Genomic DNA, 115,343 nt, shown 5'->3' on the forward strand with positions numbered 1-115,343 from the left:
GCAAAAAGTGACAAGTTACCTAAAGAACTAAAGTCTGGTAACCAATTTAAGGAATAACCCACCATCATGGGTTTCCCTTTAATCACCCACAGGATAGCTAAAATGATAATGAAGAGCATAGGGAATATCGTACCTACTGTGGCACCGATGGTACTAACTATACTCGAGATTTTCATGCCAAAACAATTCAACAGGGTGAATACCCAGAATAGAATAAGAACGGTGCTTAATAAATAATATTTATTATTCCCCAGTTCAGGTGCTATTAAATATGAGAGGGTCGCTGCAATGAATGCAAGTATTGTAGGATACCAAACTACATTGTATATCCATTGCAACCAAATGGTAATAAATGCAGCACGCTTACCAAAGGCTTCACGAACCCACACATAAATTCCTCCTGTTTCAGGGTAGGCAGTAGCAAGTTCAGCGGCCACTAATGATACAGGTATAAAAAAAGCAAAAGCAGCTAATACATAATAAGAAACCAATGTAAGGCCAAGTTTGGCACTTATTGGAAGAGTTCTTAAGCTATCCACAGCAATGACATTAATCATCACTAAAGAAAAAACACTTAGAACCTTTTTGGGTTGATTCATGATTAATCCTTAACTAATCCGGAATAAGCAAACCGCCAATAACTTTGAATACGGAGCAGCATTATTATCATTTCAGGAATTTAATATCAAAGAAGGTTTGGGTGTTAAAACCAAACAAACAATAATCTAATTGGATGTTGGTTCGGTTGGGTTTAAGACCCAACCGAGAACAACGCTTGTTCATCCTAAGCACACAGATTTCTGAGAACGTATTGGAGAATTCCACCATTCTTATAGTACTCTAATTCGTCAGCGGTATCGATACGGCATAATGCTTGAATCTCTTGTACTTGACCATCAGTATACTCTATTTTGATTGGGATCATCGCCCCAGGCTTTAAAGATTCAGATATGTCGATACTCACACGTTCATCCCCTTTAAGTTTAAGAGTATTCCGGTTCATGCCCTCAATAAATTGTAATGGCAAAACACCCATGCCGATTAAGTTCGATCGATGGATGCGCTCGAAACTTTCAGTGAGCACTGCTTTAACCCCGAGGAGGTTTGTTCCTTTTGCCGCCCAATCTCTTGATGATCCGGTGCCATACTCTTTACCGGCTATCACGACAAGATCATGATGGTTTTTCTGATAAAGCATTGCTGCATCATAAATTGGCATTATTTCATCAGTAGGGATGTAGCGGGTAATTCCACCTTCTTGTCCAGGAGTCATTTCATTACGGATACGAATATTTGCAAAAGTACCCCGCATCATGACCTGATGGTTACCGCGTCGTGAACCGTAAGAATTAAATTCTTTTTCATCGACACCTTTCGATTTTAAATACAGGCCCGCTGGAGAATTTGCTTTAATTGATCCCGCAGGAGAAATATGGTCAGTCGTAATTGAATCCCCAAACAAAGCAAGTATATAAGCTTGCTTTATAGATTTGATTGAATCTGGTTTTGCTTTTAAATTTTCAAAAAACGGCGGATGCTGAATATAAGTTGAATTTGAATCCCACTCATAGGTTTTGCCAGTACTTGTTTTAATTGCTTGCCAGTGCTCGTCACCAAGAAATACTTCTGAATATTCTTTACGGAACATTCCCCCGGATACTTTCGATACTTCTGCAGCAATTTCAGCATTAGTAGGCCAAATATCTTTTAAATATACGTCATTGCCTTCTTTATCTTTACCTAAGGACTCTTTGCTTATGTCAGTGGTAGTAGTGCCACATAGAGCATAAGCAACAACTAAAGGCGGAGAAGCCAACCAGTTTGCTCTGACCTGAGGATGTACACGACCTTCAAAGTTGCGGTTTCCAGATAAAACAGCGGAGACAACAAGATCGTTATCACTGACTGAGTGCGCTATAGCATCTGGTAGGGGGCCTGAGTTACCAATGCAGGTGGTGCACCCATAACCCACCAAATTAAAACCTAATTGATCTAAATAAGATTGTAAACCAGCTTGTTTCAAATAATCGGTTACTACCTTGGAGCCAGGAGCTAAAGAAGATTTAACCCAGGGCTTGCGTTGTAACCCTTTCTCAATAGCCTTTTTGGCTACCAATCCTGCTGCCATAAGAACACTGGGGTTTGAAGTATTGGTACAACTGGTAATAGCTGCAATAACAACATGGCCATGTTTCATTTCAAAATCATGGTTTTTTACGGGGAAAGAATTATTTTTTTCATGCTCTTTACCTGCATCTTTCAGGAAGGAAGCAAATTCAAAGGGTAGGGTACTTAATGTCACTTTGTCCTGAGGTCGTTTTGGGCCTGCCAGGGAGGGAACAATGGTCTCTAAATCAAGTTCAAGAGTATCAGTAAATACTGGATCTTCATTGTTTCCATCATACCACATTCCCTGGGCTTTAGCATAAGCCTCTACGAGCTCAATGGTATGTTTATCACGTCCGGTTAATTCCAAATATCGTATGGTTTCTTTATCTATTGGAAAAAATCCACAAGTCGCACCATATTCTGGCGCCATATTTGAAATTGTTGCACGATCAGCAAGTGGTAGATCATTCAAACCTGGTCCATAAAATTCGACAAACTTACCTACTACTCCTTTTTTTCTTAGCATTTGAGTGACTGTAAGGACCAAATCAGTGGCCGTAATGCCCTCCTTCATTTTTCCAATCAATTTAAATCCCACAACTTCTGGTATTAGCATGGAGACAGGTTGTCCCAACATGGCTGCTTCTGCCTCAATGCCCCCAACACCCCAACCCAGTACTCCCAAACCATTAATCATGGTGGTGTGTGAGTCTGTTCCAACGAGTGTGTCGGGGTAAGCATATAATTCACCATCAACGGCACTGCTCCATACAGTTTTACCTAAATATTCTAAGTTGACCTGGTGACAAATGCCTGTTCCTGGGGGAACAACCTGAAAATTATCAAATGCCTTTTGTCCCCATCGAAGAAACTCATAACGCTCATTATTACGTTCCATTTCAATTTCAGTGTTTACAGTTAAAGCGTCTTTAGTTCCAAATTTATCTACCATGACAGAATGATCGATAACCAAGTCTACAGGAGATAGAGGCGAAATTTTATCAGGATTGCCGCCCATTTTTACAATTGCATCTCGCATCGCTGCCAAATCGACCACAGCGGGAACACCAGTAAAATCCTGCATGAGTACACGAGCAGGTCTGTAAGCTATTTCATGCTGTGATGTTTTAGTGTGCAACCAGTCTGCAATCGCTTGAATGTCTTTGGTAGTTACCGTATTGTCGTCTTCAAAACGTAATAAATTTTCAAAAAGAACTTTGAGTGAGTATGGAAGACGGCTAATGCCCTTGAAATTTTTCTGCTCAGCCTCTTTAAGGCTGTAATAATGATAAGTTTTGTCGCCTACGTGTAGTTGAGATTTTGTTGATAAGCTGTCACGACCCACTTTCATAAGGAGCTCCTGAAAATCAAAAATGGAATGATAGCTTAAATTTAGGAAAATTCCATGTGTTCTGATGAAATTAGGTCAGAACTTTTTAGATAATCGTAATAATTTGTCTCTCATTATTTTGAGTTTCATCAAAAAATAAAGATGGATCCATTAATTGTGCACCCAATTGAAAAATAGCTTTCTCTTCCTCTTTTTTGGGTAATGTATTCAAGGGATCAGGAGTCATTATTGAGGCTATAGCAGGCGCGAGTAAGGTGATTCCAATTGGAAGCAAAATTGCACCAATTAAAGGATTAAAAGGAAAAGAAACGAGTGACGCCAAAATGATCGCCGCTCCCAAAATAGATGCAGCCAATGACAATTTATGCCGAACAGGCTCTTCAATCACCTCAGTAATTCCTACGGGATAATACTGTTGCTTATGATAAAGATCGATGTAAAACGCCAACTGAGAGGGACGAGATAAACATGAATGCACCGTATGAGCAAAGCGATGATATTGGGCTAATATTCGTTCCTTTTCAGCCAAGCTTTTATTGATTTCTAAAGCTTTGTCAAAATCAGCTCTTCGAAGTTGTAACATTTGTAAAAACAAACTCTTTTCATCTTCATCTATATGGTTCAAAAGTTCCTTCACTTTTAGAAATATTTCTAAAATTGACTCAAGGGTTGGTTTTTGGGAAAAAAGTGCCATATTAAATTTTTATAAAATCAATGTGACCGCAGGGTAACATCGTTTCTAATGAGGTAAAATGGACGGGAGTCTGTTTTACACACCTGAAAAGAATATTAACAAAAACTTAAAAAAGTTAGCATAAAATTATCACTTGAAATTTATTGTTGAAATTTGCGTTTTATTGTTAGTAAATAAAGAAAACCAGGAATTCAATTAATTCCTGGATCAATGATATTAATGGCAAATTTTCTTACAACGAATGGCACGACCGCTCCAACGATCAATAAGACATTTACTGCGGCAACCATGGCCAATATATCTCCAGCCAGACCAGTAAGCATTTCTGTGGTGCTTTTTATAGTAATATGGAGGGTTTCCATGATAATAGCCTGAATGATATCCAATATAGTAAGCAAGTTGTTGGCCTGGAGGATTTGATGCTTGGGTATTAGCCTTTGCAAGTCCGCTGTATAAAAAACCCGCAATCAGTGCAAATGATAGAATCACAGTCGGTATTAATTTATAGCTTCGTATGCTCGTTTTTTCCATGATGCAACCCCACATTTATGTTGTTACATTAAAGATTATAGATTATAAATAATTTTCTTAACAATTTTGGACTCATAATGAAGGAAAAAATAATCCTAATTACAGGATGCTCCAGTGGAATAGGCTTGGATGCAGCCCTATCATTGAAGAAAAGAGGTCATAGGGTTATAGGCTCCTGTAGAAAAAATGAAGATGTGCAGAAACTACTTTCAATGGGAATAGAAGCAGTTCAATTGGATGTTTCCGACTCCTCGTCAATCCATAATGCATTTACAGAGGTTATGGCCAAAACCCAAGGCCATTTGGATGTTCTAATTAACAATGCAGGTTACGGCCAGGCAGGGGCATTGGAAGATATCTCTCGTGATGTATTAAGAGCCCAATTTGAAACCAATGTTTTTGGCTTAATCGAACTGACCAACCTTGCCATTCCTGTCATGCGCAAACAAGGATATGGTCGCATTATTAATCTAAGCTCAATATTAGGTCTAATTAGTTTACCATTCAGAGGCGCATATAATGCTTCAAAATATGCTGTAGAGGGAGTAAGTGATACGCTTAGACTGGAATTAGAATCTTCAGGTATTGATGTCATTACCATAGAGCCTGGACCTATAGAGAGCAAGTTTAGGGACAGCTGCGTTGATTATTCTTTAACCAAGATTGATACACAGAATAGTTTCTTTAAAAAACAGTATGAAAATATGCTCGCTACATTTAAACAGAAAAAATCAAACTCTTTTTTTACTCGCAAAGCTGATGCAGTAACGAATAAACTGATTCATGCAATAGAATCGAGAAAACCTAAGGCTAGATACCCTATCACATTTCCGGCTCATTTAATGATTTTTCTGAAGTGGCTTTTAAGCGTCAAAATGCTCGACCGGTTTTTTTTATTTATTTCCAAAAAAGAATTGTCCTGACTTTAAGGAAAAAACTATTTATTTTAAATTTTAAATTCATGAATAATAAAAGAAAAATTTTTTATGGTAAAAAAAATAGCTACAAACATAAAAATTTGTTGATTCTACGTGTATCATATTTGTACTCAAAAAGCTTGCAAAAAGTTTAAATATTGTTTTTTTTGATACATAGGGAGTGATTAATTATGTTTTTAAGAGGTATTTTAGATTGGTCCTCAAGCAGTTCTTTTTTAACAAGAAAAAATAAGGATGATGTACCAAGTGTAAAGGAATCGAATTTTCAATATGAATTAACCAGCAAAGAAAAAAGACAATTAAAGCATTCTCAAGAAAAGCCCAAAGTTGTTGCCCTTTATGATGAACATGATGGAGCGACTAACGCTGATTTAGCAATCAAGCATATAGAGGGAAAAGGCATTGAGGTCCTTAAAGTTTCACCGGAGGAAGGATTAAAACACCCTGCAATGGCACAGGGTGATATTCATGGAATCTATTTGCCTGGCGGTTCAGATATACCTGTTGATGCACCTCATGATGCTCGTAAGGAATTTGAAGGTCAGTTAACTCAGTTAGCACGTACAAAAGACATCCCGTTACTTGGAATATGTCGTGGTGAACAAGCGCTTGCATACCATAATGGCTTAGAGGTACAAGATTTAGTTGACTTTGACAAGCACTACAACCACGAGGGCGCAAATAATACGAATAATCCTGTTTTAAACAACACCGTAATTGTTGAACCAGGTAGTCAATTACACGCAGCTGTGGCAAGCAAACTAAAAGAAAAGGGTAACCATAGTCCATTAGAATATTCGGTAACCTGCCTTCATCATCAACATACACCAGGTGATTCAACTAAGACAAATGTAACCACATCAAGCCATAATAAATACGATCATTCGATTGAAAGCTTTGAAATAAAAACGGGCCGTTTTTACTCATTCGGAGTACAACATCATCCGGAAGTAACGATTAGTTCTTTTGAGGCTGAAAGACTAGAAAAAATTAGCCAGGCAAAAAAAGAAGCTGAAGACGCGCGATTTACTTCAAACTATTTTGATCAGGATGCTTCATTCTATACAGAGTATCGAAGTGCTCAAAAAATTAGATCGGCTTATCAGAAATCAAGAGATGAACTCGCTGCCAAGGGAGAGATGCGTTTTTTTACAAACCAGGTTAAAAAGAACTTTCTTGGGAAGACACAGAAAGAAGACACAGAAAATTTAGTCGAAAGAGATCCTTATAGTCTATTCTGTATTTAATGCTCTCTTGTGGATGTTATCTCTGACATGAAACAAAGCTTTACTTGTTCAGAGATAGTATCTGCAATTTGCTAATCGATATTTTATTTTTATGATTGCCTGGATGAGTAATTCTATTCTCTCAGTTGGACAATCATCTCAAAAATACATTCTAAAAAATAAATTACGATTAACCCTGAAAACCTCTCGTCATTCTCGTCGGAGACATATTGAAAGAGCATTCCCTTGACTAATTTTATGCTCCCTTAAAAAAATTTAACTGTTCAATTAATAATTAACTAAGTCACTCTCTGTACAATTAAAATTCTAAATGATTGTAAAGGGGTAACTTAAATATGTTCCAGAAGTTAAAAGACTATTTATACAGCACAGCAGAGAGCCAAGAACAGCCAAAATTTGAATATGCATTAAATAAAGAACAGAAAATGCAATTGAAATCTTCTGAAGAGAAGCCCACGGTTGTCGCATTATATGATAAATCAGGTGGAACAACGTACTGTGATTTGACAGTAGATTATTTCAAAAGTAAAGGCTTGGAAGTGACTCCAGTAACTCCGTCTGAAGGACTAAACCATCCAGTTTTTAAAGGAAAGGTACATGGAATCTATTTACCGGGCGGACCAAATGTTCCTGTCAACGATTCAAGTGATCCCCGCAAGCAATTTGAAGGAGAACTGACTCATTTAGCTAAAGAGAGTGATATACCTCTCTTAGGAATTTGTCGGGGATTACAAACAATTGGCCATCATCATGGTTATGATGTAAGCGACATACCGGAAGATCATGAGCAACGTCAACCTCATTATGATACATTTGATACCGTGTATAAAGAAACGGAAGATCCTACCTTTAACAATAAAGTTGTTGTTAGAAGAGGAAGCTTATTACATCAGTCATTACAGTATAAATTGAAACATAAGGATGATAAGGATATTGAATATAATGTGACTTGTCTCCATCATCAGCACATGAAAGAAGATGAAGTGAATAGGAATCTCTGGGTTTCTGGTTATAGCAAACATGATGGTTTGGTTGAAAGTGTAGAAAAAAGAACAGGAAGATTTTGGTCTGCTGGACTACAACATCATCCAGAAGCAGTTATAAGTTCTTGTGAGGACGCCAGAAAAGAGAAAATAAAAGAACTTGAAGCCCAATTAGAACATTCACGTTCCACATCAAATTATTTAGATCCGGATTTTTCAATCCATGCAGAGATTTCCTATGCAAGCCAAATGAGAAGAGTTCGTAACACAAGAACACGAGATGAAAAGGCCGCTAGAGCAGAGCTGGGCTTTTTTACAAAGCAAGTGAAACATAATTATTTAGCCCAAGCGCCAAAAAGAGTAGTGCAAGAGACTAGTTATGAAGACTATTTGTTTTCATGTAACTAAATAATGTAAGAGCATTTTGATATGCCAAGGAGGGCATTCAATATATGTTACAAAAACAACCCTAATCGCAAGATATTTTTATTATTAGAACCTATCTGAAATTTGAATTTTCTTATTAATTCCTATTCTACTGCTTCTCTAATCAGGTGATACGGCGAGTCAATAATTTATCTTTTTAAAAAATAAAGAAAAAGCACATTTTTTTTGCTAAAATCATATTGGGTTAAAAAAAATAATTAACTTTTTCAAGGAAGTAAAATCATGAAGAAATCCACTTTAGCTGTAGCTGCTTTGTTATCTGTTTTGGCAGCACCTGTTGTCTCTGTTGCTTATGCAGACGATGCATCTACATCTACTAGTTCAACTTGTAATGGCTGTAAAGGCTGCAAGGGCTGTAAAGGCTGCAATGGTTGCAAAGGGTGTACTGGTTGCAAAGGCTGCAATGGTTCGTCTGGCGACTAATTTGAAATTTCATTTCTGAGTATAGGAGGTAGTTTTTACTACCTCTTCTTCTTGCTTTTTCTTGAAGCCACGATATGAATATTCATTCAGAATTCAAATTACCTGCGCTAAGTAATTGGCAGAAAAGAATTTATCTCAATTGGGCCAAACAAATTTTGGAATCCCAGCAATTGATGACCCATGAAGGGACTAATATTCTTCATTACACTTTGGAAAAGAAAAAAATTTTTGAACGAATGAGTCATTATCCTCGGGGCGATCGTATTGATCATTCTACCGGGGCTCAATATTTTTATCATTGCCATAGAGAAAATTATGAAAGTACTGAGCATGGACATTTTCATTGTTTTTTAAGATATAAGCATATTCCTAAAAGTATAAAGCCTGCACGGATAGCAGACTGGGATAGATACATGGATAATCCCATGACTCATATCATTGCGATTGGTATGAATCAATTTGGACAACCCATACGATTATTTACTGTGAATCGCTGGGTTACTTCAGAAATCTGGTATCATTCAGAGTATAGCCATCGTCTCATCAGGCGCTATAAAATGACTTTGAATGATCATTCGTATTGGCAAGTGCTGGATCGATGGGTTGAAGGAATGATTCATCTATTTAAGCCTCAAATCTTATGGCTCCATCAACAGCGGGATAAAAGAATCATTCAGCATCAAGAAGATAACCACATCGATAATCCTCTTATGGATTATGATCTTGAAGAATTATCTGACATTCCAATTGATTTAAAACAACAGATTGAGTGGGTTATCAGTTAACTAATACTGTACATGTGTAGAATAATTTCAAAAACTGAGGATCCCTTTGGTAATCCCAATAAGCATATTTCACTTTCCTTTTTAATTGCGTGAAACAAATGTGGCATTCTGCATCAATTAAGAATTACGATATCGCCAGTTTCGCTAAAATGCTTTAAATTAAATGAATCAAATCTGTACTATAATTTACATGCAAAATTAAAATTCCTGGAGTATTTGCATGTCTTCTAATATGAAAAATAGGATTCAAGAAGAAATAGCTTCCATTCATCAATATTATATGGAAATTATTAATTCTATGCCCCACATTGTTTATTGGGTGGATACGGACTGCGATCTTAAAGGATGTAATAATAATTTTATTCAATTATTAGGCGTCAACACACTCAAGGATTTAAAAGGTACTCCTTACCAGCAAATGGAGCGTTTTGCTCAATGGGATAAAGATCGAATTGAACAGTTAAAGTTAGAAGATATGAATGTTATTTTTTCTGGAGTTCCTCAGCATAATATCACTGAAAAACCAATTGAGGATCATACAGGTAAGGCGCATCACTTTATATCATCACGTATTCCCATGTATGATCGGAACAACGAAATAATTGGATTAATAGTTATTTTAAATGACATCACTTTAAATCGGGAAATAGAGGAATACACTGAAGATCAAAGGGAGAACAAACAAAAAAATATCCTGGCAATAGCAGAAGGCTATTTACCTACGGTCCTCATGGTAGAGGATAATGTTATTGCCCAGAATGTCGAAAAAGCATTATTAACTGCGTTACACTGCCAGGTGGACATCGCAGATTCTGCAGAAAATGCCCTAAAATTATTTAATCCTGGAAAATATGATCTTGTTTTAATGGACATTGGATTGGAAGATTCTTCAGGATATGTGGTCGCAAAACAATTACGCCAGAAAGAGAAAGATACCCAATATCATGTTCCTATTATCGCTTTAACAGGCTTTGAGGCAGATGTAGTAAAATACGATTGCCAACATTATTTTATGGAAGGTGCGATTAGTAAACCTCTAACTTGCGAGCAGGCAGAACAAATCATTAAACATTATGTATATCATATGGATGTTCCTGTGCGTGGTTTGAAGACGACATAGTATCTGATATCATGCTCTTTTTTTATGAATTCTTTTTATGAGAAGCAATCCCGCCACTGAATCCAAACGCATCCTGTCTTTAGATGTTTTTCGTGGGCTGACCATGTTCTTGATGGTGCTCGTCAACAGTATAGGAACACGGGTTACTTATCCGATATTGGAACATGCCGAATGGAATGGATGTACTTTAGCAGATTTAGTATTCCCAGCTTTTTTATTTATAGTGGGTATCACTACTGTCATTAGTTTGAAAAGACATAGAAGTGAGGAAAGTAAAGGATTACTCTATCGAAGTATTCTTTCACGTACGTTACTTTTATTCTTTTTTGGCATATTTCTTAATATTTTTCCAGTCCATTTTGATTTAACCACATTACGGATTTATGGAATTCTCCAACGCATTGCCATGTGCTATTTTGTTTGTGCCATTCTCTACCTCAATACCTCAGTTAGAATTCAAACTTATATTTTTTTGGGAATCCTTTTAGGTTATTGGTATTTTCTCACCCAGATACCAATCCCTGCCTCTGGTGAAGGCCAATTAAGCATTTTGAGAAACTGGCCTGGTTTTGTTGATACGCTTATTTTTTCCTCATCGCAATTGCTATTTAAAACTCTTGATCCAGAAGGTTTATTGAGTACTATCCCTGCTGTCGCAACGACTTTACTAGGTCTACTGACAGGACATTTTTTATTAAGTTCAATTAGCAAACAAAAGAAAAGTATTATTATGATTGCTACAGGCCTTTTATCTTTGATAATAGCCTGGTTATGGAGCTACTCTTTTCCAATAAATAAAAATTTATGGACCAGCTCCTTTGTTTTATGGAGTGGTGGATTTTCATTGATTTGTTTTGGTCTTTGTTACTTTGTGATTGATGTTCTAGGTTATATTAAATGGTCATTACCCTTTAAGATTATGGGAATGAATGCATTATTTATTTTTATATTCCATGTTATTTTACTAAAACTTCAATCCTTGTATGTTTTTCCTCTACCTGGCGGAGGACAAGACGTGATGCGTGTGGCAATCGCTGAATATTTATTTGGAAACTTTGGCCAACAAAATGCAGGATTGTTTTATGCGTTGCTTTTTCTTCTATTCAATTTTTTAGTGGCTGCGATTTTATATCACCGCAAAATATTTATTAAAATTTAAATGGTGATCCATCAAAACAGTTACTGATTGATTCTCATTATTTTGCCTGGATCGTCGCCAGCAATTTTTCTAATCACCATAATATAAGATGCTCCTATTCTTCAAAAAGGCTTACTCTTTGCCTCTATTGTTCATCCTATAGGAGTTAGCTATAATAACGGGTTAGATTAAACTATCTGTAGTTAATGGAGTCGTTCTCGATGCCAATTTATGAATATCAATGTACAAGTTGCAATCATCATTTTGATTTAATGCAAAAAATAAGCGATGAACCAGTAAGACAGTGCCCTGTCTGTTATAAAAATTCAGTGGTTAAGTTGGTTTCTGCCGCTGGCTTTCAACTTAAAGGTTCAGGTTGGTATGCTACTGATTTTAAAAACAAACCTAAAGAAGCGGCTAAAAATGATGAGACTGTTTCCAAGGATAAAACAAAAGAGACTCCTTCTTCCCAATCGAATAAAGATGGTGACACTAAGTGAAACCCGTGTCATTAAGAAGATATTTACTTGCGGGACTGGTGGTGTGGTTGCCCATACTCGTTACCATAGGCGTGTTGCGGTTTATTATTGACTTACTGGATAATACCTTGGCCTTAATCCCTAAGGCATATCAACCCGAACAATTAATTGGGCACTATATCCCTGGATTTGGCGTAATTTTATCCCTCGTTATCCTGATTGCAACCGGCATCATCGCAACCAATTATTTTGGACAACGTTTAGTAGCATGGGGTGAATCCATACTTGTCAGAATTCCATTGGTTCGATCCATTTATAAAACAGTGAAGCAAGTAATTAATGCGGTATTGTCCACGAATAGCGAGGCATTTCGAAAAGTAGTCCTAGTGGAATATCCTCGAAAAGGGATGTGGAGTATTGCCTTTCAAACAGGTACTGCGAATTCTGCGATCGCGGATAGAATCAATGAGGAGTTGATATCCATATTCATACCCACGACACCAAACCCTACATCAGGTTTTCTCATGATGCTTCCGAGAAATGATGTCATTGAGATGGATATGAGTATTGATGAAGCATTGAAATTTATCATTTCTTTAGGAGTAATGCCGCCATCAGAGGCAGCATTAGTAAACAATTTGTAAAATTTAAATAGGCGGTTTTTATATGCGTACACACTACTGTTTGGGCGTTGATGAGTCAATTTTAGGAAAAGAAGTTACGGTATGTGGTTGGGTACATCATCGACGAGACCATGGTGGTGTCATATTCCTGGATATCCGTGATAGTTCAGGTTTATTGCAGGTGGTCTATGAGCCGGAAAATAAATTAACATTTTCTGATGCTGAAAAATTGCGCTCTGAATTTGTAGTCCGTATTTCGGGTATTGTTCGTAAAAGACCTGAGGGAATGGTGAATGAAGCTATGGCTACAGGAAAAGTCGAAGTGCTCGGCACCAATCTTGAGATTCTGAATCAATCACCAACACCACCATTCTTACCCGATGATTTTCAAGTTGTGAATGAAGATTTACGTTATAAATACCGTTATATCGATTTGCGTCGTCCTTCAATGAGAGACAAGATTACCCTAAGACACCAATTAACCAGTTGTATTCGTAATTACCTGAATCATTTAAATTTTATTGATATTGAAACACCCATGCTTACTAAAGCAACGCCGGAGGGTGCTCGAGATTACTTGGTCCCTTCAAGGGTACACCAAGGATCGTTTTATGCCTTACCACAATCCCCGCAGCTTTTTAAACAGTTGTTGATGGTTTCAGGTTTTGACAAATATTACCAAATAGTCCGCTGTTTTCGAGATGAAGATTTACGTGCTGACAGGCAGCCTGAATTTACCCAGCTTGATATTGAAATGGCCTTCATTGACGAGGAAAATATTTTAAATCTGATTGAAGGTTTATTGAAAACTGTATTTAAACAAGTCCTGAATGTTGATTTATCTGAGACATTTCCTAGAATGTCCTATGCAGAGGCTATGCGACGTTTTGGCAGTGATAAACCGGACTTACGTAATCCTTTAGAGCTCATCGATATTGCAGATTTAGTAAAACAATCTGACTTTAAAGTCTTCTCCACCGCAGCAAATGATACAGACTCCAGGGTAATTGCCTTACGACTACCTGGAGGTTGTGATTTGAGCAGAAAAGAGCTGGATGATTATGGCAGTTTCGTCAATATATATGGAGCTAAAGGACTTGCTTACATCAAGGTTAATAATCTTGATGAAGGCATTTCGGGCTTACAATCTCCGATTTTAAAGTTTCTTTCTGAAGAATCCGTCCATGCGATTTTGCAACATACAGAGGCTAAAACAGGAGATGTTATTTTCTTTGGTTCTGATAAGAAACATATTGTCAATGAATCAATGGGCGCTTTAAGAACCAAGCTAGGACACGATAGAAAATTAATCAAAGAGGGCTGGGCTTTGTTATGGGTAATTGATTGGCCAATGTTTGAGTTGGATCATGAAAAAAATACACTGAGTGCCATGCATCATCCATTTACCTCTCCAAAGGATCTATCACCTAAGAATTTAATGGCTAACCCCACGAGCACTTTAGCTAAGGCCTATGATATAGTAATCAACGGTTATGAGATCGGCGGCGGCTCCATCCGCATTCATCAGCCCGATTTACAAAAAGCAGTTTTTGAGCTATTGGGAATCAATGAGCAAGAAGCTCAAGAAAAATTCGGCTTTTTACTGGATGCATTACAATATGGGGCGCCACCTCATGGAGGTATCGCACTAGGAATCGATCGTCTCGCGATGTTACTCACAGATTCAACTTCAATTAGAGATGTTATTGCTTTTCCTAAAACTCAAACAGCATCATGCCTTTTAACGAGTGCACCATCCCCCACAGGGAATGCACAATTAACAGAATTAGGAATAAGACTTGCTCCAACAACGCAGATTAAATAAAACCACACTACGTGGCAAAGCTTTTCTTTGCCACGTCAAAAATTGGATTATTTTTTTAAAAGTCGGGATCTTTTTTTCAATTTTTTCAGAAGTTCGGTTGAAAAAGAGTCCCTTGCAGCAACCCTCTTTTCTAAAAAACTTAGGCAGAGGCATTTTAAATTATCAATTTTTAACACCTTTGTTTGTTTTATTTTTTTATTCCTATTCCATTACAGCGACACCGATACATAAGCAGGTAACTTCTCCTTTAAAAAAGGAGGCAGCTGGTTCTGAGAAAAAACAGGTCACCTATATTGAGTATCTGACCCAGGAAAAAATACATTTAACATCAGCAATTCAAGAATCAAAACAGGCCATTCAACTCACCAGCGAGATCGAATTTAATGCGAAAATGAAACAGGTCTCAACGATACTCTCTATGGTAGGTGTAAAAATTGAGAGCCTGGATAGTTTTCTCGATCATCAATATAAAGAACAGTACAATTTAAATCAGCGTTTAAAGCAGCTCCAGCAGATGCCCATTTCTAAGGAAAATACAACCATTCCTGAGCGGGTTCAAAAAGTCGAGCATTTGCTGGATATAAATAAACAAACCACTCAATTAATTCTGGATAATTTAAAACTTGCAAAAGAGTTCCAAATTTCACTCAACGAAGAAGTAAAAAATTTAGAATCATGGCATTCACTCTTTGTCCTGGAACAAAAACTCGTTCAGATTAAGTCATTGAAAGATCAACTCAATAAAAAATTAAGTATTCTTTATGAAAATGTAATAAAGCAGCCCCAAGATAAGCGAGTCAAATCCTCTCTGCGATTAACCACAGCGGATTACGAAGCAATGTTGTTGATTAATAATCAAAATATTGCGGCGATTCAAAACCATTTGAATGCTTTGAACATCCAAAAAACTGTAGTGAGAGCTGACATAGTTTATCTTAAAAATCCAGACACTAAAAATTTACAACTCATCACTGAAATCTATAAAGATGCTTTAAACCAATATTCTAAGGTAGAAAAGAGCATCCAACAAATAGGGAATTTCTTAAATAATGAAACAAAACTTGTAGTCGAACCCAGTTTAAAAAAATCCATAAGCGCCTTACAACTTACTTTAATGCAACAACTTAAAGAAGCGAACATACAAAAACAGCTCTTGATTAAGAACTTATCGGATTATCAGGCGCAGCTCAAAAAACTTATGTCTTCGCGACAAACGCTTGCAGATTATAGTTTAAACAGCTGGCCTATAATCATAAAGAAAATTGTTGCTATTCCGGGATTATTTTATAAATACATAAAAACTTTAAGCTTAAAGGTGTATGACAGCTATTTATGGCTGACCCCATTATCCAGATTTCTATTGTGGGGTGGGTTTGTTTTTATTGCCGGTTTTTTCTTTGTGATAAGCCGTATTTTAAAAATGATACGAAGAGGGAAAGAAAGATCCCGGTTATCGGGCTACCTCTATGATGGAATTTTAATTCTCATACAGAGAAATATCCCTTATTTTTGCGTTGTCTCCATGCTTTGGGCATTACTTTATGTAACCCATATTTCTTTTTCGAATTATCAGTTACTGTTTAAATTAATCGCGGTATGGTTTACTTTTAAGATTTTAATTTTAATTGCACGCCTGGTATTACTTGAACGAATTTCTGACTCATCAGGTAAGGACGTGAAACTCTATTATCGATTAAAATGGCTCTTACTCTTCGGTGGATGGACTAATGCTTTAATGACCATAGGTTATTTACTGCCTTTATCTATACTGCTGCAAGATATATTCAATCGATTATTTATGCTTTTTATTTTAGCGGTATCTCTTGTCGCATGGAAAAGTAAAGATGTGATTCCTTATCTTTTACGGCCCATGCTGAAAAGCCAGAAAGGATATGTAAAAAATGCAGTTTCTTTATTGGTCATACTAATCCCGACTACGCTAGTCACAACAGCTGTTATCGGTTTATCAGGATATATCAGTTTAGCCTGGAGTATGAGTCAATATCAGGCCTATGTATTACTTGTTCTCGTAGGATACATTTTTGCCAGAGGTTTATTATTCGATGCATTGGAACTATTTTCTGAATTGATGATTTCCTCATTGCGCAATGGTTGGCTCTGGATAGAGGTCTTTTTAAAACCATTAGATAAAATTATAAGAATATTACTTCTACTCACGAGTATTTACATCTTATTTCAATTGTTTGGCTGGTATTCCGACTCATTAGTCGTAATGAGTTTGAAAAAATTTGCACAATATACACTCATCAATATCCCGGGTATTTATATTACGGTCACCAGTACTTTGGAGTTTTTTATTCTTCTCGCCATATTTATTTGGGCAGCTAAATGGACGCGAGAATTTTGTTATCGTTGGCTGTATAAAAATGCCAAGGATGTAGGAATACGCAATAGTCTTTCTGTTTTTAGCCAATATGCCATTGCCCTTTTAGGTGGCTTTGTATCCCTTCATATTCTGGGATTTGATTTCAGTGGCATGTCTATGATTATCGGGGGGCTTGCGGTAGGAATGGGATTCGGGCTACGCGATTTCGCCAGTAATATCGTAGGTGGTCTTATGCTGCTTGTAGAAAGACCCGTTAGGGAAGGGGATTTAGTGACTATAGGCGAGCATGAAGGGCGTGTTTCCCACATAGGTATTCGCTCTATGAGGGTTTCTTCTTGGGATAATATGGAGGTTTTGGTGCCTAATGCTGAAACCTTTAATAAACCTTTCACCAACTGGACACATCAAGATGGCATCGTTAGAACGGTAATACCCATAAAAGTCAGCCGTTCCGATAATCCGCTTATGATCCAGCAATTGATATTGGATATTTTAGCAACAACGTCTGAAATTGTTGCAGATCCACCTGCTCAAGTTTTTCTTAAGAAAATAGATGAAGCCTTGTTGGAGTTTGAAGTACGATACTTCATCAACGTGCAAATTCACACTCGAATTGAAGTTCAATCGAAAGTATTATTTGCCATTATGGATCAGTTTAAATCCAACAATATCAAACCTCCTATTGAACCGCTTGCTATTGAAATTAAAGAGGGAGAAAGTGACTTTTCTGTCAAAAATCAGTCCCCCGAAAAGTGAACAGGAGTTGCTTGAGCGATGCTCCCAAATTGCAGGTCTTAGTTTTTCACAATTGGGATTAAAATTGAAATTGGTTATTCCCACTCATCCTAACCAAAGAAAGGGATGGGTTGGCCAATCCATTGAATTAGCTCTAGGTACTGACGCCCAAAATAAATCCTTCCCGGATTTCAAGGATTTAGGTGTTGAATTAAAAACATTACCATTAAATAAAAACGGCAGACCCGCTGAGTCAACTTTTATTACATCCATTCCTTTACTTACAATTCATCAGCAACAATGGAAATCCTCTCAATGCTATGCAAAATTAAAACGAATTTTATGGATACCAATAGAAGGGGATAAAAACATCCCTTATTCACAAAGAAGAATTGGCCAGGGTTTTTTTTGGTCGCCTGATGAAGAACAGGAAAATATTTTAGCCTCAGATTGGGGGTTTTTGGCTTTTCAAATCAGCACAGGACGTCTGGAGACGCTGGATGCAAAAGCGGGTGAGTATTTACAGGTGCGTCCTAAAGGAGCCAATGGAAAATCATTATGCTTTGCCTATGATAGCCAAGGCAATAAAGTTAAAACACTCCCTCGAGGGTTCTATCTAAGAAGTAGTTTCACCGCAAAAATATTATCGTGTAGCCTTGAGAGAATTACATTGTAAACCGACTCTCAATTTGGGTACAGAGAAGTCTTCACTCAGGCTACTGAAAACATTATTCAGATTTTGCATGTCCCATGGTGAGCATAGACGGCAACATGTCTGTAATTGTATTTTTTAATTGATCAACAGGTTGTTTTATTCTAGCAGTTAACAGTTCTTTAAAATGAGGATCTGTAGCAAAATAACGGAGTGCACTTTCTACTCCTTTATATATACCTAAATCCAACTCTCGTCGCTCCACACTCGCTTTTAAATCCTGAAGCCTGTTGAGGTCAACATTATTTTTCGGGGAGGAAAAGAGAGAGTATGCATAAGAGAAGCTGCTCCAAATTGAGGATTTAGTCTCTTCTTCAACTGTTACTTTTTTCCAAACCAACATAAATTCCACAGAACATATTGGTGCCAATACTCTAATCATTCGTTGAATGGTTGGATTGGCGAGTAGCGCTGTATTATCCGTTGCCCCATCATATTTAGGCTGATTTTGTTTCAAACACCAATTGTAAATCACTTTCATCTCTTCTAATTGGTTATGGAAATCAGTGGTATTAAAGGTTTCAAGCATCCAGCCCAATCCACCACACCATAGATAGGTTACGAGAAAATAATTGACGAATTCAGGAACTGGTAAAAGAAATCCAGCAAGCCACGGTCCACCTCCGAATTTTAAACCTGATTTCATACCTTGAAAAAGGTACATTAGATTGGCATTGTATTCGAAATCATTGACGTAATTTTTAAGTGTAGCAAGCTGTTCTTCATCATTTATATTAAATGGTTCCGAAGTTAATGTTCTTAACGCTTCAGCTCGTTCGCTTTTCGCTTTTTCTACAGCAGCCATTCCTTCAACACTCATTTTGCCCATCGTATTCTCCTTGAAATATTCACTTATTCAATAAACATCCTACATGAAATAATACAAAATATGCTATCGCTTTTTTTATACAAAAATATATAAAACTGAAATGAATTTTTAAATCATTAAGGATGACACGGCGATCTAGATCAATTATATTTGACAAATCAAATGTTTATATCTAATCTTGAATTGTGCAATGCAACATAAGGAGATGCGAATGAAAAATGAATTTTTTGAGCCCAGAATTTTCAACAATTTAGAGGCTCCATTACAAAGATTAATGGAATTAAACGTAAAAATGATGCAAAACTTATCATTAATGAAACCCATGGATATTCTCAATTTGAAAAAGCCAGAAGATATTCTTGAAAAGAATATGGAGCTCTTCATTCTAAATAGCCACATGACGCTTAATTACATGAGGGATACATTTCATATAATTGAAAATCATTGGCTCAATGTAGCTCGAGATATGGAGCAGGGTACAAAAAAAACAATGAACGATGCTTCTTCAGCAATTAAAAAAACAACACAGAAAGCTGCTCAATCAGCAAAATCAACAGCAAAAAAATCTGTTACTGCTGCGAAAAAATCGACAAGTTCAGCTAAAAAAGCTGGAACTTCTGCTGAGAAAAAAGCTGCGTCCTCTGTAAAAAAAGCGTCTCCTGCAGCTAAAAAGTCTGCTGCTTCTGCAAAAAAATCCAGCCCCAAAAAAACTGCGAAAATAGCCGCTAAAAGTAAACCTTCTAGTGCATCCAAAAACAAACAACCGTCAAAAAGTGCACCAGCAAAATCCCATGTAATGCAAGCAAAAACATCATCGAATCAAAATGCACCAAAAACTCAAATGTCCTCCGGTGGTAGTATGTCAAAGACTGGGGGTATGGGTGAAAAGAGTGGCGTAAAAGATATCGGCATACAAAGTATTGGAAGTAAAAGTAATCCTGTGACAAACACCAATACTCAACAATAATATTTCCATAAAGAGCCTCCATTGCTGTGGACGCTCTTTATCTGTTTTCAGAATGCACATATATCCATTTAGTCGGACTTTCTCCTAATTAATTGGAGTCTGCTCTTTTCATTTTTTTGCAACACTATCATTTATTGACATTCAGAGTTGGATCGAAATTTGAGAGCTTGGAATGCAATTCTTTTGCCAAAGAATATAAAATTAAATCATTACCTTGCGCCGCTCCAAGTTGTATGGATATTGGAATTTGATTATGCATCATGACTGGAAGAGTTAAAGCCGGAAGACCTGCTTGATTAAATATTGAAGTGAATGGTGAAAAAGCTACATTTTTTTGTAAATAACTTTCAAAATCATCGTCAGTCCTCAAATCACCAATTAACAAAGGGAGCTGTGCTAAAGCTGGTGTGAGAATGACATCATTTTGATTGAGCAACTCATGTAATGGACGTAGTAATTGATATAAACGATTTTTTGCAATCAAGTATTTATAAGAAGCAAGGGTTTTTCCACGTTGATAAAATTCCCAAGTTACAGGTTCAAGATCTTGAGGTGTTGCTTTTCTCCCAAGCTTAATTTCTTGTTGCTTGATGACCGTATATATATCCGCTGAAATCAAGGTAATCACACAATTGCCAATGGCATTTAGATCTAAATCTAAATATTTCTTTTGAACAGAATGCCCTAAAGATTTCAACAACTCTTCAATCTTGGTTAATGCATCAAGACAAGGTGTCGCTATAGGTACTGAAGCAAAAATTCCCTCAATGTGCAAAATATTTAATTTTTTAGAGGATTGGGGAGAAAGATGCACGCGTGATTGATCAGCAAATTGTTTAAAAAGTGTTTCAGAATCCCTCAGAGAACGTGTTAGTACAAAATTCACTGCCAAACCAGACCATAACTCATTCGTTAAAGGACCAGAGGGGGTCAATCCTGCAGTAGGTTTAAAACCAAACAATCCACAACAGGCTGCAGGTATCCTGATAGATCCTCCGCCATCACTTGCAGTTGCTACAGGAGCAATTCCTGCAGCAACTGCCGCTGCTGATCCGCCTGAAGAACCGCCCGATGTTCTATTTAAATCATAAGGATTTCGGCAGGGACCATGTAAAGATGATTCTGTCACGTAGGAAAGCCCCAGTTCTGGTGTATTTGTTTTTCCAATAGGAATGAAACCTAAGGACATCAATTGATGTACAAAATCACTGGTGAACGGAGCAACATTAGTAGAAAAAAAACGTGATCCTTCGGTGGTGAGTATACCTGAAATCGATTGACCTAAATCTTTAACCAATAAGGGAACGCCATAAAAAGGTTCATCACCTTTAAGATTTTTTAAACATTTTTTAGCAAAATCTGTACAATCAGTCACAACCGCATTTAGTGTTTTATTGACTTCATTTATTCGTAAAAAAGCACAGTCTAGTGTTTCCTCAGGTGAAGTTTCACCCATTTTAATTTTTCTTGCTAGCTCCGATGCATCACACTGAAGATATTCTTTTAGTAACATGCGGGACCTACATGGGTTGAATTCAGGAACAATCTCAGTTCCTGAATTGAAAGTAGTGTATTTTTTTATTCCTCATGACATTTTTTAAATTTTTCTGCCATTTTTTCTTCCATTTTCTTCATTCTGTTTTGCAGCTCTGTTTTTTGTTGTTGATTAAGAATTGCATAGATTTGGTTTTTTGCCGTAATCTTGGCTTTCATCATATCTCCAATCAACTTTGTTTTTTTATCAATCAGATTGTCTACGACAGATTGGTCCATGTTGGTAGATTGAACTTGCTGATGGATTTGTTGACTTAAGTCTCTCATTTGGGCTGCATCATTTTTTATTGTTGTTTTAAGTTGATTAAGAATAGGTTCTATTTTAGATTTTTGATTTTGATCCAATTTGAGTGACTCAACCATGCTCTTAAGCCCTCCGCCACATTCTCCTGAATGGGCCAATACCACTGGACTAAGAACTAAAGTAGCTGCAAAAGCAGCGATTTGCATTATTTTTTTATACATAATAAGTCCCTTTCTTAGTTGTGTTCATCATCAATTAGTATAGATGATCTAAAAAAATTGGTAAGCATTGCAACAAATTGCTCACTTGAAAGAGATGAAATTGCTATTGAGGCGCATTGTTAACGAATGGCCATTAACAATGCAAAGGTATTATTAATTTTTTTGAATTTAATGAACTATACTTCTTCAGCGCCAACAGTTGCATTTCCTAATGTATAAGATCGCGCGCCTGTTCCAGCGAGTTTGCCTTTATCAACAATAAGATAAACATCACGAATAGGGCGTCCTTCTAACCAACACTCTAAAATTTCGCGTGTGCCAGCAGCGTAACGTGCTTGTGCAGAGAGGGTGCTTCCAGAAATATGAGGTGTCATTCCATGATGAGGCATTGTGCGCCAAGGATGATCTTTAGGCGCAGGTTGTGGAAACCATACATCCCCTGCATAACCTGCAAGTTGCCCGGTTTCACAAGCGCTTACAATGGCATCCCGATCGCATATTTTTCCTCGAGCAGTATTAATAATATAAGACCCGCGTTTCATTTTATTAATTAGTTGCTCATTAAATAGATTTTCGGTTTCTGGTGTCAAAGGGCAATTAATTGTTATCACATCACAAGTTTGCACTAGAGACGCTACATCTTTATGAAAAATGAGACCCAATTCTTTTTCTGTTGATTCAGGCAGTCGATGACGATCCGTATAATGCAAGTTTACATCAAAAGGTTTTAAACGTTTCATGACTGCCAGACCAATACGCCCGCAGGCTACAGAGCCTACTTTCATACCTTCCAAATCATAGGAGCGCATGACACAGTCCGCAATATTCCAACCTTTTTGAATAACCCATTGATTGGAAGGAAGATAGTTTCGCACCAGGGAAAGAATCATCATGACAACATGTTCAGCCACACTGATACTATTGGAATAGGTGACCTCTGCTACCGTAATGTTATTTTCTTTTGCAGCTTGTAAATCAATGTGATCTGAACCGATACCTGCAGTAATAATTAACTTTAATTTTTTTGCTTTTTCGATCCGTTCACAGGTTAAATAGGCGGGCCAAAAAGGCTGAGATATAATAATGTCAGCGTGAGGTAATTCTTTTTCAAATACAGAGCCTGCGCCCTCCTTATCTGAAGTAACTATAAACTCATGTCCTTGGGCTTCCAAAAATGCTCGTAAACCCAGTTCGCCCGAAACTGAGCCCAATAATGTACCGGCTTTAAAATCAATATTTCTAGGTGTAGGGATACTTTGCCCATCTGGATAACTTTCAATATTGGGTATCGTGTCACGGGGATAATAATTTGGATACCCATGAATTGGATCATCATAAAGAACACAAAGAATTCTAGCCATACATTCTTCCTTTAATTTAATGGTTATATTGGGATTTACTTATTAATCGTTTTAATTGCGTCATACATCCTTACAAAAAACAAAGGCAATAATGGATATATTCTGCAGCTTTGTAAACAATTTTCTAACAATAACTCTTGTAAGCTTGAATTAACGAACTCGGGGGAACATTTCTCTTAACAAATAAAAAAAGACAATGTTAATATTCCATTATTCATGATTTGTTAATCAATGAATAACAAACGGACATGTAATTATGAAAATAAAACCACATCTCCAGATAATCAGGGAAATTACATTAGGAAATTGAATGCCAGCCTATGAGACCAACTTAAGTAAACAAGAAAAAAAATGGATCTTGGACCGTAGGGTGACACGGCTTTCTGACAATAAAGAAGTTCAAATCTATCCTATGGGTGCTGAACGTTATTTATCATCAGCTTTATATGCACCTCAAAAAAATGGCTATGATATTCGAAACGACATCAAAGACAAGAATATTTTGGTTATTCCTGGACACGGGAACAGTAGTTTTTTATTTGCACTGGCGGGTGCAAAATCAATCATTACCTATGATAAAGATCCTGTAACAATTGCCTGGATGAGGGCATTTAAAAAGTACTATTTCTATCATGAATATGATCGTAAAGGAAATCCACTTCCAACTATAGGGGATCTGTTTCGCGCATTAACCTGTTGGTACCCCCCTTTGGTCACCTTACCCAATGGAAAACTAACCCATTTATTATTTTGGATGCTCCATCCCAATTCCTTAAGAAGAGTTTATATCCACTACATGGTTTCTTTAGTACAACGTGCAATCCAAACAAAAAAACAAAATAACTTTGAATTGGATAAGAATATCGAGTTCCACGTCGGTACAGTAGATAAGATACTTAAGGAGAAAAAAAGTCAAACATTTGACACAGCTTTTGTTCCCTATTTATTAGGTGTAGAGAATGGAATAGAAGGGGAAACAGAAGTAATTAATTTCATCGAACAATTAATACAATTGATTCCAGATGGACAAATTCTAATTACTCCTACCAGAGACATCAAAGAATATTATATTTCTGGTAAAAGCTATTTTGTCACTACAGGTTATCCAGAAATCCAAGAAATGCCTGGGTTAAAAAAATATCAAATCCAGGAGGTCAGAAACTGGTTTCGTACTCAGGGACTTGTATTGGTGAAACATCATTCAAATTCAAAGTAATCGTTTTATTTTTTCATTTATCCTACTGAATATATAAAAATGAATAAACAAATGTTGTTTTATTTTTATTAAATGATTTATAATAATACATTATGAAGCAATTGAATCCAATCTTCTTTTTAGACACAGGATTGGAAGCTCCTGATGAGTTTTTATTATGAGATCTAAATTACACAAAGCTAAGAGATCTAAATTACACACAGTGGATAACAGTAGTGATGGTAACTGTATGTATTATGCCTATGCTATTTCCTTAATGTATCATTTACGGAAAAAGGGAGATATGGAAGTAGCCGAGCGACTATTTACCAGGCTGGATCTGGACTCGCAGTCTAAAGCAAAGCTTTTCTATTTATTAGAACATGATAAAAATAAACCTTATACAAGAACCCAGATAAATGAAATTATCGAACCCATACTCGGTCCGGCACTAAGAGTTTTTGGCGCACGCATGACTGGAATAAATTTTTTGGAAAATCCTAAAGATTCATCGCTATTTACAGCCACAAATTACGGAATGATTTATCTATTCAAAAAAATGTTACAACAAAATAATAGATTAAATTATGCTCAATTATTTGAATCGAATCATTTTGATAATGAAAATTTTACTGATGCGGAAATATACAAGGTTCCGGGAATCTTCCCGGATGAAATGAATGATTTTTTAGCCAGTAATTATGAACAGATTAGAAAATTATTTAACAATGGGTGGGATCAATATGCACGGAAGAAAAGAAAGGAACTTAGAGATTCAAATCGGGAACCCCCAAAAGAAGGTTTTGAATCATTCTACCGTCGTCAATTTTTGGAAGAAATCATAGGAGATATTACTGTTTCATTTTTTAAAGAAAATAATCATAAAAACCTACTTACCTACATGAATCATTTGAATACCAGCTATCATCAATGGGGAACAGAAGAAACCCTTATGATCATGCACAACAAACTACAAAAAGAAATAAGAGAAACTGTGAAAGTGGATATAAAGGGAAAAATAGAGGATCGTATTCAACTCCATTACGAAACGCCAATATCATTACAACTGTACCGTAATGGTGTGCCTTATTTCTCATCTGAAGAGCATGGTGAGCCAGACATTATTTTAAATAATTCAGGGAATTCCCACTGGCTTTCTTACATTGACTCAACTGCCCACTCTGTCATTACAAGAAATGATCTTTTGGATATAGTAGGGTTCAATGGTTATTTAGAGAAATTGCTGGCTAAATCAAAAAATGACCAGGATCCCATGAGCGCTGATTTATCCAAACTTTATCAACGTTTGAATGAGGAAAAAGAAAACTATCTTTTCAATTCAGAGGTAACGAGAGAAGGCTTTGCGACTATTTGCAATACTATTTTATCCCAAGCCAATGAAATAGAGGGATTGCAAGATCAAAAAAGCACTGCAGATGTTATTAGCTCTCTCATTAATTGTCTCTATCTTCTGTGCACATTAGATTTTAAAAATTTATTTTCAGGTAATTGGAGTGTTGTAAACCCCTTATCTATAGATACTGCTTATCATGACGTGGGTGCTTTGAAAACATCAGTTGCATTTCTAGAAGCCAGTGAGATACCTGACTTGGTGCCTAGTGGGAAAAAGTTGAATATTTAATTACAAATTAAAAAAACAATACAGGTTCTTCATCTTACTTAATCCATTCATTATTATTTTTAATTTTTTATGCCATATATAATATAAATGAATCGATATTATATGACATGATTTCTTTAATTACGTTTTTTTGAAGAATTAAATGACTTTATTCCCAGAGAGAAAAGAAAGGTATGCTTTCCACATGATCTGGCGCAAAAAACCTCTATTAAAGATCTTATCGAGTCATTGGGAGTTCCACATACTGTAATAGATGTGATTTTAGTTAATGGTCGCTCTGTTGATTTTAAATATATTGTCCAGCATCAGGATGATATCTCTGTATATCCTGTGTGCGAACCTTTTGATGTGAGCGAATTAAAACGACTCTGTCCCAAACCACCAAGAAACCCATCTTTTATTTTAGACGTCCATCTTGAAAAACTTGCGAAATATTTGCGATTGCTTGGATTTGATGCGGCATATGAAAACAATTTAACTGATGAAAACATCATTGAACGAAGCAAACAAGAACATCGTATCGTATTAACCCGAGATATTGGGATATTGAAAAACAAAAAAATCACGTATGGTCATTGGATGCACAATACGAATCCAGAAAAGCAGGTCACGGAAATTCTAAATCAGTATCACTTATTCAGTTTATGTCATCCATTTACTCGATATTTGGCTTGTAATGGTCTCTTAAAAGAGATTGAGAAATCAAAAATTTTAAATCAAATCCCGTTATTAACAAATCATTACTATGATTTTTTTAAGCAATGTCAATCATGTCAAAAAATCTATTGGGAAGGTTCACACTATAATAGACTAAAGAATTGGATAAAAAAAATAGTCCTTCTTGGGGAAAAAGCTGGCAAAAAAGGAATTAAGTGATAAATAAATTGCATTTGAATCGATTGAATGCAGCCTATTTTTAATTATTCATTACTGGTTATATTTTATTTGATTAATCCGTCACAAATACATTTCATTAAGTAGCCCAAGGAAGATGGGACGAACGTAAAAACTTTCTAATACGATACACTGGGCGATAAATCCCTGCTAAACTAATAAATATCGAAATGAATTCAAGGGGATCCTATGGACGAATCACCGATTGAACTTTTTTTGAAATCAAAGGCATTTGCTGTGATTGGTGCATCCTCCAATCGACAAAAATATGGAAATAAGGTCCTCAGGTGTTACCAAGACAACAATAAAAAAGTGTATCCTGTCAATCCACAGGAAGAGACCATAGAGGGCCTTTCTGTAGTGCATTCAGTCGTTCAACTACCCGATGAGGTAGAAAGCATTTCTATTATTACGCCGCCACGTATTACTGAAAAAGTTGTGGAAGAAGCAATTAAAAAAGGAATTAAGAATATTTGGATGCAACCAGGAGCAGAGAGTATCTCGGCCATTCAAAGCTGTAAAGACAATCATATTAATATTATTGCAGAAGGACCTTGTATTCTAGTCCTTTTAAATTATAGAGAACACTAAATTTTTAAAAATTGTCTCATCAATTATATAATTGGTTTTTAAGGAAATTCATTATGAATTTCAATCGGTGTCATCTTGAGGGAAATATATGTACTTATGGTTGGAACTGATCGGTTTGCTGCTCCTTATCCTAGTCTCAGCGCAACTATTTTCTAATGCGTTAGAACATTTAGGTGAAAGAATACAAATATCTACAGGAGTAACAGGATCAATTTTTGCAGCAATTTCTACTGCACTTCCAGAAACTATGGTACCGCTATTGGCAATCATTGCAGGAACAAGCGACCGGCAAGTTAACGAAGAAATTAGCGTAGGAGCCATATTAGGTGCTCCTTTAATGTTATCTACTTTGTCCACTTTTATTATGAATATTTCAGTGATTAAAAAGCGGGGTATGAAAGGGTATATCTCCCCTGAAATAACCGGTTTTAAGCGGGATTTGAACTTTTTTTTGGCAGCATTTTCTTTTGCGGCATTAGCCATGTTTCTTCCTTTAGAGCCCAATTATCTACGCATATTAGTTTGTCTTGTTCTTATATCTCTTTATTTCATCTATTTATTACTGACTTTTAATGCTTCAAATGCATTGGTGGAAAATGGACATGCTGTGATTAGCAATGAGCCTCTTGTACTAAGTAAAATTGGTTTCAAAACAAATATTAAAACCATTTTAATCCAGCTTTTTCTAGGTCTAATTTTATTGGTATTCAGTGCAAAAGGTTTTATTCATGGAATTCAATCAGGAGCCAATTCTCTTGGCGTACCCGTGTTACTTTTATCATTACTCATTATTCCTATAGCTACCGAATTGCCTGAAAAGGTGAACAGCGTCATTTGGGTAAGAAAAGGTCAAGATACATTGGCGTTTGGTAATATAACGGGGGCTATGGTTTTTCAAGGTACATTGCTTCCAGCCTTAGGGATTCTTTTAACACCATGGGAACCTTCTAGAATAGTTCTAACGGGTATTCTTGTAACCTATATTGCAACTGCTTGGTTAAGGATTAATATTTCAGCTAAAGGTATTAAAATTAATCTCTTGTTTTTTAATTTAATTTTGTATATTACCTACCTTATAATTGTTCTTTTATAATGAAAACTTCTTTACCGAGAATTTTTTATTAATAATTCTCGAGAAATGAGGCCAGGCTATTGTATCAATAAATAATAAGGATTTTAGCGCAGTGGAGTATATGTTTTATGAAATTTGATGTCATTGTCCTGGGCAGTGGAATAGTAGGGGTATCAGTTGCAATTCATTTACAAAAACGAGGTCGTTCTGTCGCATTAATTGATCTAAAAAATCCAGGTTCTGAAACATCATACGGGAATGCAGGGTTAATACAACGTGAAGGCGTATACCCTTATGCGTTTCCAAGAGAGCTTTCCTCTTTAATAAAATATGCATTTAACAGTTCCCCTGATGTTCGATATCATCCAGCAGCAATTCTTAAGCTAACTCCCTTTTTATGGAAATATTGGCTCAATTCAAATTCTTTACGACATACTCAAATTGCTCGTTCTTACGCAAATTTGATCCAACACAGTGTAACAGAGCATCATTTTTTAGCTGAAGCAGCAGGATCTAAAAGATTATTTCGCTCAGGCGGATGGATCAAAATCTTTCGAACAGTAAAAAAGCAAGATAGTGAAACAAAATTTGCAGAAAAATGCAAAGAAGAATTTGGTATTCAATATGAATCTATCAATTCAAACCTATTATCAAAGATGGAGCCCGATCTAGATAAGTCATTGCTTGGTGCTTTACGTTATACCGATTCTGAAGCAGTGACAGATCCAGGGGAACTTGTCAGGTCCTATGCAAATTACTTTAAAGAACTGGGAGGATATTTTATCCTTGGCGATGCACTGACTTTATGCAACCAATGGACAGTTAAAACGGATCATGGTGATCTGCATGCTGATTCCGCCGTAATTGCTTTAGGCCCGTGGTCAGATGTTCTATGCTCAAAATTAGGGTATGATTTTCCATTGGCAGTGAAAAGGGGATATCATATGCATTATGGTATTCGCGATAATGCGCAGCTGAACCATCCAATACTTGATATTGAAAATGGCTACTTATTAGCTCCGATGACTCGCGGAATCCGTCTCACAACAGGTGCTGAATTTGCTGCCCGTGATTCACGAAAAACGCCCATTCAACTTGATTTAGTAGAGCCCATTGCACGTAAGCTTTTCCCCATAAATACACGTCTTGATGAATATCCATGGATGGGTTGCAGACCTTGTACTCCAGACATGCTTCCAATTATTGGGCAAGCACCAAAACATGACAAACTATGGTTTGCTTTTGGTCATGCCCATCATGGATTGACTTTAGGACCTATAACTGGGCGTTTACTTGCAGAAATGATGACCCAAGGGGAGTTAATCACCGATCCAGCACCCTTTACTCCCACTCGATTTAAAATTTAGAATGTACCATTAAAACAGGATGAAAAATTTAACCGGGTTACATTTTGGAGTGGACCTTAAGGAGTGATTCATGCAAGAGCCTGTAACTATTATTACCGATGTTAAAGAAAACGAGACTATTTCCAAAATTATCAATGAAAATTTAAAAAAATTTAATGAGTCCCTTATTGGAAAATATGAAGCAAAGCCCTTTATTATCTATGCAGAAAATAGTGCGAGTGAAACGGTTGGAGGTATTAAAGGTGATGTTTTCGGAAATTTATGCAGAGTGTTTACTGTTTGGGTAAGTGAAGAATACCGTCAAAAGGGATTAGGCAGAAAATTATTCACTCAACTCGATGCTTTTGCAAAACAAAGTCATTGCAACACCATTCAATTGGACACGGCCGAGTTTCAAGCAAAAGGTTTTTATGAAAAATTAGGTTATCATGTCATAGCCACTTTGCCCGATAATTTTATGGGCCATACCAGTTACATTTTAAGAAAACATTTAGAGTAGAAATTTGTGATAGGGGGGATTAAATATTCATCTGTCTTTCATCCATTATGATGCGCAATTGTGCCAAGTTCTTGGCTATGGAACCCCGTGCTTCCTATGAAATTTGATAATAAGGTCCATTTAAATTAAAGTAACGAAATACCCCTGAATCTATTCTGCTTGAGAATTTTGATGATACGGTCATTAGTCTTGGTTTTCTTTTGTTTTTCTAGCAGCATCGGAAACACGAACAGTCAAATTTTAGTACTTTCTGGTGGTGATAATCCGGGACTGAATCACTATTCCCAATATTTACAAACTAAAACCCTTTACGATTTCCTAGAGAAACAATATGGAAATACTCGAGTGAGCGTTTATTTTGGAGCTGGAAACAATGATCAAGAGCAACCAATTCCATTAGATGTCCATCAAATTACCAATACCAGACAGAACAAATATGATAAAACAGATCACATGTTGACTGGTATTATTTCCCACAATCAAAGCGCCACTAAAGAACATGTGACTGCGTATTTTTTATCGCCAAAAATAAAAACATTAAAGGAAACTGATAATTTATTCTTGTTTGTAAGCGATCATGGAATGCCGTATGGGTTTTTTGAAGATAAAAGCACTAATCCTTACAGCAATAACTGCATTGACTTATGGCACTTTAAAAAACCATTTATAAATAACTTTATAAATGAGAAAAATTTTTATCAATCCTGCCTCTCTAAAAATGAACTCAGTTCACTACTGGAACAAATTCCCAGCCAGCACATTATATTTGAGATGTCACAATGCTATTCAGGCGGTTTCCATCAATTATCGGTCAAGCTTAAAAATGGTTATCCCAGCGCTAATCCTAAAATTTGTGGATTTACTGCCACAACGCCCGAACATTATGCTTCAGGGTGCACAGCCGATGCGGACGGTGCGACTTACCAGGGCTATGAACGTTCATTTACTGAAGCATTTACTGGATTAAGTATATTGAGTGGTAAAAAAATAAAAGAACCATCAGAAGATTTAATCTCCGCACATCATAAAGCAATACTAGACGATATGACTGTCGATATACCAGTAAGTACCTCGAATTATTATTTATTATTATGGGCTGATTATTTTATGAAAGATCAGTTTGATTCGCGTATTGGAAATTTTAATTCACAAGCCATTCAAAAACTATTTCATCATTATCAGGATGAATTTAAAACAATCAATAATAAAGACTTAAACCAATTTATTAATTTAAGCAAAGCCAATGAAAATAAAATTATTTCTATATTCCCCGTTGCAAAAAATTTTATACAACTATCTATAAGCCAGCAGACAAAGAAAATAACCAATCTTGAGCAACATATTAAAGAGCAGGGTAAGGAGTTGGAGTCCATTTGGGATGGCATGATGAATCTTTATAGAAACGTCATTAATCCCACTTGGCGAAATAGTTTAGAACACCATGAAATAAACAATTTAAATTCAAAATATTATCAGTTTGAACAAGAATTTTATCAAGTAATTATCAATCAAGGGCTCTATAAACATCCTTACCAATTAGATATGTATTACTTACAATATTTATCAGCCAAAAATAATGATAAGGATTTGATAAATTATCATAAGAATAGGTTACAGATCATTAGAAAATGGGCTATGGAACAACACAACGCCACTTTAATAAACACTATAGAGTACTTTGAATCTTTAGCTAAAAAACAGCAGACATTACAAGAGCTTATCGCTGAAGAGGAAAAAAACAAACAGTTACTTAAACGAATTCTAACATACAAAAAAGTAATAGCAGCATGGGTCACTTTGATAAAAATTAATGACAAAATCGCTTTGGATGAACTGCAAGGTTTATTGTCCTGCGAACATTCTAAACTTTAAATAATAGATAAAATACTTAAAAATGAGATAAATGTTAACGGCTGATCGTGGTAATAATTAAATACCCAGCTAAAAATATTCCTATCAAAAAAATCATAGCCGATAATAGAAAATCGATAAAAGTTGTGGGTTGAAATATCTCAGATTTAATTTGAAGTTCTATTTTTTTAAATTTGATAATGGCTAAAATACCAACAATGGATCCAATAATGATTAATGTAATGCCAAATAATGCAGAATAATCTGGTGCTCCATTGTGAAATTTTAATTCAAAATTTGAATCTATATCATCGACTTATTGATTAATCAATAAAGAACGAGGTATCAGCTTTCTTTTTTAGATTTTGGTCTCAAATGCCCCAATCTCATTAAGTCTGATTATCAAAATAATCAGACTTAATGCCATTTATACCCACTCGTCCTTTCTAAATAATTCTGCCTGATCGGTATTTTGAGCTTGTATTATATTCAAGTCATTAAAAATTCTTTACTCTAGATTATGCTCGTGATAAAGAGGCTTTTTCTATCTTTAGGTAAAAAAATGCTTTTCTTTTCTTAAATACCCCTGCCTCTTCTTTTTCTAATGAATCGTTATACCCTCTGGCGCAATTAATCTGCCAAATTAGTAGCGAGATTTTACTAGGGAATTCTATCAATGTTAATGCACTCATCCGTGTCTTTTATTCACGAGATCTAATGCATCACATAGAAACCGACAGTGCACTAAAAACTATGATACAAAGTATTCATGAATATTGCCAACAACATAAAAATTGCTCAAATAGTATGGTATTGCTCGCTTTGCTATATCAGTTCGGGGTTGGTTGTAAACGAGATTACACGATAGCTATTTCCTACTTAGAGAATGCAATTCTTTTAAACAATCCTCAGGCCATGTGCCAGCTAGGCGAAATTATACAATTTTTTACCCAATGGAGAAAAATATTCATCTAGAATTCTCGCTTTATATGAGAATGCTATTGATTTGGGCAATGCTAACGCTATGTTTTGTCGCGCCCACCGCTTTCAAATTGGTTATAATGAACCTGAAAATTACCCTGAAGCTATTATTCTCTACGAGCAAGCTATTCAACTCGGTCTTGCGGATGCAATGATGTATCGTGCCATAATGCATGAGGATGGTTTAGGCGAACCTTGTAATTTTCCAGCAGCAATCAATCTTCATGAGCGTGCTCATCGTTTAGATAAAACTTTGGGTGCAAGCAATATTTCCTCTCTTTTTAGAAGAGAATTTTTTGACAAGAAGATGATTGACCAACTTGTCGATATTATATGGGATGATTTAATCAACGGATTGACATTTACTGAACATACACTTAAAAAATGCACGAAAGAAATTATAAAACGATTTTATGACCAAAACCTAAATACAAGCGTTATTTTTTTAAAACAATTACAAAATAATTCCAATCATCCTATGGTTTTTGTCCTTAACGAAATAGGCTTTGATATTAAAAATCAATACCATAATGTACGCAATACACATCTTACATTTTTTTCTTTATGCAAATATCCAGGCTCAAGTTTGCATAACATGCCTAAAAACATGCGAAACCTTATCAATTCTATCGTACACCCAGGAGCTGAACACGATGAAACTGTTAATAATCGTACGCGTTGCTCAAATCCTTAATCAAACCATTAATGGCTCTATAAAATCCTTTGAGAGCCTCCAATAAAAAACTACAACTGAGAGTTTCAGCCTGGTTATGGCACTATAGAGTTAATATTATGGTATACACATGTCCTATTCAAATCCCTTTCTATTCAAAAAAACCTGTGTTTATAAGAATTCGGATATAATTATTTTAGCTTCCATTTCCTCTGCAATGTTTCCTGATCAGTACTTTTGATCATTTGATATGGGTATCAGTGTATGTTTTCATCTTCATGTATAAACCCGTTAATAAGAGTCTTGGCTGCAGCTTTTCCCATTTCTTCCTTGGGACAAAAATCCATAGCTACTGCAAAACCAATTTCCTTAAGTGGTTCACTCCATAAGGGTTCTTTGTTTAGTATGGGTTTTATGTTGTCTAATAAAGAATCTAGAAAAGAGTCATCCATAGCAAGTGAATGCTCCTTTTGAGGATTATTCATGAGCATTTCAACTATGGTGGTATAAAGCGCATATTTTAAAATATACAGGGCAAACTCATGGGAATCATCTTCTTGATCGGGACAAATTTTTTGCGTCTGCCGATACAAATGTGTGACAATGTAATCATCAGGACTAAATGCGTTCTTCATGAATTCCATCTTTGTTGCATGACGTACTTCGCAGCGAAAAATATAGTATTGTTCCTTCGAGGGGTGGGATTGAAGGGTAACTATTTTAAAACATCCCTGAAAAACACAGATCGGATCCCAAAGGCTTACTAAGAGTAGTGTTTCAACGTTGATATCAATATCACTCATTTTTTAAGTCTTACAAAAAAATTATTCTTTTAGTTTCGACAGGACATCTTTTTGTATTTTAGTTTAACACAGACTTTTTCAGTTAATGGATACTACCTGCTGAATTTTTCCACTAAATCGTGCACCAACAGTTAGAACAGAAGGAAACCGTTTGAGAACCGGTAGTATTAAGTGGGTTGCCCATGGATTCATCATCGCCAATTGGGCAAACAAAGAGGCAGCAAAGATACGCTTACGAAAATATCTACGCCATTGTTTGGTATAATATAATCCCGCATCCGTATGGTTGATTCTTTTAAGATGTAATTCAAATTGAGTCAAGCAATGAGAAAGTAACCAGGCAGATTGCATGCCCATGCTAATTCCTTCCGCAACTATTGGATGAGCCTCACCTGCCATATTCCCAACAAAAAAAATTCCATCCTGATAGCATTTTCGAATACCTGGTCTAATTGGCCCTGCGGCCAACCAACTGTTTACACGTTCTGCATCACCCAAAACTTCCCTAACGCCACGTGATTGACGTAAAAGGTATTGGTACGTGATCTCCCCTGCTTTTAAGCCAGGATTCTTTAAACGCAAATCATGCAAAACATCACGGCGTATGCAACATGATAATGTTACCTTTTGCATGGAACTATGAACTATTCCGCCATAACCTCCGGGAAAAGCAAGCAAAGGCATTAATCCCATTGGTAAATTAGAGTTTTTAAAGTGGGCTTTAAATGCTAATAAATCCGATGGTTTATGAGTATTATTTTCTGGTTGATGGATTCTTTTTTCCCATGAACCATGGGCAATGACAATGAGCTTGGCGGTTAATGCAGATGTTTTGTTATTTTCTTTGATGAAACAGATAAAGTTGCCATCCTGCGATCGTGTCAATGATATGGCTTCACAAGGCTGCCAAACCTGAACCCCTTTTAATTGGGCTTGGTTCATTAATTCTGTATCAAGGTACTCTCGGGCCAGAGCCCTTCCCCATGGTTGCGTCGAGGTTTTTGAAGGTGGCATGTCCGCTGTTAAAATTGCATCGCCAGCATATAAACCAATTTTTTGTATCTCTGGACCCCCATAGGTCTGATAAAAATCATGTAAGCCCATCTTTTGGAGTAGAGATAAACTCGTTGCAGAGATAAATTCACCGCAAACCTTCCTACGAGGAAATTTTTTTTTCTCAAGAAGCCCTACTGACCATCCCGCCTCAGCCATTAAAATGGCTGTAGTTACACCAGAAGGCCCTCCACCAATGATAAGAACATCCAGTGTCATCGTTTCATTCTCTTTATTTCAAAATAAGAACACTCCACCAAAAAGGAAAGTGCCATTTAATTTTATAATTTGTTATATTTGCTTTTTTCATTAATGAATCTAATTCTTTGCGAACAAAGCTTTTACGAATGGATAACAAACCGTCCTGAATAATAAGGCGGTTATGGAATAATATAGGACTTAGTATTTTATAATGCCAATAAGCGACAAAATGTCGATGGAGATCATTGATAATGATAGCCTTTCGTGCGATATCATGGGCTTTTATTAGAAATAAGATCAATTCCTCATCATCCAAATGATGACAAACCAAATTGAGTAAAATAATATCTATCTCTGTCGTCATTTGAAGATTAGGTTGCTGCTGTAATTGAAATTCTACTCGAGTGCTGCCATTTTTTTGTTTCCATTCGCTTAATTCTTTTTGCGCCAGTTGAATCGCCTCCTCCGAAATATCCAAACCAACCATGCGCATATCCGGATAATACTTGCCCAGGTTTAACAAAAATAAGCCACCGCCGCAGCCCACATCCGTTAAAATTGAATTAGAGGGAAATTGTTGAAGTAAAGTAACAGTATTTTTAAACATCCCCATCATTTTATTGATATTAAATAATTTTTTTAACGAATCCTCATATTCCTGGCAAGTATAAAAGTCCTTACCCAGATCAATAATTTCTTTTTCCTTGGACCGTACTCTGAATGGTTGCATTTTGATCTGAAGTGATGATTAATTTTTTATTCTGCACCGTACTATTAAATAAAGCAATAAGCGATGTATGCTATAAATAAACCATAATCCATTACAATATTGCTAATAAAGGATTGTTTTTGATAAGGAAAATGAATGCAAGCACAAATTACTGCAATTGGAACTGCAACCCCTCCATTTAAGCGAACACAGGATGAAATTGCCGATCTTATTTCCGAAGGTTTCCATCTAAATGAAGTACAAAAAAAAGTGTTAAAGAAAATTTATAGATCCTCAGGTATCAATACCCGATATAGCGTCTTGACTGATTATTGCAATAAGCCAGGCAAATTCGAATTTTTCCCCAATAGCCCCAACGCAAGTTTTCCATCGACTATGCAAAGAATGAAATTATATAAAGAAAATGCACTCAATTTAGCCATCAACGCTATAGAAAACTGTTTGCATGGGGTCAATTTTGATAGGGGTCACATTACTCATTTAATTACAGTCAGCTGTACAGGGATGTATGCTCCAGGAATAGATATTGAAATAGTACAAAATCTAAACCTAAATCCCTCTGTAAAACGTACTGCAATAAACTTTATGGGTTGTTATGGGGCTTTCAATGGTTTAAAGGTGGCAAATGCATTTTGTCAAACGGAGCCTAATGCGAATATACTCTTGGTTTGCATTGAGCTTTGTACCATTCATTTTCAAAATACGTTTAGTATAGAAAATATTGTTTCGAATGCTCTATTTGCTGATGGAGCGGCAGCAGTTTTGATCCAGAAAAATACGGATTTCAGCAAATGCTTAAATATTGAATCTTTTTATTGTGACTTAGTGCCTCAAACGAATCAAGAAATGGCTTGGTCCATTTCGGATAATGGATTTGATATTGTATTGAGTTCTTACGTACCTGATGCCATTCAATCCGGTATTTTACTTTTTACTGAAAAACTACTACAGCAGTCCAATTATTCTTTAGATGATATTGATTATTACGCAATTCATCCAGGCGGTATTAGAATTTTACAGGCCTGTGAAAAAGCCTTGAGCATAGACTCTCAAAAAAACCAAGCTTCATATGGTGTATTAAGAGATTTTGGAAACATGTCTTCAGCAACTGTACTATTCGTTTTAAAATCTATTTGGGAAAAACTAGAGGTAGGTGATGAATCAAAACGGATCTTCAGCTGTGCTTTTGGTCCTGGTTTAACGCTGGAATCTATGGTTCTTAAGATAAGTTTCCAATAAAGAGCTATAAATAATACTTATTTATTTTATTTCCTCCTATATGGACTATTATTATCCTTTAATTGTTCTTAAGAGAATTATCTAAATGTCCCTTAAATTCATAGCGCATGTCATCCTTTTCTCCTTTTTCATAACATTGAATTCGCAGAACCATGCTCAAGCAAGCATACAATTTTTTTATTCCAATAATAAGGATGTTCTCAGCATGGAAGAAGCTTTTCATCATTTAAGAGGTACAGAACAGAAAAAACTTAAAAAAAAGGCGCATCACATTTTACAAAAGCAACATCTGGAACTTGGAAAATTTAAAAACACAATTGGAGTGTATACTTATCAAAATAGTTCTAATACAACGGCTGAAAATGCAGAAATTTTTTATGCCTCACCCCTTCAACAATTAAATAAAAAAAATACGCTATTTATTTCCACGATTTTGGCAAAAAAATTGAAACAGGAAAGTGTTGCTGTTTTTATCCCAAATAAATCCTATAAAATTGCACATTTAAAGGTAATTTTTAAAGACCATAAACCCACAATTCAGCAGGTGGCTCAAATAATCCATCAGCTGCCTGACTCATTTTCTAAGGCCTACACTTTACATTTAAAGGATGTCCATTTGGGTTATCATTTAGCGGAAGTTCAATCAGTTGAATGGATTGGAAACAATTTAAATAGCTCCTATCTGAAAAATCGCTTTCCTTCGGATAAAATTCTAGCTGAGCTTGGTGAGGCATACTTGATTTTCAATAATGGGAAGTATGAGAAAATTCCAGATTTAAATATCTAATAAAAGCAAATTATTATTTGGAAAAGATTCAAAGAGATACTACAAAAATGAGCTTATTCTTCTTGCATAAATGTGTTAATTGTCTATTTTTTGGTAATAGCACTTAGAATATGGAGATAAATATCAAGGAGGAAGAGTTAATTCTCTAATATAGGATATTGCTGTTGTACTTTATTATTTTCTGTTTTTAAATGATTTTAACTTTTTGGAGAAAAATCATGAAAAAAATATTTCCAGTTTTATTGCTGACAACAGCTGTTTCTTCTGTATATGCATTAAGTACTGTAAGCGCTATCACCTCTTCCATAGGAGGTGGTGGCGGTGGATCAGGAGCTGGCGGAACTGGTGCTAGCGGAACAGGAACAGGTGGTATGGGTTCAGGCACATCAGGCACTGGCACATCAGGCACTGGCACATCAGGCACTGGAACATCAGGCATTGGAACAACAGGTACTGGAACATCAGGTACTGGAACATCAGGTACTGGAACATCAGGTACTGGAACATCAGGTACTGGTACAACAGGTACTGGAATAAATCCCAGTATCAATAATAATACTGGTATTAATAATACCGGAACAGATACAAATAATGATCTCAATAATAATACAAGTACCGATCTTAATAATGGAACCACTACAACTAATGGCACTGCCTACTAAGATATTGCCTCCTATTTTTTTCATAGAATTCACCAGAACTCGAGGATTATTTCCTCGAGTTCGAATCATTTTTTTTAAAAAAGATCGATTCACCTCTAACTTTCCAATTGAACAGTAATATCCTGAGCATCGGATTGACCGTGATCATCTACTATCCGTACTACAAATTTTCCTGGTTTTGCTTTCCATAAATAGGACTCCCCTGCTTTGGTTTTTGCGATAAAGGTTTCATTGATAAACCAGTAAATATTCGCGATACCCGCATCAGTTACAGCCGTTAATGGTATCGTATTGTTTTGTTGTGAATCAGCTCTAATTATGTAACTTATACCAGTCTGTGGTGAGGTAATGTGCGGAGTAATACCCATATTACCTGATAAAATACAATCGGGTTCATAAAATGGTGGGGTATGTCTTTGTATCCCAGCCTTTTTGAAAATGCTGAGTAGATCAGAAGGCCAAAATTCATAAACTTCAAATCGGGTCAATTCATCCATATGACAGGTACGCAAACCTGTTTTGCTATTAATGGCCACTTCTCGATATATCGTATCGGTTTTGATGGGGGATTTCCCAGGAATAAACCAACTCCACTCCCTGTCTTTACAATAACGTGTCGGTAACATTCCCGATGCTTTACACACTTCCACCTTTTTAAGATTCATTTGTTCCAGATGCTTTTTTAGGGGATGAATGGGACCTTTCTCATGTTTGATGGCATCAACTAATTCAAAAAATAAAGGTGCGGCAACGTCTTTACCTATAAATGCAGGATTTGATTTATTATCAAAATTTCCTATCCATACTGCCATGACGTAAGGACCAAAGGTTCCTATTGTCCAAGCATCCCTATAACCCGATGAAGTGCCTGTTTTCCAAGCTATTGGCAAAATCCCCCCTCTGGAAGTATCGTCTAGGCGGGGAGTATTTTGTAACATATCTAATACAAGGTAGCTGGCTTCTGGACTGAGTAAACGAATCCCCTCCTGTTTTTTTTTATTTTTAAAGGAACGTATCGGATGCCAAATCCCATCATTGACTAACATGGCATATAAACCAACTAATTCATTCATTGTTAATTCAATTCCGCCTAAGCTTAATGAGAGTCCATAGTAGGATTCCGATCGTAATTGGCTAATCTGCGCTTTTTCTAATAGCTGGTGTAAAGATGGATTATTTAACTGGCTTGCTAGATAAATTGCCGGGATGTTACGGCTCAACACTAAGGCATCCTTTGCTTTGATAGGTCCCATAAAATCGTAATCAAAATTTTCAGGGTTGTAACCATTAAAACTATGAGGAACATCTTTTAAAACGGTATTGGGGTGAATAAGCCCTTGATCCAAAGCCAATCCATAAATAAAAGGTTTCAGTGTTGATCCTGGGGATCTTTTTGTTTCTATACCATTAATTTGTCCACTAATCGCTTTATTGAAGAAATCTGCAGAGCCTAACATTCCTTTAATGCCCATATCCCTGGTATCTACGAGCAAAACCGCGGCGTTATTGACACCCAGTCCCTGTTTTCTGGCGAGGTAGTGCTGTGTGATTCGCTCAAGGATCATTTGGGTGGCATAATCCAATGTGGTATCTATGCTTTGTTGATCCTTAGAAGAGTCCTGCAATATTTTATTCACAAAATGAGGTGCATTGAAGGGAAGCATATGGGTATTTTGCATCACTAACGGCAATGCAAACATACCTTTTTTATTAAGATCCTCCGGGTGATTGTTCAACCATTTTCCTAATAAATGTTCCCTGATTTTTTTTAATTCTTTATTATAAGGTGTCCTTTTACCGGGATTTTGTGGAATGATACTCATCGTTAAAGATTGAGGTAAACTCATTTCGTTGACCGATGTACCGAAATAAACCAAACTCGCGGCCCCTACCCCCTCTATGTTGCCACCATAGGGTGCAAGGTTTAAATAAGCTTCAAGGATTTCCTCTTTGTTATAATGCATCTCGATTTGTACGGCACGAATGATTTGCAAGATTTTTCCTGAAATTGTCTTTGAATTCATACCATATCGCATCCTTGCAACTTGCATCGTAATTGTCGAAGCCCCTATTCTTCGTGTTTGGGCACCATAAGTTTGCCAGATGGCCTTTACTGTTGCCCAAGGATTAACACCATAATGCCAATAAAAATATTGATCTTCTTGCAATAAAGTGGCTTCTACCAGTTGTTTTGAAATTTGTGATAAAGGAGTAAATAAACGATATTTTTCATCTTGACTCAGGGTTAACCTTAGTAATTTATGATGTGAGTCATAAACCGCCCTAGAGAAACTCGTGCCTTCTAGTAGCGTGGGTTTTGGTAAAATAAATAAAAGGGCACATGCGCTGACAAACAACGAAATAAGGATTATGCTTAGTTTTTTAAATATTTTATTCATAGTCGCTATTATGCACTAAATCGAGTAAAATTAGACAAAAATTTTTCAGCTCCTCTACCACCCGGGATAAATGATGAATAAAAATCCACTGTCTCCATTCAAAAAGGCATTTTCATCTGTTTTTGGAAAATTAAATTGGCGCAGCCCACCATGGATTAACTATTTGGGAACCAAATCAAAAACCTCTCCCAAATTATTTTGGGGAAGTAGCCTAATCATTGTTCTCATTCTATGTGCAGTGGGTTATTCTCTTTATTGGTATAACAATTTACCAAAACCAATTTATACTACAGCTCAAATCACAGTTCCCGATATAACGCCCAATTCTGAAGAACAATTAATCCCGAATAATTTAATTTTGGATTTTGGAATAAAAAACAACGGGTTCATCAATCAATCCGTCGCCCCGCTTAACCAAATCGGCAAAACAATCACATCAGGAATAGAAATGTCGCCTCAAATTCCTGGTTCCTGGACCTGGAATACAGACAGCCAATTGGTTTTTACTCCTTCTGAAGACTGGCCAGCGGGACAAAAATTTACAATTCATTTTACACCTGATTTTTTTGCACCTACTGCCAATATGGACAGTCATACGTACTCCTTTACGACTCACCCCTTTAGTGGAACCATTACAGAATTCAAACTGTATCAAGATCCTGTACATGTTGAAACAAGAAACGCTGTCGCGACAATTGAATTTAATTATCCCGTTAACCCTCAAAATCTGGAAAAAAATACTATTTTGGCTTACCAAACCAAATCAGGCGCAGGTGAGAAGCTTCCTTTTCATTTTACTTACGATAAAAACAAACGAATTGCATACCTTCATTCTGACAATATAAAAATAAATGAGGTAGCTCGATATTTAAGGCTCACACTAAATAAAAATGTGAGTTCCTCTACCGAAACAGCCTATTTGCAAAAGGAATTATCCAAAAATTTATTAATACCTAGCGCACAAGATTTTCTAAAAATTATTTCCGCCTCTGCTTCTATTGTGCGTAATGAAAAAGACAGGCCCGAACAAGTCCTCACCGTTGAAACCTCATTAGGAGTTAATGAAAAAGAATTTAATAAATCAGTCCATGTTTATTTATTGCCTAAAGATAGACCTGCAACAACTTCAGAAGCAGCAAAGGAAAATTATTCCTGGCAAAATCCGGGGGAAGTCACTAAAGCGATTCTTTCTCTAGCCAGCCCTATGCAAAAAGAAGTCATTCCTACAGAGCAAAACTATTCCTCACTGCATAGTTTTAAATTCAAAGCAGATGCCCCTCGCTATATCTACATTAAGATTGACAAAGGCATGAAAGGTTTTGGTGATTTTACTTTAGGGAACGGATATGAAGCGGTTATTCCCGTCCCTGCCATTCCTCAAGAAATCAGCTTCCTACATAAAGGGTCCTTATTGGCATTAAGTGGAGAAAAGAAGCTTTCAGTACTCGTACGAGGCGTACCTGCGGTCAAATTTGATTTTGCGCGTGTATTGCCAGAGAACATCAATCAATTGGTCACGCAAACTCAGGGAGATTTCAATAATCCCTATTTTATTAACCCTTCATTTAACCAACAAAATATCAGCCAAATATCTTCAGAGATACAGGAATTTGATACCTCTGACTTGGGGAAACAACAATATACCGCACTCGACTTTAGCAAGTATTTAAGCATGAGTGCAAATAATCTGGGCCCACAAGGTTTATTTTTGTTACAGGCTACAGGTTGGGATACTACAAATAAAACCGCTTTAGATGTGAAAGCTTCACGGATGGTATTAATTACGGATTTGGCATTGCTCGTTAAAGACAATCAAGATGGCGGCCATGATGTATTTCTAAATTCAATTACCCAAGGAACTCCAGTCGCTAATGCAACAGTGACTATTTTAGGTAAAAATGGTTTACCTATATTATCCCGTATCAGTGATGCTCAAGGACGAGTAAATTTCCCTTCTTTGAAAGACTTTGTTGATGACAGAGAGCCTACTGTTTATTTGGCTCAATTGAACAACGATATTTCATTTATTCCCTTTAATAATAACAATCGTCAACTTAATTTTTCAAAATTTGACATAGGTGGCCTCTATACTAACACTCAAGACGCCCATAGCTTAAGCGCTTATCTATTCTCGGATAGAGGTATTTACAGGCCTGGAGATGCCGTACATGTAGGGATGATAGTCAAACAGGCTTATGCACAGCCTCAGCCAGGAGGATTACCACTTCAGGCGACAGTGGTCGATTCAAGAGGAACGACAATCAAAGATGAAAAAATAACTTTGAATGATTTAGGCTATATGGAACTCGATTTTAGAACAAATTCGAGCTCACCAACGGGGCAGTATATGATCAATTTATATCTGGTCAAGGATGGATACCCTCAAAATTTACTAGGTTCAACCACTATTCGTGTCTCAGAATTTTTACCTGACCGTATGAAAATTACCACCAGGTTATCTCCAAAACCTTTTGCTGGTTGGAGTTCACCTCAAGGATTGAAGGGTGAAGTTAATCTTTGGAATTTATACGGTGCTCCTGCTGCGGATAGAAAGGTCAGTTCCAAAATTTTATTAGTGCCTCAAAAAATTGAATTTGATTCTTACCCAGATTACGTGTTTGTTGATCCTTTATTAGATCCTAAAAAACCTCCTAAGGTGTTCACTGAAACATTAAATGACACTAAAACAAATGATAAAGGTGAAGCCGAAGTTGATTTAAACCTTGAGCGCTTTGAAAAAGCGACTTATCAGTTAACGTTTTTTGCTGAAGGTTTTGAATCGGAAGGTGGTCGTAGTGTTACCAGTCAGACGAAAACTTTGATAAGTCCTCTACCCTATTTTGTAGGATACAAAACAGATGGAGACTTATCTTTTATTAAGCAAAATAGTTCAAGAAGTGTGAATTATATTGCTATAAATCCTGAATTAAATAAAAAAGAACTGAAGGATTTAAAAATACAGTTGGTTTCACTACATCCCGTGACAACTTTAGTTAAGAAAGCAGATGGTACCTATCAATATCAGTCTGTTATACAATCGACAATTGTGAGCACTATTCCATTCAATATTTCAGAACAAGGCACAAATTTTGAATTACCCACACAACAAATAGGCAACTTTTCTTTAAGCATTCTTGATAAAGACAATACAGTACTTAACCAACTAAAGTTTAGTATTGTAGGAGCGAGTCAACAGCCTTTGGCTAAAAATGCCGAATTGTCCATCAAACTTAATAAAACTGAATACCAATCTAATGACAACATTGAAATACAAATTACTGCACCTTATACGGGTTCAGGCTTAATCACTATAGAACGTGACAAAGTTTATGCAGCGCAATGGTTTAAAACGAATACGACGAATTCAGTGCAGACCATCCATATCCCTGCAGATTTTCAAGGAGATGGCTACATCAATGTTGCTTTTATCCGGGATTGGAATTCACCCGAAATATTCATAAGCCCACTAAGTTATAGCGTGGTACCTTTTACAGTGAACCATGATAATCATGATATAAAGATAGATCTCAAAAGTGCAAAAATTTCACGTCCTGGTGAGCCTTTCACCATAGATTATCAAACAAATAAACCAGGAAAAATAATAGTATTCGCAGTAGATGAGGGCATATTACAAGTTGCACGATATGAAACGCCGGATCCATTATCATTTTTCTTTCAAAAACATGCTCTTGAAGTATTGACCCAGCAAACTATGGATCAAATTATGCCTAAATTTATTCAAGATCGAGAACTTTCTGCAGTGGGAGGAGACAATGGTGAAGAAGGCATGGCCAGCCGTTTAAACCCTTTTAAGCGAAAAACAGACCAGCCTGTTGCTTATTGGTCAGGGATCATTGATACCGATTCCAACCCGCATCAATTGGTGTACCAAATTCCTGATTATTTTAATGGCTCTCTACGAGTCATGGCAGTAGCCGTATCTTCTGATTCAGTTGGATCAAATGAGACATCAGCCGAAATTCGCGGAGACTTTATTATTAATCCCAATGTCCCTACTTTTGTTGCACCAGGGGATGAATTCGAAATTTCATCATCTATTGCGAATAACATTAAAGGCTCTGGTGCACATGCTTTGATCCAGGTTGCATTGACTGCTTCCCCTGAAATCGAAATTATTAGTTCACCCATACAAACGCTGGAAATTGCCGAAGGTCGTGAACAAACAGTTCATTTTAAAATCAAAGCCAAATCTGTTTTAGGAGCTGCGAAATTAAACTTCAAAACCAGTATGAATAATAAATCAAGTTCCATGAATGCGACGCTTAGTGTCCGACCGGCCATGCCTCTTAGCACCTATATCAACAGTGGTAAATCAAATGATTTGCAAAAAACCTTAAATATAATGCAAACCTTATATCCCGAACATCGGAATGTAAACGCAACATTATCGACCAGTCCCATGATTCTCATTTTTGGTTTGCAACGGTATCTTGATAATTATCCATATGGATGTACCGAGCAGTTAACCAGTAAAGCACTCCCCTTGTTGGCTATGAACAATCAAGCTGGGTTTAGTGAGGAAACCCAAAAAGTCCAGGAAAAAGTAAATGATGTAGTTCAAATGTTAAGTCAGCGCCAAATGTCTCATGGTGGGTTTAGTTATTGGCCTGGATTGAATGACAACCAAGGAAACGATTTTGCTTCAGTTTACGCGATGCATTTCTTAACGGAAGCGAAAAGCCAAGGGTTTAATATTCCCTCCGATTTATTTTTTAATGGTATAAATTACCTTAAAACTTTGGCTAGCCAAAATGCCTCGGATAAGGACTCTGCAAGAATTCAAGCTTATGCCATCTATATTTTAACCCGTAATGAGATAGTCACTACAAACTTTCTCGCTAATCTTCAATTGTACCTGGAAAAGGATAAAACCAAAGATTGGCAAACAGATATCATGACAGCCTACATTGCTGCATCATATCAACTGCTACAAAGCCATGATGAAGCCAATCAATTAATTGGTTTGTACAAGCCTCAAAGTAATCAAGCTTATGTGACTGATTTTTATAACAGTGCAATTGCGGATGCTCAATATTTGTATCTTGTTGCCAAACACTTCCCTAACTTACTGCCTCAAGTAGGTGATGCGCTGGTAAATCGTTTAACTCAGGCGATGAATAATGACGAAATCAATACAGTCTTGTCAGGGTTTACCAGCTTGGCTTTAGGAGCTTACCATCCCAATGGCCAAACCTCGGCTTTATCCATGACAAAAATTATAGTTAATAATAAGGAAGTGAACGTTCCCTCAGATAATCCAGATTATCAAAAAATTAATCTTGATCCTGATGTATTAAAAATACGCTTTAATAATCCCAATAAACAAACATTTTTCTATCAACTCCTGCAATCAGGTTTCAATCAAGAACTCCCACATGCCCCTATAAAACAGGGATTAGAAATTTTTAGGGAATATAAAGATGCAAAAGGGAATGTCCTTAATTCAACTACTCTTGGAAGTGAAATTGAAGTCCATATTCAAATTCGCGCATTAGGTCATGATTACTTATCCAACATTGCAATTGAAGATCTGTTGCCTGGTGGATTTGAAGTAGTGGCTGATTCTTTAAAAAATAATCCTATGGATTATGTTGACGTTCGTGAAGATAGGGTCAATTTTTTTGGTGGTGTGGAGTCTGCAGCAAAAGAAATCGTTTATAAAATTAAAGCGGTCAATATAGGAAAATACATTGTTCCACCTGCTTTTGCTGAAGCAATGTACAATCCTAATACAAAATCATTTGGTGCCTCTTCGATTATCACAGTCACAGAGACGCCATAATATTGAATTTTGCTTAAATGTAGTTTAAATAATAGTCTGGGTAGAACAGATTGTCTCAAATAAAAATGAGTGAACTGCATACCCGGAGTAAAAAAACTGTTGTCTCAATTTGTACCGGTGTATTTTTCATGAATAGTTTAAAAAAGAACATTAGTCGTTTTATTTTTATGGGGAGATGGTTACAGCTTCCTCTCTATTTAGGTCTCATTTTAATATTGGCAGTTTATGTTTATCGCTTTATGCATGAATTGTATGAGTTAGTGATTCACCTGAATAACATCAATGATACGCTAATCATGTTGGGTGTATTGGATTTAATTGATGTGGTGATGATTGCAAATCTTTTGATCATGGTTGTCATGGGAGGTTATGAAACATTTATCTCTCCCCTTGCTCTCGATTCACATCCCGATCAGCCAGAATGGCTTGATCATTTAGATGCAGGTGCAATGAAAGTAAAACTGGCTCTATCACTCATTGGGATATCCTCAATTCACTTGTTAAGAACTTTTATTGATCCGAATAAGTTGAGTAACTATTCAGTGATGTGGCAAGTAATTATTCATCTAACCTTACTTGTTTCTGCTTTAGCTATTGCATTCACGAATCGAATGCTAGTCCAAAACAAGCCTCATTGATTGGTCAGACGTCCAAAGTAACCCCATTCAGGGAAAGAATGGGATTGTTATCTCTTTCAGCTTAAATATTTTTTTTCTTATTTGATTTTATTCGTGCGACATCATAAATGGTTATAGGTGATTGGACCCCTTTGACTTTTACACGTAAATGACCGTTTATTTCAATTTTGTTTTTAACTTCCTCATAAGTGGATTCAGAAATTAAAATTTGCCCTCCAAGACTTAGATCTTGGATTCGTGAAGATAAATTAACTGATGCCCCTATAGCACTGTATTGCATTCTTTTTTTGGATCCAATATTACCAACAACAGCGCACCCAGTATTAATACCGACACCCATGTCGATATGTGGTAAACTTATCTTACTGTTTGTTTCATTCAATTTTATTAATACTTCTTGCATTTCCAGAGCACAAGCTACTGCTCGTAGGGAATCATCGCCTGATGAAAAAGGCGCACCAAAAATAACCATAATTGCATCACCAATATATGCATCCACGATTCCATGATGCTTTTCGATAACAGGAACCATTTTACTGAAGTAAGTATTTAAAAGAGAAACCAATGTTTCTCCCGGAATGGATTCAGATAAAGGGGTAAAATTTCTTAAATCGCCAAACATAATGGTAATTTTATTTTCATAACCGCCTAATTTTTGGAGTGTGGGAGATTTAAGAATGGTGTTGATTACTTCATCAGACATATAAAAACTGAATACTTTACGAATGAGCTTATTGCGCATCTCTAGTTGTTTTTGGACTTTTTGCAATAATATGTTTGTCTTACGAAGAGTAAGCTCATCCTTCACGATATTGGCAAGACTTTGCAAAAGTTCCAGTTGTTTCGAATCAAGCTCTTTTGGCGAAGTATCTGCCAGACAAAAAGTTCCAACATTATATCCTTGCGAATCAGTCAAAGGTACGCCTGCATAGAACCGTAAAAAAGGATCTTGTAGCACAAAAGGGTTGTTGGCAAACCGTTTGTCATCAAGTAAGTCGTTAATAATTAAAGGATCTTGCTTTTTAATGGTTTCATTACAAAATGAGATACTTCGTGGTATTTGTTTTAAATTTAATCCATGCAGTGCTTTAAACCACTGTCTTTCTTCATTAAGAAATGATATAAAACAAATTGGAATATTAAACAAATCAATTGCTAATCGGACCAATCGTTCATAACTTTCTTCTGGATCTGTATCCATAATTTTTAATGTATGAAGTGCATCAATTCTTTTCTTCTCTAAATCATGATGAGGATCCGTTTTTCTCGCTTTCATGACAAACCTTACTTTAATGGCTAATCCAATAAACTGGTTAGACCTGTATATAAGTCATTATAGATGAAAATAGAAGCGTCCTTTTGCATCAGTTACGATTCATGGTATTCTTTGTTTCATTTATGTCCTTTTAATTAATAAAAATGTTTACAGTCAAAAGAGAAAATGATCAGCCACTACAATTAAAAAAAGTAAATGAGTATGGAGAATATATTCCATTCCCAGGAGTTACGGTCATCTCGGCATGCTACCCTGAACAAAAAGAATTTTGTGAGACCATTTATAAAGCATTAGTAAAAAACCCATCACTTCTGAATTATTTTGCTCCTCTTCCTGCTGACAGTTACCATATGACCACCATGAGCTTAGAAACGGAACAACAAATTGGCTCGGACTGGACTCAGTTCATCAATGACAACTTATCTCGTTATAAGAATATGAATCAGGTTTTACAAAAAAAACCGATATATCCTTCTATTGAAAGAATGGAAGTGCGCATTGGTTGGTCAATTTCTTTAACGTTACATTTACCCCAACAGCAAATAATACATATTAAAGAAACTGCAGAATCATTAAATATTGAAAAAACCATCCCTAAAGTTTTTCATATGACACTCGCTTATTCAATCCCGAATACCCAGATTCCAGAGGAGTTAAAAATTGATATTACCAAAGAGTTAAATACTGTCATTGGGAATACCCAATTGCCAATAAAAATAGCTCAACCGACGCTCTGTTATTTTCATGATATGACTTCATTCCCAGTCTGGGATGCAGAGAAAAATCCCTTCACTCAAACATCTTTTTCTTCTCATCGTTTATTCAGTTTTATTAGTGATGAAACGAATAAAGCAACTGCGTCTTCTGAAAAAATACTAGAAAACACATTGGCCCATTAAGTGAGTCATTTCAGTTGAAATAAATTGTTCAATCTTATATTGTTGCTCCTTAATACTCATGAATTAGGGAGTTTTCATGAAAAACCATTCTGGATTTTTTCGGTTAAACGATTATAAAGTTCTTGATTATCTGATAAAACACATTGATTTAGAGCTCAATCTTTCAAAAAAACCGGTTCAATCTAAAGCAGTATTGACAATTGAACCGAATCCCAAAGCAAAAAGTTACTCCTTGGATTTGGAACTAGATGGTGAAAACATGCTTGTGGAATCCATTTTTCTGGATGGAAAGGAGCTCTCCCCAGAAGAATATGAAATAATCAAAGATTCATTAATCATCAAAAATATCCCTCAAGGTAGAACTTTTACTCTCGAAACAAAGACCTATTTGGGAGAGAACACGGATCTATTCGGCTTATATGAAACGGAGGGAGTCATACTTGTTAAAGCAGAAACTGAAGGTCTTCGACGTGTTCTTTACTGTCATGACAGGCCAGATAATCTCGCAACATACAAAACCACTATCATTGCAAAAAAAGAAGATTATCCAGTATTACTTTCCAATGGTTCCCTCATTGTTAAAAAAGATTTAGATGAAGGATTACATTCTGTTACCTGGTTCGATAATGTCCCTAAGCCGAGTTATCTTTTTGCTTTGGTAGCAGGTAAACTGCAAAAATCAGTAACTTACTTTAAAACACGTAACGACCGTCAATTACCCATTGAATTTTATGTACCTCCCTCAGCGACTTCAAAATGTGATTTTGCAAAAGAAGTATTAAAAGAAGCCATGCGCTGGGATGAGGAGGTCTTTGATCTTGATTGTGAGTTACCACAGCACATGGTAGCAGGTGTTGATAAATATGCATCCGGCGCTTCTGAACCGACCGGCTTAAATCTATTTAATACTGCCAATTTATTTGCAACACCAGAAACTCGCACCGATGTAGATTTTCTGCGAGTCTTAGAAGTTGTTGCACATGAATACTTCCATTATTGGTCTGGTGATCGGGTAACAATCCGGGAGTGGTTTAACCTACCTTTTAAAGAAGGACTCACTACATTTAGGGCAGCGATGTTCCGCGAACGTTTATTTGGTACTGATTTAATCCGCATGCTTGATGGGAAAAATCTTGATGAACGCGCGCCACGCCAAAATACCTATACAAATGTCCGAAGTCTTTATACTGCAGCTGCTTATGAAAAAAGCGCTGACATTTTTCGCATGATGATGCTCTATCTGGGAGAAAAGACTTTTTATCAAGAGATGTCCGCATTTCTAAAAAATAATGATGGGCATGCAGTGACCTTAGAAGATGTGTTGGTTTCATTAAGCACCTCCACAGGAAAAGACATGAGTTCTTTTTTATACTGGTTTACTGAGTCTGGTATCCCTCAAGTAACGGTGACTGACCAATATGATGTAGCAACAAAAAGGTATACCTTACAATTTAAAATCAAAGATGGAAAAGGAAGACCGATACCTATAGTTGTTGGTTTGCTTAATGATCAAGGGCAAGAAATAATAGAAGAAACTATGATTATTGTAGATAAACCAGAAATGGAATATCACTTTAATCATATCAATTCAGCCCCTACACCCTCTTTATTACGCAGTTTTTCCGCCCCAGTAAATCTAGAAAATAATCAAAACCCAGAGCAACTATTGAGGTTAATGCAGTATGACAGCAATATATATAACAGATGTGAAGCAGCCACTAAACTGTTGACTTCAATGGTAAACGATTATTGTTCCGGTCATTCCCTTACTCTGAGCCCCGAATTTATTTCAGCTTATCGAAAACTCTTACATGATAAAAATAACTCCTTGAATGATTGGATCTTATCTGATCTAATCGATATACCCTCAGAAGAATCACTATTTTCAAGTATGCAAAATCAAGATTTTGAAAAAATAGCCCAAGCGCGCCAATTGATTCAATACCAAATAGCAAAAGAACTTAAAGAAGACATAGTAAGGACTTATGATCACATGAAAAAGGCTGCATCATCCATAAACTCACCCTTTACCTCATTTGATATTGTATCCGCTGGATTAAGACGATTGAAGCATGTTTGCCATTCTTACTTATTTTCCATACAACCTGAAAAGACAGAGCAGCTATTGATTGTCCAATTTAATGATTCTTTGGGTAAAAATATGACTGACTGCATCTATGCGCTCAGCTTGTTATTGAATAATAACAGCAGCCACTCAACCAAACTATTGGAACAATTTTATGAATATTGGCAAGCTGATCCTGGTGCCGTGAACTATTGGTTTAATATTCAGGCAGGGGCACATACTCACAACGTAATAGCTAGAGTAGAAAAATTAGTATTACACCCTGCTTTTGACTTATCCAACCCAAATAAAGTATATGCTTTATTAGGAACATTCATTAAAAATCCTTATGGATTTCATGCGATATCAGGAAAAGGGTACCAATTTATCGCCAATATGATTTTAAAATTGGAAAAAATTAATCCCACTGTGGCTGCCAACTTAACTGAAAAATTCAACGGATGGGATAAACACGATGAGAAACGGCAACAAATAATGTTAAATCAACTGGAGTTTCTGAGTGCTCACGCAATTACGAATGATGTGAGAAATATGGCAAAAAAGGGGTTAGAGAAGAGGAAGCTTGATCCGCCTCTTCCAATGCAGCAAACCTTTTTTGGTACAACGCCATTGATGCAAGGCTCCAGTTCGCATAAAGAAGATGAAAAAACGTGTATTTTCCATTAAATGGGCGTTCCATTTTCAAGATTTGGTAGTGATGCTGTTTAGAAAAGTATACCTGGTTGAAAATAACCAGGTCATCTTAACACTTTCCTATTATAGGTACTCACGATTTTAATAATAGCTCGGCACAATGCTCAGGGGCAGTCTTATCATCCAATCCCAACTCCTTTTTACTGCGGGCTTGCTCTCGCGTCCCACTAAAAAAGGTCTCTAGATTATTTGCAAAATATTTTTTTGGAAGATAAGTGATACCAAAGTGTGTATAAGCGGTTTTTCCTTCCATGACCCCTTTATTTGGTGAAGCACCAGGGACTGCTTGTGCGATTCGATCTGCAGCTGCTGCTGCATCATCGCCGTTGACATTGGTCCTGATAAATACTTGCGTAAATTCTAGAGAATTAACAGTTAATTCTGGGTTTTTAAGTTTTGAGAATAAACTGTCTGTTAAAATAATTTTGAATTGATTCTGGCATTGATTCTGGTGTTTTTTATAAATCTTCAGAATCTCAATTAAATAGCTGTCTAGATTTTCAATACCAGGATGCAGCCCAAGACGCACTTCAATATTCGGATGTTTAGGAAGCTGCTCGAGAACACAATTTAAAAAAGTACAATCAATAGCTATCGGCTGGGTGGTACTGCTTACGAACGCAAACGAATTACCTTCTGCTATGAGCAAACTTTTCTGGGTTTTTTCTATCTTTTCTTGAACTTTTTCACACTCATCTTCACTACTGTTAATTGCTGAGATAGAAGAAATTGCATTATCAATACTTAGATGACCAATAATATGTAATTTATTTTCATCCTCAATTCCGAAATCATGTACGGCCGTTTTTAATGGTAAAGCCCATTTAATATTTGATTTATTTTTTAAAATGGGTAGATGGTGCCATAAATCATGATTTTCGGGCTGATACATAAATTCATAAGCGATAAGTACCGGAAGATCTTCAAGCGAACCAGCAATTTGAAAAGGGATATTGCTACTGATAGAAGGGACACCACAGTATACTTGATCCACCTTCTCTTTCTTTAAATACTCAGTGATTAGGCCGATCTGATCCTCACTACAAGAGATATCAGGATATTGATTCTCAGTATGAAGCAACTCTGGTAAAGGAATTTTTGTCATCTTTAGAATCGAATTAAAATTGACAATCCGTCCTTGAGCTGTTTTTGTTAAGGGAATGAGTATAATTTCATGCTCCCCTTTTGTTTCTATCCTTTTAATTGTATTCAGTGCCAAATCCGTATCTCCTGCACTGCTAATAAAAAAAGCCAATTTCATAAGATTATCCTGTGTAAAAAGTCTCAAGCGACAGTATTTTAATAGAAAAAATGACTGTAATTAATATAAATTCGAAGTTTCATTTGAAATATATAAGATGTTTAATCGCCAATTTGAACATTATCCTTGAATATTTCAATTTTTTCTTCCTACAATGAAATAAATGATATGAATCGTTTTAAACACTGAATAAGGACAAATAATATGTGTCGATTCGTAGCTTACATAGGAAAAAAAGAAATTTTATTAGCGGATTTATTGGAAAAACCTACCAATTCGCTCATAAAACAAAGTCTCCTTGCCCGTGAATCCCGTACACCAACTAACGGAGATGGATTTGGACTAGGATGGTACACTCCTTTTAATAAAACAGCTGCTTTGTTTACTTCACTGTACCCCGCCTGGAATGATCAAAATCTCGCGTATTTATCTAAAAATACTCGAGCACATTTATTTTTTGCTCATATCCGTGCAGCCAGTACAGGAGGAATCTCTCAATACAATTGTCATCCTTTTATCTATAAAAACTGGTTATTTATGCATAATGGGTGGATTCCCTACTTCACTCAAATCAAACGTCAAATTCATAATATGTTGGATGATGACATCTATAACTGGTTAAAAGGAAGCACCGATTCGGAATTGATTTTTGGATTATTCCTGCAGTTTTCAAAAAATGTGAAGATTAAAAAGGCCACGGATATCCATGATATTTTATATAAAACATTAAGTACCATTGACAGGTTGGTCAAAACCTACCATAAAAAAGGAATCAGTTATTTCAACATCTGTGTCACCGATGGGAAACGTATTGTGGCTTTTCGTTACTGTACTTCGCCTCAATGTAAACCAGAAACCATGTATTATTCCTTGGGAGATCACCTACCGAAAAAAAACACAAAAGAGAAGGGTTACAATCACATTATTATCGCCTCGGAAAAACTATCTCCCACAGGATTTAAATGGCAAATTATTCCGGTAAACCACAGTTTCATGATTGAATCGGATTTAAGTATTTTATTAAAAGAGATTTAGTCGGGATAAGGTTTTGATTATGCATATCAAAGAATTTGAAAAATATACAATTGATTGTGAATTATTTGAAAAATATCTAATTGCTGAAACTCAGCTTTTAAAAGAATGGTTTCATAAAAAATATTTTAAATCTCAAAATATGAAAGCAGGTGCTGAAATTGAATTCCTTATTTTAGATGAAAACTATCAATTATCACCTCATAATCTCTTTTTCACACAAAAATTAGAAAATCAAAAACTGGTGAGGGAAGCAGGTACTGCTCAATTAGAAATTAATACCCCTGTTTTTTCTTTGGAAGATAATTTTTTGTCTTCCCTCCATCAAAGTATTTCAACGATTTGGAATAACTGCTGTGAAATAGCCCGTCAAAGCCAACATCATTTAGCCCTAATAGGCTCTATGCCTCAGAATGATCATTCTTGTTTTAAACTGTTTTATATCACACCTAAAAATATTTTTATGTTAATGAATGAGCTGGTAGGAAAGTATCGTAAAAATCTTCCTTTATGTGTCCATATCAATGGTAAAGGGGAAGATCTGGTTTTATTTCCAGAATCTTTAGCTATGGAAGGTTTAATTTGTTCTTTCCAACTTCATTTAGAAGTTCCCTTTAACCAGATACTTGAGTATTATAATTTGGTTCAAATCTTATCAGCTCCTTTATTAGCGCTTAGCAGTAATTCCCCTTATTTTTGTGGTAAGCATGTATGGAGTGAAACAAGAATTGGTATTTTTGAACAACTTTACTCATTCCCTGCCCCCTTTCAAAAAACTGTTTTTTTTGAACCTGATTATCTTCAAAACAGTCTTTTTCCTATGTTCGAAAAGAATATTAACTTCCCTCATCTATTGCCACTTGCGGCTCAGGAAGAACCTGTTGATACGATGTTTCACGTTCGCTGTCAAAACAGTTGTGTTTTTCGATGGAATCGACCCATTTTAGCTTTTAATGAAGATAATGAACCCTATCTTAGAATAGAACACCGTGTGTTATCCACGGGTCCTACGGTGGTAGATATGATTGCAAATGCTGCTTTTTTTTACGGAATAACCTATTATTTTGCAAATAAGTCCCCTTCTTTGACTCATTCAATCCCACGAGAATTCTTAATTAAAAATTTCTATGCTGCTGCTCATGATGGTTTGAATGCAAACCTAAAATGGATTAATGGACATATTAAAGCGCTTGATCTTTTAAAAAGTTTCATACCACTTGCCTTTAGAGGTCTAGAAATTATGGGAATCAATACTATGGATGCCAATTTTTATTTAAATATAATTAAACAAAGACTCGATAAAAATCAAAATGGTAGTATTTGGCAAGAAAAGTTTCTTTCAAAACATGCTAATGATTTTAATGGCCTTTTGGAACAATATATTGTAAATCAATATTCAGAAACTCCTGTTTCTGATTGGTCCTTATAATGAATATACGGACATTCGTACTTCAAATGTCCGCATTAATTATTTAATTATTCGTGCTCCGGATGAACTACAAAAATACCGGGTGCATTTCTAAGATACTCATTGTAGTCCATTCCATAGCCAAATATATAATGATCTTCCACCTGTAATCCTACAAAATCAGCCTTTTGTAATCCATCCGTCACACGTTTCCTGTATTTATCTACCAAAACTGCACTATATACCTTTTCAGCGCCTAAGGTTTTTATTTCCTCAATAATTGCCGCTAAGGTGACACCGCCATCAAGAATATCATCAACCACAAGAACGGTTCTTCCTTTCAAATTTGCAGATGGCTTAACCTTCCATACAATATTGCCTCCTTTTATATCCCCTCTATAGCGAGTTGCATGGACGTAATCTACTTCCAGAGGGAAATCTAAGCGGGGTAATAAATTCCCTAAAAGCACTAATCCTCCTACCATAACGCAAACAAGGACTGGATTTTGATCTTGTAATTCTTTATGGATATTAATCGCCATTCGATCAAGAGCAGCTTCGACTTCATTTGTTGTATACAAACAAGTCGATTTTTCATAAACTTCTTTGATTTTATTTGGAATTGTCATTGTTGTTCCTCAGGATAGAAGGTATGTTATAGGGAAACATTCATTTAATCTTTTATTTTTCCTGTTCCAGGAAAAGGGCTAATCTTACCTCCGTAGCCTGGATTATCCTTTACTTTTGCTGTTCCTTGTTTTGTTACTTCATCAATGCGAAAAATTGAATGCATGGGAATAAAGGTACGTTTGACACCATTAAACTCAAGTTTTAATCGTTCTTCAGAAGGGTCAACCACCAATGCTGTTTGTTCACCAAATACCAACTCTTCTACTTCGAGAAATCCAAAAATGTCGCTTTCTTTAACTGATCGCGCATAAACTTCGTAAATTGCTTCTTGATTGGCAAAAGTGATTCTGAAAATCGTTTTTTTAGTCATAAAATTACCTGTTTGTATGGCAGAGCAAAGTATACAAAAACAAAGGGCATCTATTCAAATTAAATTATCGTAAGAGATTGAATTCGCAATTTATGACATAGATGCTAATCTTTTACTATTAGGTGAGTTGGCATACATCTCCCTTGAAAAATTACCTAATTATTTAAGAGGAACATATTATGTCAGAAAATAAACAGGAACAGACGATCCCCACCCCAACTCCTAGTTCCATGATATATTTTCAAAATCTGGTCCCAGGTAAAAATGATTCCGAACTGGTTGCAAATTTTAGAGCAGAATGTCTTGATTCAGAAGATAATGAAACAATGAAAATGCAAAGGAATGCTTTGCTCCTGGAATTTCCTCCTATTCTTTCTTTCCTTAGTGAGGAACAAAAGAAGAAATTTTATGAGCAGCAACAAATGAATTGCCTCAAATTTTGCTGCGGTTCATTATCTCCTATTACGGCGTCTACAGTAAATGACATTGCATTTAGCTCGAATGATGAATATGTATTTTCTCCTGGAAATGGACAACTTTATGAAGGCAGCCAAAAAACAATCCAGTCCCAGATTAAAGATGGTATCAACCAAGAACAATTTGGCAGTCCAGCCCAAAAAGATTTAATGGAAGGTTTATCTACATTTGATAAAGCAGTGAACCAGCGAATCCAATCCTCTGCGCCTACAGAAGAAGACACTGCTTCTTTAACTGTAATGAAAAGTCCAACACCTTTCGATATGGAACCCAAAAAATAATATTTTCAAAAAATGAATTACTTATTTGCTTTGGGAAGAAAAAATCACGGGCTGTAAGGGGGCCTCGTAATCTTTAATGGATTTATCTGAGCTCAATTTCAAATTAGGTTCAACCATTTGATATTTTTGAGCGATATAGCAGTAGAATCCGGAAGGGAAAGGCCAAAGCATCTTGCCAATCTCATCAAGAAAGGTAAATTTTTTAATTAATGAGGCATTATTTACCGGCGGGATATAACAAAAATTACTAAGAGAATATTGTCTATAGCCTCTTTGCAAGAAAATTCTGTTGATATTGAAGGGAGAATGCATTCTTATTTTTTGGTCACTATAGCAGTGCAATAAGCCCAATTTCATTGCCCCACCCCAAAGACTCCATGGATTAATGCTCATCAGGATGATAAAACCCATGGGATTCAGGACACGATCAATTTCGTCAATCAGATTAAAACTATGAGTAAAAGGCTCAAGTGTCAGAGGTGCGATAATACAATCTACACTATTTCTATCGAAGGGAAGATGATTTAAAGCACATTTAATTTGGATTTTATGGGCTAACGAAAAAGGGGATGCAATCCATTTATGGATGTGATTAAATTTTTTTAACCAGAGATTATCCCCACAATTGCCTAATTGTAATAAAGTTTCGCCATGTAAGTATTCTGCTTCTGGATCAAGGTTTACTAAAAATTCATGAGCAGCAAAAAGGCCTAAAGGTGATTGAAACCATTTATTAAGGGCGCGATATTGTTTTAATTGTCGTTCAATTAACAAAATAATGCCTTTTCAAATAGTTAATCCTAGATTAAACTACAATACAACGAGTTTCATAGACATACAATCCATTCTGTTTATAAATGTTGTAACAATTCCGCAATAAAAAAATTTATATGTTGTCTTACACATTTCCAACCCGCCAAAGAGACAAGATATATTTGAAACACGTGATTTTATTAAATGGATTAACTATATTTAGAATAATTATAAAAGCTTAATGGAACTTATGTTAGGAAGCGATCAATTTAAATTACATGGAATAGGACAACTATTTGTTCTCGAAAAGCTTTTGGATAAACCTCAAGCTGTTGAGTATAGTAAAAACGCTTCTGCAGAAAGAATTTCTTTAGTTCAATATCTAGTAAAAAATAATATACTCGCCGCAACCCAGATTGCGCTCACTGCAGCACATAATTTTGGTGTGCCTATGCTGGATTTGGACTGTATTGACATTGACTCCATTCCCACAAGCTTGGTTAATGAAAAACTTATTCGGCGTCACTCAATGGTCCCTTTATTTTATCGTGGGAATAATCTGTACTTGGCAACTGAGGATCCAAGCAAGCAGGCTTCTTTAAAAGAGATTCAATTCCATACAGGATTGAACACTCATGCCATCGTTGTTGAAGCAGATAAGCTGAGTAAATTAATTGATCACTTACTGACAGTGAAGGAAAACCAGGGATTATCTGAGTTTGTAGGAGACAGCAATGAGTTTGATGGGATTATCATCAATGAAGAAGAAGAGCCTGATGCAGCACTTGCAACTTCAATCACTGAAGATGCCCCTATTGTTAAATTTGTCAATAAGATACTTCTAGATGCCATCAAGCAAGGTGCTTCCGACATACATTTTGAACCATATGATAAGGAGTATCGAATTAGATACCGACAAGACGGTATTTTACACGAGATAGCTAATCCCCCCTCGAGCTTATCCTCACGCATTACTGCACGCATTAAAATTATGTCCAGCTTGGACATTTCAGAAAGACGGGTACCACAAGATGGTGGTTTTAAAATGGGAATATCAAAGACGCGATCCATAGACTTTCGCGTTAGTACCTGCCCCACTACCTCAGGAGAGAAGGTTGTGATGCGGATATTAGACCCTGGTTCTGCAAAACTCGGTATTGAGGCTTTAGGATTTAGTGCCAAACAAAAAGAACACTTTTTAGAAGCCATTGAACGGCCTCAAGGAATGATATTAGTGACGGGACCAACAGGAAGTGGTAAAACCGTTACTTTATATACTGCATTAAATATTCTAAATACCAAAGAAGTAAATATTTCAACCGCTGAAGATCCTGTTGAGATTAAAGTACCCGGGATTAATCAGGTCAATATCAATCTCAAAGCAGGATTGACATTTTCCAATGCTTTACGCGCCTTTTTAAGACAAGACCCAGATATTATCATGGTGGGTGAAATACGTGATTTGGAAACTGCTGAAATCGCAGTAAAAGCGGCACAGACAGGACATTTGGTACTTTCAACACTCCATACCAATAGTGCTGCGGAAACATTGAATCGTTTAGTCAACATGGGTATTGCAACTTTTAATGTTGCCAGTTCTGTCACACTTATTATCGCACAACGTTTGGCACGAAAACTATGTGATCATTGTAAAACCTTAAGAGATGACTTTAATAAACCCGGTTTATTAGAGTTAGGCTTCGCAGAATCCGATCTAGATGACATTCAATTATATAAAGCAGTAGGATGTGTTAAATGTACCAATGGATACCGAGGTAGAATAGGATTGTTTGAAGTTTTGCCGATGACAAAAAAACTTGGGCAAGTCATTATGTCAGGAGGGAATTCATTGGATCTTTTAAGAATTGCCCAAGAGGAAGGTATGATCACGATTTATCAATCCGGCCTTGAAAAGGCAAAACAAGGGATTACAACTATTGAGGAAGTTAATCGGGTAACCGTTGACTAAATGATGGAATATGAAAAAAAATGCCAATACCACGTTAACTTTTCATTATACAGGCGTCAATAAAGCCGCTCAAAAAGTAAATGGGGATATTGAAGCACGAAGTCTTGCTCTTGCCAAAGTGGAATTGAGAAGACAAGGAATCATTGTAAGCAAAATAGCTAAAAAGCGCGCTTCATTTTTAAATTTTAAAAGCAAAAAAATAAAATCTGTCGATATCACTGTATTTAGCCGTCAATTAGCAACAATGATCGACTCAGGAATACCTCTAATACAAGCTTTCGATATTGTTTCAAAAGGTCAATCCAATAAAAAAATGAAAGATTTAATCGACAGCATCAAACATGATGTGGAAACAGGTTTAACCCTTTCAGAAACATTGAAAAAACATCCTGCCCATTTCAATGAGTTATTTTGTAACTTGGTAGAGGCTGGTGAAAAATCAGGTGCTCTTGACATCATGTTGGACAAAATTGCCACATATAAAGAAAAAATTGAGACTATAAGAAAGAAAATCAAGAAAGCATTAACCTACCCTATAGCAATTCTGGTGGTTGCTTTGATTGTGAGTACAGGATTACTTATGTTTGTTGTCCCACAATTTGAATCTTTATTTAAAGGCTTTGGTGCCGATTTACCTGCTTTGACTCAAGCAGTTGTAAGCATGTCCAAATTTTTTCAATCTTATTGGTATATTGTTTTTGGAGCGCTAGCGGGTGGCGTTTACGCTTTTATCTATGCATTGAAACACTCGGCTAATTTTGCCCAAACTGTTGATAGGACCATGTTAAAACTTCCTGTGATAGGTTCAATCATGGAGAAAGCTGCAATTGCCCGATTTTCAAGAACGTTATCAATAACCTTTGCAGCAGGTTTACCTTTGGTTGAAGCGCTAAAATCGGTAGCAGGAGCAACGGGAAATATTATTTTTGCAAAAGCAACCGATAATATCAGAGAGGAAGTATCCACAGGACAACAAATGAATAAAGCAATGGAAAACACCAAATTATTTCCAAATATGGTCATCCAAATGGTTGCCATTGGGGAGGAATCCGGTGCTTTAGAAAAAATGTTAGGAAAAGTGGCCGATTTTTACGAAGAAGATGTGGATAATGCTGTTGATTCTCTCAGCGCATTATTGGAACCAGTCATCATGGTTGTATTGGGGGGGTTAGTCGGTACACTTGTCGTGGCCATGTACTTGCCAATCTTCAAAATGGGACAAGCAATATAAAATCTTATTTTATTTGTAATATTGAGTGGGATTCAATCAATGATTTATGACCTAATTCAAAACCATACCTGGTTTTTGTATGTTGTAATTGCGGTATTTTCACTTGCTATAGGCAGTCTGCTTAATGTAATAATTTACCGTCTACCTATCATGATGGAAAGGGAGTGGAAACAGCAATACAACGAACTAATAGGTCTTAAAGAGGAAGAGGACAAACCCATTAATTTATTTTTCCCAAGATCTTTTTGTCCTTCATGCAAGAAAATGGTAAAAGCGTGGCAAAATATCCCTATTCTAAGTTATGTTTTTTTGAGGGGTCGATGTTTCCATTGCAATAGCGCTATTTCCATGCGCTACCCCTTTATCGAATTGTGCACTATGCTGCTTTCTTTATATGCAAGCTGGCATTTTGGCTTTACGGTACAATTAGGTTACGCATTGATTGCCATCTGGTTATTAATTGCATTGTTTTTTATAGACTTAGATCATCAAATTTTACCAGACAATTTAACTTTAAGTTTACTCTGGGTAGGCCTCATTGCAAATACGGCCAATCTTTTTACCCCATTGCCCCAAGCAGTACTAAGTGCTGCGGGAGCCTACATTGGCTTATGGTTATTTATCAAAATTTTTTATCTAATCACTGGAAAAATAGGTATGGGGCATGGAGATTTTAAATTATTTGCTGCATTTGGTGCATGGTTTGGTTGGGTATTTTTACCTTTGATTCTACTTCTCTCCTCAATTAGTGGTACAATCATTGGTCTATTGTATTTACGTTTAAACGATAAATCCAAAGAAACGACGATTCCCTTCGGTCCATTTTTATGCGTCAGTGGGCTAATTTCTTTATTTTGGGGGGATGAAATTGTGAATTGGTATCTTCATCTCTGGATGTAAAAATGGGATTCTTATGTCTTATCAGGTTATTCTATTTGATTTAGATGATACGCTCATTAATTTTTCCTATTCTCAAAAAATGGGATTAAAGAGTATTTATGCAAAATTTTATTCAAATTATGAATACGCCATTTTTGAGAGAATATATAAAGAAATTAATACTGATTTATGGAATCAAGTGGGTAGCAAAGGAAGCAAAATGATGCCCAGTGATGTGAGGTTATTGAGATTTGTACAATTAAACCAAAAGCTTTCATGTCCTGCTCCCATTGAAGAAATAGCCGATGAATACGATATAAATCTTTGCCTTCATGCTCACTGGATACCTGATGTAAAGGCGGCCATTGAATTCTTACATCAAAAGGGACATATTTTAGGTATTATCACTAATGGATTCGTAGAAGTTCAGAGCACAAAAAAACACAGACTCCAATTAAATAATTGGTTTACCTGTTATATTGTTTCTGATGATGTCGGTTTTGCAAAACCTAATAAAGAAATTTTTGATATTGCCCTGCAAGAAATTACTAAAAGGCATCAACAACCTATTGAGAAAAATTCAATGCTCATGGTAGGAGATTCGATTATTAATGATGGATATGGGGCAAAAAATTTTGGTATTGATTATTGCTGGATAAATCCCTCCTGTGAGCGGATATATTCTGAAACGCCGATTAAATACAACATTACCTCCGTAGCAAACTTACCTGTCTGTTTGGGATATGAAAGAGAGTACCTTAAATTTTTAGAATCTAATAATGCTGAAAAGGTACTTGCTTAATTTATATTTTACATGCCTTGTATTGATAAAATTTCAAAGATGAAAAAACTCAACTTAGAACAGATAAGAAATGAAACGCCGGGTTGCGCTCATGTGTTGCACTTCAACAATGCGGGCGCCGCTTTACCTCCTCTTCCTGTTCTTCAAGCGATAAAAAATCATTTAGATTTTAGAAGCCACCATTGGCGGATATGAGGCAACGCAAAACGTGGTGGATAAAACTGAAGAACTGTATAGTGCTGTTGCACGGTTAATTCGGTGCTTTCCAGAAGAAGTTGCATTTCTTGAGAATGCAACCAGAGCATGGGATTTGGCTTTTTATAGTATTCAATTTAAACCAGGAGATAAAATACTGACTTGCAACTCGGAATATGCAAGTAACTATTTGGCATTTTTACATCGCGCAAAACATACGGGCGTTGTCATTGATGTCATTCAGGATGACAAATACGGTCAGTTGGACATCAGTGATTTGGAAAGAAAAATAGATAAACGAGTCAAATTAATTGCAATAACCCATATCCCTACACAAGGAGGTTTAATCAATCCAGCGCAAGAGGTAGGTAAAATTTCCAAGACATACCATATTCTTTACCTTCTCGATACAACACAATCAATAGGACAGCTACCAATTAACATTCAGGACATTGGTTGTGATTTTTTATGCGCAACAGGAAGAAAATTTTTACGTGGACCCAGAGGTACAGGATTTCTCTATGTAAGAAAAGCTATATTAGATGAGATTGAGCCTCCATTTATCAATCTCCATGCTGCATAATGGATTGCTGATCATGATTTTCTGAACTGAGCCATTTTCTCAATTCATCTAATAACATTTGAATTTTGCACACGTTAAAAAAATTGAAATTTGAATTTATTTTAAAATCAGTATTTACAAATCGAGTCCAATTAGAAGAAAATTGTTTATATCTTGATTTATATCAAGGGTAAGGACTGATATGGATATCAATATCACATTATTTGCTGCGCCAATATTTATCATTTTAATAATCATTGAAGGAATTGTAACTTATTACAAAAAATTAAATGTTTATCACTTCAATGATACCGTTAATAATCTAAGTTCCGGCATACTGGAGGAAATTGCTGCATTACCTGTTAGAGGTCTGGTTATTTTTAGCTACGATTTCTTATATGAGCACTTTGCTTATTTTAATATAAATACTCAAAATGTATTTTCATGGCTTATTCTATGGATTGGCGTTGATTTTTGTTATTACTGGTATCACCGTGTAAGCCATCGATGCAATTTTTTTTGGATAGGACACTCGGTACATCATCAGAGTGAATCTTATAATTTATCAGTTGCTTTAAGACAAGGTTATTTTCAAACACTGACATCCTGGATTTTCTATTTACCTTTATCAATACTTGGTTTTTCAACAAAAATGTTTGTTGTTGTCGCCTCATTAAATACAATTTATCAATTTTGGATTCATACACAATCGATAAAACGCATGGGATGGTTTGAAAAAATATTTAATACGCCCTCCCACCATAGGGTTCATCATGGAAAAAATCCAGAGTACATCGACAAAAATTATGCAGGAAGCTTAATTGTTTGGGATAAATTGTTTGGTACTTTTGAACCCGAAAATATGCCAGCTGAATATGGAGTGACCGAACCATTAGACTCCTGGAATCCCTTTTACGCCAATATTAAAGTAATTAAGGATGTACTCTATTATGGAAAAAATTTTAAAAACAAGCTGGATGTACTCCGTGCTTTTTTTATGCCTCCTGAATGGATAATCAAACGGTTACAACAACAAAATCTCCCTATCATTAAAAGAGTCGCCATTACCAAAAATTCAAGCTCTCCTCCATTATATATGTTATTTAACATAGTACTTAGTATCGCACTATATGCTTATCTTTCGTTAGTTTTTATATCAGATTCTTTGAGTAATTGGCTCATGGTATTGTTTATTTTATTTACGTTATACCTTCTTGGCTTCGTTGCTAACGGGAAATCAAAGATTATATTTCTCGAGATAATTCGATCTGCTTTACTCTTATCTATTCTTGTTTTAATAAAAAATCACCTGTTTTTTGCTTTAACTATATCTATAGGATTTTTATTGATAAATCTTTGCTTTTTTTATTCAAAATTTTTAAAGAATCAATCCTATAGCCCCTCTATATCCGCTTAATTCATGGGCGAACTGGGCGTTTATTAACCGCAACGGAATTTTATATACTATACTAAAAACAGTTAATAAATAATTTAACTTTTCATTTCCCCTGCCGTCATGTCGTAATTTGACGTTGGAATATGAATGTTTTTTTGTCAAATACAGTACTTTGTATTCGAAGCAAAACTAAAACAACTATTGTTTCGGGAGACCTTTATGAGAGTTGGCGAATACTGTAACCGGGATGTTGTTGTGATCAATGGCAATGAGTCAGTAAAAAACGCTGCACAGCTCATGCGCTCCTACCATGTTGGGGACTTAGTTTTACTTGAAGAACAAGAAAATAAAAAAATACCTATTGGCATTGTCACCGATCGTGACTTAGTCTTTGAAGTAATGGCTGCAGGCATAACACCTGACACATTACTTGTCCGAGATCTTCTTACCGAACCTATCAGCTGCGTGTTTGAAAATGATAGCCTTTTTCAGGCCCTTGAGGTAATGCATTCAAAAAAAATTCGTCGTTTGCCTGTTATCAATGAAGATAGATCATTGGTAGGAATAATTACTCTGGATGATTTTATTGAAATTTTGAATGAAACGATATTCAAAATGGTTGATGTAGTTAAGCTTCAACAAAAAAAAGAAGAGAAACAAAGAACTCGGCATTTTAAGCAGTATTGATGTATCAGATATAAGGAGCAAACAATGAACAATTCAGCATATTTTCCTATAAAAATAGTTTTTAATCATCTAAAGCACTCTAAAGCCATTGAGGATAATGCACGTAAACATGCTGAAAAATTAGGTAAATTTTTTGATGGGATTATCGAATGCAATGTAAGTATAGAAACGCATCGACATCATAACAAAGGTAACATTTATCATGTTCGTATTGATCTTATCGTTCCCAATGCAGAACTGGTTGTTAATCGAGAAGTATCAGAAAATCATAAGCACGAAGATCTCTATGTTGCAATAAGAGATAATTTTCTTGCAATGACTAGAAAACTCAAAAAATACGTTCACAAACAAAGAGGTGAAGTAAAACATCACGAGCAACCTCCTGAAGGGCTCATACGGGAAATTGCACCGATTGCTGATTATGGATTTATAGAAACCATTGATGGAAGAAGACTACGTTTTACGAGCAAAAGTGTGATTGATTTTGATTTTAATAAATTAGAAGTGGGTAAAAGAGTGACTTTTATAGAGGCAGCCAGTAATGATGGCCCCGCAGCCAGTACAGTCTATGTAAAATAAATATTATTCGATGAAAAAGATGAAACTATCTTTTTCATCATCCTTTATGTGCCGTTATTTAATTTTCCACTCAGTGCCAGTTCAAGACAATTCATAGATAGAAACTCGTATTTCTTATGGTCATAGTGTTAAAATATTTTATTTATATAAATAATACTTTAGGCACATCATGGAAAAGAAAATAGCTGCTGTTTATACTGCCAAACCAGAGTTTCTTCATCTACTTTGTGAAGAGTTGGGTGATGATTCCTGGGTCGCGGAAGATTTGATTTTTTCTTCCCAAAAAAAACTTGATTTATGCTTTGCTCAAGATATCTGGCTTGAACCCCATGTAGTTACTTTCGAATCCATTTCAGATGCAGTAAGAATTTTGCGCGCCAACGGTAAATTCTGGTATTTGCATCCTGTCTCTCATATTAGACGTTCCCGACTAATTGAAGAACAATTACGCCAACCCGCCACACTGATGAGACATTTTCCAATTGAAGCTGAAATTCCTAGGATGGGTGCATTTAGTTTGTTAGATAAAAATACGCTCATTTACAGTGCTCAACGTTTTAAAAATTGGCCTCACGGAAAATGTTATTTTTTTGAAGATAAAATAAATCCTCCCAACCGAGCTTATCTAAAGCTCTGGGAAGCACTCACTGTTTTGGGGAAATACCCAAAGGCAGGTGACACAGCTCTTGATTTAGGTGCTTCACCAGGAGGTTGGACCTACGTCATGCACTCCCAAGGTGCTTCTGTAACTGCAGTAGACAAAGCTTTATTGGATCCAAAAATAGCTAAATTACCTCACGTGAATTATCTGCAACAAAGCGCTTTTGCGATTGATCCCTTTAAGATAGATCAACGATATGATTGGGTGTTATCTGATGTGGCATGCTATCCCGACCGTGCTTATGCACTCATTATGAAATGGATTGAATCAAATAAAGCGGAGCAAATGATTTTTACTATAAAATTACAAGGGAATATTGATATATCCACCTTGAAGTCATTTCAGACAATTCCCAATTCTCTTCTTACTAATCTCTACTACAACAAACATGAAGCAACTTTTTTTTATCCTATGAATAAATAATTAATCCAAATAATCAAAATCCTATTTAAGCAATTTAGAACCCTTATCATTGTACACTGGTAAAAACATCTTATAAGCCATATATCACTGATTTATTTGGAGCCATATTATCAATAGAAACGACATCCTTAGCCAAATCTTTATTCTTTAACCGTATTTAAAAAAGAGATGATGTGATCTTAAGAATCAATTTTTAGTTTTTATCTTCTAGAAAATAAATCATGTAGGAGTTGTTCTACATTGTTTATGAATTAATAAGAACAGGGCTACTTTGATGGGCAATTAGTCGGGTTCTTTAAATTCATTGATTTCCATTTTTTTAAAAGAATTTGACGTCGCTCTGGAAATCCCGCTTCAGTTTGATTTAATTCGATAATTCGATCCGTTCTAAAGTGTCGAAAATCTTGTTTTAATTCACACCAGGAAATCAAAATACGAACTTGATCAAAAAATCCTAGAGCTAAAGGCCAAACTACTCTTTGAGAATAATTTTCATTTAGATCGACATAAGTTAAATTGAGTTTCTTTTCTACCCGTATTGCCTTTCGGATAAGGATTAAATCAGAGTCTTTGCTTTCAGCAACCTGCCCTGGCGCTATCAGCAGTCCTGAGATTTCCAATTGCTGACGAAGTTCATTGGGAAGTACCGCTGCAATTTTCGCTAGTGCATTTTCTGCTGCTGACCTAAGTTGGGTATCTGTCCGATCCGCTACCCAACGTGAGCCAAGAACAATGGCTTCGATTTCTTCGGGTGAAAACATAAGCGGAGGAAGGGTAAATCCAGGCCTTAATATATACCCTATGCCCGCCTCCCCTTCTATAGGGGCCCCCTGCCCCTTGAGAATTGAAATATCTCGATATAATGTACGCAGGCTAATTCCTAATTCCTGAGCTAATGATATGCCTGTTTTCGGAAAACGATGACGTCTTAATGTCTGAATTAAGTCTAACAACCGTTCAGTACGAGACATATTTACTCACCCTACACAAGCATCAAAAATAGAACTCATTGTAAATAATAAACTCAGAACGAACCTGCATAATCGCAAATTTTGCTCAGTCTGACATTTAATAATTTCTTAATATTACATTGATACAATCTCTGCCCACTATGTTCACCATTGAATCGCTCTGTAGAGGTAAGTTATGGGTAAGGAAAAAATTCCTCATGATATACGACAAAATGAAATAAATTATATATGTACTTTATTAAATCATCATCGAATTAGTACCACACAAGACCTTACTACCAATTTTTTACTTCTTATTGAGCAAATTCGTAAAAATCCTGAAATTTTCAAACAAATTTATACCCTGGATGAATGTTTTGCAATACTCAAGAAAAGCTTGGCAGTCTATAACCATGTTTATGCATTTAACATTACATTAAAAAAGGATCTTATTACTTCTCTTGAAAAAGCTTTAAAGAAAACTGTAGCGGTTCATTCCATCGTATTGTCAACTGAGGATGATTTATCAAAGATAACAAGAGGTTATGATAGACTTGAAATTGCACTAGAGAAAGAAAAAAAAATTAATAAAAGGATTTTGCAGAAATTGCGAGATACCGAAATTGTAGTGATTCCTCAGATTATTATAGGTTCTGGAGATACTGGAACGACACTTTGGTTAGAAAAATTCCAAAGCCATCATGGAACTTGTCAGAAACAACTTTCAGATAATCAATTGCCTCCTGTATTGATGATCGGTAAAGATGCAGGTAGTTGGAAGCACAATTATACATTGGCTCAACCACACAGTCTTCTTGAGCGAACAACAGCAAAAGAAAATCCATCTGCTTATTTAGTAACGGAACATTATCAAAAAAATCCTCATATTAATGGCCGACATGTCTATCAAGCAAATCAAGCCTGTTTGGGTTTAACGGAAGCCCCTTTACTCCGTGCATCAGTAATGAAGATTGAGAAAAAAAGTAACCACGAAGCGGATTGGAAAGCTCCAGAGCAAGAATATCGTATCGTTGTATCAACGGCAGATGGTATAAAGTATATTTATACGAATGAAGTCAATATATGTACTGGTCTTGGGCCAGCACGAAATATTATTTCAGGGAAATTACTTCCCCCAACCCAATTTGAGCTTTTAAACCAATTTGATTCCCAAAAAGGATTTACGACTATTGTGGACGGCAACCAATTTATCTTAACAGGTACTGAGGAACAAAAGACAAATCCCAGGAAAATTGTAGTTTATGGAGGTGGTGGAACTGCAGCTGCTAGTTATAGAAAAGGATTTTTTGGTCATGATGCATTCACTGAAAATCTAGAATTTAGCGAAAAAAATCAAAAAAATTCGGTTATTTGGATAGCAAAACAATTTGAAAAAGCAGGGAATGGTAGACTTGCTTCATCTGCACTAAGCATTGCAAAATCACGAAGTGAATTGATGCAAGGTGAGTTAATTAAAATTGAACCACAGGTTAGTGGTAAATTATTATTAACTTTTAGATGCGACACATCTGGCAAAAAAATTGAAATTCCTATCGAATGTGATCAACTCATCTACTCTATTGGACAAGATGATAGTCATATGAGAAGGATTTGCCAGGAGGCAGAAACGGATCTCTCCCTGGTTTTTGATGCAAATGGCATGCTGCTCAATGTATGTTCGGCAGATAAAAAAGTAATTTTCTTTGGTGCGGCCGCAATGGCAGTTCGAGAAAGAGAGTATATGACAGCAACCTGGTCCTGGCTCAAGTCAGAAAATATAGGTGGAGATGTAGGCCCGGGCACAATGGCTCCATCCAGAGCTCAAATTAAATGTTATAATTTTTGGAATGGGATACATCCTACGAGTATCAATGCGAATATTGACAGCCATTTTTTAATCATGCAATTTCTTGAAAAAGCTGGTATTGAAAAATCTTCCGTCGCTCTCTTTGTAGCAGACTTATTAGAGGCCCGCAAGTCAAGTACTTGTGGCGCATCCCGATCGCTCATTCTAAGTCTATTAAAAAAGCATAAGTTAGACCATCGAATTGAAATCAAAGGACATGTACATTTATCATTAATAAAAGAGAGCATGCCTCAACCATCCTTGCCTAAGCATCAACTATTATCCTGGCTTGGAAAGGAAAAATCTGAGGATGCAGATGCTTTCATTTCATCGACTATGGCAGATATAGGTGGTTCCCTGGAAAGTATTGGTGGAATGGAGGAAAGCTCTATACAATTGACTTCTCAGGGATTAACACAAAAGACTCTCGTTCTAACTTGATGAAAGATATAACAATATAGGGAAGCTGGAATGAAATTGGATAAATTTCTTGAATTGACACCTCATGAAAAAATGAAAGAAATAAAGATCTTAAATCTTACCAAAAAATTTGATCCGGCTTTTATCAATAAAATCATAAAAAATATGGATCTTGAATTACTATTAAAGCTTGCGATTTCAAATCCAGATATTGATAACTTATGTAAATCCTCCGACTTAGAATCTTATTGGATGGATATTTGGCGTCAATGTGGGCTTAATCCCCAGGAAAAGGCTGAAGTGAATCACAATCCCATCCATGAATATCAACTCATTTGTACTGTTCCCTCATGCTTTGATTTAATCAAAGGACTATATCTGTATGAATCTTATCGAAAGTTATTCAAAGACAAGGAACATACCTCAGAATATTATAAAGATGTTGAAGAATATTTAGCAGCCTCAGGATTATATGGATGTTTTCTTGCTTTGAATGCATTATGTAAAGGAGGATTAGTACTGTTAGAGCAAAATTTTGATGAAGATATTTGCAATAAGATAATTTTTTATGCTCAAGTTGCAGCAAAATTTTATTGGTCTCCGGGGTACTCATTATTAGCGAATATTTATCAAGAATTGATTAAGTATCAACACGAAGCAGCATTAGAAGGGCTCAATTTACGCCTCCTATCATTCCAAGCAATGAGCGTTGCAAATATAATAGAAATACATTCTGCACCCATGATGAATAACGCGTACCAAGGAAAAAAATTATCCGAAGCAAGTGATGGACAAATTCAGAACTTTTCGCAAGCACTAATGAGGTTACAACACCATTTATCCTTATCCCCATTGGAAATAGAGGCAGCAACATTGAACGCAAAAATTGAGGCACACTCTATAAAAAAAGCATATCATTTAGACAATTCATTAGGATATCACTACGAAAGCACACCCGAAATGAGTTTTGGTTCTTTATAGAAATGGATCTTTCTTAATACCTACAACTCATAACTTTCCAACAGATAAGTATCATTGATTTGCATATTCTATTGTTTTTTATTCTAATAAAGATTACTTTGCTATTTGCTACTTTTGGATGTTGCATCTATCCACTGCCTTTCCAATTTCCTCAACACTCAAAGGTTATGTAATTTCTTTAAACTGAGGACAGATTTCAAAGGTTCACTAAGATCAGGATGAAAAGATGATAGGGGTTTTTCATAAATCAGATTTAAAGAAAAATCTTTTTATTCTTTTTTTAATATTTTCATTTTTAGCTTCATTTCCCCTTGAGGCGGCGAATAAAAAAATTAATTTAATTGTAGGTTACAAAACAGTTAACTTTGCTCATAAACCAGCTAAAGCGATTGCTGTGAATAATCAAATTCCTGCACCTGCTTTACATTTTAAAGAAGGAGAAGAGGTAACCATCAATGTATTCAATCATCTTGATAAAGCTACAGCCATTCATTGGCATGGTGTGTTGGTTCCCTGGCAAATGGATGGAGTAGAAGGTGTTTCTCAAACTGAAATTCCGCCAGGTGGCGTTTTTCATTATCAATTCACTCTAAAACAATCCGGTACTTACTGGTATCATGCACATTCTGGCTTAGAAGAACAGCAGGGATTATACGGCGCTTTTATTATTGAGCCCAAAAAACCATCCCGTTATAAATACAACAAGGATTATGTCATTGTTTTATCAGATTGGATAAATACCAACCCCGATCGCGTTTTAGCTAATCTAAAAAAGTCTGGGGATTATTATGCGCCTCGTTTCCCATTACAACCCTCCCTTTTTAAGTTTTTACATGATTATCGGAAAGCCTCTAAAATCGAACGGAAAAGTCTTCTAGATGACTATAAAAGCATGCAACAGATGCGTATGAGTATTTATGATATTAGTGACGTGGCTTTTGATGCTTTTTTAATGAATGGCCATCCTGTCTCAGACCCATGGACAGCACCAGTACAAGTGGATGATATAGTGCGTTTACGATTTATCAATTCAGGGAGCAGTACAATTTTTCGTGTCAAAATACCTGAATCTAAAATGAAGGTGGTGCAAGCGGATGGAAATGATGTACTTCCTTATTCTATTAATGCGCTGAGCATTTCACCCGCAGAAACTTATGATGTTCTTATAAAAATAAAAAAAAATGCCCCTTATATTATTTATGCAGCTTCCAAAGATACAGTGGGATCAGTCTTTGGCGCTTTGAAAACAGAATCCACTCAATGGGTGGACTACAATCAGATTAAACCTTTCCCTGAACCAATCCCGGTAACTCGTGAAATGATGAATATTATGATGGGAGGAATGTATCAAGCAGCTTTACCTAAGAATCAAGTAAAAAATTATGCTCTATCTGCTTTAAAACCAAGGCACACCATGAAGATGGATCATTCCATGAAGATGGATCATTCCATAAAGATGGACCATTCCATGAAGATGCCTACAGAGCCTACTCGCTTTTATGATTCAATAGACCCTCCCAATTCTAATTATAAGACTTCACTAGAAACAAACTATAATCATTTAACAGCGGCCATACCGACTAATAACCCAAATAAACCGATTGAAGGAATAATTAATTTAGAGTTATTTGGTTACATGGACCAGTTTATCTGGTTCATCAACGGAGAACCTGGATATAAAGCCAAACCAATTCTTTTAAAACCCGGCAAGCGCTATCGGTTTGTATTCACTAATACCTCCATGATGCATCATCCAATGCACATTCATGGTCATTGGTTTATTCTTCGAATAGGGAAAGATGCATTGGATCCTTTGAAACATACTATCGATGTGCCACCAGGAGGAACAATTACTGCGGATGTGGATACTGATGCAAGCGGACAATGGTTTTTTCATTGCCATATGCTTTATCATATGATGGCTGGTATGAATCGGGTATTCCAATATACAACTTTAATTGATATTTCAGAAGGTAAAGCAAAGCCTCAAGATATAGAAAAAAATACAGCATTCTATAATCGACCCCTGGTTAGAGTGGATGAAATGATACCTATCAATTTACACCTGGTGAAGCATCCAATGGCTCATGGTGCAGGATTTTGGTTTGCCACTTGGCTGGATTTGGAAGCTGATCCCTTTCATAACAATCAAAGTATGACTTACAGGGGATTGTATGGTCCTGACTATAATAAGTTAGAATTATTTGTTAACGATGCTGAGGTTTATAAAGGTATCGTCCAGAACGCTGATATAGATATGTTTTACTGGCGTTTGATTAGTCAATTTTGGGCAATCAAAGGGGGGATAAACTACCTGAATCGACCGGCAGTACATCCTTATTGGCAAGTGGGAATTGGTCTTGAAGGATTAATGCCTTTTTTCATTGATACGGACATAAGAACATATTTTTATAGTGGAAGTGCTAAATTTGATATTGAATTATCAAGGGATACCCAAATTTTAAATAATTTTTTAATTAGAACAGGGATTCGTAGTATCTTGGCTACCAAAACTGTAGTTAATGCCCGGATTGGCAAAGGTTTAAATCAAATGCGATATACAGTGAGACCTTATTACAGAATCATTCCCGGTATCAGCTTGTTTATGGAATATGAAAACGAACACGACTATGGCATCTTTAAGACTTTAGAAAATGAGAATCAGGAGATCGATATCTCTAATACTGTTTCATTTGGATTTACTTTCCTTTTTTAAATCCTTGGTCGGTTCAAAGAAAAAATAAAAGTGGGTTGTTCCCTTTTGACACACAAGCTACACTACTGTCAAAATTTGACAATGGAAGCTTACCTTGAGGGATACACAAAGGATAGTAATTGAAAAAACTAATCTATTTTTGGAATTTGCAAGTAAGCTGTTATTGTTGCTGATCATTGTAGCTATTTTTGTTCCTTTCTCTCCTAAAATGCCAGCTCCAGGAATTGATCCCTCTTGGGCATTAGGACTGAACCAAGCAGTTGCTCAAGGTTTTGCCTTTGGAAAAGACATCATATTTACATTAGGCCCCTACTCTTCTATTTATACAAAATCCTATCACCCAGCCACAGATCATCTCATGATTCTGGGTAGCGTTTACTTGGCTTTCACTTATTGGTTCTATTTGATTTTTTTACTAAAATCGTATCGTTGGTATGGTATCTTAATTTATTGCTTACCCTTCTTGGGGATGATTTATGCCCGTGACTCTCTATTTTTTTCTTATCCCTTAATTGCCGGTTTAATAAGCTTTAAAATCCTTTCATTAAAGGAAGTAAAGTCAAAAAATACTTTCTTGTTTTTTGTATTTTTTCTATTCGCTCCATTGGGTCTATTGGCTTTGATCAAAGGTTCGATGCTTATCATTAGCCTTTTAATTCTTTTACTCTGTTTTATTTTTTTTCTGTTTCACAATAGAAAGACGTTGGCGTTGATATGCATTGCTGCTCCTATATTGACGCTTATTTTATTTTGGATTGTAGCAGGACAAAGTTTATATTTTCTTCCTCATTACTTAACAAGCTCTTTTTCTATTGCATCCGGTTTCACTGAAGCAATGTCTTCAGATGGAAATATAAAAGAAGTTCTTTTTTATCTTTTTACAGGTTCATCCTTACTTTTAATTGTATTCATTGCTAAAGAACCTTTATGGAGTAAAAAAATATTTTTACTTAGCGTGTATTTTGTATTTTTATTTGTTTCTTTTAAAACAGGTTTTACCAGGCATTTAGGGCATGCTTTTATTTCTGGAACATCAGCTTTATTAGCAGCTCTTTTCTTGCCTTTTATCATGAATGCCTGGATGAGCTACGTGCTAATTGGTATTTCTTTAAATAGTTGGTATTTCATAAATAGTCACTATACTCATGTGTCTCTTCAAAACAACTTTCTCTCCGCATACTCTTCGGCCTGGTATGGTTTAAAAAGCAGAATACAAGATCCTTTATGGTTGAAAAATAACTATACATTTACCATGGAGTTCCTACGACAAAAAGCGGCATTTCCTATCTTAAAAGGTTCCACTGATATTTATTCCTACGATCAAAGCTATTTGATATCTTCAAAAAATATCTGGTGGCCTCGCCCAATCTTTCAGAGTTATTCTGTCTTCAATCGAGATTTAGCAGAAAAAAATAAAAATCATCTCATAGAAAAAGATAGCCCCCATAATATCCTTTTCAAGATAGAACCTATAGATCAACGAATTGCATCATTGGAGGATGGCGCAAGTTGGCCATTATTATTGGCTAATTACAGCCCTACATCACTCAAGTATGATTTTTTAATCCTGGTCAAAAAAGAACGCTCACCCCAAAAACATCTCGCATTAATAAAGAGTGAAAGACATGCGCTTGGGGAAGAAGTGAATGTTTCAGGTGAGCAACTGCTGTTTACAGAAATTGACTTAAATCTCAATGTTTTTGGCTCTTTATCCAACTTTTTTTATAAGCCACAACAATTGCAAATTATTTTAAAATTAAATGATGGGACGACCAAAACATATCGTTTTGTGGCCAATATGGCTAAAGCAACATTTATGCTGTCACCTCTTATTGAAAATACTATAGAATTCTCCTTACTGTACAAAAAAAACAATCATTTAAATGACAAAAGAGTTAATTCTTTTGTCATCATGACAAAGCAAGATAAAAATTGGCATTGGCAGAACTTTTATAGAATTCATTTTTATTCTTTTAAAACTTAAAATAAACACGTTCATTTCTTGGATAAGAAATGTTTATGTGCTTCTAAAATCATGGATTTTGTAAAGTGTACCCTTCGTCAATCCAGCCTTGTAATCCAGTATTTAATGAGAGTACATTAGAATACCCCATTTTTTGTAAACTATCCGCCACCAATGCACAGCGAAAGCCGCCACTACAATACACAATGATTTGTGTTTTGCGATCTGGAATTTTCTCTTCAATATCTCGTTCAATAATTCCCTTACTTAAATGTATGGATGTTGGAATAAACCCCGTGTCCCACTCATTTTTTTCTCTAACATCAATCAGTTGCATGGGTTCATGATGATCGATTTTAGTCTTTAACTCATTGGGGGATATTTCTTTAATGCGTGTTTTGGTTTCATTAACAAGGTTTAGAAATCCCTTTGAATGCTGTTTCATGATTTTTCCTTTTATCAATTAATAAAACAAGTAATAATCATAATGTATAACTTATAATATGGTTGCTATAATTATAACCATATTATGGTCGGAGTGCATTATGAGTAGGCATAAACTTTTTACAAAACTAGGCAGTAATACTAAACCCATCCAGACAAGAAAAGACTTCCACTCTACTGTATTAGGTCATATCGATAAAACACACAAAGGCAAATCCCTATTGGGTGATTTTCAAAAAGTATATAAAGGCAATACTCGAGCTTCAATGAGTACACTACCTCAGCTTGTTGATAGTATAGAAAATCATAAAAAAAATCTAAAGCTTGTTTATCGAGGTATGAAAATTGAAGAAGTGTCTGATCTCTTGAAAAAACAAAAATTTTTATGTCCGCCTAAGCCCAAAAAAGAACGTCATTACAATATACCCGAACACGTTATTCAAAATAATTCCTCAGCGTTTGGTTCCTTCACTTTATCGCTGACTTATGGTGGTGATTATGCAAGTAAAAGTACCATTGTCCCTAGTTCTGGAGCAATAGTTGAGGCCAATTACCCCCCTTTTTTTGTTAATCCCAAAGAATTATTAGCGACGCATGAAGAGATGTTCAAGCGTTTTAGTGATCGCTATGAAGGCGATCAGCGTATTGTGGGAGGCCGTTTCATGGGTTTGACCAATATTTTTGAGACCACTGCAAATAATTCAGAAATAACCATGATTAGAAATATGGGAAATTTTTATTGTGGCTTGCACATGCATGATGTACGTGCCATTCATATATTGACTGTTCCTGGAAAAATTCTCAGCAAGTGGACAAGCATTGATACTCCTTTACATGATGTCACCTTTATAAACCCTGATTACAAACAAAGAGTTTGTGCTATTAAAGTAGGTTTTGCAGAGAATGATAATTTTCTTGATGAGGAGTACGAAATAGTAAACCAACGGAATCGGGATATGAAGCTTATCCCTGAGGATGCTCGGATCATTACAATACACGAAGCTAAATATATAGCAAAATCTGGATTGTTAGAATCACTTAATGATATGTACGAAATTGACGAAACTTTGGTTTTATCTCATGTCTCAAGCAATATTCCAGTGAATGACATCAAGGCGCTTGTGGAATATATCAGGAAAACAGTTGAATCCTTGCCCAATCTCAAGAAGAAAGAATCCCGGATAGAGGAACTTACTGAGTTAGAACCAGAAGGAGATGGGCCAACAAAAAATTAGAATTTTATAGAGTGATGCAGGGATTCCTCCATATTATTTTTTACGTATCCTTTGTAACCAATTTTTTAATTCCGGCCAAAAAGCAATGATACTTATAAAAAGAGTAAATAAAACAACAGCAATGACCATCTGAACAATTGGAAAATTAAGTTCATCACGAGCTACAAACCAGCTCGCTATCGATCCGGAAATAACCAGAAGTAATCTTAAAAGCCATTGCAGCATCCATCATTCTCCAGATAATTTATCTATCCAAAACTACTTTTAAAGTATGTTTAGCAATCATGTATCCTTCATTAGTTGGTATCACCCCGACATAAATTTTGCTATGTGATTGGCTGATTTTTGCTGAATTTCTTGCATTGGCACTTTCGTCTAATACAACGCCTAACCAATCAAGGCGATCACATATTTTCTTTCTAACCGGTACAGAATGCTCACCGATTCCTGCTGTAAAAATAATAGCATCACATCCATGTAAACTACTGGTTAAAGCACAAATTTCCCGTGCTGCTCTATAACAAAATAAATCCACTGCCTCTATGGCATTGATGTCTTTACTGGACTGAAGTTCGCGCATGTCACTGCTCATTCCGGATACACCCAGGAGCCCTGATTTTTTATATAAAAGATCACTTAACTCGTTTACTGAGTATTTCTTTTCTTGTAACAAATATAAAATAATCCCTGGATCAATAGAACCGCATCGAGTGCCCATCATTAAGCCATCTAAAGCCGTAAACCCCATCGATGTTGCAATGCTTTTACCCTGCTTCATGGCACATAGGCTTGCTCCATTGCCAAGATGTGCAACAATTACTTTTTTATCTTTAATAGGAGGAGGTAATACAGAAGCGATATATTCATAGGAAATGCCATGGAATCCATAGCGAAGGATACCATCTTCGGTCAAATCTCTAGGTAAGGCAAAAAGGGTTGCAATTTTATCCTGAGTTCGGTGAAAAGAGGTATCGAAACATGCGACTTGAGGTAATTGAGGGTATAATTTTAAAATACTTTTGATGAAAGCTAAATTATAGGATTGATGAAGTGGCGCTAAAGTATTTAAAGAAGTAAGTTTTCTAATAGAATCCTTATCTATTAGAATAGGACTGTCATAAAAACATCCTCCATGCACTACTCGATGCCCAACAGCCAGTAAATGAAAGTTTACCGGCAAATTTTCCATCCAGGAAAATAAATAATTTAAACCTGCCTCATAGTCTTTTTCTGTTATGATTTCTTTGGTAATGAGTTCGTTTTTTTCATTAAAAATTGTAATTTGCAATTTTTCCGAAAGATATTCAATTTCGCCATGGTATATTAAAGTGAGAGATAAGTTATAAAGGCTGAATTTAATACTGGATGACCCTGCATTAATAATTAGAATCGACTCATTAGCTTGATTTTTGTTCATTGTTTTTTTCTACGTGCATACAATAAAGCCATGACACTGGATGCTTTTCGAGATAACTCATCACTACCTCGACTTGTAAGAATGATCGGGACATGGGCCCCTAAAACCATTCCTGCAGCTTCAATCCCTGATAAATAAGTCATCTGTTTATACAGCATATTACCCGATTCAACATCCGGAACCACCAAAATGTCTGCATCTCCAGCAACAGGAGAAAAAATTCCCTTTTCCCGTGCTGAGTCTAAAGATACTGCATTATCAAATGCTAAAGGTCCATCTAAGATTCCTCCTGTAATCTGTCCTCTCTCTGCCATTTTGCACAGAGCTGTGGCATCAAGAGTTGATGGAATTTTTTCATTAACAGTTTCTATTGCGGAAAGAATCGCAACTTTGGGGGTACCTAATTCCAGCGCTTGGAAAAGATCAATGGCATTTTGGACAATATCGCATTTATCTCTAAGTGTGGGAAAAAGGTTAATTGCCGCATCTGTTAAAAAGATTGGCTTATGGTAATTAGGTACCTCAAGAGAAAACACATGACTCATCCTCCGTCCCGTACGCAGACCACTTTCTCTTGCCACAATAGGTTTCATTAATTCTTCTGTATGAAGCTTACCTTTCATAATTGCTTCAACTTTATGACTTGCAGCCAATTTTACGGCTTTTTCTGCTGCTTCGTCACTATGCTCTGTTGATATCAATTCGTAAGGTGAAATATCAAGATTTGCTGCCTGTGCAGCGCTTAGGATTTTTTGTCTGGGACCCACCAGAACAGGGATAATTAAACCCTCTTCCGCAGAAGCAATAGCGCCCTTAAGGGATAATACATCCACTGGATGTACTACTGCTGTTTTAAGGGGTTTTAGAGAGTTTTTTGCGCGAATCAATTGTTGGTACCAATATCCTTGCTTAGGTTTTAATTCTACAGAGGGTAATTCGATACGTTCTCGCTTAATTTTAGTACTCGGGGCAATTACAGTTGCAAGACCGCTTATCACGGTATCCCCCATCTGATTGACACAGTGACAACGAAGCTCAATAATTTTTTTTTCGGGGATTTTTTTTATTACTTCAACTGTAACTATGATTGTATCCCCTGGGCTAATTGAATGTTCAAACTTCAGTGTTTGCTCAAGATAAATTGTACCTGGCCCAGGCAATTGTGTACCTAAAAGCGTGGATAAAAGCGATGCACCCCACATACCATGGGCAATTATTTTATGGAACATGTCATTTTTGGCATATTCTTCATCAACGTGCGCAGGATTAACATCTCCCGTCATTACAGCGAAAAGTGCAATATCTTGTTGCGTTAATGTGCGTGTTAAGGTTGCGGATTTACCGATGGTCAGTTCATCAAAGACTTGATTTTCAATATAACTCATCTATATACCTTAATAAAGCGGTGTGGTAGAACGCAATAGCGATGTAACCCATGCGAATACTGCCCCAAAATAGGGGCCAATTTATGCTATTTTGCCCTTTCAATTTTTATATCACGAGATTTACCATGTGCCTCTATTTTTTTAGGAAGTTCAATCCAAAGCATTCCTTTTTTAAATGTAGCTTTGGCCTTATCTACATCAACCGTTGATGGTAAAGACAACGTACGTTCAAATTTACCATAACTAATTTCCCGTGAAATATATTTTTTCTTTTCATTTTTTGTTGAGATTGATTTTTCACCCGCTATGGTAAGTACATTTCCTGTAAAAGATACACTGATGTCCTTTTCATCCATGCCGGGCATTTCAAGTTGAATAGTGTAATGATCTTTATCTTCAACTACATCCATTGAAGGCATGAGACTCAAATTTTCAAATTGTTCCATGCTTTTATTGGAACGAAAAAGATCATAAAAGTCATGAAACGCTTTATCAACTTCCTGCTGAAGACTAACAAAAGGATTATGTGCAGACTCGATTAAACCTGGGCTTCCTTTTTTCCATTTTATTAATGTATTCATTTGTCATTGACTCCGTCCAATTTAAATTTAACTCATCCATCAAATACAGTTTGATATACCAAAGTTATTTGTCAAGTCAAAATAATATTCCTTTAAATAAGCTACATTTTAATTAATAGGATGTGTGTTTAAGCCAAAGGGAACTAAGGAAATATCATGTATGCAATGGTCATGGAAAAACCAAAACAGCAATTAATCTACAAAAAAGTAAAAAAACCGCACCCGCAAGACAACGAAGTGCTCATTAAAGTTCATACCTGCGGTATTTGTCGTACTGATTTGCATGTCATCGATGCAGAATTAAAAAATCCCAAACTTCCCCTTATTCCTGGCCACCAAATTATCGGTACCATTGAACAAATCGGCTCCGGGGTGACCGGTTTTGTTTTGGGTCAAAAAGTTGGCGTTCCCTGGCTAGGCGGAAGTTGTGGCATCTGCAAATTTTGTCTTTCCGGCCGAGAAAATCTTTGTGACCATGCTCAGTTTACAGGCTACAACATTGATGGGGGATTTGCCGAATACTGTGTGGCAAACCATCAATTTTGCTTTCCAATTCCTGAAGGTTATTCTGATGTACAGGCTGCTCCGCTTTTGTGTGCGGGTTTAATAGGATATCGTGCTCTATTGAAAACGAATCAAGCGAAACACTTAGGTTTATATGGATTTGGTGCAGCAGCACATATCCTCATTCAAGTGGCGCAAAAACAAGGGAAAACAGTCTATGCGTTTACTCGGCAAGGTGATCAAAAAGCCCAAGAATTTGCTGTTCAATTAGGCGCAACATGGGCCGGTGATTCCGAGCAAAAATCCCCCCATCCCCTCGACGCAGCAATTATTTTCGCTCCAGAAGGGAAATTGGTTCCTCTAGCGCTTAGTAATACAATAAAAGGTGGCGTTGTCGTTTGTGCTGGAATTCATATGAGCGACATCCCCAGCTTTCCATATCAAATTCTGTGGGGCGAACGAACTCTTTGTTCTGTTGCAAATCTCACTCGAAATGATGGAGAAGCATTTTTATCCTTAGCTCCCTCGATTCCTGTTAAAACGGAAGTCCATACCTATCCTTTATCTCAAGTCAATATAGCATTAGATGACTTACGCCATGGACGTTTTACTGGTGCAGCTGTGATTGCCATTGAAACAGAAAACAGCGTTTAATTATTCAACATCTAATCCTTTAATTGCTGGTAGATTTTCCAATCATCTTCACAGCCCTTGGAAACAGGCGGATAAATTTTTATACTTAATATCTTATTTTTTCAATCAAAATGAAGACATTTTTCTTGATTTGACTTATAAGATTTGGGACTATCCCTTAGCGGGAGTATCTATTTTCAAAAGGGAATATCATGTTGGAACAAGCAATCGTTCGTACACCTTCATTCAATTTGGTTTTAGGCCTGACATCTACCAGAGAATTTGGTAAACCTGATTATGTTAAAGCGTTGGAACAACACGAGGCTTACATCAAAGCGTTAATGCATTGTGGCTTAGAAGTCACAGTTTTACCCCCTGCAGATACTTTCCCTGATTCGTGCTTTGTTGAAGACTCCGCTCTTTTAACCAAACAATTTGCGTTACTGACACGTCCCGGGGCTCCATCCAGACAGGGTGAGGTTGAACTGATTGAACCTTGTATTCAACACTTTTATAAAGCACGTACTCATCGAATTGAGTATCCTGGAACCTTAGAAGCTGGCGATGTTCTGCAAGTAGATGATCATTTTTATATAGGAATATCTGAACGTACTAATAAAAAAGGTGCTGAGCAATTAGCAAACTTGCTGGCTCAGTTTGGTTATCAAAGTACTTTCATAGAATTAAAAAAATTTCTCCATTTAAAAACAGGTGTTTCCTATCTTGGAGATGGATACTTACTTGTTCAGGGAGAATTAATTAATCATCCCGCCTTTGAAGCGTATCATCAACTAATTATTGACGAAAGTGAATCTTATGCAGCAAATTGCATTAGGGTAAACCAATTCATCATTATGGCTCAAGGTTTTCCTCGATCCATTGAAATGGTTAAAGATTCAGGCTTTCATGTCATCACAGTCGATGTCAGTGAATACCGCAAAATTGATGGTGGATTAAGCTGTTTGTCATTGAGATTTTAATGGGCAAAAAGTTAACTGTTTTTAGTTTAACTTTAATGACTGTGGGCTCTGTGGACAGCATCCGTAATTTACCGGCAGCAGCATTAGTGGGAACCGAAATTCTAAGGTATTTTGGTTTGGCTTTTTTTTTCTTTTTATTACCAAGTGCCGTTATTTCAGGATGGTTCTCCTCTAAATCGTCTGAAGGTATTTATGGTTGGGTAAAAAATAGCTTAGGCAAAAAATCTGGCTTTATTGCCATCTGGTTTCAGTGGATGCAAAATATCCTCATTTATCCTACTTTCTTCAGCTTCATCGCAGGAGGAATTTTATATTGCATTAATCCCAATTTAATTGAAAATAAGCCTCTTATTTTTTTTATTGTTAATGTGCTGATCTGGAGTCTTACGGGCATTAATATAAAAGGGTTTCATTTATCAAAACGCCTTAGTGTTTTTTGTTCTATAGCGGGCTTAATACTCCCTTTCATTTTAATCCTCTCCATTGGATTCATTTGGGTCATTTTGCATCCTCACGACTTAAAAATTCTTCCACCCGCGCAACAAGACTCATGGTCATCCCTTACAGCAATTATTCTTTCTTTTTGCGGAATAGAAATTGCTGGAGTATTTACTCAAGAGAGCAACCCCGGTGCTTTACCTAAAGCAATTGCCTTCTCAGTGTTTATTATTTTGATTACCATGCTTTTTGGTTCCTATACTTTAGCGTTATTGGTTTCACCGCAACAATTAAACTTTATCAGCGGCATACCTGAATTGTTTCAAATATTTTTTAACCAAATTCAATGTCCCAATTTAAGTATTATTTTTATACTTTTAATTGTAATTGGTTGCATTGGCTGTGCGAACAACTGGCTTATCTCCCCTCTTAAAGGTCTAATGTTTGCAAGTAATGAAATGGATTGTTCAGGAACGCATTCTTCGACCAAACTACTGGTAATACAAGCTTTTGCTGTGACTCTTATGAGTACAGTGTTTTTATTATTTAAAAGTATTAATGCCTCCTATTGGTTCATGTTAACGCTTGCCACGCAAATGTATTTATTGATGTATGGTTTCATGTTCACTGCAGCAATACGCCAAGCATGGCAAGAAAAGGAACGTTTCTATTGGGTAATTATATTATTTTCTATTTTGGGATTCACTGGTGCCACTTTATCCCTTATAGTAAGCTTCACTCCACCTAATTCAATAAAAGTCAGCTCTTTATGGCAGTATGATTTTTGTATTGCCGGGTGTTTATTGCTGATGGCTACCTCATCTATTTTATGGAAAAAAATACTCTATTATCATAAGGTATCACCCCAAAATTTAGTCGTGACGGCATCAACGCAATTCAGGAATTAACATTTTGATTTAATTAAAAATCACTTTACAGAAAGTCTAAAAAAGTTTATAATTTGTACAATAAATAAATTCTGGAGCTTTTTGTGGCCACTAAATCATCCCCCACCCAACCAGTCCCTATTTCTTTGATTTCAAAACATCTTGAGCAATGGTCAGCAACGATAGAAAGAGATAATGATCCCAAAACTACAGATACAAATCCCGATTTATTCGCCAGGTTCCTCTCCCGTTTTGGTTTAAAAGATGCTTCATTAGTAATCAAGTACCTTACATCAGAAAGTGGCAATAAGACCTTAAACATGATTGCGAAAGAAATCATGGAAGCAGAGGTAAAAAATAGAAATATTATAAAGTTGTCTGAAGAGGAAAAGCGTCGTCAACAAGGTTTGCTGTTACTTTTTTTATCATTAATTGCCAAAGATAAAGCAAAGGCAAAACAAGCCACTGAAATCATCCAGCAGCAAAATGAACAACTCCATGAAGGTAAAACAGAATCGAAAAAAGAAAAACCTATAGTCATGCAAATGGCGGTTGCTGATAATCAAGCTGAGGAACTTCTAAAACTTGATACTGAAATCAAAAAATTAGAAAGAGAATTAGATGAAGTTGAGGATGAATTAACCTCTATTGAAGAAGAAGCAACGGCTATGGAAGAAAGACATGGGCTTATCAGGGACAACCTCGAAGATATTAATATATTGCTTCGATTGCCGATGACCAACAATCAACCGGTTCCACACGATCATATTCAGCAACAAGTCCTTGTTTTAACAACACATATGAATACGCTTCGGGCACAGAGTACACCTCAAACTGACATTGGAACTGAAGACACGAGTTTACAGTCAACGCAATCACGTTTGGACAGACGTATTCGAATGCTGGAAGATAGGATTGGATTTCTTCAATCTCAATTACAAGATCCTCCTAAAACGCCAGAACAAATTTACGAAAAATTAATCGAAGATTTAACATCTAAGATAGGCACTACAGAATCAATCGAGGAATATATTCCTTCACCCACACTAACTGATGAAGAAGACCTAAGATTACAAAGACATGCCTTCTTGCAAGCACTTCAATTTATTAGAAAACAGAAAATTCTTCTTAACTCGGAATGTCAACCCGTTGAGGACATCGAACAAGCCCACTTTATTATTGATCCAAACCATCAAACACGCTTTCGAAGACATGGGGATTCCTATTTAGTCTTAACTGAAGACATGGACATGAATAAAGAGCAGTTGAGCGAACAAGAATGGGAAAAGGCAAAGCAAAACTATTTCCAGTTAAGACCAAAAATTTGTACAGTAAATTCTTTCTATAAGGAACTGATGAAAGAAGAGTCTGAGGACTTAATGCAAAGAACACAAACCTGCAAAAGAAAAGCGCATAATATTCTTGATCGGATTAACAAAGTTGAATCACAAAGATCTGAAATGGTGCAGGGAAAAACACCCTTTAGCATGGCACCGAAACCTCAACCGCAAAGCAGTTATTCGTTGATGTTAAAGCGATTAATTACTCCTGATGCGCCTGCTCCAAGTACAAAAGATATTAAGGAAATACATCGTGAATTGATAAAAGCAGCTCCGGATAAGAAAAGAGAAATACATGCTTTATTCAATGAAATAGAATCCGGTAAACCTATTACGCCGTCATTCTTTAAAAGACTGCACCAGCTTGTTCCACAATTTGCGCCTCAGGTAGAAGAAGATCCAAAGCGTAAACACAAAAACTGGTAATAGCGAATTCACTATCTGACGTAATCCGAGACATATATGTCTCGGATTTTATTTAATAACTATTCTTTCCATTCCAGCCTTATTCTTGTTATGTACCTGTTTATTTTCAAATAAATAATTATTTTTTTTCAGATCTATTTGACAATATTTACTGCAAATTGTTATTATCAATCGTTATCAACTTATTCTTCACTTTGAAATATATATGAACAATGGTTTAAGTTATCAATCGCTCTTTGTAAGCTCTTTAGGGTTGATAAAATCTATTGTTTCTATCGTTTCAGTTATTGTGGTGGTCGTGGTCTTTCCCTCCTCGCCCTAGAGTCGTGTTTCGATTATTCAGCCTCTCTAGGGGAAAGGCGAATAATCAAATAAAAGCGACTTTAACTTTTGAGGAGATTCACTATGGGAAATGCACCTGATGCAGAAGCATCCCAGCAGAAAAAAATTACCTATCGCGCCATTTTAATTATTAGTTTATGTGCCGCATTTTTATTTTATAAATATATCCTGCAAAACTTTCCCAGTGTCATGCCCCAACAATTGATGGATGCGTTTAATTTGCAAGGGCTGGGACTCGGAGTTCTATCAGGGGTATATTTCTGGACTTATCTCATAGTTCCTTTATTCGTCGGAATCGTTCTTGATCGTTACGGCACCAGGTGGGTTACAACGGGAGCAATTTTCTGCTGTGCTTTTGGAATTTATATTTTTTCTCAAGCCCAGGAACTCAATTCAGCTATTTGGGGACGCTCATTAACAGGAGTAGGTGTTTCTTTTGCTTCTATTGCATATTTCAAATTATCAGCAGTGTGGTTTCCTAAGAAATATTATGCTTTGCTCACATCCCTACTCGTTACTGCAGCAATGGTTGGTGCTATTTTCGGACAAATGCCTCTGGCATGGTTGGTGAGTCAAATTGGCTGGAGAGCTAGTTTAGTCAATGTAGCCTGGATGGGAATCATTTTAGCTTTCTTATTTGTATTTATTGTTAAAGACAAACCCACTTTTGCCAGTACATCAGCAGAAACTAAAAGACAACCTGCATCAGCAAATCCACATTTATGGCAGGATATTTTATTAATTATCAAAAACAAGCAAAACTGGTTGTTAACAGGGTATAGCGGTTTAGCGTTTGCTCCCATCGTTATTTTTTGTGGATTATGGGGAAATCCTTTTTTACAAAAAGCATATCATTTAGATAAATTAATAGCTCCCTCTCTTATTTCGTTGGTATTTGTAGGTTTAGCCATAGCCTCACCTGTATTTGCATTATTTGTAAACCGTATACAGAACCGCTGTGCACTGATGTTTTATAGTACCTTGATTTCTGCTCTGTCCATAAGCTTGGTCATTTATGCCCATCCAATGCCCATTTGGTTATTAAGTATATTGCTTTTCGTTTTTGGTTTTAGTTTAGGGGCATTTCCCTTAGTTTTTGTCATTGGAAAAGAATCAAATCCTTTGTATTTGGCGGGTACAGTCACTTCTTTAATCAATGCCAGCGATGCCTTTCTTGATGCCATTACAGAGCCAGCTATTGGAAAACTTCTGGATGCATTTAGCGATGCAGGTGCTGCTCATGATTTTTCGTTAAATAGTTATCATATAGCTTTAGCCATACTACCTGTATTTCAAATAATTGGCGCATTTTTGATGAGGTGGGTTAAGGATGAGCATCGTACATCTCATGAAAAAGATATTCCCGCTTAAGGGGAAATATCTTTAAGCAAAAACCAATTCGCTCTCAACATGGACATAGACCCAAGCAAATACGCCCGAAGCCAACTTCACCTTAATTCGTTTGTAATCAGATACCTCATAGGTATCTGCTTTTTTTAATTCTTCTGAGGTGATATCAAATACAACCCCTTCTATATTGTCTTTATCTTTTTCTGTATAGACAATAACTGGATGCTCCTCTTCTCCACTTGTCGCAACGACATTTAGATCTTTAATCTTTATTCGGGACATGGTAAATCCCGGGAGTCGATCGGAACTTCCTTTTAATTTTCGTCCGAAATTACTTAGTTGAACTGCTTCATATTGTAAAGTGCCATAAGAAAATAACTTTTCAGTATTCATGATTTATCCATTTGATAATGCAAAAGAATATGAACTTACCCCCAGAAAAATACTAAGAATGAGTTGGTTCTCCTCCTTCTAGACTATACTCATCTAAGGCTTGTAATATTTTTTCTTCGAGTGATTTCGCTTTGAGTAATGGTTTATTCACCCCGTTAATAATAATTGAAAATATATATGTTTTTTCATGAGGATTAATTAAAAAGCCGGATAAGGAAGAGATATCATGCATTGACCCGGTTTTTGCATATACTTTATTCTCAAGCATTGTTTTCTTCATTCTATCCTTTAAAGTTCCAGTAGCTCCTGCTTGTGGTAATGCTCTGAAAAAAACATTTTTCATTTTTTGATCATGGTATATATCACTCAGTAAAACAACCATTTGTTCAGGGGTTACCAAATTATAGCGCGTTCCCTCACCATCAACGATTTCCATTTGTGACATATCCAAATGCGTATGTTCGGACAATATTTTTTTGATTGCATAAGCACCTTCTTTGTGTGTTCCTTTGCGAGTTAAAGAGTAGCCGAGCTTTTTAGTAATACTGTTTGCATAAAGATTATCCGATTCTTGTAGCATATGAGTTACCAAACGATCCATAGGTTGAGAATGGAAACTTGCAATAAACTCTGAATTGGTTGGAGTAATACCTGTGGTTATCTTTCCTGCTAATTTAATTTTATTTTCATTCAAAACATTCTTAATAATTTGCTGTGCTAATAATAATGGATTTGGAATTGCAAGTTCTATTAATTTAGGATTTTTATCCTGAATCATACATCCATATAAACGTATAGTGTTTTGGGGTTTTATTTCCAGGTTCATACTGCAGTGATTCTTTTCTTCCTCTTTACTCACAGTGACTAATTCATTCTCAAGAGTCAATGCTTTAGGTAAGGTTTTTGCCCTGATTTTTACAGGTCCTCCTAATTCCTTGGCGCTTGTTAATTCATAGGTTACTTTATTTTCATTGAGTATTGCTGCTGTATCTGGAGCAGCATAATACCAGCCGAGATCATCATACGAAGTTCCACTCGGATAAAATGGCGGTTGATATTGCGAACTGTCAATTATCATATTTCCATTAATAATCGCAACATTCTTCTTTTTTAAATTGAGCAATAATGAATTTAAATTATCGACAGTAAAAGAAGGCGAGCCGGTAAATTGAATATAATAATTTTGGTCTTTCCTGGTCAAAGAAGTGATAAATCGATAATCCGGGCCTAATTGATAAAGGGCTGCTGCAGCAGTAAGTAATTTCATGCCGCTTGCTGGGGAAAGTAATTTGTTGGGATTCCTACTATAAACTATTTTATCTGTATCAGCTTCTTTAATGAGAATACCAATACTAGAATTGGGTAATTTTTTTTCAATGAGCTCATCAATTTTTTCTGAAAGCGTTTGTGAATTTCCTATTGTACTAGATAAAAAAACGGCAAAGAAACATAAATAATTGACATGTCGCACGGCATTTATCCTAAATATGATATATAAAGCATAGCTTTACTGATTCAGGGCTTAAGTGCAACCCCTAAATATAAGTAATTTGAACAAATATGATGTCTGCATTCTTTAAAGCATTTCATTTGAGAATTAAAATATGAGGATTTTGTTGTTTATCGAGCCAGTGAAGTAGTTTTGCCAAATGCGCTTCTTTCAATGCGATGCAACCATAAGTACCTGTATGATATGAACGCCATAAATGTATAAATATAGCACTCCCAGCTCCTGGAATGACGGGGTTCATATTGTAATTTACTATTATTCCCATTTTATATACATCGATGAACATGGATTCATAGTTTTTTGCACTGGTTTTTCCTTTAACCCAGGTGTTATACTCCGAATGAGCGATATCATCGATATATTTATCTTCTGGAGTGATGTATTTAAAATCCATTTTAAGCGCCAAAGGCTTTGTTCCAAAAGCATCTCCCAAAGGGTATAAACCTGCAGGAGTCCTCATGTCCCCTTCTTTCTTTTCGCCTACGGGCGCTATTCCACTTTCACCTACAACTGAAGGAAATGAATTCCATACCTTCTTCCATGATTGTCCCTGTTTTTTACACGCAGTCAATTCAGCATTAAATCCCTTTACAAGCTTTACTATAATCAGTTGTGTTGCAGAATCCGGAATGGCGTTTGGAGAAGTTACACTACATGCATCAGGAGATGATTCTGCAATAAGTTCAAAATAGGTCAAGATAATAACTAATGAAATAAGTAAGGCAAGAATATATTTTTTCATATTATAAAATTATTTTCGGGTGATCAGGTTTGGAAAATGTCTGTGAAAATGTCTCGGGCGTTTCGCTTTTATCATTGAGTTGATCAAGATGAATCAATTTAAAAAAGGATTTATTTGCCAGTGAAGATACCTCTGGGCTTTCAGGATAATATTTAAGAAGCGGAAAAAATATAGATTGGCCAATCACATACCGTTTGTCTTTATTTTCTGGAGAAAGTCCCCAAACATTTTGATAAGTCATTGCAGACAGTTCTTGATTATTGATTTGATTGTTTCCTAAATACAACATCACATGTCCACCAATATATATTAGTGTCATGAGTGGATGACCTTGCGATTTTAAAATGCTAATACGCTCATCAACTGAATTAGTAGATAAATCCACACCTGAACTTATTTTTGCTTGTTGTGACGAATTTCTAGGCAACCAAATTCCAAATGGGTTAAATATACTCTTTAATTCTTGTGAGCAATCATTGAAGAAGAAAGCGCCACCCCATCCATAAGGACGGTTTTGTAATTGAGTCAAGATCATGGAAAAATTTTTTTTAGTCGCTTCAAGAGGCATGAGGGTCGCAGAACTTGAAGAAACAAAACCAGTTTGAAAAACAGCTTGATTAAGATCATTTTTTATAGGAATCAAAATGGAAATGTTGTTTTCATTGCGACGAATCAGTGGATAAATGGCGCCTATATAGCTTGAAAATTGAAAATGATGACTCTTATTTAAGATGCTTGCTTCCGTTTGGGTAATCGCAACAAGCCCCCTCTTAGCTGTATTTTTCCATACTTCGACAAACTCATCTGAAGCATAAGCAATATCGCTGCTTTTTAACCATGCAAAATAAGCATCCGGGGTAAGAACTAATGACCAAGCTTTATCTTTTGATTCAGACAAAACATACAATGGGGTCCCTGCCCAAACCACTGATTCTTGTAAGTTATCAAAGGGGAAACCCTGTCCTGGTAAACTAAAATGATAAAAATCCGGAGCGTGATCCGGCAAAGCACGAGCAAAAGTATTATTTACCGCAATAGCTCTATTTTTATCATAAAAACTGATCCTTTCAATAGAATCTAAATCCATGTTTTTTTTAATTTTATTTAGCCATAGAGCATCGTGTTCTTTAAAATTTTCGGCAAAATGCCGCTCTTCATATGATTTATTTTGATTATCAAATTCATTTAATAGTTCAAGCTCAATCCTAAGAACACTAGGCAAAACAGATTCAACCATTTTCTTACTCCAAGGTGAGAGGCCTTGAGGATCAACTGAATAATAGTGATTATAAAACTGTTGTAGTTGCAGTTCTTGGTATTCCCTCTTTAAAAGAGGGGTATCATAGTCTCTACTCGTTGACGGCAGGTAATCATGGATATTTTGGGAATAAGAATGAATTGGAAAATCAAAAATGGGTACTTCAACAGTCCAGGAAACAGCAGAAAAGAATATTCCAACAAACAATATAATTTGTTTACTAAAAAGCTTAAATGTACCCATTATCTTTAATCAACGAAAAGTCATAATAGTGTGCAATTATAACATTAAATACACTTTAAGTAAGAATTTTATCCTCCAAAGTCGGGGCGGTCTCTTCCACCATTGAGCTAATATGTTCATGACGAGAAGGACTTAGGAGTTTCTGACTCGAATAGAGAATAAAGATACTTAGGGGAAGAAGACTTAAGAGATCAAATGGAAACTTTAAGATACTGATACCACCAAAATCACCAAGATAGGAAACAGTAAGAATTGTCACCATGTAAAAGAAAAACCAATATAAAAGCGCGCTATTATCCCAAGAATTTTTCCTATGGTAGATATAATAAATCATGATGCCTAACAATAAAGCGAGATCAAGTTTCCAGATAACTGAAAAACCACACCAATACAGCATTAAATTACAAAAATAGAAGGCAATGTAGGAACAAATATATGCTCCAGAAAGCTTAAAAGGTCTGGGTGTTAATGGTTGTAATTTACGCATAGCGAGAAGACAAATAGGTCCAATACTATATGACAGAATACTTGCAGAAGAAAGAAAAGCGACTAACTTCTGCCATCCGGGAAAAGGAAGGAAAGAAAACATGCCAACAATTAAATTTGCATAAAGAGTCACATAAGGAATTTTATGTCGGTTTACTTTTAAAAAGATTTTAGGTAAATGATCATTGAGGGCCATTCCATATAAAATTCTAGATGTTGCAGCTGTATAGACTAGAGTAGTCCCAAAAGGTGAAAAGGCGGCATCTATCATCAGTAAAGTTGCAACCACACCTAAACCTAAGAGCAATGTTAAGCCAACCAAAGGTCCACTATCACCTGGATAACTCAACGCATGCCACCCATGAGTTAAATATTTTTGAGGCACTGCTGCGATAAAACTTAATTCCAACATGAAATATAAAACAAATCCAATTAGTACAGCGCCTAGTATGGCAATCGGAATATTTCGTTGTGGGTTTTTTACTTCCCCTGCCAATATAAGACCATTCTGAAATCCAGTAAAAGCAAAAGCGATTCCGCCAGCAGATAAGGCAGTAAAAATATTAACCCAGCTTTCTTTATCTGATAAATTAAGTGTGACATTACTCATCGAGGGTGCGACATGAAGCAAAGAAACAATAGCAATGCTTGGTAAAATAAACTTGATAATGCTTGCATACTTATTACATTCCACAAGTAATTTAATACCATATGAATTTAAGACAACGACAAAAAGCATAATCCCCATAGCAACAAAATAACCATATCCAGAGAGAGAAAATGTTGCTGAGTTTTTATCTATTAATATTGGAAAAAAATGGCTTGAATATTGAAGAATCGCCTGAATTTCTATAGGAGTCATGACAACATAAGACAGCCATGAAGTCCATGCAAATAAAAAACCTACCTCTTTTCCATGTGTAAAAGTAGGATAATTAGACATTCCGCCTGAAATAGGAAACATTGTTCCCAGCTCACATAAGGGTAAGGCGATAAAAATCATAAAAATGGTTGCGATAACCCATGAAACCAGTGAATTACTACCCGCCATTTGGGCGCTAATAAAAGGGCTAAATAGCCATCCAGATCCAATCATTCCGCCTGCAGAGGCGATTAGAATATTAGTCGTTGATATATCACGTTTTAACATGAAAAAGTCCCTTTAATGCAGGCCATATGACAATTTAGCCAGAAAGTGATTCAAGATACAAGTTTTTAAAATATCGACGACATGAACGCATAGGTTCTTAGTTTTCTATTTCAAACGATATTCTTTTTCTATAGAGGTAATTTTATGGATAATCTCCTCTCCTTTATCATCCACTTGGGTATTGAACCAAGAATCCAAAATTTCTTTGGCTAGATCTTGTGTGATGAGTCGATTAGACAATGCCAATACATTAGCGCAATTCCATATTCTAGCGCCCTTTGCTGTCTGGGCGTCAGTAACCAACGCCGCCCTGATTCCTGGAATTTTATTGGCTACAATGGAAATACCTGTACCTGTCCAACAAAAAAAAATTCCTTCGTCACATAGCCCATCTCGAATTGCTTCTGCAGCGATCTTGCCTGTGTTAATCCAAGGCTCGCTTTGTCTCGATTTAATGGCACCGAATGAAATCACTTCATGCCCCATCCGCCCAAGCTCCTCAACAACATAATCATTAACAGGATAGAGCTCATCACTGCACACTGCTATTTTCATCTGGGTATTGCTCCATTTATAATTGGCTAATTAGTAAATATCGGGATAAAATACTCTATCATGTAACTTCAATTCTGTTCTTTTATATCACTAATTATTTCAAGTTATTGGATTCCAAACCATCCTCCGGTATCCCCACCCGCCCAACATTGGTTATTTTTACAGGTATCAATCTTTTCAGAGCAAAGGAGTTTAAATTGACTCATCCTACTAATATCCATCCCTTTAAATCCTGACGGTTGACAAATTCGCGCCTGATACTGACCGGGAACACGAATTTGTCCCATGACATAGATATCCTGAGCAACCGAATAAATCCCTTGATGATGTGAGTAGCATGCAATATAACAACCCGGGCTTAGGGTGTAGCTATTATCTGTGGGTAAAAAACTGGACACGCCTCCAGGGAATGGATGATTCATCACACCATTATTTTCCATAGTATAAACAGGATAAGGGGATGGTAGTAAAGTTTTGTTTTCATCGAAACTTTTTAACGGGTCATTCAAAGAAAAGGCCTGGTTAAATACTAATAGGCCTATACTGATCAACAAAAAGGGGTTCATTTTGAAAATTCCTACAGCATTAATTATTATATACAGTATAGGCAAAATAGAAACATTATTTGGATGAGCCTTTGATATGGCAGGAAACACAATAGTACCTGATTCTCTGAATGAACCAGGTACTTTCCGTAATTTAAGATGATTTTCTACGTTGCATGATTTGTGAAAAGAATTCAGGTTTATTCAATCCCATCGATGCAAAAATTTGTGGTACTCTGTCCCAGGAGCCTTCTTCCTCAATACTCGCAACTATTAATTCAAAACCAGCTTTTTTATCTGCCTCTAGTCCCCAGCCATTTATAAAACTAAGTCCTCTTAAGCGTTTTGCTTCTATATGACCTAAAGCAATTGCAGCGGATAAATAGGCATGCGCCTCTTCAAATAGTTGATTACTTTTTTTCAAATTGGTTTCGCTTTTAAATATACCTTCTTTTTCCAAGTTTTGTCTAAATTTTGCTTCCTCAAGAACGATTTTACCTAGCTGGTAATTGGCTTCTGCATCATCCAGCGCAGCAGCTGCTCGATAACATTCCATATACATTACACTTGCATAAGGAAATTTTTTATTTCCTTTCAATGAATTGTAAATTGATGCCAGTTCAAAATAATGGGCAATTTCTTTTTTGAGCACTTCATCCCCAGGCTGATTGTTTTGCCGGTTTGCTTGGAATGCTTTGATTTTTTTAGTAATTCTTTTAATTTTCCAACGTTTTAAATAGGCCATACACTTTCCTACTCTTAAATTATGAGGTTGCTTGAATTAAATATTGTAATAAAAAAATTGCAATGACAATAACGATCATTAAACCTAAAATCTTTAAGCCAAAACCAGCAGATTCCTTGATTTCTCGTCCAATGTGTTTCGTAGGAGGAGCTTCTTCCTCAGTTTCTGGCTTTAATTCTGATTTGTAGAGATTATTATCAATATGGTTCGATACAAAATAAGAAATTAAACCAGTAATGACGCAAGGTACAAAAAAAATCAACCAGGTAATAAGCCTGCTCGCTCCGTCAGTATAATTATAGTTATCCTGGAATGAGCTTATAAGATTCAAAACAACGTCAGGAACATTATAATTTAATCCCCATGCGAGATAAGGCAATATATATAAACTGAAGAAGAACAACCCCAGGCAAAGGACCAAACAAATCATGCCTAAAATATAAAGCTTGCTGTTACTACCAAATCTATCTTGTTCCATATTGACCCTAAAAGATCCTTTTCTTTAATTTAAGATAGCAGATGGATTTAAATAAGTACACTTACTGGTGATATTAACTATTTCATTTTAAAATGGAATATAAATAATTTTCTTAAGGCAATCCATGAAGCGTTTTGTTTTTATGATATCTGATGGTACAGGAATTACTGCAGAGACTTTAGGGCATAGTTTAATAACCCAATTTGAAAATACAAATTTTGAACGACATACCATTCCCTATGTGGACTCATTAAAAAAAGCAGAACATGCGCTCCAGCAGATAAACCAAGCCTTTAATAAACAAGGAGTAAAGCCACTGGTATTTATGACCTTAATTGATCCAGAAATTAGAAATTACATTAAAAAAGCCAACGCTCGAGTTTTTGATTTATTTAGTACGTTCATAGGTCCTATGGAAGAAGAGTTAAATGAAAAATCCTCTTACACGGTCGGAAAAACACATGGATTAGTAAACAGTAAATTGTACTTACACCGTCTTGAAGCAATAGATTTTGCATTATCCCATGATGATGGAGTAAGAACCAGAGGCTATGATAAGGCTGATATTATTCTTATTGGTGTTTCTCGCTGCGGCAAAACACCAAGTTGTTTGTATATGGCCCTTCAATACGGAATTTTAGCTGCAAATTATCCGTTTACAGAGGAAGACATCATAGGTTTTAAATTACCTGAAATACTAAAGCCTTATAAAAACAAATTATTCGGATTAACTATTGACCCCCATCGATTACAGCAAATAAGAGCTGAACGAAGGCCGAACAGTACTTATGCTTCTCCAGAGCAATGCCGTTTGGAAGTAAAAGAAGTGGAGGCCATGTATCAAAAGGAAAAAATTCCTTACATCAATTCGACAAAATACTCTATAGAGGAAATATCAACAAAAATACTGGCTGCCTCGGGCATACAACGGAAAATATAATGTATTGTGATGAACAGGATGGCTTCAACCGAATTTATTTAGCAACGCTTGGGAAATTCGCATAACAATCATACCGATCGTCATGGGTTAAGAACGTCTTACAGCTTTGGCTTATCGTATGTTGTACTGTTGTGGCATCTGGAACCAATAGATTTGGTTTTGAATACATTTGCCAAATAGCTACACCGCCACTGTCCTTTTGTTGATCAAGAATAATGTTGACTAACTGATTTGTTAGTTGTAGTTGACCATTTATATTTCTAGGATAGACAGGTTGATTGACTTCAAAACCAAATAATATCTTTGCTTTTAAGTGATATTTAGCAGGTAAAAAAGTGACTTTATCAATATTGTCCACTGTTAAGCTTGGTTTTGTTGTCTTGTCTGCTTTTAACCAATTAAAATAATCGTTCATATATGCTTTAACCTGCCCCGGTAAATCCAAAGGCCCATTAAGATACGGCGCACATTGCTCTGGGTTATCCCCACACAAGTCATAGGTCATTAAACCAATGCTCTCAATGCGGGTCATGAGCTCCTCATCCTTATCTGTAAGATGGTACAACAATCCTTTTAGGTCCCCTTTCCACCAAAGACCTCCTTTCGTATATATTTCAGGATACTTATCTTCTGTGACAAATCCTGTTATAGGCCGCGCACCTTCTGCGGGAGCAGAAATGGAAAATTTAAGATATTTCGCGCCAGGATCGTCCATAACCCGATGCAAAATTGCAGCAATTTTATCAATAGTTTTTGGCATAACATATGAAGCTCCGGAATTAATCCCATACTTCATTAGATTCTGATAAGTAGGCCCTCCTGAATTCAATATTTTTTTTGCAATATCTGTGGACCATTCACCACTAGATCCAGGTCCCCATGGAACTGCATACTTATCAGCATGCCAATACTCTTCATAATCAAAGTCAATGCCATCTATGCCTAAATCGTTGGCTAGTTTGATTAAATTTGCATACGAGGTTTTTGCTTTGGTTATCTCCTCTTGATCCGTGGGATCTAGAAACCAGTCATAGGGAACTTGATTTGTTGCATTTGAGGTAGGACCACAGTCGGCTGCTATTGTAAAATTGCAACTGTAATTCCACCCTCCGACTGAAATAAATGTTTGAATATTTTTAGACTTTGATAATTTAATGGCGGATTTTAGTGCATTAAATGCCTGTGCACCTTTACCATCATGATCCGTAAAATATCCCAATATACCTGTAGTAGCCAAATTTCCAGTTTGATAATCAAGTAAAGTAGGTTTAACAAACGAAAAAATAACGCGGTTAAAATTTGCTTTTTTTATTTTTAGCAAATCACTCACATAATGTTGCAGCTGTTTTGGGTTATTAAGATACAAATAGACGGCAACAACTTTTTCGTCATCCGTACTGTTGGCATATATAGATGATGCAGGGTAAAAAAAAATGAATAGATAAGACAAAACAGAGAAACATATTTGTTTCAAAATCATTGCTTCTCCCTTGCTTTATATCTACCTGATTAAATTATATACATTTAATGGCGATAAGCAAACCACTTAAAGTAACGTGTTGAATATAATAATATGTTTTCTGAATAAAGTCCCGATGCATGATCATCAGGACTTCAGTACGTAGAAGATATATAAAAAAGAAATTTAGGGCACAACCCACATCGACATGAAATCATCTACTTTCATGGTTGCCAGTGTATTTGTATCACTCATTGCCTGCATAATCCGCTCTACTCTATCAGCAGAAAATCGTGTGTTCAGGTTCTTTTCAAATTTTGACAACAAGACAGGAATACCTTCGTCACGTCGTCGTTTATGCCCTATGGGATATTCGACCGTAATTAATTCGCTTTCCGTGCCATCTTTGAAAATTATTCTAATACTGTTCGCAATGGATCGTTTTTCGGGATCGTGATATTCACGAGAAAAACGTTCGTTTTCTGTCACATGCATTTTTTCTCGCAATGCATCTATTCTCGGATCTGCTGCGACATCATTTTCATAATGTTCTGCTTTTAAATCACCATATAATAAACCGATTGCCACCATATACTGAAGACAATGATCTCTATCAGCTGGATTATGCAGCACCCCTTGCTTGCTAATAATGCGAATGGCCGATTCATGCGTCACTATATCTATGCGTGTGATTTCATCAAATCTTTGTTCTACAATAGGATGAAGCAAAACCGCACATTCAACAGCGGTTTGCGCATGAAATTCAGCAGGATAAGATAATTTAAATAAAACATTTTCCATAACATAACTGCCGTATGGACGTTGAAATTGAAATATTTTTTTATCAAAAAGGACATCATAGAACCCCCAAGTGGGAACGCTTAATGCACTGGGATAACCCATTTCCCCGGTTTGAGCAATCAATGCCAAGCGAACGGCCCTGGCGGTAGCGTCTCCTGCGGCCCATGATTTCCTTGAACCAGCATTAGGTGCATGCCTATAGGTTCTTAGACTTTGGCCATCTACAAAAACTTGAGATAAAGTTCTTAACATCATGTCCCTATTTGCGCCAAAGAGTTGTGCTGCAACAGCTGCACTGGCGACTTTGACTAGAAAGACATGATCCAATCCAACACGATTAAAGCTATTTTCCAAGGCCAAACAACCTTGTATTTCATGTGCTTTTATCATGGCAGTTAAGACATCCTGCATCAAAATTGGCGCAGTCCCCTTCTTGCAGTTTTGGCGGCACATATAATCAGCAACTGCAAGAATGGCGCCCAGGTTATCTGAAGGATGCCCCCACTCTGCCGCAAGCCATGTGTCATTAAAATCGAGCCATCGTATCATAGCACCAATATTGAAAGCTGCCTGTACAGGATCCAGTTCAAATCGTGTTCCAGGAACTCGGGCTCCACCGCTGAGAATTGCTCCAGGAACCACTGGACCTAAAAGTTTAGTACATTCATTAAAATTCAAAGCCAAAATGCCACACCCCAGTGTATCCATAAGGCATAAACGTGCTGTCTCATAAGCTAAAGCGCTATCAATTGTTTTGCTGAGCACATAATCAGCAATATCAATCATAACCTGGTCATAGTCAGGTTTAATGTTGTCTTCTACATAACTGTGCATTATAACCTCTATTTAATCATTTATTATTTATTCATTCATCCAAAGTACTGACGATGAATACTACCCTCTTGATTCAATCGGAGTGAATTTTTGAGGCTCAGGTCCAGTATATTCAGATGTAGGCCTTATTAATTTATTGTTCGCTCTTTGCTCAAATACATGAGCTGACCACCCGGTAATACGCGACATAACAAAAACTGGTGTAAATAGAAAAGTGGGGATTCCACAATAGTGGTATGCTGACGCACTATAGAAATCCAAGTTAGGAAATAATTTCTTTTCCTTCCACATGACCTCTTCAATTCGTTCTGATACGTGATAAAGCAGAAGATCATTTTTTTCCTCACCCAAACGAAAAGACCATTTTTTAATAATGTCGGAGCGTGGATCACTGGTTGTGTAAACACGATGACCAAATCCCATAATCAATTTTTTATTATCCAGCATTTTCTTTAATTCCGTTTCGGCTTGCTCGGGACTATTGAACCCTTCTATAAGTTCCATTGCCGCCTCGTTCGCCCCTCCATGCAAAGGTCCTCGTAAGGTTCCAATAGCACTTGTTATTGCAGAATAAAAATCAGCCAGTGTTGCGGCAGTAACTCGTGCAGCAAACGTAGAAGCGTTGAATTCATGCTCTGCATAGAGAATCAAAGACACATTCATCATCTGAGCCTCTAATTTACTTGGCTTTCGTCCATGTAACAAAGATAGAAAATGAGCGCCAGTGGTCTCTTCATCGCTCAAACCAGAAATGTCTTTATTATGAAAATGCCAAGCATACCAGTAGCACATCATTCCAGGGAATAAGGCAATTAATCGGTTACCGATATCATATTGTTGTGAGAAATTTTCTTCAGGCTCAATAGTACCCAAGAAAGAACAGCCAGTTCTCAATACATCCATTGGATGGGTATCTTTAGGAATTAGTTGAAGCACTGTTTTTAACGAACTCGGCAGTTCTCTGAGCCCAACCAGTTTTTTTGTATATTCGTCCAACTCTTTTTGAGTGGGTAACTTCCCATAAAGTAATAAATAGGCTACTTCTTCAAATGTCGCATTTTCTGCCAAATCATCGATTGAATAACCTCTGTAATTTAAACCTTTTCCTGCTAGCCCAACTGTACATATTGCTGACTGTCCAGCAACAACACCGGCTAAACCACCGCTTTTAGCGCTCATTTTCTTCCTCCATCAATTGGTCTAGTTTTTCTTCGTATTGATAATAACCAAGTACCTCATATAATTCTTCCCTGGTTTGCATTTTATCGAGAATAGATTTTTGTGTACCATGATGCAGAATAACCTGGTAGGTTTCTAATGTTGCCTGTGACATTGCTCTGAATGCACTTAATGGATATAGAATCAAAGATACACCTGCCTGGCTTAGTTCCTCTCGATTAAATAAAGGGGTTTTTCCAAATTCTGTAATATTAGCAAGAACTGGGACCTGAATGGACTTGGTAAATGTTTGATACTCCTCTAAACGAGTCATTGCTTCGGGAAATATCATATCAGCCCCTAACTCGATGCAATATAATGCCCTTTCGATTGCAGCACTCATTCCCTCGACAGCATAAGAATCGGTTCTAGCCATAATGACAAAATCCGGATCAAGACGTGCATCAACTGCAGCTTTAATGCGGTCCCCCATTTCTTTTATTGAAACAATGGCTTTATTGGGTCTATGCCCACATCGTTTGGCCAGCACCTGATCTTCAATATGAATGGCGGCGACTCCTGTTTTCTCCATAAGTTTTACTGTTCTGGCAATATTAAATGCATGCCCCCATCCGGTATCTACATCTACGAGAAGAGGTAAAGAACAAGCTTCAGTTATTCTGCGTGCATCCTCAAGAACTTGCGATAAATTGGTCATACCGAGATCGGGTATTCCATAAGAAGCATTTGCCACCCCGGCTCCAGAGAGATAGATTGCTTTAGCCCCAGCAAATTGCGCCAGCATAGCAGAATAAGCATTTATGGTTCCTAAAATAGGTAGCGGTTTGTTTTCATTGATTATATTTTTGAAGGTTTTGCCCATGGATTCTACCATTAGCTGTCACTCCTTGATCTTAATTGATATTAATCCTTGTAGTGTGACGTAAAATACTGTTCCTGATATCGACTCAGGATTTTACAATGCCAACTACAGGTTTAGTATTATGCTCTAATGAGAATTCCATCTCAATCGATTTTAATCTCACTACGGATTATATTTTTTCTTAAAAATCGAGCAGGAGATAAAGCATAATGCAAATTTCTAGGCAAACAACTGATTTCATGATTGATCATTGAAGCAAGCCATTCTGCACATAATGGGATGGTCGTTAGACCTCGTGAGCCAAAACCTGCACAGGCATAAAGACCAGGATAATACGGCCCAGCTTGCGCTATCCAACGTTTGGCATTCGTTTCTAACCCTATGAATTGATTTACAAATTTTGATGGCTCTGCAATTTGGCCGACAAGGGGGAGATAATCAGGTGTTGATGCCCTAACTCCAGCCCAATGGTTTACTACCTTATCAGACCATAAAACTTCTGGAGCCAGTTGCTTTAACTTAGCCAAATTTTTCAAATCATCCAGATGTTTGGTTTTAGATTCCGATGTTTTTAATTCGAAAGTAGCTCCTACCATGTGATGTCCTTGATTTGCAGGAAGCACATGTCCATCGCCACAAATGGGTAATTTTAAACGTTCACTTTGATCGGTTACGGGAACGGTTGTCATTTGACCGCGTATGGGTTTAACAGGCAAATATTGGGTTTCATCGAATGAGTTGATTTTAGGACCATTAGCCAAAATAAGTACGTTCGTTTCTATACCATTTACTATCCATTGATTTTCATAATTCAATTGATTTACTGAAGTTTGTGTTCTTACAGAAATTCCCTCTCGATTTATTAAAAATTTGCATAATTCTGGTGAATTAATCCAACCAGATAGAGGAAGAAACAAACCGGACATGGCGATGGGCAATCCTGCTAGTTTTGATGCTTGTTCAGGGTCTACAAGCAAACCCAACTCAGGATAATGATCTAACCATTGTTGCAAACTCCCCTGATTGGCTATTTCTTTATCCGAATAGGAAAGCAATAATGAACCGCAGAGTTGGCCAATATTTCTCTTGTCTAAAATATTTTTATAAGTTCGTGCAGCAAATAAATAAGCGCTTAACATAAATTGAGTTAAAGGTGAATTGTAAGCAGAAAGTTTCGGAAACAAGACTGCTTGCTGATTCGCAGAACCGGCACAACCCACCTGGTTTAACTCTTCAAGAATAGTGATTTTCCACCCTCTCTTATTGAGTGCATAAGCTGTAAAACAACCTGCCAAACCACCTCCTACTATAACAGCGGTTTGGTTATATTTTTTTCCAGATGTTCCAATATGCCAAGGTGTATGGCGTTTGCCTGCATTTTGGATGTTTTTTTTTGTAAACCGGGCACAAATCATATGGCGCTTGGCTCCAAAACCCTTTCTTTTTTCAACAGTAAATCCATTCTGGGTTAAACTGTTTCTTACGGATCCTGCAGCAGAATATGTCGCTAGAGTAGTCTTGTCTTCTTTAGATAACATAGCAATTACTTTAACCAATGCTTCAGACCACATGCTCTTATTTTTAGATGGTGAGAATCCATCTAGAAACCAGGCATCAATAAATGCGGTTCTAAGCTGACTTTCAAGATTTGATTCCCCGCAAATTAACAGTTGTTCATAGCAATCTAATACATCACCCAGCATTAATGTTAAAGATATCCTGCCCTCACAAAATGACAGATGATGGAAGCCAGGAGTCAATACTGGATAATTTTCTATTAGTTGTTGTGCTTCTACTTTTAATTGAGGCCAGAAACTAAGACTTTTAATTAAATCATCAAGCGATAGAGGATGTTTTTCGCAAGAAATAAAATGTAATTGACTGGATTTAGGGGCATATTGTTCCCATAAACGCCATACAACTAGAAAATTTAAACCTATTCCGAAACCTGTTTCCGCTATGGTGAATTTTGTTGGTTCATCCAAAGGCAATAATTGCCAGCGTTTGATGAGATCATTCCCACCTACAAATACGTAAAGGGCTTGATCTACTCCCCCATCTGAGGAATGGTAAATATCCTGATACTGCTTAGAAAATGGGAGGTTATCATGCCAAATCAACTCTGCCTTTTTTATAGGTACAAAAAAGTTACTCACATGCTACCACTCGATTCGTAGCCATCCGCTTGGCTTCTTGTACTTCATGTAACTTTTTTTCATGAATAAGCTCCCTCAGTTTTGGAACCAGAATGAAAAGAATTACTGAAGAAATTATTGCAAATAAGCCTAATAATAAAAATACCTGGCTATATCCACTATTTGTCACTAAAGGTGACACACTCTCTTGTCCTTTAATCATTAAATTAGAGCTGTAGCTGGAGAGTGTTGCTCCCACACCTGTATTCAACATCCACATCCCCATCATAATACCCTGCAGTGATGGCGGAGCCAAATACCCAATCATAGCATACCCAATGGGCGATATTAAAAGCTCACCAATACTTTGCAAAATATAACTCATGAGAATCCAACTGGGATTTACTAAACCTTCATAGTTCGCATAAGTAATTCCAATAGGTAGGATTACGAAGGCAATTCCAATAAAAAACAACGCCAAGGCGAATTGAGTAGGAATATTCACCTGAACTCCATTTTTTCGCATTTTATGTAGCATTATTCCTAACAAAGGACCTCCTATCACAATGGCCACTGTATTAATATTTTGGAACCATTGAGGAGGGATAACCCAGTGACCAAAATCACGCTGAACATTGTGATCAATAAACACAGTAAGGCCCATAGGAGCAATTTGATAAAGCATCCAGAACACGGTTCCTACTATCATAAACGCTGCAAAGGCTACTATTTTATTTCTTGCCTCTCTGGTTTCTTGTTGTCTTGCTAAATATAAAATAAAGCCTAACATGATGATACCTGTCATGATCACCAGTTTATTAGCCCAGTCAGCATATTGGAGTAGCTGGCTTAAAAATATAGGGAGCACTAATATGAAAAACACACCTGTCAATGCAGCCCTTTTCTGGGAGTTTTTATCTTTTTTTGAAAAAATGGTATCTTTATCCGACAATTGCTGCCAACAATATAGGCAAATAATCAACGCAATCAAATTACCCAAACTACTAAGTAGAAAAAGACGCTCATAATTTTGCGTCAATTGAAATATGCCACTTAAGCTGAAACCGACAAAAAAACCGATATTCATTCCGGCATAATTCATGAGAAATGCAGTTTCTCTCCTTGTATCTTCAGGAGCAAATCGTTGAGTTAACATACAGTTTAAACAAGTTACATTTAAACCAGATCCCGTTAAGAAAGCAGCCAGTCCATAATATAAAAAGGAGACTTCCCCAAAGGACAATAGAATACACCCGATAGTTTGAGCTATCATTCCTGCACAAAATAAAGCACGATTTGAGAGTAAACGTCCTCCCCAAAAGCCTCCCAGCAAATGCAGTCCAAAATTAAAAGCAATAAAAACCCCCATAATACTGTTGGCTGAGCTTATTTGGATTCCTAGGCGGCCCTCCATGTATAAAACAAGCGTTGAATAAAGCACACTAAAGCTTAAGGTGGATACGATCTGAATAAAAAAAAGAGGTATAATTCCTTGAGGCATCGAATGTAGGAATTCCTTTTTGTTTGTCCTTATCGACATCATACGACTTCCTTGTAAAAGAACGTTTTTGACTATGACATGTGAAAAAAACACTGTCTAGAGGGTAGTAAAAATAAATTTTTTAATTGTTTATTTTCAAGAACTTACATTAAAAATAGTCCTTGTAATTCAATCAGTGCACCGGAACTACAAAGGACTTAAAATTTTGTCAATTATTTGATTGGATTTGTCCTAAAATTTTTTCAGCAGCTGTTTGCGTCTTAAGAATTTCAGCATCTCCATGAGCACTAGAAACAAATCCTGCCTCATACATCGATGGAGCAAAATAGACACCCTGCTGCAACATGCCATGATAAAATTTTTTAAATAATGCCTCATCAGATGAAGCAACATCAGCATAATCTGTAATGCGTTTTTTTTCTGTAAAGCAAAAGCCAAACATTCCTCCAAGTGAAGCGGTAAAAAATGGAATCTTATAGGTCTCCGCTACAGAAGCCAAAGCTTGAGTTAATGCTTGGGTTGTATTACTAAGTGCATCAAAGAATCCCGGCTTTTCTATTTCAGACAGAGTGGCTAGCCCGGCAGCCATTGCTAGAGGATTACCTGATAGTGTACCTGCTTGATATACAGGACCTTCCGGTGCCAAAAAGGACATAATTTCGGCTCTACCGCCTAAAGCCCCCACGGGCATACCACCGCCGATCACTTTACCAAGAGTCGTAATGTCGGGAGTAATTCCAAATATTCCTTGAGCTCCGGTTAAGCCGACTCGAAAACCAGTCATCACCTCATCAAATATTAATAAAGTTTTATACTGATCGCATAATTGACGTAAGCCATTTAAAAATTGCGGTTCAGGTAAAACGAATCCCATATTTCCTGCAACTGGCTCTAGTATAACAGCAGCGATTTCTTCAGGAAATTTTTCAAACAGTTGGGCTGTTTGTTCCAAATCATTAAAATTGGCGGTTAAAGTATGCTCCGTAACACTTTGAGGTATTCCTGGTGTAGACGGAATACCCAATGTAAGAAGGCCAGATCCAGCCTTGACCAACAAACTATCACTATGACCATGATAGCATCCATTAAATTTAATGAATTTATTTTTTTTAGTCACGCCACGCGCAAGTCTAATCGCGGTCATTGTCGCTTCTGTACCTGAATTAACCATTCGTATTTTTTCAATAGAAGGAATTAATGAAATTATTTTTTCAGCCAGTTGTAATTCAAGTTCTGTCGGCGCTCCGAAGCTCATACCACTATGAAGTACTTTGGTGACGGACTCAATCACTGTTGGATGACAATGTCCTAATATTAAGGGTCCCCAAGATCCGACATAATCAATGTATTCCTTATTATCAGCATCAATAAGATAAGCGCCCTTTCCTTGTTTAAAAAAAATGGGATAACCACCCACTCCTTTAAATGCCCGCACTGGAGAATTAACACCTCCAGGAATAAGTGCTTGCGCTTGATGGAATAAATCGGTTGATCGGGTCATAAAAATCTCCATAAATTTTGCGATATGATACTACAGAGATTCATAAAAATCGGCAAAAAAATTGGTTTATCTTTACATCAAGCACTACAATAGCTAAATTAGCCCCTTTTGAACGGGTATTATCATGCAAGAATTTAAAAAATACATTTGTGTCATTTGCGGTTTTATATATGATGAAGCTGAAGGTTGGCCTGAAGATGGGATCGAACCAGGTACACGTTGGGAAGATGTGCCAGAGAATTGGTTCTGTCCAGATTGCGGTGCTGGTAAAGAAGATTTTGATATGGTTGAGATGGAATAAAGGGATAGCTTCCATTGTCTTTGGCTGGAAACATCTTACAATTTAGTGAATCCATCAATAAAAAGTTCATTATCTTGGGTTCTGTTCTATTGCATAACCCAAGTTAAATCATGGTTTTACTACAACCAGAATAACTATTCCTATGAGTAATAAAGTAGGAATTTCATTATAGAAACGGAAAAAGCGATCATTATTTTGGTTTTTATCCTGTGCAAATATTTTTAAATAGTGTCCACATAGTAGGTGATAAATCCATAAAACAATGACTAGAGCCAACTTCGCATGCATCCAACCTGCCTTTATATAATAGGAGGGATTATAACTGAACAGCCAAATACCCAATAAAGTTGTTAAAATCGCCGCAGGCCAGGTTATAGCATAGTAAAGTTTTCTTTCCATTATTTTAAATCGGGAAATGCTGATCTCATCATGGGTATCAGCATGGTAAACAAATAAGCGGGGTAAATAGAACAAACCGGCAAACCAAGCAACCAACGCTATGATATGGAAGGATTTTACATACAACATCATTATTTTCCTTTTTTATTACTTTTTTTACTTTTTCTGGAACGTTTTACTAAATTTAAAGACTCTACACCCAAAGAAAATCCCATGGCAAAATAAATATAACCTCTTGGAATATGGAAGGAAAATCCATCTGCAACCAATACCATGCCAATAAGAATTAAATAACTCAGTGCCAGCATCTTTACGGTGGGATGTTCTTTAATGAAAGCGCTAACTACTTCACTGGCGAAAATCATAATAAGAATAGCACAAGTAATTGCGACAGCCATAACCCAGAAGTGTGATGTCAGTCCTACCGCAGTTAATACACTATCTAATGAGAAAATTATATCCATTATAGCAATTTGAATAATGACACTACGAAATGTTGCTTTAGCTGTCTGTGTAAGATTTTTATCAGTTATTACCAGATCCTGTGTCACATCCTGGTGGATTTCCTCTGTTGCTTTCCAAATTAAAAATGCTCCTCCAGCCATAAGAAATAAATCTCGTGTTGAAAAGGAAAATTGAGCTACCGAAAATAATGGTCTCGTTAATTTTATTAAATCCACTGCTACAGCCAATAAAATTAAACGCATAACCCAGGATAAAGTAAGCCCCCATCTTCTGGCTTTTTTCCTTTGAGTTACAGGGAGTTTTTCTGACAGAATGGATAATATAACCAAATTGTCAATTCCTAAAACAATTTCCAATATAATCAATACGATTAAGCCTACTGAAATATCTAAAAATTCCATCTATTCCCCAGATTTCATCAATGATTAAAGTACATGATATAACGTTAATTTATGTATTATCTATATCTTTATTAAAAAACTTATTGCTAAGGTTTCCATGGAGAATAAGGGGTTTATAAAGCAAATGATTCACTTTATTATTTTGCTTCTATATAATATGTATGTTTCATTAATATTGTGAGATATAGAGATCATCAAATTTATTAAAAAGCTATTAAAGAAAAACAGGGCACATGTGCAACCTGTTGCTTCAGCTTATATCATACCCAGGAACAAACATTCCATCTCCAAGGCGGATATTAGTAGCAATGCGCTCAAAGTACTTAACCGCTTAATTGGTGCTGGATTTCAGGCATACATTGTAGGTGGAAGTGTCAGGGATCTCTTACTGCATAAGTCCCCTAAAGACTTTGATGTCGCAACAAATGCCACTCCAAATCAAGTTAAAAGCTTATTTCGGAACGGACGTATCATTGGGCGTCGATTCAAGCTGGTGCATATACTTTTTCATCGCGAAATCATTGAAGTTGCCACATTTAGAGGGCATGCTGCGGTAGATGAAAGCCAACAAATCAATGAACGAGGGATGTTGGTACGAGATAATGCCTATGGTTCTCTGGACGAGGATGCGTGGAGACGCGATTTCACGATAAATTCTCTTTACTACAATATCAGTGATTCTTCCATCATAGATTTCACTGGCGGCGTAAGAGATGTTGAAGAAAAACTCATTCGCATGATTGGTGATCCCATAAAACGTTATCAGGAAGATCCTGTACGTATGCTCCGCGCCATTCGATTTAGTGCCAAATTGAATTTTAAACTTGCCCCAGAGACAGAATCGCCTTTTCCTGAGATAAGTCATCTAATTACTCATGTTTCCAGTTCTCGTTTATTCGATGAAATGACTAAATTATATCAATGTGGGAATGCAGTAACCGCGCAAAGGTTGTTAATGCAATATGGCTTATTTCAGCATTTATGCCCTCAAACCAATCAATTATTAAACTGTGACTATCCAGTTAATGCCTTATTAGCTATTGCTCTTGAGAATACCGATACGCGGATTCATGAAGAAAAACCTGTAACGCCTGCGTTTTTATTTGCTGTTTTATTGTGGTTCCCTATGATTGAATGTTCTAAGGAACTACAAAAGAGTGGAATAGATCCCCTTCCTTCTATAGAAAAGGCAATGTCTATCGTCATTGCAGAACAAAATCAAATTATTGCGATTCCCAAACGCTATACTCAAATAATGCGGGAAATCTGGTTATTGCAGTACCGCTTTGCAAAGAGACTCGGAGGAAGGGCATTTAATCTTTTACAACATCCTCGCTTTAGAGCAGCGTATGATTTTATGGCATTACGTGCTCTTGCCGGAGACGAAACAATGGAATTAGCTCAGTGGTGGACTGCATTCCAGGATGCTGACGAAACAGAAAAAACTAATATGGTTGCAGCATTAAAACCCGATGTGCCAAAACGAAAAAGACGCCGCAAGCCAAAAGGCATTAAAGTGAGTGATGATGCCCAATGAACTTATGTTATTTAGGCCTCGGTTCAAACCAAAAAGTCCCGGAACGTCAAATTAGAACAGCGATTAAATCCCTCAAAGCATTACCATGTACCACGGTCACAAAAGTTTCTTCATTTTACTGGAATAAAGCTTGGGGTTTACTTGGACAGCAAGATTTTTGTAATGCAGTAATAGAACTTATAACACGGCTCCCACCTGCAAAATTATTAAATGCTTGTTTAAATATTGAAAAAAATCAAGGACGTATTCGGAGAAAGCATTGGGGTCCTCGAATTATTGATATTGATATTTTATTTTATGGGGATCAAATGATTCATACGAAAAATCTCATAATACCTCATCCACACATCCAATCACGAGATTTTGTATTAGTTCCTTTAAAGGAACTAAATCCTGATTATTCAAAATAATGAAGTATCAATTCCTTTTATTCAATAAAAAAAACAAATGACCGCTTCAAATCAAAAATGAACCCATGTGGGCATTCAATCTTTAAAAATATAAATTTTATTGAAATGAATTCTTCTTGAGTAATCCAGAAATCTTTAAAATCTTGTTGTCTCATTTATTACCTATTTTAAAATTTAAAATAGGTACTTATTAAGGAATCTACTATTATTTACAATAATAACTCTAATAAATGAGGATGCTATGTATAAGAATATATTATTTGCAACCGATCTACTAAAAGAGCACAATCATTTAACAGAAAAAGCAATTTCTATTGCAAAACAATTTCATGCCAAACTCTACTTGTTGCATGTGATTGAACTTCCTGCAAGTTTTCAATTAGCCCAAGGGCTTGGGTTTGCTGAGTTAGCAAATCCTGCAAAAGATGATGCTCAAACTGTCCTATCTTTAATCGGTGAAAATTTTAACATTCCACGCGAACAACAATTTGTCGAAGTAGGCTCAGTAAAAGATCATATTTTTAATAAAGTTAAGGAACTAAATTGCCAGCTCATTGTGATTGGTAGCCATTCCGCTGCAGGACTCCATGGCTTTTTTAGCAGTACAGCACATACTGCAGACAATCATGCTCCTTGCGATGTGTTAACTTTACACCTTTAAGATATTTATTTGCATTTAAGGATGGATTATGCAAATTACTTTTCTTGGCGCCACCAGGACTGTAACCGGTTCTAAATATCTTTTATCCTTTAAAGAAAAAAATATATTGATAGATTGCGGCCTTTTTCAAGGCCCTTCCGAATTATGCGAAAAAAATTGGCAACCTCTTCCTTTCAAACCTTCTACTTTAGATGCGGTAATACTCACACATGCCCATATAGATCACCGCGGCTATTTACCTTTATTAGTTAAAAACGGTTTTTCTAATCCAATTTTTTGTACCTATGGCACTAAAGATCTATGTAGCCTATTATTGCCAGACAGTGCACATTTACAGGAAGAAGATGCGAAACATGCCAATGAGCATCGCCACTCTTACCCTAGTTTTTCTCCTTTATATCATGTCTCAGATGCGGAAAATGCATTAAAATTAATGCAACCCCAACCTTATAGCAAAATAATAAACTTAGGTACAAAATTAAGGGCTCAATTAATTCCAGCGGGACATATCATTGGTTCATCCCTAATTAAATTGCAGTATCATAATCAATCAATCCTGTTCACAGGTGATCTCGGCAGATTAAATGACCCCGTAATGAAAAAACCTAATAAAATAAACAAAATTGATTATCTGGTCATAGAATCAACCTATGGTGATCGTCTACACGAACAGGAACCTTCCAAGCTGACTTTAAAAAATATTATTAATAAAACAATACAAAGAGGTGGGTCAGTCATTATTCCCGCATTTGCAGTGGGACGTTCACAAACTTTATTACATTGCCTTTCTGAACTTAAAAAAGAAAAATCAATTCCAGATATTCCCATCTATTTAGATAGTCCCATGGCGATTAACGCCACACATATTTTGTTTCAGCACATGGATGAACTCAGATTGTCAAAAGATTTATGCCGGGAACTTTTTGACGTTGCAATCTATGTGCGTGATGTAAAGGAATCAATTCAGCTCGATAGGAACAAAGAACCCAAAATTATTCTTTCTGCGAGTGGCATGGTCTCTGGAGGTCGTATTCTATTCCATGTTAAGGAGTACGCCCCTGATCCTTGCAATACGATATTATTTACCGGTTTCCAATCTGCAGAAACATTGGGCGCGGAAATACTTTCTGGGAAAAAGTTCGTCGAAATTCATGGCAGTTTGGTTCCAATTAATGCACATGTTGAATCAATTGGCAGTATCTCAGCACATGCAGATTATAGTGAGATACTGACATGGCTCAATGAATTCCAAGAGCCGCCAAGAAAAACCTTTATTACACATGGTGAATTAAATGCTTCATTTTCTCTAAAAAATAAAATTGAAACCCAGCTGGGATAGCAGTGTTTCGTTCCCGAGTATGAACAGAAAGAGTCGCTATGAGCAAATTTCATTCAACCTTAACGCTTAAATTTCTGGGAATTAATACCTATAAAGAGCCTGTCATTTACATGCGTGACGATTGCCATATTTGTAAATCGGAAGGATTTACTGCCCAGACTCGAGTTCGAGTGATTCTTAATGATCGTTCTATTGTTGCTACTCTGAATACCATTGAAACCAATCTATTAAGACATGATGAGGCAAGCTTATCCAACTATGCCTGGACACTTCTTTCTGCCAAAGAAGGTGATAAAATTTCGGTCATTCATCCAAAACCACTTGATTCGTTAAGTTATATACGATCAAAAATTTATGGAAATGAGTTAACAGCTGACCAAAC

Annotated in this window: 99 protein-coding genes (2 of these 99 running past the window's edge); 58 read left to right on the forward strand and 41 right to left on the reverse strand. The window is 36.3% G+C overall.

What is annotated here, in order from left to right:
* The 4 genes from BU07_RS0110110 to BU07_RS17255 all read right to left on the reverse strand — a co-directional run.
* Positions 1–599, reverse strand: the 5' portion of a protein-coding gene (locus BU07_RS0110110; protein ID WP_031565713.1) for an APC family permease. 772 nt of this gene lie to the left of the window's left edge; 599 of the gene's 1,371 nt are visible here — the first part of the coding sequence; its start codon is at positions 597–599; the stop codon falls past the left edge of the window.
* A 185-nt stretch (positions 600–784) separates the two neighbouring features.
* The gene (gene acnA, locus BU07_RS0110115; protein ID WP_031565715.1) at positions 785–3,460 is read right to left on the reverse strand and encodes an aconitate hydratase AcnA; all 2,676 of its coding nucleotides are present in this window, start codon (positions 3,458–3,460) and stop codon (positions 785–787) included.
* An 85-nt stretch (positions 3,461–3,545) separates the two neighbouring features.
* Complete coding sequence (locus BU07_RS0110120; protein ID WP_031565717.1) at positions 3,546–4,154, reverse strand: lpg1689 family Dot/Icm T4SS effector; 609 nt, start codon at positions 4,152–4,154, stop codon at positions 3,546–3,548.
* A 216-nt stretch (positions 4,155–4,370) separates the two neighbouring features.
* Positions 4,371–4,685, reverse strand: coding sequence for a hypothetical protein (locus tag BU07_RS17255; RefSeq protein WP_084157839.1), 315 nt, complete (start codon positions 4,683–4,685; stop codon positions 4,371–4,373).
* 77 nt (positions 4,686–4,762) lie between these two features.
* On the opposite strand from BU07_RS17255, the gene BU07_RS0110130 reads away from it, so the two are divergent.
* From BU07_RS0110130 to mutH, 11 genes are all read left to right on the forward strand, one after another.
* On the forward strand, positions 4,763–5,608 hold the full coding sequence (locus tag BU07_RS0110130) for an SDR family NAD(P)-dependent oxidoreductase (protein ID WP_031565718.1): 846 nt from the start codon (positions 4,763–4,765) through the stop codon (positions 5,606–5,608).
* 185 nt (positions 5,609–5,793) lie between these two features.
* Entirely contained in the window at positions 5,794–6,870 is a 1,077-nt protein-coding gene (locus BU07_RS0110135) for a gamma-glutamyl-gamma-aminobutyrate hydrolase family protein (RefSeq protein ID WP_031565720.1), read from the forward strand.
* Between the two features lie 335 nt (positions 6,871–7,205).
* Entirely contained in the window at positions 7,206–8,261 is a 1,056-nt protein-coding gene (locus BU07_RS0110140) for a gamma-glutamyl-gamma-aminobutyrate hydrolase family protein (RefSeq protein ID WP_035899046.1), read from the forward strand.
* Positions 8,262–8,797: 536 nt separating this feature from the next.
* The gene (locus BU07_RS0110150; RefSeq protein ID WP_031565725.1) at positions 8,798–9,508 is read left to right on the forward strand and encodes a DUF6969 family protein; all 711 of its coding nucleotides are present in this window, start codon (positions 8,798–8,800) and stop codon (positions 9,506–9,508) included.
* A gap of 220 nt (positions 9,509–9,728) precedes the next feature.
* A complete protein-coding gene (locus BU07_RS0110155) occupies positions 9,729–10,628 on the forward strand; it encodes an ATP-binding response regulator (RefSeq protein WP_031565726.1) in 900 nt (299 codons plus the stop codon).
* Positions 10,629–10,665: 37 nt separating this feature from the next.
* Positions 10,666–11,787 (forward strand): acyltransferase family protein, encoded by a 1,122-nt coding sequence (locus BU07_RS0110160; protein ID WP_031565728.1) that lies wholly within the window; start codon positions 10,666–10,668, stop codon positions 11,785–11,787.
* Between the two features lie 200 nt (positions 11,788–11,987).
* Positions 11,988–12,266, forward strand: coding sequence for an FmdB family zinc ribbon protein (locus tag BU07_RS0110165; RefSeq protein WP_031565730.1), 279 nt, complete (start codon positions 11,988–11,990; stop codon positions 12,264–12,266).
* On the forward strand, positions 12,263–12,889 hold the full coding sequence (locus BU07_RS0110170; RefSeq protein ID WP_031565732.1) for a DUF502 domain-containing protein: 627 nt from the start codon (positions 12,263–12,265) through the stop codon (positions 12,887–12,889). Before BU07_RS0110165 ends, BU07_RS0110170 begins: the two co-directional genes overlap by 4 nt.
* A 22-nt stretch (positions 12,890–12,911) precedes the next feature.
* A complete protein-coding gene (aspS, locus tag BU07_RS0110175; RefSeq protein ID WP_031565734.1) occupies positions 12,912–14,693 on the forward strand; it encodes an aspartate--tRNA ligase in 1,782 nt (593 codons plus the stop codon).
* 151 nt (positions 14,694–14,844) lie between these two features.
* On the forward strand, positions 14,845–17,796 hold the full coding sequence (locus BU07_RS0110180) for a mechanosensitive ion channel domain-containing protein (RefSeq protein ID WP_162173977.1): 2,952 nt from the start codon (positions 14,845–14,847) through the stop codon (positions 17,794–17,796).
* Positions 17,759–18,451, forward strand: coding sequence for a DNA mismatch repair endonuclease MutH (mutH, locus tag BU07_RS0110185; protein ID WP_031565739.1), 693 nt, complete (start codon positions 17,759–17,761; stop codon positions 18,449–18,451). The genes BU07_RS0110180 and mutH overlap by 38 nt, the downstream gene beginning before the upstream one ends.
* 52 nt (positions 18,452–18,503) lie before the next feature.
* On the opposite strand, the gene BU07_RS0110190 is transcribed toward mutH, so the two are convergent.
* The gene (locus BU07_RS0110190; RefSeq protein ID WP_031565741.1) at positions 18,504–19,316 is read right to left on the reverse strand and encodes a hypothetical protein; all 813 of its coding nucleotides are present in this window, start codon (positions 19,314–19,316) and stop codon (positions 18,504–18,506) included.
* Positions 19,317–19,527: 211 nt separating this feature from the next.
* Here BU07_RS0110190 and BU07_RS0110195 point away from each other — a divergent pair, with 211 nt between their 5' ends.
* Positions 19,528–20,283, forward strand: a complete 756-nt coding sequence (locus BU07_RS0110195) for a hypothetical protein (protein WP_051635531.1) — start codon at positions 19,528–19,530, stop codon at positions 20,281–20,283.
* 127 nt (positions 20,284–20,410) lie between these two features.
* Here BU07_RS0110195 and BU07_RS0110200 read toward each other — a convergent pair whose 3' ends face one another.
* The 3 genes from BU07_RS0110200 to BU07_RS0110210 all read right to left on the reverse strand — a co-directional run bounded on the left by BU07_RS0110200 (position 20,411) and on the right by BU07_RS0110210 (position 23,663).
* Positions 20,411–21,796, reverse strand: a complete 1,386-nt coding sequence (locus tag BU07_RS0110200; protein ID WP_031565744.1) for an amidase — start codon at positions 21,794–21,796, stop codon at positions 20,411–20,413.
* Between the two features lie 65 nt (positions 21,797–21,861).
* Positions 21,862–22,302 (reverse strand): Spy/CpxP family protein refolding chaperone, encoded by a 441-nt coding sequence (locus BU07_RS0110205; RefSeq protein WP_031565746.1) that lies wholly within the window; start codon positions 22,300–22,302, stop codon positions 21,862–21,864.
* A 176-nt stretch (positions 22,303–22,478) separates the two neighbouring features.
* Positions 22,479–23,663, reverse strand: coding sequence for an NAD-dependent formate dehydrogenase (locus tag BU07_RS0110210; protein ID WP_031565748.1), 1,185 nt, complete (start codon positions 23,661–23,663; stop codon positions 22,479–22,481).
* Positions 23,664–23,973: 310 nt separating this feature from the next.
* On the opposite strand from BU07_RS0110210, the gene BU07_RS0110215 reads away from it, so the two are divergent.
* The 10 genes from BU07_RS0110215 (at position 23,974) to BU07_RS0110260 (ending at position 34,449) form a co-directional block, all read left to right on the forward strand.
* Positions 23,974–24,879, forward strand: coding sequence for a class I SAM-dependent methyltransferase (locus tag BU07_RS0110215; protein WP_031565750.1), 906 nt, complete (start codon positions 23,974–23,976; stop codon positions 24,877–24,879).
* 157 nt (positions 24,880–25,036) lie between these two features.
* Positions 25,037–26,500, forward strand: coding sequence for a hypothetical protein (locus BU07_RS0110220; RefSeq protein WP_133134456.1), 1,464 nt, complete (start codon positions 25,037–25,039; stop codon positions 26,498–26,500).
* Between the two features lie 150 nt (positions 26,501–26,650).
* Positions 26,651–27,376, forward strand: coding sequence for a Mut7-C RNAse domain-containing protein (locus BU07_RS0110225; protein ID WP_172459808.1), 726 nt, complete (start codon positions 26,651–26,653; stop codon positions 27,374–27,376).
* A gap of 207 nt (positions 27,377–27,583) precedes the next feature.
* On the forward strand, positions 27,584–27,985 hold the full coding sequence (locus BU07_RS0110230; RefSeq protein ID WP_031565756.1) for a CoA-binding protein: 402 nt from the start codon (positions 27,584–27,586) through the stop codon (positions 27,983–27,985).
* 88 nt (positions 27,986–28,073) lie between these two features.
* The gene (locus BU07_RS0110235) at positions 28,074–29,078 is read left to right on the forward strand and encodes a sodium:calcium antiporter (RefSeq protein WP_031565758.1); all 1,005 of its coding nucleotides are present in this window, start codon (positions 28,074–28,076) and stop codon (positions 29,076–29,078) included.
* 107 nt (positions 29,079–29,185) lie between these two features.
* Entirely contained in the window at positions 29,186–30,424 is a 1,239-nt protein-coding gene (locus tag BU07_RS0110240) for an NAD(P)/FAD-dependent oxidoreductase (protein WP_031565760.1), read from the forward strand.
* A 70-nt stretch (positions 30,425–30,494) separates the two neighbouring features.
* Positions 30,495–30,923, forward strand: a complete 429-nt coding sequence (locus tag BU07_RS0110245) for a GNAT family N-acetyltransferase (RefSeq protein WP_031565761.1) — start codon at positions 30,495–30,497, stop codon at positions 30,921–30,923.
* A 171-nt stretch (positions 30,924–31,094) separates the two neighbouring features.
* Positions 31,095–32,795, forward strand: a complete 1,701-nt coding sequence (locus BU07_RS0110250; protein WP_242601865.1) for a hypothetical protein — start codon at positions 31,095–31,097, stop codon at positions 32,793–32,795.
* A 696-nt stretch (positions 32,796–33,491) separates the two neighbouring features.
* Positions 33,492–33,749, forward strand: a complete 258-nt coding sequence (locus BU07_RS16765; protein WP_035899047.1) for a sel1 repeat family protein — start codon at positions 33,492–33,494, stop codon at positions 33,747–33,749.
* A 31-nt stretch (positions 33,750–33,780) separates the two neighbouring features.
* Positions 33,781–34,449, forward strand: coding sequence for a tetratricopeptide repeat protein (locus tag BU07_RS0110260; protein WP_133134455.1), 669 nt, complete (start codon positions 33,781–33,783; stop codon positions 34,447–34,449).
* Between the two features lie 236 nt (positions 34,450–34,685).
* On the opposite strand, the gene BU07_RS0110265 is transcribed toward BU07_RS0110260, so the two are convergent.
* The 3 genes from BU07_RS0110265 to BU07_RS0110275 form a co-directional block, all read right to left on the reverse strand.
* A complete protein-coding gene (locus BU07_RS0110265) occupies positions 34,686–35,231 on the reverse strand; it encodes a hypothetical protein (protein WP_031565768.1) in 546 nt (181 codons plus the stop codon).
* 78 nt (positions 35,232–35,309) lie between these two features.
* Entirely contained in the window at positions 35,310–36,503 is a 1,194-nt protein-coding gene (locus BU07_RS0110270) for an NAD(P)/FAD-dependent oxidoreductase (RefSeq protein WP_031565770.1), read from the reverse strand.
* A 13-nt stretch (positions 36,504–36,516) separates the two neighbouring features.
* The gene (locus BU07_RS0110275; RefSeq protein ID WP_031565772.1) at positions 36,517–37,215 is read right to left on the reverse strand and encodes a methyltransferase domain-containing protein; all 699 of its coding nucleotides are present in this window, start codon (positions 37,213–37,215) and stop codon (positions 36,517–36,519) included.
* Between the two features lie 135 nt (positions 37,216–37,350).
* On the opposite strand from BU07_RS0110275, the gene BU07_RS0110280 reads away from it, so the two are divergent.
* The 3 genes from BU07_RS0110280 (at position 37,351) to BU07_RS17550 (ending at position 39,903) form a co-directional block, all read left to right on the forward strand.
* Entirely contained in the window at positions 37,351–38,454 is a 1,104-nt protein-coding gene (locus BU07_RS0110280) for a type III polyketide synthase (RefSeq protein WP_031565773.1), read from the forward strand.
* Between the two features lie 205 nt (positions 38,455–38,659).
* Entirely contained in the window at positions 38,660–39,241 is a 582-nt protein-coding gene (locus BU07_RS0110285; RefSeq protein ID WP_133134454.1) for a hypothetical protein, read from the forward strand.
* 218 nt (positions 39,242–39,459) lie between these two features.
* Positions 39,460–39,903: a hypothetical protein gene (locus BU07_RS17550; protein WP_051635532.1), complete on the forward strand. Its 444-nt coding sequence runs from the start codon at positions 39,460–39,462 to the stop codon at positions 39,901–39,903.
* 95 nt (positions 39,904–39,998) lie between these two features.
* Here BU07_RS17550 and pbpC read toward each other — a convergent pair whose 3' ends face one another.
* A complete protein-coding gene (gene pbpC, locus BU07_RS0110295; RefSeq protein ID WP_031565777.1) occupies positions 39,999–42,302 on the reverse strand; it encodes a penicillin-binding protein 1C in 2,304 nt (767 codons plus the stop codon).
* 73 nt (positions 42,303–42,375) lie between these two features.
* On the opposite strand from pbpC, the gene BU07_RS0110300 reads away from it, so the two are divergent.
* Together BU07_RS0110300 and BU07_RS0110305 are read left to right on the forward strand one after the other, a co-directional pair.
* Positions 42,376–48,105: an alpha-2-macroglobulin gene (locus BU07_RS0110300; protein WP_031565779.1), complete on the forward strand. Its 5,730-nt coding sequence runs from the start codon at positions 42,376–42,378 to the stop codon at positions 48,103–48,105.
* 128 nt (positions 48,106–48,233) lie between these two features.
* Positions 48,234–48,743 (forward strand): TIGR00645 family protein, encoded by a 510-nt coding sequence (locus tag BU07_RS0110305; protein ID WP_031565781.1) that lies wholly within the window; start codon positions 48,234–48,236, stop codon positions 48,741–48,743.
* A gap of 61 nt (positions 48,744–48,804) precedes the next feature.
* Here the strand turns inward: BU07_RS0110305 and BU07_RS0110310 are convergent, their stop codons facing one another.
* The gene (locus tag BU07_RS0110310) at positions 48,805–50,019 is read right to left on the reverse strand and encodes an adenylate/guanylate cyclase domain-containing protein (protein WP_031565783.1); all 1,215 of its coding nucleotides are present in this window, start codon (positions 50,017–50,019) and stop codon (positions 48,805–48,807) included.
* 143 nt (positions 50,020–50,162) lie between these two features.
* On the opposite strand from BU07_RS0110310, the gene BU07_RS0110315 reads away from it, so the two are divergent.
* Both BU07_RS0110315 and pepN read left to right on the forward strand, forming a co-directional pair.
* Positions 50,163–50,918 (forward strand): DUF1868 domain-containing protein, encoded by a 756-nt coding sequence (locus tag BU07_RS0110315; protein WP_051635533.1) that lies wholly within the window; start codon positions 50,163–50,165, stop codon positions 50,916–50,918.
* Positions 50,919–50,994: 76 nt separating this feature from the next.
* Positions 50,995–53,670, forward strand: coding sequence for an aminopeptidase N (gene pepN, locus BU07_RS0110320; protein WP_031565786.1), 2,676 nt, complete (start codon positions 50,995–50,997; stop codon positions 53,668–53,670).
* A gap of 100 nt (positions 53,671–53,770) precedes the next feature.
* On the opposite strand, the gene BU07_RS0110325 is transcribed toward pepN, so the two are convergent.
* Positions 53,771–54,958 (reverse strand): hypothetical protein, encoded by a 1,188-nt coding sequence (locus BU07_RS0110325; protein ID WP_031565789.1) that lies wholly within the window; start codon positions 54,956–54,958, stop codon positions 53,771–53,773.
* 204 nt (positions 54,959–55,162) lie between these two features.
* Between BU07_RS0110325 and BU07_RS0110330 the strand changes: the two genes are divergently transcribed.
* Positions 55,163–55,993, forward strand: coding sequence for a class II glutamine amidotransferase (locus BU07_RS0110330; RefSeq protein ID WP_031565791.1), 831 nt, complete (start codon positions 55,163–55,165; stop codon positions 55,991–55,993).
* Between the two features lie 19 nt (positions 55,994–56,012).
* The gene (locus BU07_RS0110335) at positions 56,013–57,419 is read left to right on the forward strand and encodes a glutamate-cysteine ligase family protein (RefSeq protein ID WP_031565793.1); all 1,407 of its coding nucleotides are present in this window, start codon (positions 56,013–56,015) and stop codon (positions 57,417–57,419) included.
* 47 nt (positions 57,420–57,466) lie between these two features.
* Here the strand turns inward: BU07_RS0110335 and BU07_RS0110340 are convergent, their stop codons facing one another.
* Positions 57,467–58,027, reverse strand: a complete 561-nt coding sequence (locus BU07_RS0110340) for a hypoxanthine-guanine phosphoribosyltransferase (RefSeq protein ID WP_031565795.1) — start codon at positions 58,025–58,027, stop codon at positions 57,467–57,469.
* A 44-nt stretch (positions 58,028–58,071) separates the two neighbouring features.
* Complete coding sequence (locus tag BU07_RS0110345; protein WP_031565796.1) at positions 58,072–58,398, reverse strand: DUF1820 family protein; 327 nt, start codon at positions 58,396–58,398, stop codon at positions 58,072–58,074.
* Positions 58,399–58,577: 179 nt separating this feature from the next.
* On the opposite strand from BU07_RS0110345, the gene BU07_RS0110350 reads away from it, so the two are divergent.
* A complete protein-coding gene (locus BU07_RS0110350; protein ID WP_031565798.1) occupies positions 58,578–59,156 on the forward strand; it encodes a hypothetical protein in 579 nt (192 codons plus the stop codon).
* 21 nt (positions 59,157–59,177) lie between these two features.
* Here the strand turns inward: BU07_RS0110350 and BU07_RS0110355 are convergent, their stop codons facing one another.
* The gene (locus BU07_RS0110355) at positions 59,178–59,930 is read right to left on the reverse strand and encodes a methyltransferase domain-containing protein (protein WP_031565799.1); all 753 of its coding nucleotides are present in this window, start codon (positions 59,928–59,930) and stop codon (positions 59,178–59,180) included.
* Between the two features lie 229 nt (positions 59,931–60,159).
* Here BU07_RS0110355 and pilB point away from each other — a divergent pair, with 229 nt between their 5' ends.
* From pilB to BU07_RS0110400, 9 genes are all read left to right on the forward strand, one after another.
* The gene (gene pilB, locus BU07_RS0110360; RefSeq protein WP_031565800.1) at positions 60,160–61,878 is read left to right on the forward strand and encodes a type IV-A pilus assembly ATPase PilB; all 1,719 of its coding nucleotides are present in this window, start codon (positions 60,160–60,162) and stop codon (positions 61,876–61,878) included.
* A gap of 10 nt (positions 61,879–61,888) precedes the next feature.
* A complete protein-coding gene (locus tag BU07_RS0110365) occupies positions 61,889–63,109 on the forward strand; it encodes a type II secretion system F family protein (protein ID WP_031565801.1) in 1,221 nt (406 codons plus the stop codon).
* A gap of 39 nt (positions 63,110–63,148) precedes the next feature.
* Positions 63,149–64,009 (forward strand): prepilin peptidase, encoded by an 861-nt coding sequence (locus tag BU07_RS0110370; RefSeq protein ID WP_031565802.1) that lies wholly within the window; start codon positions 63,149–63,151, stop codon positions 64,007–64,009.
* A 13-nt stretch (positions 64,010–64,022) separates the two neighbouring features.
* Positions 64,023–64,790 carry an HAD family hydrolase gene (locus tag BU07_RS0110375; RefSeq protein WP_031565803.1) on the forward strand — a complete coding sequence of 256 codons (768 nt, stop codon included), beginning with the start codon at positions 64,023–64,025 and terminating at the stop codon, positions 64,788–64,790.
* 208 nt (positions 64,791–64,998) lie between these two features.
* The gene (locus BU07_RS16775; protein ID WP_051635536.1) at positions 64,999–65,568 is read left to right on the forward strand and encodes an aminotransferase class V-fold PLP-dependent enzyme; all 570 of its coding nucleotides are present in this window, start codon (positions 64,999–65,001) and stop codon (positions 65,566–65,568) included.
* 181 nt (positions 65,569–65,749) lie between these two features.
* Complete coding sequence (locus tag BU07_RS0110385; protein WP_031565804.1) at positions 65,750–66,964, forward strand: sterol desaturase family protein; 1,215 nt, start codon at positions 65,750–65,752, stop codon at positions 66,962–66,964.
* Positions 66,965–67,162: 198 nt separating this feature from the next.
* Positions 67,163–67,630, forward strand: coding sequence for a CBS domain-containing protein (locus tag BU07_RS0110390; protein ID WP_031565805.1), 468 nt, complete (start codon positions 67,163–67,165; stop codon positions 67,628–67,630).
* 24 nt (positions 67,631–67,654) lie between these two features.
* The gene (locus BU07_RS0110395) at positions 67,655–68,209 is read left to right on the forward strand and encodes an HPF/RaiA family ribosome-associated protein (RefSeq protein ID WP_031565806.1); all 555 of its coding nucleotides are present in this window, start codon (positions 67,655–67,657) and stop codon (positions 68,207–68,209) included.
* Between the two features lie 169 nt (positions 68,210–68,378).
* A complete protein-coding gene (locus BU07_RS0110400; protein WP_031565807.1) occupies positions 68,379–69,293 on the forward strand; it encodes an SAM-dependent methyltransferase in 915 nt (304 codons plus the stop codon).
* Between the two features lie 266 nt (positions 69,294–69,559).
* Here the strand turns inward: BU07_RS0110400 and BU07_RS0110405 are convergent, their stop codons facing one another.
* Complete coding sequence (locus BU07_RS0110405) at positions 69,560–70,264, reverse strand: helix-turn-helix transcriptional regulator (RefSeq protein ID WP_031565808.1); 705 nt, start codon at positions 70,262–70,264, stop codon at positions 69,560–69,562.
* A 175-nt stretch (positions 70,265–70,439) separates the two neighbouring features.
* Between BU07_RS0110405 and BU07_RS0110410 the strand changes: the two genes are divergently transcribed.
* The 4 genes from BU07_RS0110410 (at position 70,440) to BU07_RS0110425 (ending at position 78,190) form a co-directional block, all read left to right on the forward strand.
* Positions 70,440–72,530 carry a hypothetical protein gene (locus tag BU07_RS0110410; RefSeq protein ID WP_031565810.1) on the forward strand — a complete coding sequence of 697 codons (2,091 nt, stop codon included), beginning with the start codon at positions 70,440–70,442 and terminating at the stop codon, positions 72,528–72,530.
* A gap of 30 nt (positions 72,531–72,560) precedes the next feature.
* Positions 72,561–73,490 carry a DUF5630 domain-containing protein gene (locus BU07_RS0110415; RefSeq protein ID WP_051635537.1) on the forward strand — a complete coding sequence of 310 codons (930 nt, stop codon included), beginning with the start codon at positions 72,561–72,563 and terminating at the stop codon, positions 73,488–73,490.
* Between the two features lie 226 nt (positions 73,491–73,716).
* Complete coding sequence (locus BU07_RS0110420; RefSeq protein ID WP_031565812.1) at positions 73,717–76,206, forward strand: multicopper oxidase domain-containing protein; 2,490 nt, start codon at positions 73,717–73,719, stop codon at positions 76,204–76,206.
* A gap of 94 nt (positions 76,207–76,300) precedes the next feature.
* A complete protein-coding gene (locus tag BU07_RS0110425; protein WP_035899048.1) occupies positions 76,301–78,190 on the forward strand; it encodes a hypothetical protein in 1,890 nt (629 codons plus the stop codon).
* Between the two features lie 49 nt (positions 78,191–78,239).
* Here BU07_RS0110425 and BU07_RS0110430 read toward each other — a convergent pair whose 3' ends face one another.
* Positions 78,240–78,614, reverse strand: a complete 375-nt coding sequence (locus BU07_RS0110430) for a rhodanese-like domain-containing protein (RefSeq protein WP_031565814.1) — start codon at positions 78,612–78,614, stop codon at positions 78,240–78,242.
* A 100-nt stretch (positions 78,615–78,714) separates the two neighbouring features.
* Here BU07_RS0110430 and BU07_RS0110435 point away from each other — a divergent pair, with 100 nt between their 5' ends.
* Positions 78,715–79,848 (forward strand): hypothetical protein, encoded by a 1,134-nt coding sequence (locus BU07_RS0110435; protein WP_051635538.1) that lies wholly within the window; start codon positions 78,715–78,717, stop codon positions 79,846–79,848.
* Between the two features lie 33 nt (positions 79,849–79,881).
* On the opposite strand, the gene BU07_RS0110440 is transcribed toward BU07_RS0110435, so the two are convergent.
* The 4 genes from BU07_RS0110440 to BU07_RS0110455 all read right to left on the reverse strand — a co-directional run bounded on the left by BU07_RS0110440 (position 79,882) and on the right by BU07_RS0110455 (position 83,231).
* A complete protein-coding gene (locus BU07_RS0110440; protein WP_031565816.1) occupies positions 79,882–80,073 on the reverse strand; it encodes a hypothetical protein in 192 nt (63 codons plus the stop codon).
* 19 nt (positions 80,074–80,092) lie between these two features.
* Positions 80,093–81,265 (reverse strand): acetate/propionate family kinase, encoded by a 1,173-nt coding sequence (locus BU07_RS0110445; RefSeq protein ID WP_031565817.1) that lies wholly within the window; start codon positions 81,263–81,265, stop codon positions 80,093–80,095.
* A complete protein-coding gene (locus BU07_RS0110450) occupies positions 81,262–82,650 on the reverse strand; it encodes a bifunctional enoyl-CoA hydratase/phosphate acetyltransferase (protein ID WP_031565818.1) in 1,389 nt (462 codons plus the stop codon). Before BU07_RS0110450 ends, BU07_RS0110445 begins: the two co-directional genes overlap by 4 nt.
* Positions 82,651–82,736: 86 nt before the next feature.
* Positions 82,737–83,231 carry an Hsp20/alpha crystallin family protein gene (locus BU07_RS0110455; RefSeq protein WP_031565819.1) on the reverse strand — a complete coding sequence of 165 codons (495 nt, stop codon included), beginning with the start codon at positions 83,229–83,231 and terminating at the stop codon, positions 82,737–82,739.
* 156 nt (positions 83,232–83,387) lie between these two features.
* Between BU07_RS0110455 and BU07_RS0110460 the strand changes: the two genes are divergently transcribed.
* From BU07_RS0110460 to BU07_RS0110480, 5 genes are all read left to right on the forward strand, one after another.
* The gene (locus BU07_RS0110460) at positions 83,388–84,389 is read left to right on the forward strand and encodes a zinc-dependent alcohol dehydrogenase family protein (RefSeq protein WP_031565820.1); all 1,002 of its coding nucleotides are present in this window, start codon (positions 83,388–83,390) and stop codon (positions 84,387–84,389) included.
* 191 nt (positions 84,390–84,580) lie between these two features.
* A complete protein-coding gene (locus BU07_RS0110465) occupies positions 84,581–85,348 on the forward strand; it encodes a dimethylarginine dimethylaminohydrolase family protein (protein ID WP_031565821.1) in 768 nt (255 codons plus the stop codon).
* Positions 85,348–86,694 (forward strand): APC family permease, encoded by a 1,347-nt coding sequence (locus tag BU07_RS0110470; protein ID WP_084157843.1) that lies wholly within the window; start codon positions 85,348–85,350, stop codon positions 86,692–86,694. Before BU07_RS0110465 ends, BU07_RS0110470 begins: the two co-directional genes overlap by 1 nt.
* An 83-nt stretch (positions 86,695–86,777) precedes the next feature.
* The gene (locus BU07_RS0110475) at positions 86,778–88,439 is read left to right on the forward strand and encodes a hypothetical protein (RefSeq protein WP_031565825.1); all 1,662 of its coding nucleotides are present in this window, start codon (positions 86,778–86,780) and stop codon (positions 88,437–88,439) included.
* 405 nt (positions 88,440–88,844) lie between these two features.
* Complete coding sequence (locus BU07_RS0110480) at positions 88,845–90,152, forward strand: MFS transporter (protein WP_031565826.1); 1,308 nt, start codon at positions 88,845–88,847, stop codon at positions 90,150–90,152.
* Positions 90,153–90,164: 12 nt separating this feature from the next.
* Here the strand turns inward: BU07_RS0110480 and BU07_RS0110485 are convergent, their stop codons facing one another.
* The 9 genes from BU07_RS0110485 to BU07_RS0110525 form a co-directional block, all read right to left on the reverse strand.
* The gene (locus BU07_RS0110485; protein WP_031565827.1) at positions 90,165–90,524 is read right to left on the reverse strand and encodes a gamma-glutamylcyclotransferase family protein; all 360 of its coding nucleotides are present in this window, start codon (positions 90,522–90,524) and stop codon (positions 90,165–90,167) included.
* Positions 90,525–90,576: 52 nt separating this feature from the next.
* Positions 90,577–91,995 (reverse strand): D-alanyl-D-alanine carboxypeptidase/D-alanyl-D-alanine endopeptidase, encoded by a 1,419-nt coding sequence (gene dacB / locus BU07_RS0110490; protein ID WP_031565828.1) that lies wholly within the window; start codon positions 91,993–91,995, stop codon positions 90,577–90,579.
* A gap of 115 nt (positions 91,996–92,110) precedes the next feature.
* Entirely contained in the window at positions 92,111–92,776 is a 666-nt protein-coding gene (locus tag BU07_RS0110495) for a L,D-transpeptidase family protein (protein WP_031565829.1), read from the reverse strand.
* Position 92,777: 1 nt separating this feature from the next.
* The gene (locus BU07_RS0110500) at positions 92,778–94,277 is read right to left on the reverse strand and encodes an SH3 domain-containing C40 family peptidase (protein ID WP_031565830.1); all 1,500 of its coding nucleotides are present in this window, start codon (positions 94,275–94,277) and stop codon (positions 92,778–92,780) included.
* 55 nt (positions 94,278–94,332) lie between these two features.
* Complete coding sequence (locus BU07_RS0110505; protein ID WP_031565832.1) at positions 94,333–95,913, reverse strand: APC family permease; 1,581 nt, start codon at positions 95,911–95,913, stop codon at positions 94,333–94,335.
* Positions 95,914–96,018: 105 nt separating this feature from the next.
* Positions 96,019–96,468 carry an RpiB/LacA/LacB family sugar-phosphate isomerase gene (locus BU07_RS0110510; RefSeq protein WP_031565833.1) on the reverse strand — a complete coding sequence of 150 codons (450 nt, stop codon included), beginning with the start codon at positions 96,466–96,468 and terminating at the stop codon, positions 96,019–96,021.
* Positions 96,469–96,572: 104 nt separating this feature from the next.
* Positions 96,573–97,034, reverse strand: coding sequence for a hypothetical protein (locus tag BU07_RS0110515; RefSeq protein WP_031565834.1), 462 nt, complete (start codon positions 97,032–97,034; stop codon positions 96,573–96,575).
* Between the two features lie 133 nt (positions 97,035–97,167).
* Positions 97,168–97,758, reverse strand: coding sequence for a hypothetical protein (locus tag BU07_RS0110520; protein ID WP_031565836.1), 591 nt, complete (start codon positions 97,756–97,758; stop codon positions 97,168–97,170).
* Positions 97,759–97,777: 19 nt separating this feature from the next.
* Positions 97,778–98,236, reverse strand: a complete 459-nt coding sequence (locus BU07_RS0110525; protein WP_031565837.1) for a hypothetical protein — start codon at positions 98,234–98,236, stop codon at positions 97,778–97,780.
* Between the two features lie 124 nt (positions 98,237–98,360).
* On the opposite strand from BU07_RS0110525, the gene ppsR reads away from it, so the two are divergent.
* Entirely contained in the window at positions 98,361–99,176 is an 816-nt protein-coding gene (gene ppsR / locus BU07_RS0110530) for a posphoenolpyruvate synthetase regulatory kinase/phosphorylase PpsR (RefSeq protein WP_031565838.1), read from the forward strand.
* Positions 99,177–99,210: 34 nt separating this feature from the next.
* Here the strand turns inward: ppsR and BU07_RS0110535 are convergent, their stop codons facing one another.
* The 7 genes from BU07_RS0110535 to hemL all read right to left on the reverse strand — a co-directional run bounded on the left by BU07_RS0110535 (position 99,211) and on the right by hemL (position 109,448).
* Complete coding sequence (locus tag BU07_RS0110535; RefSeq protein WP_031565839.1) at positions 99,211–100,656, reverse strand: glycoside hydrolase family 18 protein; 1,446 nt, start codon at positions 100,654–100,656, stop codon at positions 99,211–99,213.
* A gap of 165 nt (positions 100,657–100,821) precedes the next feature.
* The gene (locus BU07_RS0110540; RefSeq protein ID WP_031565840.1) at positions 100,822–102,270 is read right to left on the reverse strand and encodes a bifunctional 2-methylcitrate dehydratase/aconitate hydratase; all 1,449 of its coding nucleotides are present in this window, start codon (positions 102,268–102,270) and stop codon (positions 100,822–100,824) included.
* A 60-nt stretch (positions 102,271–102,330) separates the two neighbouring features.
* Positions 102,331–103,449 (reverse strand): bifunctional 2-methylcitrate synthase/citrate synthase, encoded by a 1,119-nt coding sequence (prpC, locus tag BU07_RS0110545; RefSeq protein ID WP_031565841.1) that lies wholly within the window; start codon positions 103,447–103,449, stop codon positions 102,331–102,333.
* Positions 103,439–104,323: a methylisocitrate lyase gene (gene prpB, locus BU07_RS0110550; RefSeq protein WP_031565842.1), complete on the reverse strand. Its 885-nt coding sequence runs from the start codon at positions 104,321–104,323 to the stop codon at positions 103,439–103,441. Before prpB ends, prpC begins: the two co-directional genes overlap by 11 nt.
* Positions 104,324–104,454: 131 nt before the next feature.
* Complete coding sequence (mnmC, locus tag BU07_RS0110555) at positions 104,455–106,467, reverse strand: bifunctional tRNA (5-methylaminomethyl-2-thiouridine)(34)-methyltransferase MnmC2/FAD-dependent 5-carboxymethylaminomethyl-2-thiouridine(34) oxidoreductase MnmC1 (RefSeq protein ID WP_031565843.1); 2,013 nt, start codon at positions 106,465–106,467, stop codon at positions 104,455–104,457.
* Positions 106,460–107,986: a peptide MFS transporter gene (locus BU07_RS0110560; RefSeq protein ID WP_031565844.1), complete on the reverse strand. Its 1,527-nt coding sequence runs from the start codon at positions 107,984–107,986 to the stop codon at positions 106,460–106,462. The genes mnmC and BU07_RS0110560 overlap by 8 nt, the downstream gene beginning before the upstream one ends.
* 169 nt (positions 107,987–108,155) lie before the next feature.
* A complete protein-coding gene (hemL, locus tag BU07_RS0110565; RefSeq protein WP_031565845.1) occupies positions 108,156–109,448 on the reverse strand; it encodes a glutamate-1-semialdehyde 2,1-aminomutase in 1,293 nt (430 codons plus the stop codon).
* Positions 109,449–109,572: 124 nt separating this feature from the next.
* Here hemL and BU07_RS0110570 point away from each other — a divergent pair, with 124 nt between their 5' ends.
* Complete coding sequence (locus BU07_RS0110570) at positions 109,573–109,749, forward strand: rubredoxin (protein ID WP_031565846.1); 177 nt, start codon at positions 109,573–109,575, stop codon at positions 109,747–109,749.
* Between the two features lie 108 nt (positions 109,750–109,857).
* Here the strand turns inward: BU07_RS0110570 and hemJ are convergent, their stop codons facing one another.
* Both hemJ and BU07_RS0110580 read right to left on the reverse strand, forming a co-directional pair.
* Positions 109,858–110,277 (reverse strand): protoporphyrinogen oxidase HemJ, encoded by a 420-nt coding sequence (hemJ, locus tag BU07_RS0110575; RefSeq protein ID WP_031565848.1) that lies wholly within the window; start codon positions 110,275–110,277, stop codon positions 109,858–109,860.
* 2 nt (positions 110,278–110,279) lie between these two features.
* Positions 110,280–111,014 carry a TerC family protein gene (locus BU07_RS0110580; RefSeq protein ID WP_031565850.1) on the reverse strand — a complete coding sequence of 245 codons (735 nt, stop codon included), beginning with the start codon at positions 111,012–111,014 and terminating at the stop codon, positions 110,280–110,282.
* A 235-nt stretch (positions 111,015–111,249) separates the two neighbouring features.
* Here BU07_RS0110580 and pcnB point away from each other — a divergent pair, with 235 nt between their 5' ends.
* From pcnB to BU07_RS0110610, 5 genes are all read left to right on the forward strand, one after another.
* The gene (gene pcnB, locus BU07_RS0110585) at positions 111,250–112,551 is read left to right on the forward strand and encodes a polynucleotide adenylyltransferase PcnB (RefSeq protein ID WP_031565852.1); all 1,302 of its coding nucleotides are present in this window, start codon (positions 111,250–111,252) and stop codon (positions 112,549–112,551) included.
* Positions 112,548–112,961, forward strand: coding sequence for a 2-amino-4-hydroxy-6-hydroxymethyldihydropteridine diphosphokinase (gene folK / locus BU07_RS0110590; protein WP_031565853.1), 414 nt, complete (start codon positions 112,548–112,550; stop codon positions 112,959–112,961). The genes pcnB and folK overlap by 4 nt, the downstream gene beginning before the upstream one ends.
* A 241-nt stretch (positions 112,962–113,202) precedes the next feature.
* Entirely contained in the window at positions 113,203–113,622 is a 420-nt protein-coding gene (locus BU07_RS0110600; protein WP_031565855.1) for a universal stress protein, read from the forward strand.
* 28 nt (positions 113,623–113,650) lie between these two features.
* Positions 113,651–114,961: an MBL fold metallo-hydrolase RNA specificity domain-containing protein gene (locus tag BU07_RS16780; protein ID WP_035899104.1), complete on the forward strand. Its 1,311-nt coding sequence runs from the start codon at positions 113,651–113,653 to the stop codon at positions 114,959–114,961.
* 38 nt (positions 114,962–114,999) lie between these two features.
* On the forward strand, positions 115,000–115,343 hold the beginning of the coding sequence (locus BU07_RS0110610) for a thymidine phosphorylase family protein (protein ID WP_031565857.1). It continues 1,168 nt past the right edge of the window; only the first 344 of its 1,512 coding nucleotides appear in the window; it begins with the start codon at positions 115,000–115,002; its stop codon lies beyond the right edge, outside the window.

Origin of the sequence: Legionella wadsworthii DSM 21896 = ATCC 33877, from assembly GCF_000701265.1 — a bacterium.
Lineage (GTDB): Bacteria > Pseudomonadota > Gammaproteobacteria > Legionellales > Legionellaceae > Legionella > Legionella wadsworthii.

What these genes read in the sequence shown, in the direction of transcription:
- acnA (WP_031565715.1), bottom strand. Translation starts at nt 3,460, where the DNA reads ATGAAAGTGGGTCGTGACAGCTTATCAACAAAATCTCAACTACACGTA.
- BU07_RS0110120 (WP_031565717.1), bottom strand. Translation starts at nt 4,154, where the DNA reads ATGGCACTTTTTTCCCAAAAACCAACCCTTGAGTCAATTTTAGAAATA.
- BU07_RS17255 (WP_084157839.1), bottom strand. Translation starts at nt 4,685, where the DNA reads ATGGAAAAAACGAGCATACGAAGCTATAAATTAATACCGACTGTGATT.
- BU07_RS0110130 (WP_031565718.1), top strand. Translation starts at nt 4,763, where the DNA reads ATGAAGGAAAAAATAATCCTAATTACAGGATGCTCCAGTGGAATAGGC.
- BU07_RS0110135 (WP_031565720.1), top strand. Translation starts at nt 5,794, where the DNA reads ATGTTTTTAAGAGGTATTTTAGATTGGTCCTCAAGCAGTTCTTTTTTA.
- BU07_RS0110140 (WP_035899046.1), top strand. Translation starts at nt 7,206, where the DNA reads ATGTTCCAGAAGTTAAAAGACTATTTATACAGCACAGCAGAGAGCCAA.
- BU07_RS0110150 (WP_031565725.1), top strand. Translation starts at nt 8,798, where the DNA reads ATGAATATTCATTCAGAATTCAAATTACCTGCGCTAAGTAATTGGCAG.
- BU07_RS0110155 (WP_031565726.1), top strand. Translation starts at nt 9,729, where the DNA reads ATGTCTTCTAATATGAAAAATAGGATTCAAGAAGAAATAGCTTCCATT.
- BU07_RS0110160 (WP_031565728.1), top strand. Translation starts at nt 10,666, where the DNA reads ATGAGAAGCAATCCCGCCACTGAATCCAAACGCATCCTGTCTTTAGAT.
- BU07_RS0110165 (WP_031565730.1), top strand. Translation starts at nt 11,988, where the DNA reads ATGCCAATTTATGAATATCAATGTACAAGTTGCAATCATCATTTTGAT.
- aspS (WP_031565734.1), top strand. Translation starts at nt 12,912, where the DNA reads ATGCGTACACACTACTGTTTGGGCGTTGATGAGTCAATTTTAGGAAAA.
- BU07_RS0110190 (WP_031565741.1), bottom strand. Translation starts at nt 19,316, where the DNA reads ATGGGCAAAATGAGTGTTGAAGGAATGGCTGCTGTAGAAAAAGCGAAA.
- BU07_RS0110195 (WP_051635531.1), top strand. Translation starts at nt 19,528, where the DNA reads ATGAAAAATGAATTTTTTGAGCCCAGAATTTTCAACAATTTAGAGGCT.
- BU07_RS0110200 (WP_031565744.1), bottom strand. Translation starts at nt 21,796, where the DNA reads ATGTTACTAAAAGAATATCTTCAGTGTGATGCATCGGAGCTAGCAAGA.
- BU07_RS0110205 (WP_031565746.1), bottom strand. Translation starts at nt 22,302, where the DNA reads ATGTATAAAAAAATAATGCAAATCGCTGCTTTTGCAGCTACTTTAGTT.
- BU07_RS0110210 (WP_031565748.1), bottom strand. Translation starts at nt 23,663, where the DNA reads ATGGCTAGAATTCTTTGTGTTCTTTATGATGATCCAATTCATGGGTAT.
- BU07_RS0110215 (WP_031565750.1), top strand. Translation starts at nt 23,974, where the DNA reads ATGCCAGCCTATGAGACCAACTTAAGTAAACAAGAAAAAAAATGGATC.
- BU07_RS0110220 (WP_133134456.1), top strand. Translation starts at nt 25,037, where the DNA reads ATGAGATCTAAATTACACAAAGCTAAGAGATCTAAATTACACACAGTG.
- BU07_RS0110230 (WP_031565756.1), top strand. Translation starts at nt 27,584, where the DNA reads ATGGACGAATCACCGATTGAACTTTTTTTGAAATCAAAGGCATTTGCT.
- BU07_RS0110235 (WP_031565758.1), top strand. Translation starts at nt 28,074, where the DNA reads ATGTACTTATGGTTGGAACTGATCGGTTTGCTGCTCCTTATCCTAGTC.
- BU07_RS0110240 (WP_031565760.1), top strand. Translation starts at nt 29,186, where the DNA reads ATGAAATTTGATGTCATTGTCCTGGGCAGTGGAATAGTAGGGGTATCA.
- BU07_RS0110245 (WP_031565761.1), top strand. Translation starts at nt 30,495, where the DNA reads ATGCAAGAGCCTGTAACTATTATTACCGATGTTAAAGAAAACGAGACT.
- BU07_RS0110250 (WP_242601865.1), top strand. Translation starts at nt 31,095, where the DNA reads ATGATACGGTCATTAGTCTTGGTTTTCTTTTGTTTTTCTAGCAGCATC.
- BU07_RS16765 (WP_035899047.1), top strand. Translation starts at nt 33,492, where the DNA reads ATGCATCACATAGAAACCGACAGTGCACTAAAAACTATGATACAAAGT.
- BU07_RS0110265 (WP_031565768.1), bottom strand. Translation starts at nt 35,231, where the DNA reads ATGAGTGATATTGATATCAACGTTGAAACACTACTCTTAGTAAGCCTT.
- BU07_RS0110270 (WP_031565770.1), bottom strand. Translation starts at nt 36,503, where the DNA reads ATGACACTGGATGTTCTTATCATTGGTGGAGGGCCTTCTGGTGTAACT.
- BU07_RS0110275 (WP_031565772.1), bottom strand. Translation starts at nt 37,215, where the DNA reads ATGCAACCATTCAGAGTACGGTCCAAGGAAAAAGAAATTATTGATCTG.
- BU07_RS0110280 (WP_031565773.1), top strand. Translation starts at nt 37,351, where the DNA reads ATGCAAGCACAAATTACTGCAATTGGAACTGCAACCCCTCCATTTAAG.
- BU07_RS0110285 (WP_133134454.1), top strand. Translation starts at nt 38,660, where the DNA reads ATGGAAGAAGCTTTTCATCATTTAAGAGGTACAGAACAGAAAAAACTT.
- BU07_RS17550 (WP_051635532.1), top strand. Translation starts at nt 39,460, where the DNA reads ATGAAAAAAATATTTCCAGTTTTATTGCTGACAACAGCTGTTTCTTCT.
- pbpC (WP_031565777.1), bottom strand. Translation starts at nt 42,302, where the DNA reads ATGAATAAAATATTTAAAAAACTAAGCATAATCCTTATTTCGTTGTTT.
- BU07_RS0110300 (WP_031565779.1), top strand. Translation starts at nt 42,376, where the DNA reads ATGAATAAAAATCCACTGTCTCCATTCAAAAAGGCATTTTCATCTGTT.
- BU07_RS0110305 (WP_031565781.1), top strand. Translation starts at nt 48,234, where the DNA reads ATGAATAGTTTAAAAAAGAACATTAGTCGTTTTATTTTTATGGGGAGA.
- BU07_RS0110310 (WP_031565783.1), bottom strand. Translation starts at nt 50,019, where the DNA reads ATGAAAGCGAGAAAAACGGATCCTCATCATGATTTAGAGAAGAAAAGA.
- BU07_RS0110315 (WP_051635533.1), top strand. Translation starts at nt 50,163, where the DNA reads ATGTTTACAGTCAAAAGAGAAAATGATCAGCCACTACAATTAAAAAAA.
- pepN (WP_031565786.1), top strand. Translation starts at nt 50,995, where the DNA reads ATGAAAAACCATTCTGGATTTTTTCGGTTAAACGATTATAAAGTTCTT.
- BU07_RS0110325 (WP_031565789.1), bottom strand. Translation starts at nt 54,958, where the DNA reads ATGAAATTGGCTTTTTTTATTAGCAGTGCAGGAGATACGGATTTGGCA.
- BU07_RS0110330 (WP_031565791.1), top strand. Translation starts at nt 55,163, where the DNA reads ATGTGTCGATTCGTAGCTTACATAGGAAAAAAAGAAATTTTATTAGCG.
- BU07_RS0110335 (WP_031565793.1), top strand. Translation starts at nt 56,013, where the DNA reads ATGCATATCAAAGAATTTGAAAAATATACAATTGATTGTGAATTATTT.
- BU07_RS0110340 (WP_031565795.1), bottom strand. Translation starts at nt 58,027, where the DNA reads ATGACAATTCCAAATAAAATCAAAGAAGTTTATGAAAAATCGACTTGT.
- BU07_RS0110345 (WP_031565796.1), bottom strand. Translation starts at nt 58,398, where the DNA reads ATGACTAAAAAAACGATTTTCAGAATCACTTTTGCCAATCAAGAAGCA.
- BU07_RS0110350 (WP_031565798.1), top strand. Translation starts at nt 58,578, where the DNA reads ATGTCAGAAAATAAACAGGAACAGACGATCCCCACCCCAACTCCTAGT.
- pilB (WP_031565800.1), top strand. Translation starts at nt 60,160, where the DNA reads ATGTTAGGAAGCGATCAATTTAAATTACATGGAATAGGACAACTATTT.
- BU07_RS0110365 (WP_031565801.1), top strand. Translation starts at nt 61,889, where the DNA reads ATGAAAAAAAATGCCAATACCACGTTAACTTTTCATTATACAGGCGTC.
- BU07_RS0110370 (WP_031565802.1), top strand. Translation starts at nt 63,149, where the DNA reads ATGATTTATGACCTAATTCAAAACCATACCTGGTTTTTGTATGTTGTA.
- BU07_RS0110375 (WP_031565803.1), top strand. Translation starts at nt 64,023, where the DNA reads ATGTCTTATCAGGTTATTCTATTTGATTTAGATGATACGCTCATTAAT.
- BU07_RS0110385 (WP_031565804.1), top strand. Translation starts at nt 65,750, where the DNA reads ATGGATATCAATATCACATTATTTGCTGCGCCAATATTTATCATTTTA.
- BU07_RS0110390 (WP_031565805.1), top strand. Translation starts at nt 67,163, where the DNA reads ATGAGAGTTGGCGAATACTGTAACCGGGATGTTGTTGTGATCAATGGC.
- BU07_RS0110395 (WP_031565806.1), top strand. Translation starts at nt 67,655, where the DNA reads ATGAACAATTCAGCATATTTTCCTATAAAAATAGTTTTTAATCATCTA.
- BU07_RS0110400 (WP_031565807.1), top strand. Translation starts at nt 68,379, where the DNA reads ATGGAAAAGAAAATAGCTGCTGTTTATACTGCCAAACCAGAGTTTCTT.
- BU07_RS0110405 (WP_031565808.1), bottom strand. Translation starts at nt 70,264, where the DNA reads ATGTCTCGTACTGAACGGTTGTTAGACTTAATTCAGACATTAAGACGT.
- BU07_RS0110410 (WP_031565810.1), top strand. Translation starts at nt 70,440, where the DNA reads ATGGGTAAGGAAAAAATTCCTCATGATATACGACAAAATGAAATAAAT.
- BU07_RS0110415 (WP_051635537.1), top strand. Translation starts at nt 72,561, where the DNA reads ATGAAATTGGATAAATTTCTTGAATTGACACCTCATGAAAAAATGAAA.
- BU07_RS0110420 (WP_031565812.1), top strand. Translation starts at nt 73,717, where the DNA reads ATGATAGGGGTTTTTCATAAATCAGATTTAAAGAAAAATCTTTTTATT.
- BU07_RS0110430 (WP_031565814.1), bottom strand. Translation starts at nt 78,614, where the DNA reads ATGAAACAGCATTCAAAGGGATTTCTAAACCTTGTTAATGAAACCAAA.
- BU07_RS0110435 (WP_051635538.1), top strand. Translation starts at nt 78,715, where the DNA reads ATGAGTAGGCATAAACTTTTTACAAAACTAGGCAGTAATACTAAACCC.
- BU07_RS0110440 (WP_031565816.1), bottom strand. Translation starts at nt 80,073, where the DNA reads ATGCTGCAATGGCTTTTAAGATTACTTCTGGTTATTTCCGGATCGATA.
- BU07_RS0110445 (WP_031565817.1), bottom strand. Translation starts at nt 81,265, where the DNA reads ATGAACAAAAATCAAGCTAATGAGTCGATTCTAATTATTAATGCAGGG.
- BU07_RS0110450 (WP_031565818.1), bottom strand. Translation starts at nt 82,650, where the DNA reads ATGAGTTATATTGAAAATCAAGTCTTTGATGAACTGACCATCGGTAAA.
- BU07_RS0110455 (WP_031565819.1), bottom strand. Translation starts at nt 83,231, where the DNA reads ATGAATACATTAATAAAATGGAAAAAAGGAAGCCCAGGTTTAATCGAG.
- BU07_RS0110460 (WP_031565820.1), top strand. Translation starts at nt 83,388, where the DNA reads ATGTATGCAATGGTCATGGAAAAACCAAAACAGCAATTAATCTACAAA.
- BU07_RS0110465 (WP_031565821.1), top strand. Translation starts at nt 84,581, where the DNA reads ATGTTGGAACAAGCAATCGTTCGTACACCTTCATTCAATTTGGTTTTA.
- BU07_RS0110470 (WP_084157843.1), top strand. Translation starts at nt 85,348, where the DNA reads ATGGGCAAAAAGTTAACTGTTTTTAGTTTAACTTTAATGACTGTGGGC.
- BU07_RS0110480 (WP_031565826.1), top strand. Translation starts at nt 88,845, where the DNA reads ATGGGAAATGCACCTGATGCAGAAGCATCCCAGCAGAAAAAAATTACC.
- BU07_RS0110485 (WP_031565827.1), bottom strand. Translation starts at nt 90,524, where the DNA reads ATGAATACTGAAAAGTTATTTTCTTATGGCACTTTACAATATGAAGCA.
- BU07_RS0110495 (WP_031565829.1), bottom strand. Translation starts at nt 92,776, where the DNA reads ATGAAAAAATATATTCTTGCCTTACTTATTTCATTAGTTATTATCTTG.
- BU07_RS0110500 (WP_031565830.1), bottom strand. Translation starts at nt 94,277, where the DNA reads ATGGGTACATTTAAGCTTTTTAGTAAACAAATTATATTGTTTGTTGGA.
- BU07_RS0110505 (WP_031565832.1), bottom strand. Translation starts at nt 95,913, where the DNA reads ATGTTAAAACGTGATATATCAACGACTAATATTCTAATCGCCTCTGCA.
- BU07_RS0110510 (WP_031565833.1), bottom strand. Translation starts at nt 96,468, where the DNA reads ATGAAAATAGCAGTGTGCAGTGATGAGCTCTATCCTGTTAATGATTAT.
- BU07_RS0110515 (WP_031565834.1), bottom strand. Translation starts at nt 97,034, where the DNA reads ATGAACCCCTTTTTGTTGATCAGTATAGGCCTATTAGTATTTAACCAG.
- BU07_RS0110520 (WP_031565836.1), bottom strand. Translation starts at nt 97,758, where the DNA reads ATGGCCTATTTAAAACGTTGGAAAATTAAAAGAATTACTAAAAAAATC.
- BU07_RS0110525 (WP_031565837.1), bottom strand. Translation starts at nt 98,236, where the DNA reads ATGGAACAAGATAGATTTGGTAGTAACAGCAAGCTTTATATTTTAGGC.
- ppsR (WP_031565838.1), top strand. Translation starts at nt 98,361, where the DNA reads ATGAAGCGTTTTGTTTTTATGATATCTGATGGTACAGGAATTACTGCA.
- BU07_RS0110535 (WP_031565839.1), bottom strand. Translation starts at nt 100,656, where the DNA reads ATGATTTTGAAACAAATATGTTTCTCTGTTTTGTCTTATCTATTCATT.
- BU07_RS0110540 (WP_031565840.1), bottom strand. Translation starts at nt 102,270, where the DNA reads ATGCACAGTTATGTAGAAGACAACATTAAACCTGACTATGACCAGGTT.
- prpC (WP_031565841.1), bottom strand. Translation starts at nt 103,449, where the DNA reads ATGAGCGCTAAAAGCGGTGGTTTAGCCGGTGTTGTTGCTGGACAGTCA.
- prpB (WP_031565842.1), bottom strand. Translation starts at nt 104,323, where the DNA reads ATGGTAGAATCCATGGGCAAAACCTTCAAAAATATAATCAATGAAAAC.
- BU07_RS0110560 (WP_031565844.1), bottom strand. Translation starts at nt 107,986, where the DNA reads ATGTCGATAAGGACAAACAAAAAGGAATTCCTACATTCGATGCCTCAA.
- hemL (WP_031565845.1), bottom strand. Translation starts at nt 109,448, where the DNA reads ATGACCCGATCAACCGATTTATTCCATCAAGCGCAAGCACTTATTCCT.
- BU07_RS0110570 (WP_031565846.1), top strand. Translation starts at nt 109,573, where the DNA reads ATGCAAGAATTTAAAAAATACATTTGTGTCATTTGCGGTTTTATATAT.
- hemJ (WP_031565848.1), bottom strand. Translation starts at nt 110,277, where the DNA reads ATGTTGTATGTAAAATCCTTCCATATCATAGCGTTGGTTGCTTGGTTT.
- BU07_RS0110580 (WP_031565850.1), bottom strand. Translation starts at nt 111,014, where the DNA reads ATGGAATTTTTAGATATTTCAGTAGGCTTAATCGTATTGATTATATTG.
- folK (WP_031565853.1), top strand. Translation starts at nt 112,548, where the DNA reads ATGAACTTATGTTATTTAGGCCTCGGTTCAAACCAAAAAGTCCCGGAA.
- BU07_RS0110600 (WP_031565855.1), top strand. Translation starts at nt 113,203, where the DNA reads ATGTATAAGAATATATTATTTGCAACCGATCTACTAAAAGAGCACAAT.
- BU07_RS16780 (WP_035899104.1), top strand. Translation starts at nt 113,651, where the DNA reads ATGCAAATTACTTTTCTTGGCGCCACCAGGACTGTAACCGGTTCTAAA.